General features: G+C 47.2%; 93 protein-coding genes, 1 tRNA gene and 1 pseudogene (1 of these 95 running past the window's edge). 80 read left to right on the top strand and 15 right to left on the bottom strand.

All coding sequences use genetic code 11. The annotated features are described in order from the left end of the window. The 14 genes from BN1938_RS00830 to BN1938_RS00760 form a co-directional block, all read left to right on the top strand. On the top strand, positions 1 to 161 hold the end of the coding sequence (locus tag BN1938_RS00830; protein WP_050638777.1) for an MATE family efflux transporter. 1,225 nt of this gene lie to the left of the window's left edge; only the last 161 of its 1,386 coding nucleotides appear in the window; its start codon lies beyond the left edge, outside the window; its stop codon occupies positions 159 to 161. 63 nt (positions 162 to 224) lie between these two features. Beyond that, the gene (locus BN1938_RS00825; protein WP_369794737.1) at positions 225 to 1,427 is read left to right on the top strand and encodes an MFS transporter; all 1,203 of its coding nucleotides are present in this window, start codon (positions 225 to 227) and stop codon (positions 1,425 to 1,427) included. Between the two features lie 359 nt (positions 1,428 to 1,786). Further along, positions 1,787 to 2,242 carry a MarR family winged helix-turn-helix transcriptional regulator gene (locus BN1938_RS00820; protein WP_050638776.1) on the top strand — a complete coding sequence of 152 codons (456 nt, stop codon included), beginning with the start codon at positions 1,787 to 1,789 and terminating at the stop codon, positions 2,240 to 2,242. 34 nt (positions 2,243 to 2,276) lie between these two features. Further along, positions 2,277 to 4,697 (top strand): ABC transporter ATP-binding protein, encoded by a 2,421-nt coding sequence (locus tag BN1938_RS00815; RefSeq protein WP_050638775.1) that lies wholly within the window; start codon positions 2,277 to 2,279, stop codon positions 4,695 to 4,697. Beyond that, positions 4,690 to 6,534, top strand: coding sequence for an ABC transporter ATP-binding protein (locus tag BN1938_RS00810; RefSeq protein ID WP_050638774.1), 1,845 nt, complete (start codon positions 4,690 to 4,692; stop codon positions 6,532 to 6,534). Before BN1938_RS00815 ends, BN1938_RS00810 begins: the two co-directional genes overlap by 8 nt. Positions 6,535 to 7,460: 926 nt before the next feature. Continuing rightward, positions 7,461 to 8,015, top strand: a complete 555-nt coding sequence (locus BN1938_RS00800; RefSeq protein ID WP_050638772.1) for a sigma-70 family RNA polymerase sigma factor — start codon at positions 7,461 to 7,463, stop codon at positions 8,013 to 8,015. Positions 8,016 to 8,017: 2 nt separating this feature from the next. Continuing rightward, the gene (locus tag BN1938_RS00795) at positions 8,018 to 9,031 is read left to right on the top strand and encodes a DUF5643 domain-containing protein (RefSeq protein ID WP_050638771.1); all 1,014 of its coding nucleotides are present in this window, start codon (positions 8,018 to 8,020) and stop codon (positions 9,029 to 9,031) included. Positions 9,032 to 9,578: 547 nt separating this feature from the next. Further along, positions 9,579 to 9,998, top strand: a complete 420-nt coding sequence (locus tag BN1938_RS00790) for a pyridoxamine 5'-phosphate oxidase family protein (RefSeq protein ID WP_050638770.1) — start codon at positions 9,579 to 9,581, stop codon at positions 9,996 to 9,998. A gap of 12 nt (positions 9,999 to 10,010) precedes the next feature. Next, positions 10,011 to 10,685 (top strand): CatA-like O-acetyltransferase, encoded by a 675-nt coding sequence (locus tag BN1938_RS00785; RefSeq protein ID WP_330581523.1) that lies wholly within the window; start codon positions 10,011 to 10,013, stop codon positions 10,683 to 10,685. 46 nt (positions 10,686 to 10,731) lie between these two features. Continuing rightward, positions 10,732 to 11,223, top strand: coding sequence for a GNAT family N-acetyltransferase (locus BN1938_RS00780; RefSeq protein WP_050638768.1), 492 nt, complete (start codon positions 10,732 to 10,734; stop codon positions 11,221 to 11,223). Positions 11,224 to 11,247: 24 nt separating this feature from the next. Further along, on the top strand, positions 11,248 to 11,928 hold the full coding sequence (locus BN1938_RS00775; protein WP_050638767.1) for a response regulator transcription factor: 681 nt from the start codon (positions 11,248 to 11,250) through the stop codon (positions 11,926 to 11,928). A gap of 162 nt (positions 11,929 to 12,090) precedes the next feature. Continuing rightward, positions 12,091 to 13,464 (top strand): sensor histidine kinase, encoded by a 1,374-nt coding sequence (locus BN1938_RS00770; protein WP_050638766.1) that lies wholly within the window; start codon positions 12,091 to 12,093, stop codon positions 13,462 to 13,464. Between the two features lie 89 nt (positions 13,465 to 13,553). Beyond that, positions 13,554 to 14,291 (top strand): PepSY domain-containing protein, encoded by a 738-nt coding sequence (locus BN1938_RS00765; RefSeq protein WP_167702489.1) that lies wholly within the window; start codon positions 13,554 to 13,556, stop codon positions 14,289 to 14,291. 75 nt (positions 14,292 to 14,366) lie between these two features. Then, complete coding sequence (locus tag BN1938_RS00760; RefSeq protein ID WP_050638764.1) at positions 14,367 to 15,716, top strand: alanine/glycine:cation symporter family protein; 1,350 nt, start codon at positions 14,367 to 14,369, stop codon at positions 15,714 to 15,716. 339 nt (positions 15,717 to 16,055) lie between these two features. On the opposite strand, the gene BN1938_RS00755 is transcribed toward BN1938_RS00760, so the two are convergent. Beyond that, complete coding sequence (locus BN1938_RS00755) at positions 16,056 to 16,367, bottom strand: hypothetical protein (RefSeq protein WP_050638763.1); 312 nt, start codon at positions 16,365 to 16,367, stop codon at positions 16,056 to 16,058. A 190-nt stretch (positions 16,368 to 16,557) separates the two neighbouring features. Here BN1938_RS00755 and BN1938_RS00750 point away from each other — a divergent pair, with 190 nt between their 5' ends. The 9 genes from BN1938_RS00750 to thiI all read left to right on the top strand — a co-directional run bounded on the left by BN1938_RS00750 (position 16,558) and on the right by thiI (position 25,374). Then, positions 16,558 to 17,082 (top strand): MogA/MoaB family molybdenum cofactor biosynthesis protein, encoded by a 525-nt coding sequence (locus tag BN1938_RS00750; RefSeq protein WP_050638762.1) that lies wholly within the window; start codon positions 16,558 to 16,560, stop codon positions 17,080 to 17,082. Then, positions 17,079 to 18,080: a GTP 3',8-cyclase MoaA gene (moaA, locus tag BN1938_RS00745; RefSeq protein WP_050638761.1), complete on the top strand. Its 1,002-nt coding sequence runs from the start codon at positions 17,079 to 17,081 to the stop codon at positions 18,078 to 18,080. The genes BN1938_RS00750 and moaA overlap by 4 nt, the downstream gene beginning before the upstream one ends. A 2-nt stretch (positions 18,081 to 18,082) precedes the next feature. Then, positions 18,083 to 18,511: an MOSC domain-containing protein gene (locus tag BN1938_RS00740; protein ID WP_050638760.1), complete on the top strand. Its 429-nt coding sequence runs from the start codon at positions 18,083 to 18,085 to the stop codon at positions 18,509 to 18,511. Positions 18,512 to 18,568: 57 nt separating this feature from the next. Beyond that, the gene (locus BN1938_RS00735; protein ID WP_050638759.1) at positions 18,569 to 19,471 is read left to right on the top strand and encodes a DMT family transporter; all 903 of its coding nucleotides are present in this window, start codon (positions 18,569 to 18,571) and stop codon (positions 19,469 to 19,471) included. Positions 19,472 to 19,736: 265 nt separating this feature from the next. Then, positions 19,737 to 21,116: an MATE family efflux transporter gene (locus BN1938_RS00730; protein ID WP_050638758.1), complete on the top strand. Its 1,380-nt coding sequence runs from the start codon at positions 19,737 to 19,739 to the stop codon at positions 21,114 to 21,116. Next, a complete protein-coding gene (gene prmA, locus BN1938_RS00725) occupies positions 21,113 to 22,066 on the top strand; it encodes a 50S ribosomal protein L11 methyltransferase (protein ID WP_050638757.1) in 954 nt (317 codons plus the stop codon). Before BN1938_RS00730 ends, prmA begins: the two co-directional genes overlap by 4 nt. Positions 22,067 to 22,118: 52 nt before the next feature. After that, positions 22,119 to 22,862 carry a 16S rRNA (uracil(1498)-N(3))-methyltransferase gene (locus BN1938_RS00720; RefSeq protein WP_050638756.1) on the top strand — a complete coding sequence of 248 codons (744 nt, stop codon included), beginning with the start codon at positions 22,119 to 22,121 and terminating at the stop codon, positions 22,860 to 22,862. Positions 22,863 to 22,981: 119 nt separating this feature from the next. Continuing rightward, a complete protein-coding gene (locus BN1938_RS00715) occupies positions 22,982 to 24,139 on the top strand; it encodes a cysteine desulfurase family protein (protein ID WP_050638755.1) in 1,158 nt (385 codons plus the stop codon). Positions 24,140 to 24,192: 53 nt separating this feature from the next. Further along, positions 24,193 to 25,374, top strand: a complete 1,182-nt coding sequence (thiI, locus tag BN1938_RS00710; protein ID WP_050638754.1) for a tRNA uracil 4-sulfurtransferase ThiI — start codon at positions 24,193 to 24,195, stop codon at positions 25,372 to 25,374. A 209-nt stretch (positions 25,375 to 25,583) separates the two neighbouring features. Here thiI and BN1938_RS00705 read toward each other — a convergent pair whose 3' ends face one another. Beyond that, the gene (locus BN1938_RS00705; protein ID WP_050638753.1) at positions 25,584 to 25,820 is read right to left on the bottom strand and encodes an HPr family phosphocarrier protein; all 237 of its coding nucleotides are present in this window, start codon (positions 25,818 to 25,820) and stop codon (positions 25,584 to 25,586) included. Between the two features lie 277 nt (positions 25,821 to 26,097). Between BN1938_RS00705 and mtaB the strand changes: the two genes are divergently transcribed. The 8 genes from mtaB to BN1938_RS00665 all read left to right on the top strand — a co-directional run bounded on the left by mtaB (position 26,098) and on the right by BN1938_RS00665 (position 32,907). Further along, on the top strand, positions 26,098 to 27,420 hold the full coding sequence (gene mtaB, locus BN1938_RS00700) for a tRNA (N(6)-L-threonylcarbamoyladenosine(37)-C(2))-methylthiotransferase MtaB (protein WP_050638752.1): 1,323 nt from the start codon (positions 26,098 to 26,100) through the stop codon (positions 27,418 to 27,420). Positions 27,421 to 27,591: 171 nt separating this feature from the next. After that, complete coding sequence (locus tag BN1938_RS00695; RefSeq protein ID WP_009003184.1) at positions 27,592 to 27,855, top strand: IreB family regulatory phosphoprotein; 264 nt, start codon at positions 27,592 to 27,594, stop codon at positions 27,853 to 27,855. A 5-nt stretch (positions 27,856 to 27,860) separates the two neighbouring features. After that, complete coding sequence (ruvX, locus tag BN1938_RS00690) at positions 27,861 to 28,307, top strand: Holliday junction resolvase RuvX (RefSeq protein WP_050638751.1); 447 nt, start codon at positions 27,861 to 27,863, stop codon at positions 28,305 to 28,307. 51 nt (positions 28,308 to 28,358) lie between these two features. After that, positions 28,359 to 28,619: a DUF1292 domain-containing protein gene (locus BN1938_RS00685; protein ID WP_025656754.1), complete on the top strand. Its 261-nt coding sequence runs from the start codon at positions 28,359 to 28,361 to the stop codon at positions 28,617 to 28,619. A 112-nt stretch (positions 28,620 to 28,731) separates the two neighbouring features. Next, complete coding sequence (locus BN1938_RS00680) at positions 28,732 to 29,193, top strand: Fur family transcriptional regulator (protein ID WP_173005585.1); 462 nt, start codon at positions 28,732 to 28,734, stop codon at positions 29,191 to 29,193. Between the two features lie 137 nt (positions 29,194 to 29,330). Continuing rightward, the gene (locus tag BN1938_RS00675) at positions 29,331 to 31,001 is read left to right on the top strand and encodes a ribonuclease J (protein WP_050638750.1); all 1,671 of its coding nucleotides are present in this window, start codon (positions 29,331 to 29,333) and stop codon (positions 30,999 to 31,001) included. 3 nt (positions 31,002 to 31,004) lie between these two features. Then, a complete protein-coding gene (locus tag BN1938_RS00670) occupies positions 31,005 to 31,667 on the top strand; it encodes an O-methyltransferase (protein WP_050638749.1) in 663 nt (220 codons plus the stop codon). Positions 31,668 to 31,683: 16 nt separating this feature from the next. Beyond that, positions 31,684 to 32,907 (top strand): peptidase U32 family protein, encoded by a 1,224-nt coding sequence (locus BN1938_RS00665; protein WP_050638748.1) that lies wholly within the window; start codon positions 31,684 to 31,686, stop codon positions 32,905 to 32,907. Between the two features lie 754 nt (positions 32,908 to 33,661). Here BN1938_RS00665 and sigK read toward each other — a convergent pair. Next, the gene (gene sigK / locus BN1938_RS00660; protein WP_009003191.1) at positions 33,662 to 34,300 is read right to left on the bottom strand and encodes an RNA polymerase sporulation sigma factor SigK; all 639 of its coding nucleotides are present in this window, start codon (positions 34,298 to 34,300) and stop codon (positions 33,662 to 33,664) included. Between the two features lie 1,065 nt (positions 34,301 to 35,365). Between sigK and BN1938_RS00650 the strand changes: the two genes are divergently transcribed. The 16 genes from BN1938_RS00650 (at position 35,366) to BN1938_RS00570 (ending at position 51,994) form a co-directional block, all read left to right on the top strand. Next, positions 35,366 to 36,898, top strand: a complete 1,533-nt coding sequence (locus BN1938_RS00650; RefSeq protein WP_050638746.1) for a YifB family Mg chelatase-like AAA ATPase — start codon at positions 35,366 to 35,368, stop codon at positions 36,896 to 36,898. 4 nt (positions 36,899 to 36,902) lie between these two features. Next, complete coding sequence (gene dprA, locus BN1938_RS00645) at positions 36,903 to 37,985, top strand: DNA-processing protein DprA (RefSeq protein WP_050638745.1); 1,083 nt, start codon at positions 36,903 to 36,905, stop codon at positions 37,983 to 37,985. A 35-nt stretch (positions 37,986 to 38,020) separates the two neighbouring features. After that, on the top strand, positions 38,021 to 40,093 hold the full coding sequence (topA, locus tag BN1938_RS00640) for a type I DNA topoisomerase (protein WP_050638744.1): 2,073 nt from the start codon (positions 38,021 to 38,023) through the stop codon (positions 40,091 to 40,093). 96 nt (positions 40,094 to 40,189) lie between these two features. Continuing rightward, positions 40,190 to 40,969, top strand: coding sequence for a GTP-sensing pleiotropic transcriptional regulator CodY (gene codY / locus BN1938_RS00635; protein ID WP_050638743.1), 780 nt, complete (start codon positions 40,190 to 40,192; stop codon positions 40,967 to 40,969). A gap of 141 nt (positions 40,970 to 41,110) precedes the next feature. Next, positions 41,111 to 41,437, top strand: a complete 327-nt coding sequence (locus BN1938_RS00630) for a hypothetical protein (protein ID WP_050638742.1) — start codon at positions 41,111 to 41,113, stop codon at positions 41,435 to 41,437. A 240-nt stretch (positions 41,438 to 41,677) separates the two neighbouring features. After that, complete coding sequence (gene groES, locus BN1938_RS00625) at positions 41,678 to 41,962, top strand: co-chaperone GroES (RefSeq protein ID WP_025656764.1); 285 nt, start codon at positions 41,678 to 41,680, stop codon at positions 41,960 to 41,962. A gap of 108 nt (positions 41,963 to 42,070) precedes the next feature. Next, positions 42,071 to 43,696 carry a chaperonin GroEL gene (groL, locus tag BN1938_RS00620; RefSeq protein ID WP_050638741.1) on the top strand — a complete coding sequence of 542 codons (1,626 nt, stop codon included), beginning with the start codon at positions 42,071 to 42,073 and terminating at the stop codon, positions 43,694 to 43,696. An 817-nt stretch (positions 43,697 to 44,513) separates the two neighbouring features. Continuing rightward, entirely contained in the window at positions 44,514 to 45,968 is a 1,455-nt protein-coding gene (gene guaB / locus BN1938_RS00615) for an IMP dehydrogenase (protein ID WP_050638740.1), read from the top strand. Between the two features lie 278 nt (positions 45,969 to 46,246). Continuing rightward, positions 46,247 to 46,939, top strand: a complete 693-nt coding sequence (locus BN1938_RS00610) for a peptidoglycan recognition protein family protein (protein WP_050638739.1) — start codon at positions 46,247 to 46,249, stop codon at positions 46,937 to 46,939. Between the two features lie 147 nt (positions 46,940 to 47,086). Next, entirely contained in the window at positions 47,087 to 47,872 is a 786-nt protein-coding gene (locus tag BN1938_RS00605) for a shikimate kinase (protein ID WP_050638738.1), read from the top strand. Further along, a complete protein-coding gene (locus tag BN1938_RS00600) occupies positions 47,872 to 48,384 on the top strand; it encodes a YqeG family HAD IIIA-type phosphatase (protein ID WP_050638737.1) in 513 nt (170 codons plus the stop codon). The genes BN1938_RS00605 and BN1938_RS00600 overlap by 1 nt, the downstream gene beginning before the upstream one ends. A gap of 91 nt (positions 48,385 to 48,475) precedes the next feature. Continuing rightward, entirely contained in the window at positions 48,476 to 49,033 is a 558-nt protein-coding gene (efp, locus tag BN1938_RS00595) for an elongation factor P (RefSeq protein ID WP_025656772.1), read from the top strand. A 457-nt stretch (positions 49,034 to 49,490) separates the two neighbouring features. Beyond that, positions 49,491 to 50,435: a DUF5688 family protein gene (locus BN1938_RS00585; protein ID WP_050638735.1), complete on the top strand. Its 945-nt coding sequence runs from the start codon at positions 49,491 to 49,493 to the stop codon at positions 50,433 to 50,435. A 281-nt stretch (positions 50,436 to 50,716) separates the two neighbouring features. Next, positions 50,717 to 50,788 (top strand) — tRNA-Arg (locus tag BN1938_RS00580). A gap of 178 nt (positions 50,789 to 50,966) precedes the next feature. Further along, positions 50,967 to 51,671 (top strand): AzlC family ABC transporter permease, encoded by a 705-nt coding sequence (locus tag BN1938_RS00575; RefSeq protein WP_050638734.1) that lies wholly within the window; start codon positions 50,967 to 50,969, stop codon positions 51,669 to 51,671. Further along, on the top strand, positions 51,662 to 51,994 hold the full coding sequence (locus BN1938_RS00570; RefSeq protein ID WP_050638733.1) for a branched-chain amino acid transporter permease: 333 nt from the start codon (positions 51,662 to 51,664) through the stop codon (positions 51,992 to 51,994). The genes BN1938_RS00575 and BN1938_RS00570 overlap by 10 nt, the downstream gene beginning before the upstream one ends. Before the next feature lie 177 nt (positions 51,995 to 52,171). Here BN1938_RS00570 and BN1938_RS00565 read toward each other — a convergent pair whose 3' ends face one another. The 4 genes from BN1938_RS00565 to BN1938_RS00550 all read right to left on the bottom strand — a co-directional run bounded on the left by BN1938_RS00565 (position 52,172) and on the right by BN1938_RS00550 (position 55,087). Beyond that, on the bottom strand, positions 52,172 to 52,972 hold the full coding sequence (locus BN1938_RS00565) for a hypothetical protein (RefSeq protein WP_050638732.1): 801 nt from the start codon (positions 52,970 to 52,972) through the stop codon (positions 52,172 to 52,174). Further along, the gene (locus BN1938_RS00560) at positions 52,966 to 53,664 is read right to left on the bottom strand and encodes an ABC transporter ATP-binding protein (RefSeq protein WP_050638731.1); all 699 of its coding nucleotides are present in this window, start codon (positions 53,662 to 53,664) and stop codon (positions 52,966 to 52,968) included. The genes BN1938_RS00565 and BN1938_RS00560 overlap by 7 nt, the downstream gene beginning before the upstream one ends. Next, positions 53,665 to 54,033, bottom strand: a complete 369-nt coding sequence (locus tag BN1938_RS00555) for a GntR family transcriptional regulator (RefSeq protein WP_025656778.1) — start codon at positions 54,031 to 54,033, stop codon at positions 53,665 to 53,667. A gap of 139 nt (positions 54,034 to 54,172) precedes the next feature. Next, positions 54,173 to 55,087, bottom strand: coding sequence for a deoxyribonuclease IV (locus BN1938_RS00550; protein WP_050638730.1), 915 nt, complete (start codon positions 55,085 to 55,087; stop codon positions 54,173 to 54,175). Between the two features lie 164 nt (positions 55,088 to 55,251). On the opposite strand from BN1938_RS00550, the gene argS reads away from it, so the two are divergent. The 15 genes from argS (at position 55,252) to BN1938_RS00485 (ending at position 79,394) form a co-directional block, all read left to right on the top strand. After that, positions 55,252 to 57,018: an arginine--tRNA ligase gene (gene argS, locus BN1938_RS00545; RefSeq protein WP_050638960.1), complete on the top strand. Its 1,767-nt coding sequence runs from the start codon at positions 55,252 to 55,254 to the stop codon at positions 57,016 to 57,018. A 9-nt stretch (positions 57,019 to 57,027) separates the two neighbouring features. After that, positions 57,028 to 58,197 (top strand): serine-tRNA(Ala) deacylase AlaX, encoded by a 1,170-nt coding sequence (locus BN1938_RS00540; RefSeq protein ID WP_050638729.1) that lies wholly within the window; start codon positions 57,028 to 57,030, stop codon positions 58,195 to 58,197. Beyond that, positions 58,194 to 59,126 (top strand): CPBP family intramembrane glutamic endopeptidase, encoded by a 933-nt coding sequence (locus BN1938_RS00535; RefSeq protein ID WP_050638728.1) that lies wholly within the window; start codon positions 58,194 to 58,196, stop codon positions 59,124 to 59,126. The genes BN1938_RS00540 and BN1938_RS00535 overlap by 4 nt, the downstream gene beginning before the upstream one ends. 318 nt (positions 59,127 to 59,444) lie before the next feature. After that, positions 59,445 to 63,980: a glutamate synthase large subunit gene (gene gltB, locus BN1938_RS00530; RefSeq protein WP_050638727.1), complete on the top strand. Its 4,536-nt coding sequence runs from the start codon at positions 59,445 to 59,447 to the stop codon at positions 63,978 to 63,980. Positions 63,981 to 63,992: 12 nt separating this feature from the next. Next, entirely contained in the window at positions 63,993 to 65,492 is a 1,500-nt protein-coding gene (locus tag BN1938_RS00525) for a glutamate synthase subunit beta (RefSeq protein WP_050638726.1), read from the top strand. 1,323 nt (positions 65,493 to 66,815) lie between these two features. Then, positions 66,816 to 66,983: a hypothetical protein gene (locus BN1938_RS23580; protein ID WP_167702491.1), complete on the top strand. Its 168-nt coding sequence runs from the start codon at positions 66,816 to 66,818 to the stop codon at positions 66,981 to 66,983. Positions 66,984 to 67,005: 22 nt separating this feature from the next. Then, positions 67,006 to 68,079, top strand: coding sequence for an ATPase, T2SS/T4P/T4SS family (locus tag BN1938_RS00520; RefSeq protein WP_050638725.1), 1,074 nt, complete (start codon positions 67,006 to 67,008; stop codon positions 68,077 to 68,079). Continuing rightward, a complete protein-coding gene (locus BN1938_RS00515; protein ID WP_050638724.1) occupies positions 68,076 to 69,578 on the top strand; it encodes a hypothetical protein in 1,503 nt (500 codons plus the stop codon). The genes BN1938_RS00520 and BN1938_RS00515 overlap by 4 nt, the downstream gene beginning before the upstream one ends. A gap of 172 nt (positions 69,579 to 69,750) precedes the next feature. Beyond that, positions 69,751 to 69,906 (top strand): hypothetical protein, encoded by a 156-nt coding sequence (locus BN1938_RS23575; protein WP_167702492.1) that lies wholly within the window; start codon positions 69,751 to 69,753, stop codon positions 69,904 to 69,906. 25 nt (positions 69,907 to 69,931) lie between these two features. Next, a complete protein-coding gene (locus tag BN1938_RS00510) occupies positions 69,932 to 70,405 on the top strand; it encodes a hypothetical protein (RefSeq protein WP_050638723.1) in 474 nt (157 codons plus the stop codon). Positions 70,406 to 70,480: 75 nt separating this feature from the next. After that, on the top strand, positions 70,481 to 70,813 hold the full coding sequence (locus BN1938_RS00505) for a hypothetical protein (protein WP_050638722.1): 333 nt from the start codon (positions 70,481 to 70,483) through the stop codon (positions 70,811 to 70,813). An 87-nt stretch (positions 70,814 to 70,900) separates the two neighbouring features. Beyond that, positions 70,901 to 71,578: a hypothetical protein gene (locus BN1938_RS00500; RefSeq protein ID WP_070102388.1), complete on the top strand. Its 678-nt coding sequence runs from the start codon at positions 70,901 to 70,903 to the stop codon at positions 71,576 to 71,578. Further along, a complete protein-coding gene (locus BN1938_RS00495; protein ID WP_050638720.1) occupies positions 71,579 to 76,396 on the top strand; it encodes an InlB B-repeat-containing protein in 4,818 nt (1,605 codons plus the stop codon). A gap of 362 nt (positions 76,397 to 76,758) precedes the next feature. Next, positions 76,759 to 77,943: a coiled-coil domain-containing protein gene (locus BN1938_RS00490; protein WP_187376275.1), complete on the top strand. Its 1,185-nt coding sequence runs from the start codon at positions 76,759 to 76,761 to the stop codon at positions 77,941 to 77,943. 302 nt (positions 77,944 to 78,245) lie between these two features. Beyond that, entirely contained in the window at positions 78,246 to 79,394 is a 1,149-nt protein-coding gene (locus tag BN1938_RS00485) for a C40 family peptidase (protein WP_050638719.1), read from the top strand. Positions 79,395 to 79,447: 53 nt separating this feature from the next. Here BN1938_RS00485 and BN1938_RS00480 read toward each other — a convergent pair whose 3' ends face one another. Next, a complete protein-coding gene (locus BN1938_RS00480; protein ID WP_050638718.1) occupies positions 79,448 to 79,816 on the bottom strand; it encodes a VOC family protein in 369 nt (122 codons plus the stop codon). Positions 79,817 to 80,218: 402 nt separating this feature from the next. On the opposite strand from BN1938_RS00480, the gene rpsB reads away from it, so the two are divergent. From rpsB to BN1938_RS00455, 5 genes are all read left to right on the top strand, one after another. After that, positions 80,219 to 80,977, top strand: coding sequence for a 30S ribosomal protein S2 (gene rpsB, locus BN1938_RS00475; RefSeq protein WP_050638717.1), 759 nt, complete (start codon positions 80,219 to 80,221; stop codon positions 80,975 to 80,977). 85 nt (positions 80,978 to 81,062) lie between these two features. Then, complete coding sequence (gene tsf / locus BN1938_RS00470) at positions 81,063 to 81,986, top strand: translation elongation factor Ts (RefSeq protein ID WP_330377597.1); 924 nt, start codon at positions 81,063 to 81,065, stop codon at positions 81,984 to 81,986. A gap of 318 nt (positions 81,987 to 82,304) precedes the next feature. After that, the gene (locus BN1938_RS00465; RefSeq protein ID WP_050638715.1) at positions 82,305 to 83,708 is read left to right on the top strand and encodes a glutamate decarboxylase; all 1,404 of its coding nucleotides are present in this window, start codon (positions 82,305 to 82,307) and stop codon (positions 83,706 to 83,708) included. Positions 83,709 to 83,952: 244 nt separating this feature from the next. After that, positions 83,953 to 85,380, top strand: coding sequence for a type I glutamate--ammonia ligase (gene glnA, locus BN1938_RS00460; protein WP_050638714.1), 1,428 nt, complete (start codon positions 83,953 to 83,955; stop codon positions 85,378 to 85,380). 169 nt (positions 85,381 to 85,549) lie between these two features. Continuing rightward, positions 85,550 to 86,455, top strand: a complete 906-nt coding sequence (locus tag BN1938_RS00455) for a metallophosphoesterase family protein (protein ID WP_187376274.1) — start codon at positions 85,550 to 85,552, stop codon at positions 86,453 to 86,455. 88 nt (positions 86,456 to 86,543) lie between these two features. On the opposite strand, the pseudogene BN1938_RS22880 reads toward BN1938_RS00455, so the two are convergent. The 5 genes and pseudogenes from BN1938_RS22880 to BN1938_RS00430 form a co-directional block, all read right to left on the bottom strand. Continuing rightward, positions 86,544 to 86,714: pseudogene (locus BN1938_RS22880) on the bottom strand (AIM24 family protein); the annotation flags it as partial. Between the two features lie 47 nt (positions 86,715 to 86,761). After that, on the bottom strand, positions 86,762 to 87,001 hold the full coding sequence (locus tag BN1938_RS00450) for a helix-turn-helix transcriptional regulator (RefSeq protein ID WP_050638712.1): 240 nt from the start codon (positions 86,999 to 87,001) through the stop codon (positions 86,762 to 86,764). 162 nt (positions 87,002 to 87,163) lie between these two features. Beyond that, positions 87,164 to 94,078, bottom strand: coding sequence for a GEVED domain-containing protein (locus tag BN1938_RS00445; protein ID WP_187376273.1), 6,915 nt, complete (start codon positions 94,076 to 94,078; stop codon positions 87,164 to 87,166). Beyond that, complete coding sequence (locus tag BN1938_RS24130; RefSeq protein ID WP_050638710.1) at positions 93,994 to 94,890, bottom strand: SdrD B-like domain-containing protein; 897 nt, start codon at positions 94,888 to 94,890, stop codon at positions 93,994 to 93,996. Before BN1938_RS24130 ends, BN1938_RS00445 begins: the two co-directional genes overlap by 85 nt. Before the next feature lie 225 nt (positions 94,891 to 95,115). Then, a complete protein-coding gene (locus tag BN1938_RS00430) occupies positions 95,116 to 95,706 on the bottom strand; it encodes a TlpA disulfide reductase family protein (RefSeq protein WP_050638708.1) in 591 nt (196 codons plus the stop codon). 1,183 nt (positions 95,707 to 96,889) lie between these two features. On the opposite strand from BN1938_RS00430, the gene BN1938_RS00420 reads away from it, so the two are divergent. The 13 genes from BN1938_RS00420 to BN1938_RS00355 all read left to right on the top strand — a co-directional run bounded on the left by BN1938_RS00420 (position 96,890) and on the right by BN1938_RS00355 (position 110,957). After that, on the top strand, positions 96,890 to 97,804 hold the full coding sequence (locus tag BN1938_RS00420) for a ketopantoate reductase family protein (protein ID WP_050638706.1): 915 nt from the start codon (positions 96,890 to 96,892) through the stop codon (positions 97,802 to 97,804). Positions 97,805 to 97,890: 86 nt separating this feature from the next. Then, entirely contained in the window at positions 97,891 to 98,688 is a 798-nt protein-coding gene (locus BN1938_RS00415) for an ABC transporter permease family protein (protein ID WP_050638705.1), read from the top strand. A gap of 132 nt (positions 98,689 to 98,820) precedes the next feature. After that, positions 98,821 to 99,537: a FadR/GntR family transcriptional regulator gene (locus BN1938_RS00410; protein WP_050638704.1), complete on the top strand. Its 717-nt coding sequence runs from the start codon at positions 98,821 to 98,823 to the stop codon at positions 99,535 to 99,537. Between the two features lie 369 nt (positions 99,538 to 99,906). Beyond that, positions 99,907 to 100,893, top strand: a complete 987-nt coding sequence (gene ilvC, locus BN1938_RS00405; protein WP_050638703.1) for a ketol-acid reductoisomerase — start codon at positions 99,907 to 99,909, stop codon at positions 100,891 to 100,893. 343 nt (positions 100,894 to 101,236) lie between these two features. Beyond that, positions 101,237 to 102,430: a GGDEF domain-containing protein gene (locus BN1938_RS00400; RefSeq protein WP_050638702.1), complete on the top strand. Its 1,194-nt coding sequence runs from the start codon at positions 101,237 to 101,239 to the stop codon at positions 102,428 to 102,430. Positions 102,431 to 102,505: 75 nt separating this feature from the next. Continuing rightward, a complete protein-coding gene (gene udp, locus BN1938_RS00395; protein WP_050638701.1) occupies positions 102,506 to 103,303 on the top strand; it encodes a uridine phosphorylase in 798 nt (265 codons plus the stop codon). 66 nt (positions 103,304 to 103,369) lie between these two features. Beyond that, positions 103,370 to 103,801 carry a cytidine deaminase gene (locus BN1938_RS00390; protein WP_050638700.1) on the top strand — a complete coding sequence of 144 codons (432 nt, stop codon included), beginning with the start codon at positions 103,370 to 103,372 and terminating at the stop codon, positions 103,799 to 103,801. 183 nt (positions 103,802 to 103,984) lie between these two features. After that, positions 103,985 to 105,166: a phosphopentomutase gene (locus BN1938_RS00385; RefSeq protein ID WP_050638699.1), complete on the top strand. Its 1,182-nt coding sequence runs from the start codon at positions 103,985 to 103,987 to the stop codon at positions 105,164 to 105,166. 805 nt (positions 105,167 to 105,971) lie between these two features. Then, positions 105,972 to 106,409: a MarR family winged helix-turn-helix transcriptional regulator gene (locus BN1938_RS00380; protein WP_050638698.1), complete on the top strand. Its 438-nt coding sequence runs from the start codon at positions 105,972 to 105,974 to the stop codon at positions 106,407 to 106,409. After that, on the top strand, positions 106,402 to 107,760 hold the full coding sequence (locus BN1938_RS00375; protein WP_050638697.1) for an MATE family efflux transporter: 1,359 nt from the start codon (positions 106,402 to 106,404) through the stop codon (positions 107,758 to 107,760). The genes BN1938_RS00380 and BN1938_RS00375 overlap by 8 nt, the downstream gene beginning before the upstream one ends. A 388-nt stretch (positions 107,761 to 108,148) precedes the next feature. Beyond that, positions 108,149 to 109,039 carry an Rpn family recombination-promoting nuclease/putative transposase gene (locus BN1938_RS22870; protein WP_082202682.1) on the top strand — a complete coding sequence of 297 codons (891 nt, stop codon included), beginning with the start codon at positions 108,149 to 108,151 and terminating at the stop codon, positions 109,037 to 109,039. Further along, positions 109,036 to 109,701, top strand: a complete 666-nt coding sequence (locus BN1938_RS00360; protein ID WP_050638695.1) for a response regulator transcription factor — start codon at positions 109,036 to 109,038, stop codon at positions 109,699 to 109,701. Before BN1938_RS22870 ends, BN1938_RS00360 begins: the two co-directional genes overlap by 4 nt. Next, a complete protein-coding gene (locus BN1938_RS00355; RefSeq protein ID WP_050638694.1) occupies positions 109,698 to 110,957 on the top strand; it encodes a sensor histidine kinase in 1,260 nt (419 codons plus the stop codon). The genes BN1938_RS00360 and BN1938_RS00355 overlap by 4 nt, the downstream gene beginning before the upstream one ends. Here the strand turns inward: BN1938_RS00355 and BN1938_RS00350 are convergent. Both BN1938_RS00350 and BN1938_RS00345 read right to left on the bottom strand, forming a co-directional pair. Beyond that, on the bottom strand, positions 110,938 to 113,616 hold the full coding sequence (locus BN1938_RS00350) for an ABC transporter permease (protein WP_050638693.1): 2,679 nt from the start codon (positions 113,614 to 113,616) through the stop codon (positions 110,938 to 110,940). The genes BN1938_RS00355 and BN1938_RS00350 overlap by 20 nt on opposite strands. Beyond that, positions 113,616 to 114,296, bottom strand: a complete 681-nt coding sequence (locus BN1938_RS00345) for an ABC transporter ATP-binding protein (RefSeq protein WP_050638692.1) — start codon at positions 114,294 to 114,296, stop codon at positions 113,616 to 113,618. Before BN1938_RS00345 ends, BN1938_RS00350 begins: the two co-directional genes overlap by 1 nt. Between the last annotated feature and the right edge of the window lie 1,047 nt (positions 114,297 to 115,343).

The raw sequence follows: 115,343 nt of genomic DNA, 5'->3' as shown, positions 1-115,343 counted from the left end.
TGGCCTATGGTATCGCGTGGCTGACCAGATCCGATTCCATGCCTAACGGAAACAGTGCATGTATTTTTATCTCCCTGCTGATCTCATGGATACTGGGAGCGTGTATTACAGTTCTCTGCTACCGCGCCGGACGGTGGAAGAAAAAAGCAATAGCAGAATAGAAAGGAACGATAACAGGAGCCGTGCATAGTAACCTGCGCGCCCCCTGTTCTGAACATATGGAGATGATGAAAAGTTATAAAAAAACAATTTATGCCTGCTATACAGGGTACATTACCCAGGCAATCGTTAATAATCTGGGGCCGCTGCTGTTTTTGACCTTTCAAAACCAGTTCGATATATCTGTGGAAAGAATCGGTTTCCTGATTACACTGAACTTCGGCGTACAGCTTGTGGTTGACCTGCTGGCCGCAAAATATGTGGACCGTATTGGCTACAGAATCAGTATTGTGGCCGCTCACATCATGGCATCCGCAGGGCTTGTGGGAATGGGCCTGTTCCCGTTTGTGATGCCGGATCCCTATCTGGGCCTGCTGGCAGCTATTGTGCTGAACGGGATCGGCGGCGGACTGATCGAAGTCCTGATCAGTCCGATTGTGGAGGCTGCACCTTCGGGGGAGAAGGAAAAGGCGATGAGCCTACTTCATTCTTTTTACTGCTTCGGGCAGGTGGGCGTGGTGATACTGTCCACGCTGGGCTTTAAAATATTCGGGATGGAACACTGGAATTACCTGCCGGTTATCTGGGCCGTGGTTCCGTTTGTCAATATTTTTGTTTTTACAAAAGTTCCGATCCGTACCCTGGTTGAGGAAGATGAGAGGCTGCCGGTAAGAAAGCTTTTTTCCATGAAAATGTTCTGGATTTTTGTTCTGATGATGCTCTGCGCCGGTGCATCCGAGCAGGCCATGTCCCAATGGGCTTCCTACTTTGCGGAAAGCAGCCTGCAGGTATCGAAAACGATGGGAGACCTGATGGGACCCTGCGCGTTTGCGGCATTGATGGGGGCATCCCGGGTATTCTACGGAAAATGCGGGGACAAAATCCCTCTGGAGAAGTTTATACTGGGCAGCAGTATTTTGTGTATCATAAGCTACCTGTTCGCGGTCTTTATGCCGGTTCCGGTTCTGAGCCTGCTGGGCTGTGCGATGTGCGGGCTCTCAGTGGGAATTATGTGGCCGGGTACGTTTAGTATTGCGGCAAGAGAATGTACCCGGGGAGGAACGGCAATGTTTGCGTTTTTTGCACTGGCTGGAGATGCCGGATGCATGGCGGGGCCGGGACTAACGGGCGTAGTGGCGGAACAATTCCCGAGATGGGGGCTGAAGGCGGGCCTGCTTTTTGCCATTGTATTTCCTGTTGGGATGGCGGGGATACTATTGGGGAGGCGGGCCGGGAAAGTACAGAGGATGCCGGACAGAAACCTGTGACAGGAACCTGACGGGAAGCAGTCTTCCGATTTCGCGGGCTGCTGTTTTGTGAAGAAATACTTGGGCGGGGGTGAAAATTGCTTACAGCAATGAATTTTCACCCCCGCCCTTTATCTGAGCACTCTCAGAAACTCTATGTGTGAACGCAATGCATGCGAAACAGGAAGACGGTTTCTTGATAACCTGTGCCTTGTTATAATATTAATTCACATAACTAATTAATTGTGATGCATAATTGTTAAAAAACTGTGAAATATTGAACCATATATTGACATTTCTATATAATACTACTAATATAATCGTTAAACGTCTAACTAATTTTCGGATTTGGGATAGGGATTCCGGGAAAGGAGATTTATATGAATTGTGATGCCAACCATGTTCCCACAGTTGGGATTATGAGCCAGATCATGCATATGAGCATGAATCGGGCCAGGCTGTTATTTGATGAGTATGATTTAAAGATTGGGCAGGCGGGGATTCTCTTTATGCTGGAACATTTTGGAGAGATGTCCCAGCGGGAACTTGCCTCGAAGATGAATGTGACTCCGCCGTCTATTACTGCGGCAATCGGGAAGATGGAACGTCTGGGATACATCAGGCGTAAGCCGGATGATAAAGACCAGAGGATTATGCGTCTGAGTACCACTGATAAGGGGAAGGCGTGCCTGGAGCATACCAAAAAAGTGGCGAAGCAGATGGATGAACTCATGTTCAAAGGCATGAGCCAGGAGGAGAAGCTGCTGTTTAGAAGACTTCTGCTTCAGATGCAGGAGAATTTAAAAGAGGAAAAAGAACTCTCCGGTTTAAAATGACAGACATGATAGTATATGCAGAAAGGGAGATATTATGAAGAAACTATTTAAGTATATGGGGATGTACTGGAAAGCCGTTATAGCGATTCTGGCAGTCCTCATCATACAGGCGTACTGCGACCTGTCGCTGCCCGGATATACTTCGGACATTGTGAATGTCGGGATTCAGCAGGGCGGTATTGACGAATCGATACCGAGAGCAGTTACGGCGGATGATATGGAGAAGCTTCTGCTTTTTGTAAGCAGCAAAGATGCGGATACAGTGAAAGAAGCTTATCAGTTGAAGGAGAAGGACACAGGGTATGACTATGACGGTTCTGTGTATGTCCTGAAGAGTAAGGCCGCAGAGGATGAAGCGCAGGTGGAAAAACTGTCCTCAATTCTTGGCAGTCCGATGATGCTGGTGTCCGGCTTTGAATCCGGAAGCGATATGACTGACCAGATGGAAGTCTCCATGAAAGACAAAATGAAGGCTATGATTGAGGAGCAGGCGCAGAAGCAGATGGATGAGGCCGCGTCCAAGATGACGGATGAGCAGAAGGCTGCGATCGCAATGAATCCTGAACTGCAGAAGCAGCAGGAAGAGATGCAGAAGCAGGCAAAGGAACAGATTGACGCTCAGCTGAAAAAGATAGATGAAGCCGATGTATTTGAACTGTTTGGTATGATTCCTGAGGAGCAGCGTTCTGAGGTGACGAAGCAGATAGAGGACAAATTTTCCGACATGCCGTCGACTATGATAGACCAGGCTGCCAAAGTGTACATTAAGGATGCATACACACGGCTGAACGTGGACACAGATCAACTGCAGAACAGTTACCTGTTGTCTACGGGGGCGAAGATGGTAGGACTTGCATTTTTGGGGATGGCAGCCAGCATTCTGGTAGGATTTATGGCTTCCCGCGTGGGTGCAACTGCAGGACGTGATCTTCGGGGAAAGGTATTCAGAAAGGTTGTCGGATTTTCGAACAATGAATTCGACCACTTCTCAACTGCGTCTCTGATCACGCGGAGCACAAACGATATCCAGCAGATCCAGATGCTGCTGGTTATGCTGCTGCGGCTGGTATTATATGCACCGATTATGGCCGTGGGAGGCATTTACAAAGTATTCCATACCAATGTATCCATGTCATGGATCATTGCACTGGCAGTGATCCTGATCGGCCTGGTAGTTCTGGTTCTATTTACCGTGGCTATGCCGAAGTTTAAGATTCTGCAGACCCTGGTAGATAAGCTGAACCTGGTTACAAGGGAGATTCTGACAGGGTTATCTGTTATCCGTGCATTTTCGACGGAAAAGCACGAGGAAGCGCGTTTTGACAAGGCAAACAGGGATCTGACAAGAACGACCCTTTTTGTAAACCGTGCCATGACATTCATGATGCCGGTTATGATGCTGATTATGAACGGCATTTCCGTTCTGATTATCTGGAGCGGCGCCCACGGCGTTGACAGCGGACAGATGCAGGTCGGGGATATGATGGCCTTTATTCAATATACAATGCAGATCATTGCCAGCTTCCTGATGCTGTGCATGATTTCCATTATGCTGCCAAGGGCGGCCGTTTCTGCGGACCGTGTAGATGAAGTGCTTACAAGCAAAACCATAATACATGATCCGAAGGAAGCAGTAAAGCTGCCGGAAAAAATGCAGGGCGTTCTGAAGTTCGACCATGTATCGTTCCGATATCCGGGGGCAAGCGAAGACGTGCTCCACGATATTGATTTCACAGCGAAGCCGGGTGAGACAACTGCGATCATCGGAAGCACGGGAAGCGGCAAGTCCACGCTGGTGAATCTGATTCCAAGGTTTTATGATGTGACGGAAGGCAGTATTACCCTGGACGGCATAGATATCCGCGATATAACCCAGCATGACCTGCGGGATAAGCTGGGATATGTGCCGCAGAAAGGGGTACTGTTCTCCGGCGACATTGCTTCTAATATTATGTATGGGAACCCGGAGGGCAGCGATGAGGAGATGGAAGAGGCAGCAGCAGTCGCACAGGCTGCCGGATTCATTGAAGAAAAATCCCAAAAATATGAGAGCCCGATTTCCCAGGGAGGAACGAATGTATCGGGCGGACAGAAACAACGCCTCTCCATAGCCAGAGCGATCGCAAAACATCCGGATCTCTATATTTTCGACGACAGTTTTTCTGCGCTGGATTATAAGACAGATGTTACGCTTAGAAGAGCGCTGAAGGAAAATACGGCAGACAGCACGGTACTGATTGTTGCGCAGCGTATCAGTACGATCCTGCATGCGGAACAGATTATTGTTCTGGACGATGGTATGGTGGCAGGGAAGGGTACACACCGGGAGCTGCTGAAGAATTGTGAAGTATATCAGCAGATTGCGGCATCCCAGCTGTCGGAGGAAGAACTGAAGGCGGGGATGGAGACAGCAGAGTCAGACACGAAAGGAAGGGAGGAAAACAGCCATGAGTAGAGAAGGCGGCAGAAGGCCTATGGGCAGACGGGGCCCTATGAAGGGTATGGTTCCGGGTGAGAAGCCAAAGAATCTCAAAGCAACCGTAAAAAAACTGCTCAAATATATGAGCAAATATAAAATACAGCTGTTTTTCGTAATCGTATTTGCGATCGGCGGTACGATTTTTAACATCATTGGCCCGAAGGTCCTTGGTAAGGCAACTACGGAGATATTCAACGGCCTGGTCAGCAAAGTGTCCGGCGGAGACGGCATGGATTTTGGGAAAATCGGTCAGATCCTGATCTTTACGCTGAGCCTGTATCTGGTGAGCGCCTTGTGTTCGTTTGTTCAGGGCTTTCTGATGACCGGCATTTCCCAGAAAATGACATACCGTCTGAGGAGAGAGATATCAGAAAAAATCAACAGAATGCCGATGAATTATTTTGATACAAAGACATATGGTGAAGTGCTGTCCAGAGTGACCAATGATATAGATACGCTGGGACAGAGCCTGAATCAGAGTATGACCCAGATGATTACTTCAGTTACGACAATCATCGGTGTGCTGGTCATGATGCTCTCGATCAGTCCTCTGATGACAGTAGTGGCGCTTTTAATACTTCCGCTTTCCATCGGTTTCATTTCCGTGATCATGAAACGTTCCCAGAAGTACTTCCGCGGACAGCAGAAATACCTCGGTGAAGTCAACGGACAGGTGGAGGAAGTATATGGCGGCCATAACATCGTAAAGGTATTTAATAAAGAAAAAGATGTAATAGAAGAATTCGAAGAAACCAACAATAAACTATACGACTCTGCATGGAAGTCCCAGTTCATATCCGGTATGATGATGCCGATCATGCAGTTTGTCGGGAACCTGGGGTATGTGGTAGTTGTTATTCTGGGAGGTTATCTGGCGGCAAAGCGTACAATCGAGGTTGGAGATATCCAGTCCTTTACGCAGTATGTAAGAAACTTTACGCAGCCGATCCAGCAGGTAGCGCAGGTAGCCAATCTGCTGCAGTCCACAGCAGCGGCATCCGAGCGTGTGTTTGAATTCCTGGAGGAAGAGGAAGAAGACCAGACTGTGCAGAATCCGGTATCTGTGGAAGGTCTGCAGGGCAATGTCGAGTTCGACCATGTACGGTTTGGCTACAATGAGAACAAAATTATTATCAATGATTTCTCTGCCAGGGTAAAAGAAGGCCAGAAGATAGCGATCGTAGGGCCCACCGGAGCGGGTAAGACCACGATGATCAAACTATTAATGCGTTTTTATGATGTCAGCAGCGGAGCCATTTTGATTGATGGACATAACATCAAAGATTTCAACCGGAGCGAACTGCGCCAGATGTTCGGCATGGTGCTTCAGGACACGTGGCTGTTCCACGGAAGCATCCGGGATAACATCCGTTACGGAAAACTGGATGCAACAGACGAAGAAGTGATCGAAGCGGCAAAGGCAGCAAGAGTGCACCGTTTTGTCCAGACACTTCCGGGCGGTTATGATATGGAACTGAATGAGGAAGCCAGCAACGTATCCCAGGGCCAGAAACAGCTCCTAACCATCGCAAGAGCCATCCTGGCAGACCCAAAGATCCTGATCCTGGACGAAGCAACCAGCTCTGTAGACACAAGAACAGAGATCCAGATTCAGAAGGCCATGGACACCCTGATGAAGGGCAGAACCAGCTTTATCATAGCCCACAGGCTGTCAACAATCAGGGATGCCGATATCATCCTTGTTATGAAAGATGGAGACATCGTAGAACAGGGGAAACACGAAGAACTGATCCGCAAAGGCGGGTTCTATGCAGAACTCTACAATTCCCAATTCGAGAGGGCGGCGGGGTAGAGGTTTATTGCTGGGGGGGCGCCTGCCTGGACCAGGGAGATGGCTGCCTCCGCGGCAAACCGGGATGGTTTTCGGAAGCAGGCCGCTTACGGAGAAGTTCTAGCACAAAATGAGCCGTCCACGAGGGCACGTACAACATTCAGCCAGAAAGCCTGATGCTTTCTGGCCTCAGGTTGTACTGAAAAGTGATTTGGAAAATCACTTTTCATCCCTCGTGGACGGCTCATTTTGCGCAAGAACTTCTAGACCGTGCGCTCGATGCTTCCGAAAACCATCCCGGTTTGCCGCGGAGGCAGCCATCTCCCTGGCCCAGGCAGGCTGGGCGCATCCGGCAGGAAGAAAAAACTCTTTTGGGGAGCCTGGACGGGGGAGGCGGATGGGAATTGGCGGATAGGGAAGTTATAGATCCGATTGGGTTAAAAAGCAAGATTATTACAAGTGGTGAAAAACTTCAAACTATCACTTACTGGGGCATACAATGTTCCGTCAATTCAACTCAATCCGCCGCCCCCGTCGAAGTCCCGGGCATCAGAAAGGTTTTTTCCTTACGGAGGATGAACCCAGCTGTGCGGAATTGGAATATGCCTCTCCTGGATGCGTCTTTCAGGATATTAGTGCCGCTTCATCAAAATCGGAGCCGCCATGTGAACTGTTTTCAGGCCTACAAGGCCTGAAAACAAGCAGACCCGAAGTGGGAATTCATCAGAATTCCCGCAAGTGTCCGCGGTGTTCATCATGGCGGCTCCGATTTTGATTAGCGGCACTTATATCCTGATTCCGCATCCAGGAGAGGCATATTCCAATTCCGCACAGCGTCCCCCCTCCGAAAAAAATTCCAACTTTCTGATAGACTTCCCCCTTGTTTGTACGTAATAATAGGTGTAACGATATTTTGTAAGCTTACAATTTTGAGAAGGACGCAGATTATGAAAATTAATGAGGAAAATTATATCAGGGAGCTAAAGCAGCATAATGAGTCGGCTCTCGCCTATATTATTGAGCGGTATGGAGGGCTTGTGAAGTCGGTTGTGAGAAAGCATCTTTATGCTTTGCCGCAGTATCAGGAGGAATGTATGAATGATATTTTCTTCCAGGTGTGGAATAACATTCAGTATTTTGACTGTATGAAGAATTCTTTTAAGAACTGGATCGCGGGAGTTTCACGATACCGTGCCATCGACTGCCTGCGGAAGCACCGCAGGGAGCTGGAGGTGGAAAATATTGAGGATGTGGCCGCGGCAAAGGAGGAAGAGGCTTATCAGAGGCTGATTGACCAGGAGATATCAAAGGAGCTGGAACAGATGCTTTCATGCCTGAACCCACGGGATCAGGAGCTTTTTCGGAGGCTTTATATTGAAGAACAGGATATCAGCCAGGTGAGCAGGGAGATGGGCATGCAGGAGTCGGCTGTTTATAATCATGTATCCCGTGGAAAACGTAAAATCAGAAACTTGTATCCAAGAGAGCAGAAGGAGAGATGAATATGAAGAGTAATATATATATGATGTTGAATGACATAGATTCTGAGGCCGATGCGTACCAGGAGGAAGCGTGGTCGGAGGTGGAAGCAAAAAGGACGAAGAAAAAGGTTCTTGGCAGGGTTCGAAGAAAAGGCAGGAAAAAATATGTTATGGCAGGCGTATGTGCGGCAGCAGCTTTTGCCCTTTTGACAGTCATGCCTCTTCGGGGAGCCGTGGCAGATGCGGTGGAACAATTGTCCTACCGGATCGGCGCTTTTCTCGGGATTGATAAGAATCTGGCGCCGTATGAACAGATTGTCAATCAGTCTGTGACGGAAGACGGGATAACGATTACACTGAATTCTGTGGTGTTGGATGTGGATGAGCTCGTTGTTTCGACGACAGAGGTCTATGAAGATGCTATCACAGAAGGCGGGCCGGGGCTGATGGGAAATGTTTACATCAATGGCGTGCGGGCATCGGGCGCAGCAGGCGGAGGCTCTTACACTACCGATGAACATACGCGGGAAGTGGTGATGAAATATTATCTGAATCAGGTGGATTTGGCGGAATTGAGCCGGGAGGTCAACGTGGCCATACGGTTCAGCGATTATGAGGAAAACAGGGGCGGCTGGGAATTTAAATTTACTGCCAGCGGGGAACAGCTTTCTGCTGATACGCAGACCATTGACCTCACATACCGGTACCAGCTGCCGGATGGATGTAATATCACATTTACGAAGTATACGAGCAACGCCATGGGACAGAAAATATTTTATACCAATGACGGAAATAAAAATGACTATGATATGAAACTTGAGGGCACGGATAATCTGGGCAATCCGGTAAGTTTCTATGTAAGCTCATCCAATAAAGAGGGCGGAAGGTTCGTCATTGATAACTCGGCCGGGAATTTAAGCGATGAGGCGGAGACGCTGACATTGACGCCCTATGCGGTTAAGTATCCGGAAACAAGCGGGAGACTTAGTCATGATTTTGAGCAAGTTGGAGAGGCTTTCACGATTGAGGTTCGATGAAGGGGGGCGCTCCGTGAAATGCGCTGCGGTAAGCCCTTCACATACACACATGGCGGTTTGAAGGGCGGACGCTTGTTAAGCAGCAGTAGGACGGAAAAGAGCAGAATTGCATGACACCACGGACATTCAGCGTGTAAGCCGATGCTTACACGCCTCAGGTTCGCTTGAACCCTGATTCGGAATCAGGGTTCAGTCATGCAATTCTGCTCTTTTCCGTCTTACTGCTGCTAAACGCGCTGGGAGCTCTTCAAACCGCCATGTGTGTATGTGAAGGGCTTACCGCAGCGCATTTCACGTCGCTTTGGTGCATCCGGGCGGGAGGAATGAGGGGAGGCGGATAGTGGTGGATTGATTTGACAAGAACGGCCGGGAGAGATAAGGGAGAGGTTCTTTACTTGCTATTGATGGGGTTAATAATTATAATGAGTATATTGACGGGGGAACTTTTGGGGAAAAGGAGGTTTTTGGAGACTTTAAGGAGTGGCTAATTTACTATAGAGCCTGGTTCATTTATAATAGGGATTATGATAAGGAGGAGAGTAAGAAAATGAGAGATCCGGTAAAAACGATTGGGAATTTGATTGATAAGCAGGGGGTGTCTTTTATCAGTTCTGTGGATGAGGAAGGGTTTCCTAATACGAAGGCTATGCTGCCGCCTAGGAAAAGGGAGGGGATTCGGGTGTTTTATTTTACTACGAATACTTCTTCTATGAGGGTAATGCAGTATCGGAAGAATCCACAGGCCTGTATTTATTTTTGTGACAGAAGATTTTTCCGGGGCGTGATGTTGACTGGTACTATGGAGGTACTGGAAGATCGTGTTTATAAGGAGATGATCTGGCAGGATGGGGATACGATGTATTATCCGGAGGGGGTGACCGACCCGGATTATTGTGTTTTGCGTTTTACAGCAAGACAGGGGCGGTTTTATAGCAATTTTAGTTCCGAAACGTTCGATATTGAATAAACTATTATTTTTGTGATATCATTTTTTATAAATGATATCTGGAAGGGGCGTGTAATTGTATTGAATCATTATCAGGTAATTAATGAAAATAGTTGGGAGAGGGCCATGCACTGTATGGTTTTTAGGAATAGTGTTGAGCCTGCTTTTTGTGTAACCTTTGAGGCAGATGTTACGAATTTTCTGAAAAAGGTAAAACAGCAAAAATACTCTTTTACCCTTTCTATGGTGTATGCTGTGTGTAAGTGCGCGAATGAGATAGAAGCGTTCAGATACCGTTTTTTGGATGGTCAGGTTGTTTTGTTTGACAAGATTGATACCGCATTTACATATTTAAATACGGAGAGTGAATTATTCAAGGTAGTTAATGTGCCCATGCAGGAGAATATGCAGGATTATGTGGAACTCGCCGCCAAGACAGCCAGAGAGCAGAGAGAGTATTTTACCGGACCTTTGGGGAATGATGTGTTTCAATGTTCTCCAATGCCGTGGATCACATATACTCACATCTCCCATACAAATTCAGGTAGAAAAGATAACGCCACACCTTTATTCGACTGGGGCAGATATTACGAAAAGGACGAACGGATCGTTATGCCTTTATCTGTGCAGGCACATCATTCATTCGTAGACGGTATACATATTGGGAAATTTGCAGATGGGCTGCAAAAATATCTGAATGAGTTTTAGCAATAGTAAGAAGCTTAAATGAATCTTGAAATTTGGAGGACTGAAAATGGCAGAATCATTAACGTTTCGTTATGCAGAACGAGAGGATACGGAACTTATTTTAAAGTTTATCAGGGATCTTGCAAAATACGAAAAAATGGAAAATGAATTAATTGCAACGGTAGAATTGTTGGAAGAATCACTGTTTGAAAAGCAAAAGGCGGAAGTTATCTTTGCCATGGCGGATAACCGGGAAGTTGGTTTTGCCTTATTTTTTCATAACTTTTCTACTTTTCTGGGACGGGCGGGACTATATCTTGAAGATATATTTGTTCTTCCGGAATATCGGGGGCGCGGTTATGGGAAAGGCATCTTGAAAAAGCTGGCTCAGACCGCAGTCGAAAGAGGCTGCGGCAGGCTTGAGTGGTCTTGTCTTGACTGGAATAAGCCCAGTATTGACTTTTATTTATCTTTGGGAGCCGAGCCGATGGAAGAGTGGACGGTTTACCGTCTTGCAGGTAATACGTTAAAAGAGCTGGCGTGTAAAACGACAGATTAGATTAGAGTACCAGGAGGTGCGGTATTGAGGATTTTACTGGCGGAAGATGAGCCGGATCTGAACCGGCTGATTCTAGATAAGCTGCGGGGAGAGCATTACAGCGTAGATTCCTGCATGGACGGGCAGGCGGCATTGGATTACCTCGAGGCCGCGGACTATGATGCTGTGATTCTGGATATTATGATGCCGGGCGTGGATGGGCTGACTGTCTTAAAACGGCTCAGGGCACAGGGCGGGAACATACCGGTTCTGCTGCTGACGGCACGGGACAGTATCGAAGACCGGGTGGCGGGACTGGATGCCGGAGCCAATGATTATCTGGTCAAGCCTTTTGCATTTGAGGAACTGCTGGCCCGGATCAGGGTGCTGCTGAGATCCCCCCGGGACACAGGCGGGGTATGCTGCAGAATAGCTGATCTGGAAGTACATCTGGATACCCTTGAGGTTAAGCGCGGTGGAAAGCAGATTGCGCTTTCCGGGAAAGAATTTGCGCTGCTCAGGTATATGGTCCAGAATGAGGGGATCGTGCTGTCGCGGGAAAAACTGGAGCAGCATCTCTGGAATTATGATTATCCGGGCGGTTCCAATGTGATTGATGTGTATATCCGCTATTTGAGAAAGAAAATCGATGAGGAATTTGAAACAAAACTTATCCATACGGTGCGCGGAACAGGATATGTCCTGAAAGTGAAGAACTGTGGATAACCGTCTGTCTTGTAATGCAGTGCATGGCGCATGTTTAGCATGGATCGAAGCCGAGCGGAGACCTGAACGCCTGCAACCATTATGTTTTCGTACGGTCTGCGCAGTAAATGCGCAGACCTGTCTGAACTGTTACGGAAACCCTGCTTGAATCTGGAGGTAGCTATGAGAAGATTTTCCCTGAAGATGAAGCTGACGCTCTTATACTCTTCATTTCTGATCATTATAATCGGTACGGTTCTGGCGATCCTGTTCTCGCTCAGCAGCAGGGAAGTCCTCCTCTCTGCCCAGGAAACGCTGAAAAGACAGGTGCAGAAAGGGATTAGATATATCAGTTATAAGGACTGGGAGCTGGAGGTGGATGCAGATTTTTACGATCTGGAACAAAATGTCTATCTGTCACTCTATGACGGCGCGGGCGAATTTCTCTATGGCAGGATTCCTTATGAATTTGAGGAGCAGCCTGCGTTTGAGGTAGAAAGTCTTCAGACCGTGTCCCAGGGCGGACAGGCCTGGTATGTCTATGATTTGCTGCACAACGATGGAATCCACGGAAATATCTATGTGAGAGGCATTACTTCTGTGGACAGGGTGAAATACAGCTTCCGTATCACGCAGAGGTTTGCCGTTGTACTGCTGCCTCTGCTTGCTGTGGCCACAGCGGCGGCGTGTTATTACTTTACACGGCGGACGCTGCTTCCCGTGAAGCAGATGACAGACACCGTACAGCAGATCCAAAAGGACGGAGACCTGTCCAGTCGGATTGTGTTCCCTTTAGAACGCAAAGATAAAAACCGGGACGAGATCTATACACTGGCTGTTACCTTTGATCAGACACTGGAACGGCTGGAAGAATCCTTTGAGCGCGAAAAGCAGTTTACTTCCGATGTATCCCATGAACTCAGAACTCCGGTCAGCGTGATACTCGCCCAGTGTGAAGAACTACTGCAGAGCAGGGAGATGCCAAAGGAACAGCGCGCCAGGGTACGGGTCGTGCAGAAAAAGGCAGAGGAGATGGCGGGCATGATCTCAAAGCTGCTGCTTTTATCCCGCGGAGAACGGGGGATGCTGGAATTGAACCGGGAATATCTGAACCTGAGCGAGCTGACCCTGATGTGCGTGCAGGAACTGGAGAACGCTGCAAGGGAAAAGAAGATAACAATAGAGACTGAGATAGAGCCGGAGGTGTATGCCTGTGTGGATGAAACCTTATATATACATATGCTGGACAATCTGCTTTCAAATGCAGCTGCATACGGCAGACAAGGCGGCTGTATACGGGTGACCCTTTTCAAAAAGGAAGGGTGTATTATTGGCTCGGTATTGGATGACGGAATCGGTATATCACAAGCGGAACTTCCGCATATCTGGACGAGATTCTACCGTGCCGATCAGTCAAGAACCTCAGACGAACATGTGGGGCTGGGGCTTCCGATGGTGAAATGGATTCTGGAGGCACATGGAGGCGGCGTTGAGGCAGAGAGCAGAAGCGGGGAGGGCAGTACGTTTCAATTTTTCTTTCCTGACGGTATTTTTTAATCTTTCTTTAATCTAAGGCAGGTATACTGAGAATATGAAATGACAGATGCGGGGAGACTAATATGTACCTGCCGAAAGGAGGAAAGAAGATGAAGATAAAGAATGGTTTGAAGGTATATGCTGCCGTACTGTGTATGGTATCTGCGGTTTTGATGCCCGGATGCTCCAAAAAAGGGATTGGGGAAGAGAAAGCTAAGGAAATAGCCTTCGAAGATTCACAGACTGATGAGAAAGAGGCGTCCAGACTTCAGGTTTCCAGAGAAAAAGAGGACGGGAAGTCTGTCTATGATGTTTATTTTATGAATACGGAAAGCAAGATGGAATATGAGTATGAAATTCTGGCCGATGACGGAACGATATTAAAGGCAGAAAGTGAAAGCACATATGCACGCCAGCAGGACGCACAGTACAAGCTGGATATCCAGACCCAGCTCGAGGAAGCAAAGGCGTTAAAAGAAGGCCTTGAGGAGCAGAAGCAGCGGTTAGAGGATCTGCTTGCGCGGGAGGAAAAAGACTTAGACAACGAAGGCCTTCAGGATAATCTGGATGAAGTAAACGAAGAACTGCAGTCTGTTACGTATCACCTACAGGATCTGCAGACTTATATGGAGAATAATAAGGATCAGCTGATCGGTGTCAATCTGAAGGAGGCACAAGAGCTGGCCCTGGAGCGTGTGGAGGGCGCGGGTAAGGATGATATTGTGATTGCGCTGGAGTACGATGACGGCGGGTATAAGTACGAGGGCGACATTATATACGGCGGACATAAATACGATTTTGAGATCCATGCCATGACCGGCGCGTTTTTGGAATGGAGAAAAGAATAATGTAAATGAGAGAAGATGATAAAGTGGGGACTCCTGTCATATAAATAGAGTGATATCCGTTTGCGGGGTTATGACATGGAGACATTATCACAGATCATGAAATCGATCTACGGGTACTTGTGGGGAATGCCGATGCTGGTGGTTCTTCTGGGTACCCACTTGTATTTTACCGTCAGGCTTGGTTTTATCCAGCGCAAGATCCCTCTGGGAATACGGCTTAGCTTCTCCAAAAAAGAAGCCGGTGACGATGGAATCTCGCCCTTTTCTGCGCTGGCGACTGCGCTGGCGGCTACAATTGGTACAGGGAATATCGTGGGCATCTCTGCCGCGATTGCCATAGGAGGGCCTGGTGCGGTGTTTTGGTGCTGGCTGACCGGAGTGTTTGGTATAGCAACCTGCTATGCCGAGTGCTTCCTATCCGCAAAATACAAAATAAGAAGGCCGGACGGTTCATATACCGGCGGACCGATGTACGTGATGGAAAAGGTGCTGCATCAGAAAAGTGCGGCGGTTGTGTTTGCCGTCAGCACAATCCTGGCGTCTCTGGGAATGGGAAGCAGCGTCCAGTCACATTCAATCTGCGCCGCGGTGCAGGTGGAATTTCCGATTTCCCCGTCCGTAATCGGAATCATTGCGGCAGTCCTGGTGGGGGCCGTGATGCTCGGCGGTGCAAAACAGATCTCAAAAGTGTGTACATATCTGGTTCCTTTTATGAGTGTTTTTTATTTCGGCGGCTGCCTGTTCCTGATCTGGATAAACCGGGCATATCTGGGGGCGGCACTTGCTGTGATTGTGAAGTCTGCATTTACCTCCAAATCAGTATTCGGAGGGCTTGCCGGCACAGCTGTGATGGTGGGCATGCGGACGGGAATCTCAAAGGGACTGTTTACAAATGAGGCGGGTCTGGGCTCCATCCCCATGACTGCGGCTGCATCCAGAACCAGTTCCCCGGTTAAGCAGGGAATCATTTCCATGACAGGGCCATTCTGGGATACGGTCGTGATGTGTGCAATCACCGGGATCGCGATCGTGAGCAGTATGTTAAGTGAGCCGGGGATCTATATTGGGGCTGCGGATGACCAGCTGTGCTTCCTGGCATTTGAAAAACTGCCGGTAGGCGGGAGCACGATGCTGTCCGTCTCGCTGGTGCTTTTTGCCTATGCCTCTATCATTGGGTGGAGCTATTATGGCGAGTGTGCGGTGCAGTATTTGTGGGGAAATAAAAAAATCCTTCCCTTTAGAATCGCCTATATAGCGGCGGTATATCTGGGGGCAGTGATGTCCCTGGATCTTGTGTGGACGGTATCGGATCTATTTAACTCATTTATGGCGATTCCTAACATACTTTGCATCTGGATGCTCCGGAAAGTGGTGATTCGGGAGACTGGGGCGAGCTTTGGGAGTGTAAGAGGCGGAGGACGCTGAATAACCGGGAAGCCTGCCTCATGCAGGAGTGTCTATGCCATTTTAAAAAGCCCCTCCGTTTACGTAAGAGTCCCTAAAGATAAAACTAGTACACCGAAAAATAAATAGCACAATGCTTCGCCCGTCTGATTTCACGAAAGCACAGATGCAAAAGCCTCAGCGTAACCCACTATGCCTGCGTTTTTGCATCTGCACTCTCGAAAAATTATACGTAGCGAACCATCATGCTATTTACTTTGAGTTATACGAGAGAATAGCGGTCCAGCGGTATTCTCTATGTTTTTCCTTAAGGGACTCTAATATGAACGCTAAGACTTTAAAAATGGCATAGATACTCCTTTATTCTGTTTGCCTGAATCTTTCATAATACTCCTTTGCTTTGTCCTCAGTCATTGTGAACCTTTTCTGTAATTTTTTTATAATTTTATCCTTGTCAAATTCTTCCTCAATATAATCCAGTACCAATGCTTTGATTCCCTGCTCTATTCCCTCATTTCTGGCTTCTTCACGCTCATAATATCTTTCTTCCCAAGCCTGCATATATCTCACCCCTGCTTCCTCGCTCGTTTTCACCTTACGTACCCGCTGATGTATACGCTTAATCCGCTCGCTGTTTGTATTCATTGCTGTAATGGCAGCTTCTTCGTCCATAGAAAATACTTCCAATTCATTTTATTGGATTTATTAACATTACCATATATATATATATATGCGGACTGTCAATGGACAAAGCCATGGATGATTCGGGTCTTTTAAGGGACGCATGTTCATGCTATAATATAGTGAATCGTTAAAAAATTGGAAGCTATAAAAGCCGGATTATATACAAGGAGCAATAAAGATGCCGATAAAATGGAAAACAGCGATTATTACACTGAGTGACAAGGGATACGCCGGGGAGCGGGAGGATAAAAGCGGGCCGCTGATCCGGGAGATGATTGAGCGCGCCGGATATGAGGTGACGGAGATGGTTTTGCTGCCGGATGAGCAGATGATGATTGAGGAGAAGCTGACAGAACTCTGCGACGAGAGGGAGACAGACTTGATTCTTACCACCGGCGGGACGGGATTTTCACCGAGGGACTGCACGCCGGAGGCAACTCTTGCCGTGGCGGAAAGGAATGCGCCGGGAATTGCCGAGGCGATGCGGTATGCCTCGCTGCAGATTACCCCGCGTGCCATGCTGAGCAGGGGAGCCTCCGTGATGCGGGGGAAGACTCTGATTATTAACCTTCCGGGCAGCCCGAAAGCGGTGAAGGAAAATCTGGAATATATTCTGCCGTCCCTGTCCCATGGACTGGAGATCATGAAGGGAGTCACGGGGGAATGTGGAAGCGAAGCTAAAAAACCGGGGGCAAAAGCATGACGGATCAGTATGGACGGGAAATAGAATATCTGAGAGTGTCTGTAACAGACAGGTGCAATCTCCGGTGCAGCTACTGTATGCCCGAGGAGGGAGTCGAGCAGGTCGCGCACAATGAGATCCTGACTTACAGCGAGATTGCCAGGATCTGCCGGATCTGTGCGGACAAGGGGGTCTCAAAGATCAAGCTGACAGGCGGAGAGCCGCTGGTGAGAAAGGGCATCAGCGGCCTTTTGTATGAACTTAGGCAAATAGATGGAATAGAGCAGATTACTTTGACAACGAACGGAGTGCTGCTTGCAGGACAGATTGAAGAACTGGCGAAAGCGGGCCTGGATGCTGTTAATATCAGCCTCGATACGCTGGAACGGGAACAGTATGCACAGATTACCAGACGGGACGAGCTTGGGAAAGCGATGGAAGGTCTGGAGGCGGCGCTTAAGTATCCGGGCATCCGGGTGAAAGTCAACTGTGTCGCTCTGCAGGGAGTCAATGAAACCCAGTGGGTTCCCCTGGCGGAACTGGCAAAGAATGAGCCGGTGGATGTGCGGTTTATAGAGATGATGCCCATCGGGCTTGGAAAATCCTGTGCCGGCAGCAGCCAGGAGGAGGTGTGCCGGGTGCTGAAACAAGCGTATGGTGATCCGAGGTTTTTATCCGGAAGCTTTGGAAATGGTCCCGCAGTTTATGCTTCTTTTCCGGGCTTTTCCGGGAAAATAGGTTTCATCAGCGCCATTTCACACCAGTTCTGCGGAAGCTGCAACAGGGTCCGCCTGACTGCGGAAGGTCTTTTAAAGCCTTGCCTGCAGTATTCCAAAGGGGCGGATTTAAGGCGCCTGCTGAGAAGCGGGGCCGATGATGCAAAGCTGGATGAGGTCATCGGGAAGGTCATATTTGAAAAGCCCCGGTGCCATCAGTTCACGCTGAAAAGAGATGAGAGACAGGGGACAGAGAATGAGGGGCCGCTGGAAGGAAAACAAATGTCAAGAATCGGAGGATAAACATGGGAAAAGTAATTGCTGTTTGTACAAGCCCTGCAAAGGGGACACAGAAGACCAATGTTGGGGAGGCAGTATTTATAGAAGATTTTGGGATTAAGGGGGATGCCCACGCCGGGAAATGGCACAGACAGGTGAGCCTTCTTTCTTATGATAAAATAGAGGATTTCCGCAAGCGAGGTGCGGAGGTGGCCGACGGCGCTTTTGGAGAGAATCTGGTTGTTGAAGGGATCGATTTTAAGACATTCCCTGTAGGAACCCGTTTTCAGTGCAATGATGTGATCCTGGAGATGACACAGATCGGAAAGGAATGCCATCACGGCTGCGAGATCTTTCAGAAAATGGGCGACTGCATTATGCCAAGGGAAGGCGTCTTTGCAATCGTGATAAGAGGGGGGACAATCCGGACGGGGGATATCCTGGAAGTGATTTGAAATGAAAAGGAAGAATTTACGAAGCATACACCAGCTGGAATATGAGGACGGATAAGAATGGCACAGAATCGAAATGTAAAGTTAAAGGGATGTCTGTATGCCTTTATGGCAGGTATGCTGTGGGGGATTACAAGTCCCGCGGCACAATACTTATTTGAAAGAAAAAATATCGTTTCCGAATGGCTTGTACCCTTCCGCCTGGTTTTTGCCGGGCTGCTCCTGCTGATCTATGCGGGAGTAAGGCGGCAGGATATTACCAGTGTCTGGAAGGAGAAGACGGATGCGTGCAGGCTGGTTCTATTCGGGGTATTCGGCATGCTGGGCATGCAGTTTACTTTTTTCTCCGCCGTGCAGGAGATGGATGCCGGGACGGCCACAATTTTTCAGTACCTGAACCCGGCCATGCTGATCTTATTTTTCGCTGTTGTTTATAAAATTATGCCGGGGAAGAAGGAGATCGCAGCTGTTCTGGCAGCAATCTCCGGGATTGCCATCGTTGCGACGCACGGAAATCTTTCGTCACTGGCGATTTCCCCAAAAGGGTTTTTACTTGGAATGCTTTTAGCAGTGACGACCTGCTTTTACGGTGTGCTCCCGGCGCCTTTGGTTAAACGGTACAGCGCGGAAGCAGTCAGCGCCTGGGGGATGATTGTGGGAGGCCTGGTACTGATGGCTGTGACGAGGCCGTGGCGGATACCTGTTGTGATCGATGTTCAGGTTGCGGCGGCTTTTGTTACGATTATCACCGTAGGGACAATCCTGCCGTTCTGCTTTTATCTGTCCGCAGTAAAGTACACCGGTTCTGTATATGCCGGGCTTTTTTCCTGTGTGGAGCCGGTCGCGGCCTCAGTTGTAGCGGCGGTATTCCTGGGCACCAGATTTATGAAAATGGATATTCTGGGGTTTGCGCTTGTCCTGTCCACACTGTTTATACTGGCAATCCCTGAGAAATTGCGTTAAAATGTAACAGTCCAGGTCTGCCTGTAATCTTACGGTTAAATTAATAAAATGCCGCTGCCTGCGGGCCGGCCTGTAAAGAGCAGAAAAGAGGAGACTGTTCACACACAGCGGCTGCGTACAGCACGGTCTGAACAGCATCGGACCGGATGCTGATTCCTCTGGCATCTGAAAAATTTCTTGCATGTGTGTCTGAAAAGTTATATAGTGGACAATGGATTGCCGAAAAGCGGCCATAACATGAGGAAGAAATACAGAGGCTTAGAAGATGAAAAATACAATAAAAAAGAAAACATTGATGAAAGATATGACACAGGGAAGCCCGGTCAAACTGATTCTGGAATTTACCCTGCCTATGATATTTGGATTTTTATTCCAGCAGTTTTATAATATGGCGGATACCGTGATTGTCGGCCGGTTTCTGGGGGTTAAAGCGCTTGCGGCTGTGGGCGCCACGGGTTCTGTGAATTTTTGTGTCATTGGATTCTGCATGGGGATATGCAATGGATTTGCAATACCGGTTGCACAGAAGTTCGGCGCAAAAGATGAGCGGGGGCTTCGCAAATCGGCCGGAAACGGGGCAACTCTGAGCGTGATATTTGCGGCGGTGATGACAGGCATCACAGTGGTACTGTGCCGCCAGATTCTGGAACTTATGAACACCCCGTCCGATATTATCGACGGGGCCTACCAGTATATTGTTGTGATATTTGCAGGCATTCCGGCCATTTTTCTATATAATCTGCTCTCCGGCTACATCCGCTCACTTGGAGATGCGAGGACGCCGGTCCTTTTCCTTACCGTGTCCTCTCTGCTGAATATTCTGCTGGATGTGCTGTTTATTGTAGTGTTTAAGATGGGTGTGGCGGGAGCTGCCTATGCAACGGTAGCATCCCAGGCGGTTTCGGGGATACTGTGTCTTTTCTATATGATGAAGCATTTCCCGATTCTGCGGCTTCAGAAAGAGGACTGGAAACTGAACCGAAGATATGTCGGCCCGCTGTGCAGGATGGGAATTCCTATGGGGCTGCAGTATTCCATCACTGCCATCGGCAGCGTGATTCTGCAGATTGCGGTGAATTCTCTGGGGTCTATGGCGGTGGCTTCGGTGACTGCGGCTTCCAAGATCCAGATGCTTTTGTGCTGTCCCTTTGATGCGATGGGTTCTACCATGGCGACCTACGGCGGTCAGAATGTAGGGGCCAAGCGTCTGGACCGGATCAGCAAAGGTTTGAAAGGCTGTCTTATCATCGGAGCGGTTTATTCTGCAGTGGCACTGGGAATTACTGTTCTGTGGGGAAAGCAGATTGCCTGGCTGTTTATCGATAAAGGGGAAAGCCAGATTCTGGGACAGGTGTACCAGTACCTGCTGGGCTCCGCGGTCTGTTACATGCTGCTTGCCGCGGTAAATATTGTACGTTTTCTGATACAGGGTATGGGATACAGTATGTTTGCCATACTCGCAGGAGTGTGTGAAATGGCGGCGAGAGGATTTACAGGATTTATTCTGGTGCCGGCCTTCGGATATGGAGCAGTGTGCCTTGGCAACGGGCTTGCGTGGCTGGCTGCAGACTTGTTTCTGATTCCGGCATTTTTTCAGGTGATGAAGAGATTAAGAAGATTATTTCAGGAGGAAAAGATGAGATGAAATGGAATAGTTTCCGGTTAAAGACGACAACAGAGGCGGAAGATATTGTCAGCAGCATGCTGATGGACCTGGGAATCCAGGGAGTGGAGATCGTGGATAAGGTTCCGCTGACGCAGGCGGACAAAGAGCAGATGTTTGTAGATATTCTCCCCGAGGGGGAAGCAGATGACGGAGTGGCATACCTGAACTTTTATCTGGAAGTGGAAGCGGATAAAGAAAAGATTCTCGGCGATGTCAGAAGAGAACTGGAGGAGATGTCTTCCTATGTGGATGTGGGAGAATGCATCATAGAGGAGTCCCAGACAGAGGACGTCGACTGGGTGAACAACTGGAAGCAGTATTTCCATCAGTTCTATGTGGATGATATCCTGATCATTCCATCCTGGGAGGATGTTAAGCCGGAAGACAGCGACAAACTTGTGATCCACATCGATCCGGGTACTGCATTTGGCACGGGCATGCATGAGACCACGCAGCTTTGCATCCGTCAGCTGCGCAAATATGTGACTTCTGAGACACAGATTCTGGATGTGGGCTGCGGGAGCGGTATCCTGGGTATGCTGGCGCTGAAGTTCGGGGCAGCCTATTCCGTGGGTACGGATCTGGATCCCTGTGCGATAAATGCCACCAATGAGAATATGGAGGTCAATGGAATCAACCGTGATCAGTACGAAGTGATGATCGGGAATATCATTGATGATAAGGCGGTACAGGAAAAAGCAGGATACGCCCGGTACGATATTGTTGCGGCAAATATTCTGGCGGACGTGTTGGTGGAGCTGACACCGGTGATCGTGAACCACATGAAGGCAGGCGGTATTTATATTACCAGCGGTATTATCGATGATAAGGAACAGACCGTGATCCGCGCAGTGGAGGAAGCCGGACTGGAAGTGCTGGAAGTGACTTACCAGGGTGAATGGGTATCTGTAACTGCAAGAAAGAGTTAGAAAGAGACGGCGTCAGAAAGAGGCAGATTCAGAAGAAAGTGGGGGATGTGAGATGCATCGTTTTTTTACAGAACCGTCCAGGGTTCATGAAACAGTGATAGAGATTGGCGGGCCGGACGTAAACCATATAAAAAATGTGCTCCGCATGAAGCCTGGAGAAGAGGTGGAAATCAGTGACGGAGCAGGGAAAGAATATCTGTGTGAGATAGACCGGTATGAAGAGGAAGCTGTGATTCTCCGGATTTTGTCATCAGCAGGAGAGCCTGCCGAGCTGCCATCTAAGATTTACCTGTTTCAGGGGCTGCCCAAAAGTGATAAAATGGAACTGATTATCCAGAAAGCCGTGGAGCTCGGAGTCTATGAGGTGATCCCGGTGGGAACCAACCGTGCAGTGGTAAAGCTGGATGAGAAGAAGGCGGCCAAAAAAACAGAGCGCTGGAACGCGATCGCCCTGAGCGCCGCAAAGCAATGCGGCCGCAGCATCATTCCGCAGGTGACGCAGGTGAAAAGTTTTGGCGCAGCGCTGGAATATGCGGCGGGGCTGGATATTGTGCTGATCCCATATGAACTGGCAAAAGGAATGGAAGAGACAAAGCGGCTGATTTCGTCTGTTGAGCCGGGGCAGAGCATTGGAATATTTATCGGACCGGAGGGCGGATTCGAGGAAGAAGAGATAGAAAAAGCCGTGAATATGGGAGCACTTCCCATCACGCTGGGCAGAAGGATACTGCGCACGGAGACGGCCGGATTAACGATTTTGTCCATTCTGATGTACCACCTGGAGCCTTCTGTGTAATTTTTACGTTCCAGGCAGAGTATTTTCGGTGATTTCATTGCTGCGGGAAAGGATCTTTCTGAACATTAAGTGTTCGGAAAGCATAGTGTAATAATAAGAAACAGTAAAGGAAGAATATCATGGAAGTATATTTGGATAATTCAGCAACGACCAGATGCTATCCGGAAGTTGGGGATTTGGTTTATAAAGTGATGTGCCAGGATTACGGCAATCCCTCTTCTATGCACAGAAAAGGCGTGGAAGCAGAACGGTACGTGAAAGAGGCGAAAGAGAGACTGGCCAGGATTCTGAAGGTGAACACGAAGGAAATCTTTTTTACTTCAGGAGGAACCGAAAGCGATAATCTTGCGCTGATCGGCGCCGCCCGTGCAAATAAGCGGGCCGGTAACCATCTGATTACAACAGCAATTGAGCATCCTGCTATTCTGAATACAATGCGGTATCTTGAAGAAGAGGAGGGCTTCCGCATCACATACCTGCCGGTAGATGCACATGGAAGGGCAAAAATGGAAGCTTTGAAGGAAGCTCTGTGTGAAGACACGATCCTCGTATCAATGATGTATGTGAATAATGAAGTCGGTTCTGTGCAGCCCGTAGACGAGGCGGTTCAGATCGTAAAGAAATATAACCCGAACATTTTATTCCACTCAGACGCGGTACAGGGATTTGGCAAATATCACATATACCCGAAAAGGCAGGGAATCGACATGCTGACTGCCAGCGGACATAAGATTCATGGGCCGAAGGGAACCGGATTTATTTATATCAATGAAAAGGTGAAGATAAAACCGATCGTGTTCGGAGGGGAACAGCAGAAGAATATCCGTTCCGGGACGGAAAATGTTCCGGGGATTGCCGGGCTTGGTCTGGCGGCGCAGATGATCTACAGTGATTTGGATATGAAGGTGGCCTTGATGCGGGAATTGAAGGCATATTTTCTGGAAGGAATCTCCGGAATCGAGAATATCGCTGTACACGGCCTGACTGATGAGAACAGCGCGCCCCATATAATTAGTGTTGGAATTGCCGGAATCCGCAGCGAAGTGCTTCTGCATGCCCTGGAAGATAAAGGAATCTACGTTTCGTCCGGTTCGGCATGCTCCTCCAATCATCCGTCTGTCAGCGGTGTGCTCAAAGGAATCGGAGCGCCGAAAGAGTATCTGGATGCAACGCTGAGATTCAGTATGTCGGAGTTCACCACAAAAGAAGAAATTGACTATACGCTGGAGACGTTATATAATTGTGTTCCAATGCTTCGGAAATATACAAGACACTAAAATCTTGCGTTTCCTGCCAGGATGCAGGAAACGCAGCACATAAGGAGAGAGAGATGAGATTTCATTCATTCTTGATTAAATACGGAGAAATCGGTATTAAGGGTAAAAACAGATATCTGTTTGAGGACGCTCTGGTCCGCCAGATGCGCTTTGCGTTAAAAGGGGTAGACGGAGAATTCTATGTTCACAAAGCCCAAGGCAGGGTCTATGTGGAATGTGAAGGCGAGTATGACTATGAAGAGACGATAGAGAGCCTGAAGAGAGTATTCGGAATCGTGGGAATCTGCCCGGTCGTGCGTGTGGAAGACCGGGGATTCGAGCAGCTTTCCAAGGATGTTATATCCTATATGGAGGAAATGTATCCCGATGGGACCCAGACATTCAAGGTAGAGGCCCGGAGAAGCCGAAAACAGTATCCCATGACTTCGATGGAGATCAACTGCGAGCTGGGCGGGGTGATACTGGATGCATTCCCGGGAATGAAGGTAGACGTGCACAATCCGGATATCCGGCTGAATGTGGAGGTGCGGGAGGAGATCTATCTTTATTCCGAGATCATACCGGGACCCGGCGGTATGCCTGTGGGTACGAACGGCAGCGCCATGCTTCTGCTGTCCGGCGGAATCGACAGCCCAGTTGCAGGCTATATGATCTCAAAGCGGGGAGTCGGGCTGCACGCCACGTATTTCCATGCTCCGCCGTATACCAGCGAGAGGGCGAAAGAAAAGGTGGTTGATCTGGCCAGACTGGTTTCCAGGTACGCAGGGCCGGTTCAGCTGCACGTTGTTAATTTCACGGATATCCAGCTCTATATCTATGAAAAATGCCCGCATGAGGAGCTTACCATTATTATGCGCAGATATATGATGAAGATTGCGGAGCATTTTGCAAAGGAGAACGGCTGCCTGGGCCTGATCACAGGGGAAAGCATCGGACAGGTTGCGAGCCAGACCATGCAGAGCCTTGCGGCCACAAACGCAGTGTGCACGCTGCCTGTTTACCGCCCATTGATCGGATTTGATAAACGGGAAATCGTGGAAATCGCAGAGAAGATCGATACGTATGAGACTTCGATCCAGCCATTTGAAGACTGCTGCACCATCTTTGTGGCAAAACATCCGGTTACAAAACCGAATCTGGAGCGGATTGAAAAGTCGGAGCTGAATCTGACAGAGAAGATAGATGAGCTTGTGAAGACGGCAATTGATACGACAGAGATACTGACAGTGAAGTAGTGTGCCGGGGGGATGACTCTTCCGGCCGCGGCGTGTGCATCCCCCGGAGAGTTTCATATAATAGGAAAATGCCGGGCATTTTTCTATTATATAAAAAGGGCTGCCTCTTGTGAGACAGCTCATATCATGCAGATGTATGCCAATCCGGCATTCTGTATACCGTGTCCGGGGCGGACACGCTTTTTGTTTTTGTGGTGTTGAGCCACTTACTATTTAATAATGTATGGATCCAGTGCGCTGAGAATGTCGTCTGTTACATTACCCTCAGCATGTACGTTCAGTTCGATCGGTTTTGAAAGATCTAAACTGAAAATACCCATGATTGATTTGGCATCTATGACATACCTTCCGGATACTAAATCAAAGTCATTATCAAATTTTGTAATTTCATTTACAAATGATTTTACTTTGTCGATCGAGTTTAAAGAAATCTGTACTGTTTTCATCGTGAAATCCCTCCTTAATATACATTTACAGGGTTTTACCCTATGTCTATTCTACGAGAAGACAGTTTAAAAGTCAAGAAACAAAGAAGGAAAAAAGTAACAATTTATAACAGCTCAGACAGGTCTGCGCATTTACTGTACAGACCGCACGTAAACATAGTGGCTGACGGCATCCAGTTCTTCGCCGCGGGCAAATTCTAATAGGCTGGATGCGTAACAGTTCAGGTTTGCCTGAACTGTTACAACAATTTAGACAAGAAAATAGGAGAATTAATTTATGAAGAAGGTTGCACTGCACAATCTGGGGTGTAAAGTGAATGCTTACGAGACTGAGGCGATGCAGGAAATGTTGGAGAATGCAGGGTATCAAATCGTTCCGTTTAAAGAAGGCGCGGATATCTACATTATTAACACCTGCACCGTGACAAATATTGCGGACCGCAAGTCCAGGCAGATGCTCCACCGGGCCAGGAAGATGAATCCGGATGCGGTGGTGGTCGCTGCGGGATGCTATGTGCAGGCGCAGGAGGACAAGCAGGAGATAGATCCCTGTATTGATATTGTGATTGGCAATAATAAGAAACAGGATCTGCTGACTATCCTGGAAGAATATGAAAACAAGCATCATGCAAAAGAAACGGCTGGCCACAACTCCGTATTCGCCAGGGAATTGATAGATATCAATCATACGAAGGAATACGAACCCTTGCGCCTGTCAAAGACGGGGGAGCATACGAGGGCTTATATTAAGGTACAGGACGGCTGCAATCAGTTCTGTTCTTACTGTATTATTCCCTATGCCAGGGGACGTGTGAGAAGCCGGGCAAAAGAGGATGTGATGGAGGAGGTAAAACGCCTTGCAGAAAACGGGTACCAGGAAGTCGTCCTCACAGGAATCCATCTGAGTTCCTATGGGATTGACCTGGAGGAGCCGGAAAACCTGCTGTCCCTGATTCAGGCGGTGCATGAGATCGGGGGGATCAAAAGGATACGCCTGGGTTCTCTGGAGCCGCGCATCATAACGGAAGAGTTTGCGAAGAGGCTTTCGTCACTCGAAAAGCTTTGTCCGCATTTTCATCTGTCTCTGCAGAGTGGGTGCGATGCGACTCTGAAAAGAATGAACAGAAGGTACGACAGCAGGGAATACTATGAAAAATGCCGGCTGCTGAGAAAGTACTTTGATCATCCCGCGCTGACAACCGACATCATCGTCGGATTCCCCGGGGAGACAGAAGAAGAATTCGAGCAGTCCAGGGCATTTGTGGATAAGGTAGACTTTTATGAGACCCATATTTTTAAATACTCAAAAAGGCAGGGCACAAAGGCTGCGGTCATGGAAAATCAGGTGCCGGAACAGGTAAAGTCACAAAGAAGTGAGATTCTGCTTGCCCTGAATGAGAAAAAGAGACTGGCCTACGAGAAAAGTTTTATCGGAAAAGAAGTGGAAGTTCTGCTCGAGGAAGAAATAGAACAAAATGGCAGGAAAAAGCTGGCCGGCCATACAAAAGAGTATATGAAAATTGCACTAGACGCGGATAAAAATCAGCAGAATTGTATCGTAAAAGTTGAAATTGAAAATGATTTACAAATTATACATTGAATTTTAGCAGTGTTTATATTAGAATTGTAAATAGGGTACTAGGCAAGAATGCCGGATTTATGTTACTATGTGCGACCCCTGGGCCGTGAATAGTAACGGATTTATCAAAAGATTGTTGGAAAATACAGATAGCACTAAAACAACAGGGTACACAAAAATGGAGGAGAAGAAATGAGCGATTTAAGCAACACCCAATTCTTTCAGGTAGAGCCGGGTCCCCAGATTTCCGCAAGGGATATTCTGGAGATCGTATACAAAGCTCTGAAAGAGAAGGGGTATAACCCGGTGAACCAGATTGTCGGTTATATCATGTCCGGCGATCCGACTTACATCACAAGTTATAACGGCGCAAGAAGCCTGGTGATGAAAGTGGAGAGGGATGAACTGGTAGAAGAATTGTTAAAAGCGTATATTACGCACAATTCCTGGGAATAATCATTATGAGGATTATGGGACTTGATTATGGCACGAAGACAGTCGGCGTCGCGATCAGCGATGCTCTGGGACTTACTGCCCAGGGAATTGAAACAATTCAGAGAAAAGAGGAGAACAAGCTGAGGCGGACTCTGGCGCGTATCGAAGAACTGGTTTCTGAATACGAGGTGGAGAAGATCGTGCTTGGTTTTCCAAAACATATGAATAACGACATAGGAGAACGTGCGGAGAAATCTTTAGAGTTCAGGGATATGCTTGCGCGGCGCACCGGGCTGGAAGTCATCATGTGGGATGAGCGCCTGACGACCGTGGAGGCAGAGCGGACTTTGATTGAGAGCAATGTGAGACGTGAGAACCGGAAAAAGTATATTGACAAGATTGCGGCAATATTCATCCTGCAGGGATATCTGGATTCTGTATATTTGCAGAGGCAGACCGGGCAGGGCAAGTAAAGCACGGCCTGCGGGCAGATGCAGTGGCTGCGGAAATAAGGGGACATTTGTATGGAAAAGATTAAATTTACATTTGAGGATACAAGTGAAACAGTAGAATTTTTTGTTCTGGAACAGACAAAAATTAATGGTGCTGTATACATACTGGTCACAGACTCAGAAGAAGATGACGCGGAATGTCTCATATTAAAGGACATGAGTTCTGCAGAGGATGCGGACAGTGTCTATGAGGTTGTTGAAGATGATACTGAGCTTCTGGCGGTTTCCAAGGTTTTTGAGGAACTGCTGGAGGACGTAGATATTGAAATGTAAGATCTGTATCCGCCGTGCGGCATAAGTTTACGGGGCCGGGCTGCGGTAGGCCATAAAAGGCAAAAGATTTTTACAATAGATTTACTTACTGCTAATGAATCGGAGTATGGCAATGGAACAGGAAAAAGTGCAGGAACTGCTTAAAGTAAAACTGAGAGAAAAAGGCTTAAAAGTAACACAGCAGAGATTGCTGGTTTTACAAACGCTGGCTAAGAACAGCGGCAGCCATATGGCGGCTGAAGACATATACGAAGTGATAAAGGAGGGCTATCCTGAGATTGGACTTGCCACCGTTTATCGTACTTTGCAGCTGCTCCTTGAAATGCAGTTGGTGGACCGCATTAATTTAGATGACGGGTGTGTCAGATATGAGATCGGACATATTTTTGAAGGTGATACAAAGCACAGCCATCATCATCTAATATGCAGGACATGTGGAAAGGTACTTCCTTTTGAAGATGACCTCCTGGAGGAACTGGAGCGTCATATTGAGGAGGATACAGGATTCCATGTGCTGGATCACGAACTGAAATTTTACGGACTTTGTAAAGAATGCCTCAGTAAAAGCAAATAATCCGTTGTTAAATGTAACGGAGGGTTGCTGTTTTTTTCATGCGCAGAAGTAGGTGCTGTTCACACACTTCAGGTGCGCACGGCATGTTCTGGACATTAATGAAGTAAGTACATAAAACACATGGAGGTGTAAAATTATTGAAAAAAACAAACAATGGTAAATTAAGGATTATCCCTCTCGGCGGTCTTGAGCAGATAGGGATGAATATTACTGCCTTTGAATACGAGGACAGTATTATTGTAGTGGACTGCGGACTCGCATTCCCGGAAGACGATATGCTCGGTATTGATCTTGTAATACCGGATGTAACATATCTTAAGGATAATATCGACAAGGTTAAGGGATTTGTTATTACCCATGGACATGAGGACCATATCGGCGCCCTGCCCTATGTACTGAAGGAGATCAATCTCCCGATTTATACAACAAAGCTGACCATGGGTATTATTGAAAATAAATTAAAAGAACACAATCTGGTCCGCGGTACAAAGAGGAAAGTGGTACGCCACGGGCAGTCAATCAACCTTGGTAAGTTCAGAATTGAGTTTATCAAGACCAACCACAGCATTCAGGATGCATCCGCGCTGGCTATCTATTCTCCGGCGGGTATCGTAGTGCATACCGGAGACTTCAAGGTGGATTATACGCCGGTATTCGGCGATGCCATCGATCTGCAGCGCTTTGCTGAGATTGGCAAGAAGGGCGTGCTGGCGCTGATGGCGGATAGTACGAACGCAGAGAGGAAAGGGTTTACCCAGTCTGAGCGGACAGTGGGAATCACGTTTGACCATATTTTTGCGGAGCATCAGAACACAAGGATTATTATCGCGACATTTGCATCCAATGTAGACCGTGTACAGCAGGTCATCAATTCTGCATATAAGTACGGCCGCAAGGTGGTAGTGGAAGGCCGCAGTATGGTAAATATTATTTCAACAGCATCGGAATTGGGATACCTGAATATACCGGATAATACACTCATTGAGATTGACCAGATGAGACATTATCCGCCGGAGAAGATGGTGCTGATTACGACAGGAAGCCAGGGAGAATCCATGGCGGCGCTGTCCAGAATGGCTGCGGACGTACACCGTAAGGTTACTATTCAGCCGAATGATACGATTATATTCAGTTCCAACCCGATACCGGGTAACGAGAAGTCTGTATCACGTGTTATCAATGAATTATCTGCAAAGGGAGCGAACGTAATTTTCCAGGATGCTCATGTTTCCGGACATGCCTGCCAGGAAGAACTTAAGCTGATTTATTCCCTTGTAAAACCTAAGTATGCCCTCCCGGTGCACGGCGAATACCGCCACCTAAAGGCAAATGCGGCGATTGCAAGTTCTCTGGGTATACCGAATGAGAATATCTTTATTATGCAGTCCGGAGATGTCATGGAGTTGAGTGAGGATGAGGCTAAACTCGTGGATAAAGTACACACAGGCGCAATCCTGGTGGACGGGCTTGGAGTCGGAGACGTTGGAAACATCGTACTCAGAGACAGGCAGCATCTGGCGGAGGATGGTATTCTAATCGTTGTACTGACGCTGGAAAAGGGAACAAACCACCTGCTTGCAGGACCGGATATTGTATCCCGCGGTTTCGTCTATGTGCGTGAATCAGAAGGGCTGATGGAAGAAGCACGCCAGGTAGTGACAGACGGCCTGGAGCGCTGCCTTGCCAATAAGCATGCGGACTGGAATAAGATCAAACTGGCTATACGCGACACAATGAATGATTTTATCTGGAAAAAGACAAAGAGACGCCCGATGATTATACCAATTATAATGGATGTGGATGTGTAAGATATGATAGTTGATGAACGTATCGTTACATTCATCAATTCCATGGAGACAGAGAACAGTGAAATACTGGAGGCCATCGAGAAGGAAGCCCTGGATACTTGCGTTCCGATCATAAGAAAAGAAATGCAGAGCTTCCTCAAGGTGCTTATCACCATACAAAAACCTATGCGCATTCTCGAAGTCGGGACTGCCGTAGGTTTCTCTGCGTTATTGATGAGTGAATACGCCCCGGAGGGGTGTGAGATTATAACAATAGAAAAATATGAAAAAAGAATTCCCATTGCCCGTGAAAACTTCAGGAGGGCGGGGAAAGAGCAGCAGATAACCCTGCTGGAGGGGGATGCTTCTGAGGTGCTGAAAGACTTGGACCAATCCTTTGATTTTATCTTTATGGACGCTGCCAAGGGCCAGTACATCCATTTTATGCCCGAGGTCCTGCGGCTTCTGGCGGATGGCGGCACGCTCGTCTCAGACAATGTCATGCAGGACGGAGATATTATCGAGTCCCGCTTTGCAGTAGAGCGCAGGAACCGCACCATTCATGCCAGGATGCGGGAATATCTGTATGAACTGAAGCATAAAGAAGGGGTGGTAACGTCCATACTGCCACTGGGTGACGGCGTAGCAGTCAGCACAAAAAGAGGACAGCTGAAAGAGGAAATGTAATAGAAAGGAATAGGAAATGGGAAGACGTCCAGAACTTTTGATTCCGGCGAGCAGTCTGGAAGTATTAAAAACAGCAGTTATATTCGGAGCAGATGCAGTATATATTGGCGGAGAGGCTTTTGGGCTCCGTGCAAAGGCCAAGAATTTCTCTATGGATGACATGAAGGAAGGCATTGCCTTTGCCCATGAGCATTGTGTTAAAGTATACGTCACAGCCAATATACTGGCGCATAACCGAGATCTGTCCGGTGTAAGAGAGTATTTTAAAGAACTGAAGGAAATAAAACCGGACGGCCTGATCATAGCGGATCCGGGGGTATTTGAAATTGCAAAGGAAGTATGTCCTGAGATTGAACGTCATATCAGTACACAGGCCAATAACACGAACTACGGCACATATAATTTCTGGTACAAACAGGGAGCTAGCCGTGTTGTCTCGGCAAGGGAGCTTTCGCTGGATGAACTGAGAGAACTGCGTGCCAATATACCGGACGATCTTGAAATAGAGACATTTGTCCACGGGGCCATGTGTATCTCCTATTCCGGAAGATGTCTGCTGAGCAACTATTTTACGGGCAGAGACGCGAACCAGGGCTCCTGTACCCACCCCTGCCGCTGGAAGTATGCGGTTGTAGAGGAGACAAGGCCCGGCGAGTATATGCCGGTCTACGAGAACGAGAGAGGCACCTATATCTTCAATTCAAAGGACCTGTGTATGATCGGGCATATCCCCGAACTTCTGGAAGCGGGCATAGACAGTCTGAAGATCGAAGGACGCATGAAGACTGCCCTGTATGTGGCAACCGTTGCGAGGACTTACCGCAAAGCCATTGATGACTGCCAAAAAGATCCAAAGCTGTACAGAAAAAACATGCCCTGGTACCTGGAACAAATCTCTAACTGCACATACCGCCAGTTTACAACGGGGTTCTTCTTCGGAAAGCCGGATGAGACAACCCAGATCTATGACAGTAACACCTATGTCAAAGAATACACATATCTAGGAATTATCGGCCAGGAGCGGGACGGGCTGTACGAAATAGAGCAAAGAAACAAATTTTCCGTAGGTGAAACAATAGAGATCATGAAACCAAACGGAGATAATATAGAAACTACCGTGCTTCAGATCATAAACGAAGATGGAGAAGAACAGGAAAGCGCGCCGCATTCCAAACAAAAATTGCAGATCAAACTGAGCAGAAAAGCAGAAAGGTTTGATCTTCTTCGGCGGAGGGAATAGGGAGAGGACGCGAAATAAAGGGATAGCCGCAAGCCGTCCAAGTGCATACATGCCGTTTTGATGTGCGGACACGGACCTAAGAAATTCTAGGAAGCCGGCAGCTAAAAAAGTGGGGCACAGGCGACACATCACGAGAAATCCGATGATTTCTCGCGCTGGGTCGCCTAATTTTGTGATTCGGTGATCACAAAATTTCCCCACTTTTTTAGCTGCCGGCTTCCTAGAATTTCTAAGATCCGCTTTAGCACTTCAAAACGGTATGTATGCACTTGGACGGCTTGCGGCTATCCCTTCATTTCGCTGGTGCATCCGGACGGTAGGGAAGACCAGGTGGCTGGTCTTATAGACGGTGGAGGCGAATTGATACACTGCAGCCGTTTGGTGTCACTCCCAGGGGAGGGGCCTTTACTGCCGATGGATGAACCAGCTGAAAAACCGGGAAGCCTGCCCCAGGCGGGGAGCATCTATGCCATTTTAAAAGTCCTATAGTTTACGCTAGAGGCCCTTAAGGAAAAAAACAGAAAATGGTGGGCAGAATTTGCCGTCTCACGGCAAATTCTGAAGCGGCCTAAGGCCCAAAATTATCGAATTTTGGGCTGCATGCCGCTGGCCCGCCATTTTCTGTTTTTTTCCCATTAGGGCCTCTTACGTAAACGGCGCGGATTTTTAAAATGGCATAGATGCTCCCCGCCTGGGGCAGGCTTCCCGGTTTTTCAGCGTCCCTCTTCCGCAAAAAACTCCCCATTACACCCCCTTAGAAGAATTCCCGCAGCTTTTCCACCGCACTTTTTTCGATACGGGAGACGTAGGAGCGGGAGATTCCCAGCTGCCTGGCAATTTCCCGCTGTGTGTATTCTTCCCCGTTGTAGAGGCCGTACCGCATTTTCAGAACGAGCCTTTCGCGTTGGGAGAGTTCGTTTTCAACTTTGTCATAAAGCTTCTGGATATTTTCTTTGAGGTGGATTTTCTCGGGGACATCTGCTTCGTCGGTTTCGATGATGTCATAAAGCTTGATTTCGTTGCCTTCTCTGTCGGTACCGATAGGTTCATACAGCGAGATTTCCTTGCTTGTTTTCTTTTTGGCCCGCAGATACATCAGAATTTCGTTTTCAACACATTTGGAAGCATAGGCTGCAAGCCGGTTGCCCTTATCGGGATTAAATGTAACGACAGCTTTGATCAGGCCAATGGTTCCTATAGATATGAGATCCTCAGGGTCCTCGTCGAGATACTGGTATTTTTTAATGACATGTGCAACGAGCCGCAGATTTCGTTCGATTAAGACATGTTTTGCCTGAAGGTCGCCCTCTGTATATTTTTGCATGTAATATTTTTCTTCCGATGGAGTGAGGGGATTTGGAAAAGATTTCAAGAACAGCACCTCTAAGCACATTTGATATAGTCTATGTGAAAAACGTCAAAATTGTGCTTTTCCACACAAAATAAATAGGGGGACGAGGAGGGGACGCCTGTCCGGGAGGGGGCTTCTGCCGCAGTCCGGGAAACTTCCATGCCCCTTTTCGGCTGCGGCCCGTTTGCTTAGTCTCGCTAGATAAAAACCGCATCGGATGGGGAGGCGCCAGCGGCATTCACCCCGCAATTCTGAAGAATTGCGCGGCTCAGGCCGCTTTGAAATCTGCTTCGGAAGCAGATTTCAGCCTCCCCATCCGATGCGGTTTTTATCAAACGAGACTACGTGCACTCTATGCGTCCGAAAAGGGGCATGGAAGTTTCCCGGACTGCGGCAGAAGCCCCCTCCCGGACAGGCTGGTCGCATCCGGACTCTGGATATTTCTTTTGTCGGGGCGGGAATCTGCGAGGGAGGCGGATTGAATCGCATATGGGCGATTTAATGACTGGGGTATTTGTGTGATTTTTTAGTAAGCCATCTCCAGCCTTCAGATATCCGTCCCTACATCACAAATACGCCTCCTCCGCAGATCACCCTCCGTGGGAGTATTTTATCTTCCGCCTTGATGCGCCCAGCTGAGAGAGAGGGGAGACTGGTTTCCGGCGGGGCGGTGTATGCCATTTCAAAGTCCATAGAGTGCGTCTTAGAATCCGTTGGGGAAAAAACAGGGAACTTGGAGGGCGGAATTTGTTTTACAAAAACAAATTCTGTTGCCGCCGGCGGCGCGAATGCATCGGCATTCGGGCCAACTGCGGCATGTCCCTCCAAATTCCCTGTTTTTTCCCCTACGGATTCTTAACGCACGGGCAGGATCTTGAAATGGCATACACCGCCCCGCCGGAAACCAGTCTCCCCTCTCTCTCAGCGCCCCCCTCAAAGCAAAAAACTCCCCTCAAAGATCTCCTTCTTGACAGGAGTGAGACAGTAAGTTATGATGGATTCACCAGTTCCGGGGATTTCTTCCCTGGTTGTCAATTCGGGCCGTTTCGGCCATGTTTCATTTATTTACTTATTTATTTTTGATCAATGCTTGAAAGGAGTGTGTGAATGAGTTTCAGCACAGTTTTATCAGCGTCTGTTCAGGGGCTGAAGGTGGAGTTTGTACATGTGGAGGCGGATGTCAGCAATGGGCTTCCTGCTTTTCATATGGTTGGGTATCTTTCTTCGGAGGTGAAGGAGGCAGCAGAAAGAGTGCGGACGGCAATCCGCAATTCGGGCCTGGATTTTCCGGCTAAGAAGACGGTGATTAATCTGTCACCGGCAACGATGAGAAAGAGAGGGGCGGCGTTTGATCTGCCCATTGCGGTGGCAATTCTTGTATCCCTGGGGCTGATTCCTGAGGACAATGTGAAGAATGCCCTGGTTATAGGGGAACTGAGTCTGGACGGATGTTTACAGAAAGTTCCGGGAATTCTTCCTGTGATTATGGAGGCAAGGGCGGCAGGGATTCCCGTGTGTGTAGTACCGAAAGCAAATGCACCTGAGGGTGCGCTTGTAGAAGGAGTCGCGGTGCTGGGGGTCCGAAATCTTCATGAAGTTATTTCTTTTTTGTCTGGAGAAGTGCGGCTGGAGCCAGAGCCGTATCCAAAACATAAGAAAGAGGAACCCGTACAAAAGTTTCCGGATTACAGTGAGATACAGGGACAGGAAAATGTAAAGAGGGCCGCAGAAGTAGCCGTAGCGGGCGGCCATAACCTTTTGCTGGTTGGGCCGCCGGGAAGCGGAAAAACAATGGTGGCCAGACGAATTCCGGGGATTCTTCCGCCTATGACGCTGGAGGAAAGCATGGAAATTACGAAGATATACAGCATAATGGGGCTGGTAGATAAGGAAGCACCGCTGATACGGCAGAGACCATTCCGCAGTGTCCATCATACGGCTACGAAGGCGGCGCTGATTGGAGGCGGCCTGGTTCCTGCTCCCGGTGAGATCAGCCTGGCTCATGGCGGCGTACTGTTTTTAGATGAACTTCCGGAGTTCCAGAAGGCGGTGCTAGAAGTGCTGCGGCAGCCTCTGGAGGAACATCAGATACGCATAACGAGGGCCCACGGCAATTATGTGTTCCCGGCTAATTTTATTTTGATTGCGGCCATGAATCCATGCCCCTGCGGCTGCTATCCGGATTTTGAACGGTGCACCTGTACTCCCGGTCAGATCCAGCACTATTTGGGTAAGATCAGTCAGCCTTTTATTGATCGTCTCGACATTTGTGTGGAGGCTCCCAAAGTGGAGTACGAGGCACTTTTGCGAAAAAGAAAAGGAGAAAGTTCCGAGGAGATACGAAGACGCGTATGTGATGCCCGTGAAATTCAAAACCAGCGGTATGCAGGAACAGGTATTGTTTCAAATGCGATGCTTGGGGTAAAAGAGCTGGAGGTATACTGCAGGCTTGGAAAAGCGGAAAACAGGCTGATGGAGCAGGCATTTACTTCCCTCAGGCTCACGGCCAGAACCTACCATAAAATCGTGAAGGTGGCCAGAACGATTGCAGATTTGGACGGGCAGGAAAGAATTGCTGTGAAACATATAAAAGAAGCCATAGGTTACCGTACGATGGACAAAAAATACTGGGGGAGATGAGAAAATGAAATATGAATATTGGCTTGCTGCTATTACACCTTTGAGTGACCGTAAAAAATATCTGCTAAGAAAACATCTTGGTTCCGGTGAATGTATATTTTATATAGAAGAAACAAAACTAAAAGAATTAGAGTTCTTAAATGAAAGGGACATCCATACAATTAGGCAGGCGCAAAAGGAGCGAAATCCGGAGGAAACAGCAGCAAAGCTGGAGGAGAAATCCATCCGCTTTGTTCCCTGTTTTTCCCGGGAATTTCCAGGAAGGCTGCGGACAATTCCGGATCCGCCCTATGCGCTTTACGTAAAAGGCAGACTGCCGAAAGAGGAGAAAAGGGCGGTTGCAATTGTGGGCGCCAGGCGCTGTACACCCTATGGAGAAAAGTATGCCCTGGAATTCGGGGAACGGCTTGCCGCGTGCGGCGTTTCGGTTATCAGCGGGCTGGCAAGGGGCATAGACGGAACCGCCCAGCGGGGCGCTCTGATGGGAAAGGGCCACACCTATGCGGTATTAGGCTGTGGGGTGGATATCTGTTATCCACGGGAACATATCGGGCTGTATGTGGATATTTTGGAAGAGGAAGGAGGAATTCTGTCCGAATTTCCGCCTGGAACCCCTCCCGCACCCCAGAATTTTCCCCGTCGGAACCGGATTATCAGCGGTTTGTCGGATTTGGTTCTTGTGATCGAGGCACGAGAGAAGAGCGGATCATTGATTACCGCGGATATGGCCCTGGAGCAGGGAAGGGATGTGTATGCGCTGCCGGGGCCTGTTAACAGCAGCCTGAGCCAGGGATGTAATGAGCTGATCCGGCAGGGCGCAGGTATTCTGTTGTCCACAGAAATGCTTCTGGAGGAGCTGAATATGAACTGCACCGAAGAGAACAAAAAAACAGCCAAAATTGAAAAAGTGCTTGAAAGTGGGGAAAATATGGTGTATAGTCGTCTTGGTTTGTATCCCAAGAATCTCAGCCAGCTCACAGAGGAAACTAAGCTGCCGGCAAATGAGGTACTTGAGCGGCTTGTGTCGTTAGAACTGAAAGGATACATCAAAGAGATTTCAAAAAATCATTATATTAAGATAAAATGATAAATAGAGGCGTGAAAGCCTATTGGAGGAAGTTTATGGCACATTATCTGGTTATTGTGGAGTCACCTGCCAAGGTGAAAACAATCAAAAAGTTCCTGGGGAGCAACTATTCAGTTGCTGCATCGAACGGTCATGTCCGAGATCTGCCCAAGAGCCAGCTGGGCATTGACATAGAGAACGACTATGAGCCCAAATATATTACGATTAGGGGAAAGGGAGATATCCTGGCGAATCTGCGCAAGGAAGCAAAGAAAGCCGACAAAGTCTATCTTGCAACTGACCCCGACCGTGAGGGAGAGGCGATATCCTGGCATCTGGCAACGGCCCTGAAATTAGATGATAAGAAAATGCGCCGTATTACATTCAACGAGATTACTAAAAATGCCGTAAAGGCATCTTTAAAGGCCCCCAGGGATATTGATATGAGTCTGGTTGACGCCCAGCAGGCACGCCGTATCCTGGACAGAATGGTGGGCTACCGTATAAGCCCAGTGCTGTGGGCAAAAGTAAAGAGGGGACTCAGTGCGGGCCGCGTGCAGTCGGTTGCGCTTCGTCTGATTGCAGACAGGGAGGCCGAGATCGATGCGTTCATACCGGAAGAATACTGGTCTCTGGACGCTGTTTTAAAGGTAAAAGGCGAAAAGCGTCCGCTGGTGGCTAAGTTTTACGGTACAGAGAAACAGAAGATGACGATTGGTTCAGAGGAAGAACTGAATCAGATAATCAAAGCGGTAGACAACGAAGAGTTTAAAATCACTGATATTAAAAAAGGAGAACGCATCCGCAAGGCCCCGCTTCCTTTTACCACCAGTACACTGCAGCAGGAAGCCGCTAAGGTACTGAATTTTGGAACACAGAAAACGATGCGCATTGCACAGCAGCTGTACGAAGGAATTGATATCAAGGGGAACGGGACAGTCGGTGTGATTACTTATCTGCGTACGGATTCCACCAGAATCTCCGAGGAGGCGGATGAAGCGGCAAGAGAATATATTGCGTCAGCCTATGGAAAAGAGTATGTGGCAGCAGGCGCTCAGGCGAAAAAGACCGAGAAGAAGATTCAGGATGCGCATGAGGCCATCAGGCCTACCGATATTACCAGGACTCCGGCCTCTTTGAAAGATTCTCTTTCCAGGGATCAGCTGCGCCTGTACCAGCTGATCTGGAAACGGTTTGCAGCAAGCAGGATGCAGCCTGCAAAGTATGAAACGATTTCTGTAAAAATAGGAGCGGGTGATTACCGGTTTACAGTAGCAACTTCCAAAGTAGTATTCGATGGTTTCCGCAGCGTTTACACAGAGGCTGACGAAGAGAAAGAGGAGAGCAATGTTCTGGTAAACGGCCTGGGTATGGACACCCGACTGAATAAGGAGAGCTTTGATTCAAAGCAGCATTTTACGCAGCCGCCGGCGCATTATACGGAGGCGACTCTGGTTAAGATGCTGGAAGAACTGGGCATTGGCCGTCCAAGTACTTATGCTCCTACGATCTCCACGATCCTGGGACGCCGCTATGTCACAAAGGAAGCAAAGAACCTTTATATCACAGAGATCGGCGAGGTCGTGAATAATATCATGAAGCAGTCTTTCCCAAGCATTGTGGACGAGAACTTCACTGCCAATATGGAAGGCCTGCTGGATATGGTGGAAGAAGGCAAGGTGCCTTGGAAAGAGGTCATCCGTAACTTCTATCCGGATCTGGAAGAAGCAGTGCAGATCGCCGAGAAAGAGCTGGAAAGCGTTAAGATCGAAGACGAAGTGACAGACGTGATCTGTGAAGAGTGCGGCCGCAACATGGTGGTAAAATATGGTCCTCACGGAAAGTTCCTGGCTTGTCCGGGATTCCCGGACTGCAAGAATACAAAACCATATCTGGAGAAGATTGGCGTTCCATGCCCGGTCTGCGGTAAAGAAGTAGTAATCCGCAAGACAAAGAAGGGCAGAAAGTATTATGGCTGTGAAAATAATCCGGAATGCGAGTTTATGTCCTGGCAGAAGCCATCCAAGGAAAAGTGCCCTGAATGCGGCAATTATATGGTAGAAAAAGGCAGTAAACTCGTATGTGCAGATGAAAAATGTGGATATGTCCGAAATCTGAAAAAAAATTAGATAAATGACGTTGATATTTCGTGAGTTGTATGATAACATAACTATATCGAACGAATTGGAACGAGTTGTATACACAATTAAATCTGGAGGAAATCAATGAGCGTACAGTTATTGGATAAGACAAGAAAAATTAATAAGCTGCTTCATAACAACAATTCCAGCAAGGTGGTTTTTAACGATATTTGTGCCGTCCTTACGGAGATTCTGGATTCCAATGTCCTTGTTGTCAGCAAAAAGGGCAAGATATTGGGAGTGAGCAAATGTGGACAGGTGGAAGGCATTAGGGAACTCGTTGGCGAGTCAGTCGGTGCGCATATCGATGAGATGCTGAACGAACGTCTGCTTAATATCTTATCTACCAAAGAGAACGTAAATCTGGAAACACTTGGTTTTTCGCCGGAAGCGGTGAGAGGGTACCAGGCTATTATTACACCGATTGACATAGCAGGAGAGCGTCTGGGAACTTTGTTTATTTACAAACAGAATTCCGTATATGAGATTGATGACATTATCTTGAGTGAGTACGGAACAGCGGTCGTAGGGCTGGAGATGCTTCGCTCCGTCAATGAAGAGAGCGCGGAGGAGACGAGAAAAGAACACATCGTTCAGTCTGCGATCAGCACCCTTTCTTTTTCAGAGCTGGAGGCAATTATTCATATTTTTGAGGAACTGGATGGTACGGAGGGCATACTTGTAGCAAGTAAGATTGCAGACCGTGTGGGCATTACCAGATCCGTAATTGTCAATGCACTTAGAAAGTTTGAAAGTGCAGGTGTGATAGAGTCCAGGTCATCCGGCATGAAAGGGACATATATTAAGGTTCTGAATGATTATGTGTTTACGGAACTGGAAAAAATAAAAAAAGAGCGTCTGTAGATATTCAGACGTATTTATCTATTATTGAGCATAGTAAATTGGAGAGGGTATCAGGCAGCTGATACCCTCTCTTATGATAACAATCAATCATGATCCGGAAGTTAAGGGCAGAAAGTCAGATCGTTTAGGAGGCGGAGAAATATGTATGAAGGTAACCCGGTAGACTTACAGATGGAAAAAGTAATTTCGGCAGATGTAATTTTTGACGATGCGACGCATCATTGCAAGGTTTTTAAGTATGATTTGGAGGAAGATTACATATACTTGCAATTAAAAGAAGATGATTTGACGGCAATTTCCCTGGATGCCAAATATCAGTGCTATATTTCCACTAAGAAAGAACTGCTTTACTGTACTGGAGCAGTGAAAGAACGCTTTCAGTGTGAGAATGGCAATATGCTTGTCTTTAAGATAGAGAATGGATTCTATATTGTGGATAGCGTAAAACGGCCGATTAAACGAAAGTAAGCAAAAGATTTAACAGAAGTCAGTTTTATAAACTAAGAATCCCGCAGGGCATACCGTAACACATGCCGTTACTGTGCACGCCCGTAGGGGGTGAACAGTAACGCAAGCTGCAAAATAATGTATAAATTTTAGAAACTCTGTTGACAAATTGGAAACAGAGTGCTATTTTATATTCATGAGGTTAGCACTCAAAAGAAATGAGTGCTAATAACTAGCAAAATCAATTAAGGAGGAATTACTATGAAATTAGTACCATTAGGTGACAAGATTGTATTAAAACAATTTGAAGCGGAAGAAACAACAAAGTCAGGTATCGTCCTGCCGGGTCAGGCAAAAGAAAAGCCGCAGGAGGCATTGGTAATTGCAGTTGGACCTGGTGGAAATATAGACGGTAAAGAAGTGACAATGCAGGTAAAAGTCGGCGATAAAGTTATCTACTCCAAATATGCAGGAACGGAAGTAGAGTTAGAAAAAGAAGAGTATATCATTGTAAAACAGAGCGACATTTTGGCAATTGTTGAGTAGGGGGTCCGTTAAAATTAATTTAATTGCTTGACTAATTTCTATAAAATAATATGTTTTAACAGATGAACTTGAAGAAAGAATTTAATTAGAATAAGAGGAGTGACAGACATGGCAAAGGAAATCAAATACGGAACAGAAGCCAGAGCAGCGCTGGAAAAGGGTGTTAACAAGCTGGCCGACACAGTAAGGGTAACATTGGGACCAAAAGGAAGAAACGTTGTACTTGACAAATCATTCGGAGCACCGCTTATTACAAACGATGGTGTAACGATTGCAAAAGAAATCGAACTGGAAGACGGATTTGAAAACATGGGAGCACAGCTGATAAAAGAAGTGGCGTCCAAGACAAACGATGTAGCCGGAGATGGTACAACAACAGCTACAGTACTTGCACAGTCCATGGTACACGAAGGAATGAAGAACCTGGAAGCAGGTGCGAATCCGATCATTCTTCGTAAAGGAATGAAGAAAGCTACAGACGTAGCAGTAGATGCCATTGCAAAAATGAGCAGCAAAGTGAAAGATAAAGAGCAGATTGCCAGGGTTGCAGCCGTATCATCAGGGGATGATGCAGTTGGACAGATGGTAGCAGACGCTATGGATAAGGTTTCCAATGACGGAGTTATCACGATCGAGGAGTCCAAGACAATGCTTACCGAACTGGATTTAGTAGAAGGTATGCAGTTTGACCGTGGATACATTTCCGCATATATGGCAACAGATATGGAAAAAATGGAAGCAAATCTGGAAGATCCGTACATCCTGATCACAGACAGGAAGATCTCCAGCATTCAGGATCTTCTTCCGCTCTTAGAGCAGGTTGTACAGTCAGGCGCAAGACTTCTGATTATTGCGGAAGATATTGAGGGAGAGGCTCTTACAACATTGATTGTCAATAAACTGCGCGGAACATTTAACGTAGTAGCAGTAAAAGCACCGGGCTATGGTGACAGAAGAAAAGAAATGCTGCAGGATATTGCGATTCTGACAGGCGGACAAGTGATTTCAGAAGAACTGGGAATGGATCTGAAGGAAGCTTCCCTGGATCAGCTGGGACGTGCAAAATCCGTTAAAGTTCAGAAAGAGAACACTGTTATTGTTGATGGTTGCGGAGACAAGAAGGCAATCGAAGACAGAATTGCCCAGATCAAGAAGGGAATCGAAGAGACTACATCTGATTTTGACAAAGAAAAATTACAGGAAAGACTCGCAAAACTGGCTGGCGGCGTAGCAGTTATCCGCGTAGGCGCTGCAACAGAGACTGAGATGAAGGAAGCAAAACTCCGTATGGAAGATGCTCTGAACGCAACAAGAGCTGCAGTAGAAGAAGGAATCATCGCAGGCGGCGGTTCTGCATACATTCACGCAGCGAAAGAAGTTGAAAAACTTGCCGAGGAACTGGAAGGCGACGAGAAAACAGGCGCTAAAGTAGTTCTGAAGGCTCTGGAGTCACCACTGTACCACATTGCATCAAATGCTGGTCTTGAAGGAGCAGTTATCATTAATAAAGTAAGAGAGTCCGAACCAGGAGTTGGATTTGACGCATACAAAGAAGAGTATGTAGACATGGTAAAAGAAGGAATCCTGGATCCTGCAAAAGTTACCAGAAGCGCATTACAGAATGCAACAAGCGTAGCATCCACACTGCTGACAACAGAATCAGTAGTGGCTGCAATCAAAGAAGATACACCAGCAATGCCGGCAGGAGCAGGCGGCGGAATGGGTATGATGTAATTGGGTGAAAGGGGATCTTTGGTGAAGTAGGGTCCGCCTGCCGAGAGCGGTCAGTGGAATGGACGGAGGCGTACATCTGTTGGGGCTATGCGGCAACCCGTTTACGGGGAAACACTAACGTAAAAAGAACGGCCCACTGAGGGCACGTACAACATGCAACGGGAAAGCTTGATGCTTTCCCGTTTAAGTTGTACTGGGAATTGATTTGGTAAATCAATTCCCATCCCTCAGTGGGCCGCTCTTTTTACGTAAGTGTTTCCAGCCGTGCTCTCTAAGCCGCATAGCCCCAACAGATGTACGCCTCCGTCCATTCCACTGACCGCTCTCGGCAGGCTGCGCGCATCAAGACGGAAGATGCCCATTTTACCGGGAGGATTACGCAGGGCGGCGGATTGAGCTGATTGAGGGGAGCGTAGCTTGTACAAGGTCGCAATTCTCAAATCCTCCTGATCAACCTCCTTATCTAGATTAAAGCGCCCCACATCGTATCAATCCGCAGCACCCGCCGGAAAAAATCATCAGATTTTTTCTGAGTGTCTGCGGAGTCTGCCATTTTATCTGAAATTTATTTAGCCGCTTACCCGCCCTCCGCCTGCATCGCCCGCTTTCCCTGTCCGCCTCCTCCCCTGCGGCCCCTTCAGCCAAAACATCCTCCCAAATATTCCAACTTATAAGTGGTGGTTTTTAATGGGGGTTAGTATTTATTATGTGTTTTTCCGGCGGAAACCTGGGAATCCCTTGACAAGTTTGTTTAATTTTTGTACTATATCAGTTAAAACATCAGCTTACATATTAGAGAAAGAGAGGAAATAAAATCATGGGTAAAATTATTGGAGAAGGTATTACATTTGATGATGTGCTCTTAGTTCCGGCATTTTCCGAAGTAATTCCGAACCAGGTTGATTTATCAACGAACTTGACGAAGAAGATTCGACTGAATATTCCGATGATGAGCGCAGGAATGGATACGGTTACTGAACACCGTATGGCTATTGCGATGGCTCGTCAGGGCGGAATTGGTATTATTCATAAAAACATGTCTATTGAACAGCAGGCGGATGAGGTTGATAAGGTTAAGAGGTCTGAGAATGGGGTAATTACGGATCCTTTTTATTTATCACCTGAACATACACTGGAAGATGCCAATAATCTGATGGCAAAGTACCGCATCTCAGGAGTTCCTATTACGGAAGGAAAAAAACTCGTCGGAATTATTACAAACCGTGATTTAAAATTTGAAGAAGATTTCTCTAAGAAGATTAAGGAGTCCATGACTTCCGAAGGGCTGATTACAGCAAAGGAAGGTATCACATTGGACGAAGCGAAGAAGATTCTTGCGAAGGCAAGGAAGGAAAAGCTGCCGATCGTAGATGATGAAGGAAACCTGAAAGGTTTGATTACAATTAAGGATATTGAAAAACAGATTAAGTATCCTTTGTCTGCAAAGGACGGTCAGGGACGGCTGCTCTGTGGTGCGGCGATCGGTATTACAGCAAACTTTCTGGAGCGTGTGGATGCACTGGTGAAGTCTAAAGTAGATGTGGTGGTTATGGACTCTGCACACGGTCATTCTGCGAATGTTCTGCGCACGGTACGCATGGTAAAAGAAAAGTATCCGGAACTTCAGATTATTGCAGGGAATGTTGCAACAGGGGATGCAACAAGGGCTCTGATTGAGGCAGGAGTCGATGCCGTCAAAGTTGGAATCGGACCTGGTTCTATCTGTACAACGCGTGTCGTTGCAGGAATCGGTGTTCCGCAGATTACTGCAGTTATGGATTGTTATGCAGTGGCAAAAGAATATGATATACCGATTATTGCGGATGGCGGTATTAAGTATTCCGGAGATATGACTAAGGCAATCGCTGCCGGTGCAAATGTTTGTATGATGGGCAGCATATTTGCCGGATGTGATGAAAGCCCGGGAACATTCGAGTTATTCCAGGGAAGAAAATATAAGGTATACCGCGGTATGGGCTCGATTGCCGCTATGGAGAACGGAAGCAAGGACAGATACTTCCAGGCGGATGCTAAGAAACTTGTTCCGGAAGGCGTTGAAGGACGGGTTGCATACAAGGGAACCGTGGAAGACACCGTATTCCAGCTGATGGGCGGTCTGCGCTCCGGTATGGGTTATTGCGGAACTCCTACAATTGATGAGTTGAAGCAGAACGGGCAATTTGTGAAAATTTCCGCGGCATCTCTGAAAGAGAGTCATCCGCACGATATTCATATTACAAAAGAGGCGCCGAACTACAGCGTGGACGAATAAAATACAGTTATACAGGAGCAGCCGAAGGACGGTTGCCCCTTGAATCATATAGAACCGGACAATTCCGGAGATACCCGAAATATTCAGCAATGAAGCAGGGATCCCGGAGCTGTCCGGTTTTTTATTTACTATAGCCGGTTCATGGGGTAAAAGCTCACTACGCCTGCAGGAGCTCTCTGTTACAGGGTACTCTTGCTAAGACAATTTTAATAAAATATTCATTTTTGTTTCGACAAAATATGATAAGATATAAACAGTTTTTGGATTGGGGAACAGGGATGAAAAGACGAAGATATACAAAAAGAAAAATAAACCTGAAGAATATAAGAATCGACAAGAAGTCTCTCTATATATATGGAGGAATCGTGTTTCTGGTAATCCTGACAATTGTCCTGGGAATCTATTCCTGCGTTGCTGATGGGAGAAGGAATCGTGCTAATACGGGCCTGTCTGTGGATGCCTCAGAGCCGAAGATTGATGTACAGCTGCTGGATGTGAATGAGTATTCGAGGCCGGGGACTGAATCTGATCCGATTACCGGCATCGTCATTCATTATACGGCGAATCCGGGCAGCACAGCACAAAACAACAGGGACTATTTTCAAGGGTTGAAGGACAGCCATGAGACGTCGGTGAGCAGCCATTTTGTGGTCGGCCTGGACGGAGAAATTATCCAGTGCGTGCCGACATGGGAGATTGCTTACGCTTCTAACAGTAGAAATCATGATACGGTTTCAATCGAATGCTGCCACCCGGATGAGTCGGGAGAGTTTAATGACGCGACTTATAAGTCTGTGGTTCAGCTGACAGCATGGCTGTGTAAAAAGTTCGGCCTGACGGAGCAGAATGTGATCCGCCACTATGACGTTACGGGTAAAATCTGTCCCAAATATTTTGTGGATCATGAAGATGCATGGGAACTGTTTAAAGGCGATGTGAAAGCCGCTCTGGAGAAATCCGTTAAGGAATAGGAGTAAAACTTCATATTCATGAAAAAAGGACCGGAAAAGCAGAAAATACGAACACAGGCGGTTAGTTTCTGCTTGCTATCATCTGGGAAAGTTGCTATAATATGGTGTATTGTTTTGGAATAAGAGATTAAAGGTGGACGTTGGAAGATGAATGATTTAGAGATGTACCGCGAACAGCTTGCTTTGTGTGATGATAAGATTATAGATGCGCTGGTTGAGCGCAATGCAATTGTAGAAAAGATCATGGCATATAAAGAGGAATACGGCATGCCGATTTTGCAGCCGGCACAGGAAGCCAAGCAGGAACGGAGACTGAAGGATAAGCTGGAAGGCTGTAAGTATCAGGACGAGATTTACGATGTGTTCAGGAGAATTGTACGTAACAGCAAGAGGATACAGGCAAGGAAGCTGTTTTCTTACAATATAGTACTGATCGGATTTATGGGCGCAGGCAAGTCTACGGTGTCTGATTATCTCAGCACAATGTTTGCGATGCGTATTGTGGAGATGGATCAGGTAATTGCGGAACGTGAAGAAATGAGTATTCCGGATATTTTTGCCACATATGGTGAAGAATATTTTAGGGAGCAGGAAACAAAACTGCTGATCGAACTGCAGGATAAAAAGAATACTATTATATCCTGCGGAGGCGGAGCAGCCCTCCGGGCGGAGAATGTAACCGAGATGAAGAAAAACGGCCGTGTAGTTCTTTTGACTGCGAGTCCGGAGACCGTTTATGAACGGGTGAAAGACAGTGATGACAGACCGGTGCTCAAAGAGAATAATAATGTAGAGTTTATTGCAGATCTGATGGAAAACCGCCGTGAGAAGTACGAGGCGGCTGCCGATATCGTGATACAGACTGATAACAAGACGGTGCTGCAGGTTTGTGAGGAACTGATTACAAAGTTAATGGAGATGGATGCGGAATAATGTTTGACAGATTTTTTCCGGATGACTATAAGATGTCTACATATGTCATCCCATTTGAAAAATTATATGAAGAAGGATTCAGAGGCGTTATATTTGACATAGATAATACACTTGTACCTCATGGCGCCCCTGCGGATGACCGCGCTAAAAAACTGTTTGCCAGGCTGAAGAAAATCGGTTTTTCTTCATGCCTGATTTCAAACAATCAGGAAGCGCGGGTCAAGATGTTCAATGAAGAGATTCAGACGAACTATATTTATAATGCCCATAAGCCATCCACAAAGAATTATAAAAAAGCGATGGAGATTATGGGGACGGACGATTCCAATACTCTTTTTGTAGGAGACCAGTTGTTTACTGATGTGTGGGGGGCTAAGAGAAGCGGCATCCGCAATATACTGGTTAAGCCGATTCATCCGAAGGAGGAGATTCAGATCGTATTGAAACGGTACCTGGAGAAGATTGTACTGCATTTCTATAAAAAGAAGCAAAAGAAGCGGATCTCCGGGTAAAAAAAGGTTGAAAAATGAATGAAACTATTATAAAATTATAAACAGTGTAAAAAGGTAGGCGCATTGGCAGCGCAATTGAAGGAGGATTACAATGATATCAGCAGGAGATTTTAAGAATGGATTAACCGTTGAGATTGAGGGGAACATCTATCAGATTTTGGAATTCCAACATGTAAAACCAGGTAAAGGTGCAGCGTTTGTAAGAACAAAGTTAAAAAATATAATTAACGGCGGTGCTGTTGAAAAGACTTTCAGACCCAATGAAAAGTTTGAACAGGCCCGTATTGACCGTAAGGACATGCAGTATCTGTATCAGGACGGAGATTTATTCAACTTTATGGATGTTGAGACATATGACCAGATCGCACTGAATGCTGAAGTGGTGGGTGACGCTTTGAAATTTGTAAAAGAAAATGAAGTCGTAAAAATCTGTTCTCATAATGGAAATGTATTCTCTGTTGAGCCGCCATTGTTTGTAGAGCTTGCAATCACAGAGACAGAGCCGGGATTTAAGGGTGATACTGCACAGGGAGCAACAAAGCCTGCGACCGTAGAGACCGGGGCAGTTGTAATGGTACCTCTGTTTGTAGAGCAGGGAGATGTCTTAAAGATTGATACACGTACAGGGGAATATTTGTCACGTGTTTAATTTGGAAAGAAACAGAGCAGGGGATGCTTTATGACAGGGCTGCCAGGAAGGGCATGGGCCTGTATTTGGCGCCTGTGCCGCTAGCTGTATCTGAGAAAAACCGATGCCGGATATGAGGGCTATGGGAACTCCGTGTGGGAATCTGAGGATTTCCTGAACCGGGTTTCCAGAAAATTTGATTTTAGAATCAAGTTTTCCCCGCATATCCGGCATCCTTTTTTAGATGCAGTAAGCACACAACGGTGTTTTACAACGTTATATACCAGTATAGCACTGGGAATGCATCGGTTAGATGAAGGGCAACAATATTTTGCCTCATTTGGGATTGTGTTTTTGATGAAAATCATATATAATTTACTCACCTAATATGTTTCAAATCATTATTTTATCATGGACACAGGTCGTGTCACTTTTCCTATTTTGTTTTGATGAGCACAGAAAATTTGAAAGGAGAATTATGAATTATCAGGAATTTTTGTGTGCTGTTGAACAGGAATTAAATAAAAAATTAAAGGAGGGGATTCAGGCGAGCGTCTATACTGCCCGAAAGAATAATGGCAGTGAGAAGCAGGGAATTATGATTAAGGCAGATGGTGTGAATGCGGCGCCGGCTATTTATCTGGAAGAACTATTTGAACGGGTTCTGAAGGGAGAACGGATGGACAGGGTTGTCCAGGAGATTCTGGACTTTTATGAAGAGGTGGACTGCAGTAAAGTGTGGGACTGCAGCCAGTTTCAAAAGTATGAAAATATCAGGGATCGTGTGGTATTCCGTCTGATCCATACGGAAAAAAACAAAAAGCTTTTGGAGTGTATTCCATTTATGGAAGTACTGGATTTATCGATTGTGTTCTATGTACTTTTAGAACAGGACAGGAATGGGACGGCCAGTATTCAGATCAATCATGAACATCTGAGGATGTGGGGCGTACAGAAAGAAGAGTTGTACCGGGCTGCGGTCAGAAATGTAACAAACCTTCTGCCGGCAGAGTTTTATACTATGCGCCATGCCATAGAGGAGATGTTGGAGGTGGACTCGGATGAGGAGGAGAATCTGCTGGAAATTCAGAACGATGAAAAGAAAGATGTTATGTACGTTTTGACGAATTCACTCCGCAATTATGGAGCTGCATGCCTGCTTTACCCTCATGTACTGGAGATGGTGGGGGAGATGTTAAAAGAAGACTATTATATTCTGCCCAGCAGCATACACGAACTGATTATTGTTCCGGAATCCAAGGCGCTCGACGCGGATGAAATGAGCGAGATGGTTGTTGAAATTAATGAAACCCAGGTAGAACCGGAGGAAGTACTGAGCGATCATGCCTATTTTTACCAAAGAGAGGAGAAGAAGTTAATGTCCAGGAAAAAGGGGGATGCGTGGTGCAAAGAGAGGGGATAGATCGTACACGGGACACCCTGGAAACGAGTCATTCCCTGTCTGTCGGGTGCGCCAGCTCCATATAGGGGGAGACGAAAGCCCCCGGAGGAACCTGTCTGTCGGACAGGTTCCTCCGGGAGGATTTGGGCTGCTCCTCCATGGAACGTTTCCCGATCCGCACCGGGGTGAAAGCTCTTCACGAAATCTTGTTTTCCTCTTTACATTTCATAAATTTTGTGCTAGGATAATAAAGCATTCTGTTAAGGGTTCATTCCATTACAGCAGAATTGCACAGTAATTATGCGTCTGTAGCTCAGTGGATAGAGCAATGCCCTCCGGAGGCATGTGCGGCGGTTCGACTCCGCCCAGACGTGTATTTTTTATGCCCTGGAAAAAGTTTCGTATTAAAATAAGTGTTTTAGTACCGGGCTTTATCAGAAGGCTGGTAATACATTTCCAGGCATTTTATTTTATATAGATAAGACGTAGCGTACTCAGTGAAATTACTGAGCGTGGATTAAACAAAAGAGAATCAGAGGAGAGGGTTAGATCATGTCAGGGTATAAGACGGCGTTTAGGAGGGCTTTTCCTTATACGATCCCGGTACTGACGGGATATCTGTTCATAGGGATTGCTTTTGGTGTTATGTATGCGGAAAAAGGATATTCTGCCTGGTGGGCGGTTTTAATGAGCTTGCTTGTTTATGCGGGGTCGGGGCAGTATCTGGCTGTGAATTTTTTTGTGCCGGGTATTTCTTTTCTGCAGGTCATATTTATGACTTTGATGGTGAACATCCGACATGTATTCTATGGCCTGTCCCTGTTGGATAAGTTTAACAAAATGGGCGGCAAGCGCTGGTATATGATCTTTGGACTGACGGATGAGACGTACTCTCTTTTGTGTACAACCAAAATTCCGGAAGATGTTGAGGAAGATAAGTTTCTGTTTGCTATTGCGCTTCTGGATCAGAGCTACTGGGTCATCGGCTCAGCCATCGGAGGAATTTTAAAGAGCGTACTGCCCATCAACGCCGAGGGAATAGAATTTGCCATGACCGCCCTGTTTGTTGTGATATTTGTGGAGCAATGGATGGAAGCAAAAAATAGGATACCTGCAATGATCGGTGTTGTTTCAGCCGTTTTATGCCTTCAGATTTTCGGAAGCGGAAGCTTTGTGTTCCCGACAATGATTCTGAGTATTTTGATCCTCTTTGCTGCAAGAAAACGCCTGGAAGGGGAGGTGGAGACATGCCCGTAAATGTAGGAACTTCATTATGCATTATTTTGGCCGTGGCTGTCACTACATTTGCCACAAGAGCAGTGCCATTTTTAATATTTCCCAAGGGGAAGACGATCCCCAAGACAATTGAGTATCTTGGGAAAGTCCTGACTCCGGCTGTTATCGGGATGCTGGTCGTATACTGTTTGAAGGACACCCCCATAACGACGGCCCCCCATGGTCTTCCGGAAGCATTAGCCGTGCTGGCCGTGATCGTGCTGCATGTCTGGAAGCGCAACAACCTTTTGAGTATTGGAGCAGGTACTGTATTCTATATGTTTCTGGTACAAGCCGTATTTTAAGCGGCCGGCAAATTGGGCCCGCTGAATAATAGAGAAGCAAAAAAGCGTTCCGGTCATCGGACTTTCTGCAAATGCCTATCAGAGGAATATAGATAAAGCAACGCAGAGCGGGAGGAATAGATATTTCCCAAAGCCGGTTGATTCGGAACGCTTTTTTCATACGCTGGGTGAATTTCTTTAGATGAGATTCACCTTTTTGTTCATAATATAATGTGTTGCGGCGTATTCCAATACTGTTGTAACAAATATCAGGATTCCGCTTAATCGAAACAATTTAAATAAGTAATGCCCTACATTGCCTGCACCAGGCGGGTAGTTGCTGCCGTTTGGAAATATGCCAAGGGCAGCAAGGATTATAAAGGTAAATATTTGAATGATTGTAGATATTATTATGTAGGCAATAACGGAGCACAGCACTCTGTGGCCCGGAAACAACTGCCCAATTGCCACACAGGAATAGATCATGATGACGCTCCCTATACTGCTGGCCAGTATAAATAACAGCATGTACAGACTGTAACGGCCGAGCGGCATCCCAAGTGACTCTGTTACCTCGGAGGCGATTCCTGCGTAGGCTGTTGTAACATTTTTACCGCTGACCAAAATGTAAAGACTCAAGCTGTAGAGCAAAATATCAATGACATACCAGATTGTACCGGATATAATCTTGGCCCAGAGCTGCTGTGCAGGGGTTGCAGGCAGGGTCCATGTCAGATATCCTTCATCTGTAAACAGATTTTTATAAAAACGGATACCAAGCAACAACATCACTCCAAAGGATACTGCCGTAAACAGAAGCAGAAAAATGGATATAAATAAGCCAAGAGAGGTGATCAGGACATTCGCTTCTGCGCTGAAGTCGAGTTTCTCAAGAAAGAAAAACCGTCCGAGTATACTGGCCAACAGCAGCAGTGCGTGGAGTATGATAAATAACTTGGCTCCATATTTTAAGTCGTATTTAATGAGTCTGCCTAACATTTGAATACCTCCCTGAATAAAGCATCTACGGATTTCCCTTCCTTTGTGCGGATCTCGTCTACAGAAGCATTCAGGGAAAGCTGTCCGTTCTGGATAAAAAGTACTCTGTCGAGTACATTCTCAATATCGGTGATGAGGTGTGTGGACAGAAGAATGGTCGCATTCTCGTTATAATTGGTCAGAATCGTGTGCAGGATATAGTCCCTCGCAGCAGGATCCACACCGCCGATCGGCTCGTCCAGGATATAAAGTTCGGCATCCCGGCTCATGACCAGCACAAGCTGGACTTTTTCCTTCGTGCCTTTAGAGAGGGTACGCAGCCGTGAGTGCGTATCGATCTCCAGATCGTGCAGCATTTTCCTGGCGCGGTCCAGATCAAAATTATCATAAAAATCTAAAAAGTAGGATAATATATCGTCCACCCGCATGTGGTCATTCAGATAGCTTCTTTCCGGCAGATAGGAGACCAGCTTTTTTGTCTCTGCTCCGGGAGCCAGGCTGTTGATCATGACTCGTCCGTCAGTAGGGGTTAGAAGACCGTTAATCAGCTTGATCAAAGTCGTCTTTCCGCTGCCGTTGGGGCCAAGAAGCCCTACAATCTGCCCTCTGTCCAGAGTCAGGTTCAGGTTGGAGAGCGCATAGAAGTTGTTATATTTCTTAGTCAGTCCCTGACATTCCAGAATTGGTTTCATTTACTTTTCCTCCTTGATTGTCTCCTGGATTAATTCCAGAATCTCTTCATCCCCAAAACCGAGCAGCTTCATCTTTTCAAAAAATTGATGAATATGTTCGGATGCTAAATCTTTTTTCATCTTTTTCAGCATTGCATCATCCTCCGTGATAAATCTGCCGCTGGTTCTCTGCGAATATACCAGGCCGCTTCTTTCGAGTTCGGAGAGCGCTTTCTGCATGGTATTGGGGTTCACGGAAGCATCGAGAGCCAGGTCACGTACGGATGGGAGCTTATCTCCGGGATTATATATGCCGGCAATGATGTCCTGCTGGATGCGCTCCATGAGCTGCAGATAGATAGGGCGGTCATTATCTAAATCCCATGGCATCTAAGTCACCTCTTTTTCTGTATGATAAAGTTTTTGGAATACTGTATTATCTGTATAGTACAATCATACAATGAGGCGCCTTAGATGTCAAGTACTAGTACATCGAATAACAATTAACTTGCTGTTATGCTGAGATGTACTAGTCCCCGGTCTTTTCATTCTCCCTGATAATTCTATCCATGAGAGCAGGGTCAAATTTCCCGTTCCTGAGCATTTCGATTTCATATTTATATGGTGCATAGGATTTTTTCTCGTATGTTGGGGAGGGGACATAAGGTGTCTCCAGAATTTTCGGTACATTTTCAAAATCCTTGTGGTGGACAATATAGTTCAGAGCATCAAAGCCGATCTCTCCGAAACCGATATTTGCGTGCCTGTCCTTGGCAGCTCCGGGTATGTTTTTGCTGTCATTAACGTGGAATACTGCAATCTGGTCTTTTCCAAGGATTTGATCAAACTTATCGATCACGTCATCAAAATGGCCGATTATATCATATCCGCTGTCGCTGGTATGACAGGTGTCAAAGCATACCCGCAATTTATCGTTATACTTAACGCCGTCGTATATACGGGCCAGTTCCTCAAAAGTCCGGCCAATTTCTGAGCCTTTTCCAGCCATTGTTTCCAGTGCGATGCAGCAGTCCGTATCCTTTGTCAGAACCTCGTTCAGTCCATGGATAATCTGCTGGGTACCGGTCTCGACGCCGGCGCCGACATGTGCGCCCGGATGGAGAATCAGCAGATGGCTTCTGCAGGCAATCGTACGCTGCAGTTCTTTATCCAGAAATTCCACTGCCAGCTCAAAAGTTTCCGGCTTTACTGCATTCCCCAGGTTGATGATGTAAGGGGCGTGTACAATAATCTCGTCGATTCCGTGTTCCTTCATATATTCCCATGCGGGTTCGATATTCAGCTCGCTGATATCTTTGCGGCGTGTGTTCTGCGGAGCCCCGGTGTAAAACATAAACGTGTCTGCTCCGTATGAAACAGCTTCCCTGGCGGAGCCAAGAAGCATTTCCTTTCCGCTCATTCCTACGTGTGATCCTATAATCATACTTTATTCCTGCCTTTCAAAACAGTATTTCGGGTTCGGGGTATGGGAAACATACTTAAATGCCCCAAAATACGGGGAGAGTTCCCTCATAACACTTGCCCTCCCTGATTATACGTGATAAAATAGCAAAATGGAAGAAAATTAGAACGGAGTGTGGAATAAAATTGAAGACATTATTGGAACTGATTACCATAGAGATGCAGAAAGCCTTTCGGGAAGCGGGATACGATGAGGCTTTTGCGAAAGTGACTTTGTCCAACAGGCCGGATTTATGCGAATACCAGTGCAACGGTGCGATGGCGGCTGCAAAGACCTATAAAAAGGCGCCATTTGTCATTGCGGAGGATGTTCTGGGGAAGCTCGGAGAGTGTTCCTGCTTTGAGACCGCAGAAGCGGTCAGGCCAGGGTTTATTAATCTGAAGATGAGTCCTGCGTACGTGGCAGCCTATCTGAATAAGATGGCGGCTGCGGAGGGCCTTGGCGTGGAGAAAGCCGCACAGCCGAAGATGATTATGGTAGATTACGGCGGCCCCAATGTGGCAAAGCCGCTTCATGTAGGCCACCTCAGATCTGCGATTATCGGCGAGAGTGTTAAGCGTACTGCGAGGTTTAAAGGACACAAGGTAATCGGAGATATTCATCTGGGAGACTGGGGATATCAGATGGGGCTGATTATTACAGAGCTGGAGAAGAGAAAGCCTGATCTGGCATATTTTGACGAAGCGTATGAGGGAGAATTTCCAAAAGAAGCTCCTTTTACGATCAGCGAGCTGGAGGAGATTTATCCAACTGCCAGCGCATATGCCAAAGAACATGAGGAATACCGTGACAAGGCGCTGCAGGCCACATTTCTTCTGCAGAATGGGCACCGTGGCTATCGGGCCATCTGGAACCATATCATGAATGTATCCGTGGCGGATCTTAAGAAGAATTATGAGAGTCTGAATGTGGAGTTCGACCTTTGGAAGGGCGAGGCGGATGCGCAGAAGTATATTCCCGACATGGTGCAGCGGCTGAAAGACGAAGGTTATGCCCATTACGACCAGGGCGCGCTTGTAGTCGATGTGCAGGAGGAAGCGGATAAAAAAGAAGTGCCTCCGTGTATGATCCTGAAGTCAGACGGCGCGGCCTTATATGATACGACAGACCTGGCAACGCTGGTGGAACGGGAAGCACTTTACCAGCCGGACAAATTAATTTATGTGGTGGACAAGCGTCAGGAACTGCATTTTGTACAGGTATTCCGCTGTGCAAAGAAAACGGGAATTGTGCGCCCGGAAGTGGAAATGAAATTCCTGGGATTTGGTACGATGAATGGGAAGGACGGCAAGCCGTTTAAGACAAGAGAAGGCGGAGTCATGCGCCTGGAGAATCTGATCCGTGAGATCAATGAAACGATGTATGGCAAAATTATGGACAATCGTACCGTGAGTGAGGAGGAAGCGCAGAATACAGCGAAGATTGTGGGACTTGCGGCAATCAAGTACGGTGATCTGTCCAATCAGGCATCCAAGGATTATGTTTTTGATGTAGACAGATTTACCTCCTTTGAAGGGAATACGGGGCCTTATATCCTGTACACGATTGTACGGATTAAGTCCATTTTGAATAAGTATCAGGAAGGAAAGGGAGCCCGGGAGGGCCTGGCGGTAAGGGACGCACAGAGCGAGTTTGAGAAGGCGCTGATGCTGGAGGCGGTCAAGTTCAATGACGTGATTGACGCGGCCTTCGAGGAGAGTGCACCGCACAAGATCTGTGCATACATTTACGACCTGGCCAACGCATTTAATAAATTCTACCATGAGACGAAGATTCTCACAGAAGAGGATGAGGAACGCAAAGCAGGATATATTGCTCTTCTAAAGCTGGTGAAAGAGATTTTGGAGACTTGTATTGATTTGCTCGGCTTTGAAGCGCCGGAAAGGATGTAAATACAGAATATGACAGAAAAGTTATTTTATGAAGACAGTCATAAAAAGGTGTTTACCGCAAATGTAGAAATGTGCCGGCCAAAAGGGGAATATTACGAGGTGGTCCTTGACAGGACTGCCTTTTTTCCAGAGGGCGGCGGACAGTATGCGGATACGGGCTGGCTTGAAGATATCAGGGTGACGGATGTACGGGAAAGAGACGGCATTATCTACCATGTCATGGAGGCGCCTTTAGAGGAAGGTCTCAAGGTGACGGGGAAAATAGACTGGGATATGCGCTTTTTGAAGATGCAGCAGCATACCGGAGAGCATATTGTATCGGGACTTGTGCATGCCGGATTCGGATACAATAATGTGGGATTCCACCTGGGCAGTGAAGACTGCACCATGGATTTTGACGGGGAGATCACAAAAGAGCAGCTGCGGGAGATTGAGTGGCAGGCCAATGAAGCAGCCGTGAAAAACCTGGAGGTGCAGGTGTCCTGGCCATCCAAGGAGGAACTGGCTTCGTTGGAGTACCGAAGTAAGATCGAGATAGAGGGGGCGGTCAGGATTGTGACGATCCCTGGTTATGATGTCTGTGCCTGCTGTGCTCCGCATGTAAAAAGAACAGGCGAGATCGGCCTGATTAAGCTGACAAATGTCCAGCGGTATAAAGGCGGCGTGCGGGTCACGATGCTGTGCGGGTTCCGTGCCCTGGCTGACTATGACGCTAAGGAACAGCACGTGAAGAATATTTCTGCTCTCTTGTCTGCAAAAGAGGATAAAATCAGCCAGGCGGCGGAGCATCTGAAGGAAGAGTGCGGCCGTCTGAAGGCAAGGCTTTTGGAAGAACAGAAAAAGCTGCTGGAGTACAGGGCCGGCGGGATATCCGGGGAGGAAGCCTTCGTATGCCTGTTTGAAGAAGGGCTGGAAGGGGACGGCCCCAGAATCCTGATGAATCTGGTTCTGGCGCGCGGAGCAGAGTGCTGCGCAGTATTTCTGAAGACGGAAGACGGGGCATACCGCTATGTGATCGGCAGTACAAATACGGATATCCGTCCCCTTGCAAAAGGGCTGAACGAAGCGTTCGGCGGACGCGGAGGCGGTAAGCCGGAGATGGTACAGGGATCTCTAAAAGGGAAAGAAGAAGAAGTGAGGGTGTGGATAGAGGAGAAAGCGAGGATAACAAAAGAATGAATAAGAATCCGGAATCAAAGCAGTTCTGGCGGCTGTTTGGTCCACTTCTTTTGTATTGGGTCATCCAGTTCGTTGCAAGATTTATAGTGGAAATGTTCGCAATCATTCCACATCTCGGAGAAATTATAGATTACAGTGCATTTTCCGATAATATGACGCAGGATGAGATTATGAATCTGGCGTGGCAGAATGCAGGCAAGGTCATGGAGATCGTGCAGAAGTATCAGGTTGAGATCCTTGGGTTCGCGGCCCTTTTTACGATTCCGCTGACACTGTCGCTGTTTTTAATGGACAGAAAAAGGGAGAAGCTGCTGAATATTCCGCAGAATAAGAAGGCAAATATCTGGAAATACGGCGAAATCATCGGGCTTGGCGTGGCAGTATGTATCGGGGCGAACTGTCTGACAATCATGAGCAGCCTGGCAATGACAAGCCAACAGTATCAGGAGACTTCGGAAGTGTTCTATTCGGCCAGCGTGCCGGTTCAGATCTTCTGCCTCGGGCTCGTAATACCACTGACCGAGGAACTCATGTTTCGGGGAGTTCTGTTTAAAAGATACAGGGAGCGCGGCAGCTTTATGAAGGCCGCGGTTTGTTCCTCTCTTTTATTCGGGCTGATCCATGGGAATATAGTGCAGTTTTTGTACAGCTTTATTTTGGGACTGCTGCTTTCTTACGTTTATGAGAAATACGGTTCTTTCAAGGCTCCTGCTGTGCTGCATGTGGTGGCTAATATTACCTCATTGATTGTCACCGAGATCGGGGGATTCGACTGGCTTGCCGCAAAAGTTTCCAGAATGGGAATCGCGGCAGTAGTCTGCGCTTTTGCAGGTTCCATTATGTTCGTACTTATTCAGAAAATCGATGAAAAACCGGATGTGACTCCGCCTCCTGCGGAAAATAAGATTACACCGGATATGTTTCGGTAAATAGAACAAATTGAGTTACTATTCACGGGGCCGTGAATAGTAACCAATTTGAACATAAGCCGGTTACAGGACACTGAAGAGGTGTATGTACCCGGCTTTTCAATTGGCATAGAGGAGGAAAATGCCTTAAAATTGTGAGAAGTTGAGGTATAAATATGAAAATAGGAAGAAATATCTGGAAAAACAGGTAGAATAATTTATATTGACAAATTAATAGACAATTCAAAATAAAGTTTTTATTTACAAATAAAAAAAACTGTAGTATAGTAGGAAAAAATAAAAAGTCAACATTACTATTATGGAGAAAGGAAAGGGATTATGGGTGAACTAAATACGGGCCGGCAGACCGGACTGTACCGATTCGGTTTTGAACATGACAACTGCGGGATCGGGGCGGTTGTGAATATTAAGGGCATAAAAAGCCATGAGACAGTGGTGAATGCCTTGAAAATTGTAGAAAATCTTGAACATAGAGCAGGCAAGGACGCCGAGGGTCAAACAGGAGATGGTGTAGGAATCTTACTTCAGATTTCACACAGATTTTTCTCTAAGGTTTGTAAACCCCTCGGTTTTTCTTTGCCCCAAAATAGGGATTATGGGGTGGGGATGTTCTTTCTTCCCCAGGACGAACTCAAAAGAAATCAGGCGAAGAAGATATTTGAGGTAATCACTGCGAAGGAGGGACTGCAGTTTCTGGGGTGGAGAGAAGTGCCTGTAAAACCTGACATTCTGGGTAAAAAGGCGGTCGACTGTATGCCGTGTATTATGCAGGCATTTATCGGCAGGCCGAAGAAAATAGAACAGGGACTTCCCTTTGACAGACGGCTCTATGTGGTGCGCCGGATCTTTGAACAGAGCAGCGACGATACATATGTGGCTTCACTTTCCAGCAGAACAATTGTCTACAAAGGGATGTTTCTGGTCGGGCAGCTCAGGATGTTTTTTGAAGATCTGCAGGATGAGGATTATGAATCCGCAATCGCGATGGTGCATTCCCGATTCAGCACGAATACGAATCCGAGCTGGGAGCGGGCGCATCCGAACCGCTTTATGGTGCACAACGGCGAAATTAACACAATACGCGGCAACGCGGATAAAATGGGGGCCAGAGAGGAGACAATGGAATCCGGTTATCTGAAAGGTGAACTGCACAAGGTACTGCCTGCAATCAATACTTCCGGTTCCGATTCCGCGATGCTGGACAACGCGCTGGAGTTTATGGTGATGAGCGGCATGGAGCTTCCGCTGGCAGTTATGATTGCCATACCGGAGCCATGGGCAAATAACCGCAGCATGTCCCAGAATAAAAAGGATTTTTACCAGTACTATTCAACCATGATGGAGCCCTGGGACGGGCCGGCCTCCATTCTGTTCTCGGACGGAGACTGTATGGGAGCGGTTCTGGACCGCAATGGCCTGCGCCCTTCCAGATACTATATCACAGAGGATGATAACCTGATTCTTTCTTCCGAAGTGGGAGTATTGGAGATTGATCCTGCGAAGATTATCTTAAAGGAGCGCCTGCATCCGGGGAAAATGCTGCTTGTTGACACCATAAAGGGAGAAGTGATTGACGATGAGGCCCTGAAGGAAAAATATGCAAATGAGTACCCATATGGAGAATGGCTGGACAGCAATCTGATTCAGCTGAAAGATCTGAAGATTCCGAATCAGGATGTGCCAAAGTATACAAGGGAAGAATGTACAAAGCTGCAGAAAGCATTCGGCTATGCCTACGAAGATGTAAAAACGTCTATATTGAATATGGCCCGGACAGGAGCCGAAGGGATTGCGGCAATGGGGATTGATACTCCGCTGTCTGTCCTGTCCCATAAAAACCAGCCATTGTTCGGTTACTTTAAACAACTGTTTGCCCAGGTAACCAATCCTCCAATCGATGCGATCCGGGAGGAGGTAGTTACTTCTACGACCATATACATCGGGAAAGACGGGAATCTTCTGGAGAAGCGGGAGGAAAACTGCAAAATGCTCCAGGTAAATAATCCGATCCTGACAAACACGGATATCCTGAAAATCAAAAATATGAAGGTGGATGGCTTCTGTGTGGCTGAAATACCCATTATATATTATAAGAATACAAGCCTGGAAAAAGCCATGGATTATCTTTTTATTGAAGTTGACCGGGCAATCAGGGAGGGGGCAAACATCCTGATCCTGTCGGACCGGGGCGTGGATGAATACCATGTGGCCATCCCGTCGCTTTTGGCCGTATCGGGCCTGCAGCAGCATCTGGTGCGCACAAAGAAGAGGACATCTGTGGCAATGATACTGGAATCCGGGGAGCCGAGGGAGGTACATCATTTTGCAACACTGCTGGGTTACGGCGCCTGTGCGATCAATCCATATCTGGCTCACGAGTCCATTCGCCAGCTGATTGATACGAACATGCTTCACAAGGATTACTATGCCGCTGTGGATGATTATAACGATGCGGTGATTCATGGCATAATCAAGATCGCTTCCAAGATGGGGATATCTACGATCCAATCTTATCAGGGGGCAAAAATATTTGAGGCGTTAGGTCTGAAGGAAACGTTTATCAGCCGGTATTTTACAGATACGGTCAGCCGGATCGGCGGGATCGGTATCGAAGAGATAGCAGGGGATTATACGGCATTTCATTCTGAGGCATTTGATCCGCTCGGACTGGATGTAGATATGACGCTGAACAGTATTGGAAAACATAAATCCAAAAGCGGGGGAGAAGAGCATCTCTATAATCCGCGGACCATCCATATGCTGCAGCAGTCATCGAGGCGCGGTGATTACGGTTTGTTTAAGCAGTACACGAAGATGGTGGACGAGGAAGGAGAAAAGATCAATCTGAGAGGACAGCTTGATTTCAACTATCCTGCTAAGGGCATTCCCCTGGATCAGGTGGAAAGCGTAGAGTCTATTGTGACGAGGTTCAAGACTGGCGCCATGTCCTACGGATCCATTTCCAAAGAGGCGCACGAGACCCTTGCCGCAGCCATGAATCAGCTGCACGGCAAGTCAAACAGCGGGGAAGGCGGCGAAGATATTGAACGTCTGGACACGGACCGCTGTTCTGCTATCAAACAGGTGGCTTCCGGAAGATTCGGCGTGACATCGCGTTACCTGGTCAGCGCCCGGGAGATCCAGATCAAGATGGCGCAGGGCGCCAAGCCAGGGGAAGGAGGGCATCTTCCCGGAGAAAAGGTATATCCCTGGATTGCAAAGACGCGTCATTCCACACCAGGAGTCAGCCTGATCTCACCGCCTCCGCACCATGATATTTATTCCATTGAGGATCTGGCGCAGCTGATCTACGACTGTAAAAATGCAAACAAAGAAGCACGGATATCCGTCAAGCTGGTGTCTGAGGCAGGGGTTGGAACCGTAGCCGCAGGCGTTGCAAAAGCAGGAGCGGAAGTGATCCTGATCTCCAGTTATGACGGCGGTACGGGAGCTGCCCCCAGAAGTTCTATTCAGAACGCAGGCCTGCCCTGGGAACTGGGCCTGGCGGAGACACACCAGACACTGATCCAAAACGGGCTGCGGGACCGGGTGCGGATTGAGACCGACGGGAAACTGATGAGCGGCAGGGATGTGGCAATTGCGGCGCTTCTGGGTGCGGAAGAGTACGGATTTGCAACCGCGCCTCTGGTGACCATGGGATGTGTCATGATGCGGGTGTGCAATCTGGATACCTGTCCGGTGGGGGTGGCAACGCAGAATCCGGAGCTCAGAAAACGGTTTTTGGGTAAACCGGAATATGTGGTGAATTTTATGAGATATATCGCAGAAGAACTGCGGGAATATATGGCGAAGCTGGGAGTACGCACTGTCGATGATCTTGTGGGCCGGACGGATCTCTTGAAGAGGAAGGAAATTCCGGCGTCAGAACGGGCATCCGTTCTGAACCTGGACAGCATACTTTACAATCCCTATTCAGGAGAGCGGAAGGGGAGAATTTTCAATCCAAAGAAAGTATATGATTTTGGGCTGAAAAAAACGCTGGATGAGAAAATTCTTTTGAAACAACTGCTTCCGGCTCTGGAAAAAGGGCAGAAGAGAAGCATAGAGGTAGCTGTCTCTAACACGGACCGTACATTTGGCACCATGTTTGGTTCTGAGATTACAAAGCGTTACCCCGAAGGCCTGCCAGAGGACAGTTTTGTCGTAAAATGCAAAGGCGCCGGCGGGCAGAGTTTCGGTGCGTTTATTCCAAAGGGACTGACTCTGGAACTGACAGGGGACAGCAACGACTATTTTGGAAAAGGGCTGTCGGGAGGAAAGCTGGTTGTGTGCCCGCCTAAAGGAACCAGGTTCAAAGCCAGTGAGAATATTATTATCGGCAATGTAGCACTTTATGGAGCAACGAGCGGAAACGCTTATATTAACGGCGTGGCGGGTGAAAGATTCTGCGTGCGCAATTCTGGAGTACGCGCGGTAGTTGAAGGGGTAGGAGATCACGGATGCGAGTATATGACCGGTGGCCGTGTTGTGATTCTGGGACAGACAGGGAAAAATTTCGCAGCCGGAATGAGCGGTGGTATAGCCTATGTACTGGATATGAAAAACGATCTATACCGTAAAGTAAATAAAGATATGGTAAATATTGAGAGGCTGACGGATAAGTACGATGTCCAGGAACTGAAAAATATGATTCAGGAGCACGTTGCATACACAAACTCCGTGATCGGTAAAGAGATACTGGATCATTTTAAAGAATATCTGCCCAAATTCAAAAAGATCATACCGGAAGATTATGAGCGCATGATGTCGGCAATTCTGCAGATGGAAGAAAAGGGCTTAAGCAGTGAACAGGCAAAGATGGAAGCATTTAACAAAATCAAAAAGGGAAGATAGGAGGCGTTAACAGTGGGGAAACCAACAGGATTTATGGATTATGAAAGACAGGACAAGACGGCAGAGACGCCGAAGGAAAGAATCAGGCATTTCCGTGAGTTCCATGCGCCTCTATCTAAAGAAGAACAGGAGCTGCAGGGGGCCAGGTGTATGGCCTGCGGGGTGCCCTTCTGCCAGTCGGGGCAAATGTTGAACGGGATGGCGAGCGGGTGTCCTCTGCATAATCTGGTGCCGGAGTGGAATGACTTGATTTATAACGGAAATTGGGAGGAGGCCTACGCGCGTCTTATTAAAACAAATAATTTTCCGGAATTTACAGCTCGTGTCTGCCCGGCACTGTGTGAGGAAGCCTGCACATGCGGGCTCCATGAAAAGCCTGTTGCAACGAAAGCAAATGAATACAGTATCATTGAAAATGCTTATGAACAGGGATATGCCCGTGCCTGCCCCCCTAAGGTAAGAACGGGAAAGAAGGTAGCAGTCATTGGTTCAGGGCCCGCGGGCCTGGCTGCTGCCGACCAGCTGAACCGACGTGGGCATTTGGTGACCGTATTTGAGCGGGAGGACCGGATCGGAGGCCTGCTTCGTTATGGAATTCCCAATATGAAGCTGGAAAAGCAGATTATTGACCGGAAGCTTGCAATCATGGAAGAAGAGGGCATTCAGTTTAAAACAGGCTGCAATGTGGGAAAAACAGTGAAAGCAGCAGACATTTTAAAAGAGTACGATAGAGTGATCCTGGCCTGCGGGGCTTCGGAACCGAGGAATATCAAGGTGCCGGGGCGTGATGCGGAGGGAATATACTTTGCGGTAGACTTTTTGAAATCTACAACAAAGGCCCTCTGGGCAAATCAGATGACACTGAAGGATGGCGCGTATATCTCGGCAAAAGGGAAAAAGGTTCTGGTAATCGGAGGCGGAGATACAGGAAATGACTGTGTTGGAACTGCTGTCAGGCACGGGGCAACGTCCGTACTTCAGCTGGAAATGATGCCAAAGGCGCCGGATCAAAGAGCGGATAACAACCCATGGCCGGAATGGCCGAAAGTCTGCAAGACGGATTATGGCCAGGAGGAAGCCGCCGCCGTGTTCGGAGCAGATCCCAGGGTGTATACAACTACGGTGAAAGAGTTCATTAAGGATAAAAAGGGGGCGGTGTGCAAGGCTTCGCTTGTGAAGCTGCAGGCCAAGATGGATGAAAAAACCGGCAGAATGATGATGGCGGAAATACCCGGGAGCGAATACAGCGTTGATGTGGATCTGGTGCTGATCGCGGCGGGATTTATCGGAAGTGAAAGCTATGTGACAAAAGCTTTTGGCGTTGAAGTGGATGAAAGGCACAATGTGAAAACAGCTCCAGACGGGTATGAGACGGCGGCAAAAAATGTATTTGCAACGGGAGATATGCACAGAGGGCAGTCGCTGGTTGTATGGGCTATCCGTGAGGGCCGCGAAGTGGCACGGGAGGTGGATTTGAGTTTGATGGGGTATACGAATTTGTCGGTGCAGTAGGAGGGGCGCGAAGTCCGAGGGGAAGCTTGCTTCAGCCGAGGCTGTGCATACTGGTTCTCTATCCTGTCCGTTCGCGAAGAAGCTGTAGACGAAAAAACAGGGAAAATGGAGGGTGCTTGCCGCAGTTGGCGGGAATGCTGATGCATTCCCGCCGCCGGCGGCAACAGAATTTGCTTCGGAAGCAAATTCTGCCCTCCATTTTCCCTGTTTTTTCGTTGACAGCTTCTAATGCTTACTCTATGGATAGAGAACCAGTATGCACAGCCTCGGCTGAAGCAAGCTTCCCCTCGGACTTCGCTAAGCGCTTCCGGGCGGGAATGAGGGGGACATCCCCTGCGGGGATTCATATTGGCGGCAGCGGATGGGATGTCGTATTGAGGGAAGGGGTGAGTTGTGTGGAGATTATGTTGCATCTTTTTCTTTTTGTTTAGCTTTTAGACTTTTAGATTTTGATTCTGAGGGGATTTGGTCTTGACATTTGTGGGGGAGGAGAGTAATCTAAATGTAGATCATATCTTGGTAGGTATCTGGAGTTTTTCTTTTTGGTCAGGGAATCTGAGAATCTTTTGTTTTTCCTTTTTTTGAATTTAGGGTTTGGGGCTGTACAATGGGTCTGATATTTTTTAGCGAGATTAAATAGTATGCTATGTATTATTCGCATGTTTATCTTTATTTAACGGGGAGATTTGGGCGCTTGAGAGACGGATCATTTTAGTATATTATTTTTTAATTTTACTGGATTTAGTATTGACATAATATATGGAATATGATATTATACATCATATAATTTAGTTCTATAAATTATTGATTTAATCGGTTATTTTCTTTTCGGTGTGTTGGGCACTGATTCGGATAAGTTCTTTTTCGTGATTTTATCCCAGGGTGTAGTTGAATTTTGTTTGTTATGTTTATTCTTTCAGGGCATTTTTTGTTCTGTCGCAGTATTTTTTTCGGGAATTCCCCGACTTTATTCCTTTTTAGGCTGATAGTGGCTTTGGGCCGTCAGGGACGGTTTTGAGCATAGTACTGTGGTTTTTGTGTGGATTTTAGTGCAGAGACTGCGGAATTTAAATGAAAGTGTGGTGATGTTTATTGATTGTCTGAATTTGCATGAATAGTCTGCAGTAACATGTTTAACTAAATGAGTGAGAAGTCTCCCGCCTTGGAAGGTGGAGAGAGGAATCACTTAAAACAAGATGAGCGGCAGTGGCGGGCGGTGAGAAATCGGTATCCCCACTGACATGAGGTCAATCTGCGCATCAATCTAAGATGTAGTCGTACTCTGTATAATTACCTTGCGCGGATAGAAATGGAGGATTTTGAATGAAAACATTTATGGAAGAATATGGTGTGATTGTCGTGGCGGCAATTGTGATTATGATTATTGTTGTGGCTGCGACGCCCCTTGGCAACAGTATTAAGCTGGGAATTACCGCTGCAGTGGAAAAGCTGACGACTGCACTTGGCACTACGGCATCTGTCGTAGGGTGATTGAGGGAAAGGAGAGCTGCCTGTGAAGGTTTCCAGGGAGGCTTGGAATTTAAAAGCAGAAAGTTTTGGGCCGCTGCTTCCCTATGTAATAGATCCGGATATCACGGACATTAATTTTAATGGGACGGATGTGTGGGTGGAGCATTTAAAGCGGGGGATTTATAAAGTTCCGGTACAGCTGCCGGCGGAATTTGTGAGCCAGTTCAGCATCAGAGTGTCTAATGTGGTTAGCAGCCAGATTAATAAGTATAATAATGTTCTTGAAGCGGAGACAGATATCCTTCGCATTTCGATTATTCACTCCAGTGCTACGAACACAGGCTATGCAATATCTATCAGAAAGACGCCTGCGGTGATGCGGATGTCTGTCGAGAAAATGCTAAAGGAGCAGTACTGTTCGGGAGAGCTTTTAATCTTTCTTATTAACTGCATCCGGGCCCGCATGAACATGGTATTCTGCGGACGTCCGGGGGCAGGTAAAACGGAGCTTTTAAAGTTTCTGACGCAATATATTCCAAAAGAAGAAAAGGTGATGACCATAGAGGACAACCTGGAGATACATTACAAGGAGATTAATCCGGGTTCTAATTGCGTGGAACTAAAGGTGGATGAGGAATTTTTCCCGTACACGAAAGCAATCAAGACTGCCCTGAGGCAGAATCCCCAGTGGGTTCTGCTTTCAGAGGCACGTTCGGTGGAGGTGAAATATCTGCTGGAGTGTTTTTCTACAGGACTTCATGGACTGACGACTCTGCATACGGACGACACGAGAAAGATCCCGGACAGAATCCAGAATATGATGCAGGATGCCTATGCTGCAACAAGGTTGGAGAACGACATCTACAGTTTTCTGAATGTAGGTGTGCTTCTTAGAAAAAAAGTGACAGAAAGACAGAAAGTTGTCAGGTTTATCGACCAGATATGTCTTTTTGACCGTATAGGCGAGCAGAATGTAAAATGCCTGATTGCGGAGGACGGGAAGTTTATATCCAGAGAAATACCGGAAAACGTAATGAAAAAGTTTAAGCTGGAAGATATTACGGCTCCATTTTCTGATATGGGAAGTATGCCGGTTAATATGCGGAGGAGAGGATGAAGAAGAAAGAGAGAGGAGAGGGAATCTGTTACCTGAATCCCGGGTATTTAAAGAGAACGGTGCGCAGATTCGGGTATCAGTTTTCGGCCCGCAGATATGTGGGGTACTTTTTGGGGCTGTATGGATGTGTGGCGGTATTAGCGTTTGCTTACAGGCTGAAACTGCCCAGTTTTATAATCATTGCCGCGGCATCTGCCTGTTTTGTGCCGGGGATATTTGCCATGACATACCGCAACTTATATGAAGCCCGGCTTTTTGAGGATGTTACCTCCTATATTGAACAGATGCTGTATTCTTTTAAAAGAAGGTCCAAGATACTGACGGCGCTTGAGGATACACTCGTTTTGTTTGAGGAGGGGGAGAGCCGTATGTATGATGCAGTACATAGCGCTATACGCTATATACAAAATGAAAGCGCGGGAGAAAATCTTTACCGGGAAGCATTTGCAATGATTGAAAAAGAATACGGATGCAGAAGGTTGTATAAAGTTCATGATTTTCTGATTGAGGCGGAGGCTGTGGGCGGGGATTTTACTGCCGCTGCAGATATCCTGCTGAATGACAGGAAACTCTGGATGGACAGAGTGTATGAACTGCAGAGAGAAAAGAAAAATGTGAAGGTTAAAATTACGATTGGCATCGGACTCTCCTTTCTGATCTGCGGCATGACCGTACTGATGCTTCCCAAAGAGTTTGGTATTACAGAAAATGTCGTCTCCCAGACCGTGACAACGGTAACGGTGCTGCTGAATATGCTGATCTGGTATATTGCGCAGAGGAAGCTGTCAAAAAGCCTGATCCGTGGAGAAGAGGGCCAGGGGGAGGAGACGGTAAAACGGCAATATGAATATGTTATGCACAGCAACAGAAAAAAGGCAAAGCGTAAGGCGTGGTGCATTGCCATCCTGCTGATTCCGGTGAGTGTTCTTATGGCTTTGTACGTTGGCCTGCCGGCGGCGGTGCTGTCTGTGATTATGGCAGCGCTTATGGCGGGTCAGCCTGACCGCAGATACAGAATTTCATTGAAACATGTGGCAAGAGAGGTGGAAAAGTCATTTCCAGAATGGCTGATGAGTATGTCACTCCATCTGCAGACCGATAATGTACATGTTTCCTTATCAAAATCGATTCCTCATGCCCCGGCAATACTAAGAGAAGAACTGAATATTCTTCTCGCGGGGATTGAAGAAAAGCCGGATTCAGTACGCCCCTATCTTTCGTTTATGAAGCAGGTGCCGCTTCCCGATGTGACTTCAGCAATGAAGGTTTTGTATTCAATGGCAGAATTCGGCGCCTCGGATATCGGCGGTCAGATAGGCCCTCTGGCTGAAAGAGGAGCTGTAATGACAGATAAAGCGGAGCGGCTCAGGACAGAGGATTATATTGCAGGAATCAGTTTTCTGATCCTGCTGCCAATGATAACAGGTGTATTAAAAATGCTGGCCGATCTTGCGCTGGTTGTAGTTTACATTTTATCAGCGGTGAATCATGCCGGCTGAGAGGAGGGGATTGAGTTATGAAAGAATTTCTGGAAGAGTATGGAGGCATCATTGCAATCTCAGTTATGGGTTACGCAGTGATGTCCGGATTGTGGGATATTTTGAGAATGATCTGTGAGACTGGGGGATAGAAGCCATGCGGTATTCCTTATGGATATGGGAGTGATGAAATATGAAAGAATTTCTGGAAGAGTATGGAGGTATTATTACCGCTTGTATTTTGAGCCTGATACTACTGGGAACAATGGCAGATCTGCTCGGAGCGGATGGACAGATTTCATATCTGTTTGCCGGATTTCTGGAAGGACTTGGGCCGATGCGGGGGTAAGAGTATTTGAAGGAGGTGTCTGCGGGTGAAAGCTGTGATCGGAGAATATGGAAAAGTGATTATTCTGGCGGTTGTTTTGGGAATGCTGGTTCTGTTCCTGTTCGGAAGGGGGAATCATGGCTTTCTTGGAATGATTTCTAAGGCAAGGCCGGAGGCAGCTGTGGGAAACGAGGACTCATTTGCCATGGCACAGACTGTATTTTCGCGCAAAGCCCCGGAGCTCTCTGTCTCGGTAAGAAAGCTGCAAAAAGGCAGGGAATATAATCTGCTGGACAGCGGCCTGTTTGAGATCAGGGCGGTTAATCCGGAAGGGGAGGAGGTGCCTGTTACGATTGTCAAATTGACAGCTCCCGGGCAGCAGGATATTACAGGGGAGACAGATCCCCGCAGGTTTGTCCCTTCTATAAGCGGGGAATATCAGATCACATATCGTGCAGAAGAATCCTTTCAGGGAAGTATCAGGGCAAAAGAAAAGAAATATTCTGTCCTGGTTGACTAAAGAGATCTTGTGTAAGGTATATGGACAGAAATAAAAGGGACGGAAAAGAAGTCCCAAAAGAAAAGAGGACAGAGGATGAAAGGTGCGGTGGAGACAATGATGGGGATGATTATGATCGCATTCATGGCCGTGCTTAGCGCAGCCTATATCATGGCATCCCTGAACACCCAGAGTGCGCAGAATTACCATTCTGCGGTAGTGGCAGAGGTCGAAGCAGGGGACTTTACAGACCCTGTAATACGGAGCTGCAGGCAAAAAGCACTGGAAAACGGATATACGGATTTATTAGTCGAACCGATGACAAGCGTAGACAGCGGGAAATTTGCAAAAGTGACGCTGACTTATGACTATACTCTTCCTGTGCTGAACTTGTTTTTAGAGCATCAAATAGTAGGATATGCAAGATGAAAGAGGGGAAAAGCCAGCGGATGCTTTGTGAAAAAGCACCCCGTAATGTCTGCCGGCTGGGGGTTAATAAAAAAGAAAGGGGAAGGTATGAAGAATGCCGTAATAGGCTTTTTTATGATTGTAATACTGGTAATTTCTTTAGCAGCCATTCAGACTGCAGAGAACAGAACTACCAGAAAAAATGAACTGGACAGCAGTCTTAGCGAAGCCATGGAACAATCAATGAAGATACTGACAGTAAATCCTGTATATCATATTGAGAAGGAGTCCGGTTCGGACGAATTTACTGCAGATTTTATTCAGGGTTTTCTTATGAAAACAACGAGTAATTCTGAGTTTACGGTAGAGATATTAAATGTGGATGTCGAAAAAGGCCTGCTGGATGTCAGAGCCAAGGCCAGATTCAGGCAGATAATCGGATATGGTGAGGTATCCTGCCGCAAGACAGTGATATTGGAAGAGCTCGAAGAAGAGAAAGAAACACCCTGTTATATTTCATTCTTCGCAGAGAAGCCTGCCAAGGAGAAGGATACGGAAAGCAGCTATGTTTTGAAGAAGATCAGCGTACACTTTGGTGACAGGCTTAGTGCGGCAATGCTGCCGGAAAGCGGATTGGAGAAGAAAGGATATATTTTCCGCGGATGGAAAATGACAAAACCGGTAAACGGGATCGGGATCCTGTACGGCAATGAGAATATAAACACATTATGTGTAGGAGATGATATGGAATTTCAGGCTGTTTATGAGCAGGAGGAAGTTTTGTAGATGAAAAAGAAGAGACGCATAACAATACTGGTTACTGCGGCAGTAATTTTGTCTCTCTGTGCCCCCATATCCCTGCGTGCACAGGAAGAGCCGGTAAGAATGGGCACAGAGGAGACGGAAATACCAGATAAAATCGTGGGGGCCGGCGAAGAAAGTCAAACTGTACCGGAAGAATCTGATGAATCAAATGAACAGCAGCCGCTGCAGGATATTGCTTCATGGTTTGAGGAAACATTACAAGGGCTGCTCCTTATGGAAGAACCTTTAAAAGTACTGGAAAAAGCAGACGAAAAGGAGCGGGAATTATTTTTAAACAGAATAACTGTCAGGGAGCATTTAGAATTCACTATCGTATATAAATATCTGCTGCTCACGGCCGTTGCGGAGGATACATCTTTTTCCGAGAGTATGCAGTCATCGGATGAAATGACGGAAGCAGCATCCGGGAAGACAGGGCATATTCACTTTCTGCGGGAGCTGTTGATGAAAAATAAAGATACAGATCCGGGACAGGAGGATATAGAGGATATTCAGTGGAGGGAGGAGATAAAACAAGAGGCTTTCCGTATATTTCGTGAAGGCATGGAAGAAAAGGCTGCTGCCAACGGGGAAGAATCTGCAGAATATCATGATTTTCAAGAATATACAGAGTATCTCCAGACACAGACTTATGCAGATATCATTGGACTTGCTGATGTCTTGGAAAAGATGCAGTCTGAAAATGAGCCGGAAGCAACGGAAGCATATGAGGCCGCACTTAACCGGCTGGATGAGATTTACAGTACGAAGCCGGAAATAGCTCCAAAGGTACAGATAATCTGCGGTATCCAGGATTATGATGTAAAGAAAAAGGAGCCGTATCTGACCGTTACGATATCGGATCAGGAGCGTGCTGATGTCATAAAATTGCTGCCCCCAAATTTGGAAGTTTTGCTGGAAGAGGATTCGGACATAAATGAGAAAGAAACTGACAAGAAAGAAACTGATCAGGAAGATACTGATAAGAAAGATTCTGATAAGATAGAAAAGGACAAGAAAGATACTGGTCAGGAAGAGATTCTTAAGGATGCCGCGTCCGAGGATAAAGATCCGAAGGAAACAGAGCCGTCGGAAAAGACAGTCAATGTTACATGGGAATGCGCAGAAGATATTGAACATACGGAATATGAACAGTATACATATACGGCGGTTCCCCAGGAAGGGTATGAATGGAGTGAAGAACTGCTTAAGGGGGAGGAAGACGGGCTCCAGGCCCTGCCCTATGCCAGGGTCATTATAAAGCCAAAAGAGACTGCAAATGTCATGGCAGCCCGTGCCGCAGCGAGCGTCAGTTATAGGGCGTACTGCCAGAACGATGGATGGAAAAGCTGGAGTGCAGGCGGCGCCACTGCAGGCACGATCGGAGAAAATAAGCGGTTGGAGGCTTTGCAGATAAAAATGTCCGGTGACACGAATCTTGGTGTCAAATATCAGGTTCATGTACAAAACAACGGATGGATGAGCTGGGTAAACGGCAGCGGTACAGCAGGCACTACAGGACAGTCGCTGAGAGTGGAAGCAGTCAGGGTTTTGCTGACCGGGGCCAGCGCAGGCTCCTATGATATTTATTACCGTACATACTGCGAATCATATGGATGGCTGGACTGGGCAAAGAATGGGCAGGCAGCCGGTACAGTGAATCTTGGAAAACGCATGGAAGCCTTTCAGGTGAGAATTACAGCAAAAGGCGGGGCCGCACCCGGAACAACTGCTACTCCATTGAAGACAGATGCTGCTGCAAGGGTCGGCAGCAATTACTACAAAACATTTAATGAGGCATTTGATGCCATGCCGGACGGAGGATCTATGTACGTAATAAAAAACTGTTCGGCAACACATATAACGACCAGAAAATCCTTTTCGATATTCCCGGAGGAAAGAAACGTTAAAGTAACGTTCAACGAAAGTACGCTGATACCTGCCGGCATAATCTCTACAGAAGAGGGCTGGAGGGGAAGTCCTACCTGGAATTTCAGCGGCAATGGCGGGTATACAATAACATTTGATGCGAATGGAAAAGGCTCATCGGGTGTAATAGCAGCATACGGTGCAACGATCAACCTGAAGAACGGCTCCAGATTTACGAACTCTGCAGGCAATGGTGTATGGAACGACATGGGAATTACAAACGTTTATGACGGAGTTTACATTTATAATAATAAAGCGCATGGAATTGCAACCTGCAACACGGTCAATCTATATGGCGGCAGCATTTACGGCAATTCTTATGATGGTATCCGTTCACAGAAGGTGATCAATATGTCCGGCGGTAATCTGTACAATAATGGTGAGTGCGGCGTGCATGTGGGAGACGGCGCGTGTATCTTTACGTTGACCGGAGGAACGATCCATGACAATGTAGATGGCGTGGGTAATATAGACGGCAATGGAACTATTAATATCAAGGGAGGCAGCATCTACAGTAATACCCGCCATGGGATTTCTGCCAAAGGAAAATCATTGAGTATATCAGGCGCAGCCGTTATCCGAAACAATAAAGGCATCGGGGTGGCAGTCCATGGAGGGGAAGCAGCGGTTCAAAATGGAAAAATATATGAAAACCAAAACGCGGGAATTGCAAATAAGGGCAGCATGAAGTTAAGCGGAGGTGAAATCTTTTCAAATTCGAATGCAGGCAGTGGAGGCGGAATAGCCAACAGCGGAACCTTAAGCATCAGCGGGGGGAATGTTCACGATAACTCGGCCGTAAACGGGGGCGGAATAGCAAACAGCGGTACGCTGGCATTGACAGGAGGCAGCATCACGGGCAATTCGGTTTCCGGAAGTGGAGGCGGGATTTGTCTGTCTGGGGGGACGCTCAGGCTGACCGGGGGTACCATTGCAAAGAACAAGGCGAAAAACGGAAATGGTATATACCATAACGGCGCTGTCTTCCAAATGGGCGGAAACGGTGCAGTAGATGCGGGGAATGATGTATATCTACAGACAAATAAGTATATTACAGTAACATCAGCCCTAAAATCTTCGCCTGCTGCGGTTCTGACACCGTCAGGCTATAGCAATGGCAGAAAGGCGGCGGAAGTTGCATATGGCACTAAAAAGGGCAGTTTGCAGTATGCCAGGTACTCATTAACCCCAAAAGGCGGATACTGTCTTCGTCCGGGAGACATGCAGGCATCCGGTGCAAACACGGAGGCGGCAGATATTGTGCTGAGCACGAAGTATACGATTCAATATCATAAAAATTATGATGGAGAGGTGGCGAATGTCCCGAAAAGCACTCCGAAATACTGGTATGAAAATGCAGGAATAGCAGGAGAGGTTCCATCTGAAGGGAGAATAAAATTTCTGGGCTGGTCCGAGAATGCTGCAGCGGAAAAACCTGCCTATAAGCCAGGAGATGTCTTAAGCGCATCTATTAATCGAAATATCACACTGTATGCTGTCTGGGGAACCAAAATCCAGGTGAGCTATGATGGAAACGGAAGCGATGTCCAAAAGGAAAAGTCAGAAGAAATAACCCTGCAGGAGTGCATGAAGAATGGCGGCTACCTTATACATAAAAATAAAGGATATACGGATTATATCAGAAAGGGATACAAATTTGCAGGCTGGGATGTTTCTGCGGGGGCTCCCGTTCAGGCAGTAAAATATCCTGACCAAAAAGAGAACAGGGTAAAATTTGAAGAACTGATGGATATTGCTGAGGCGCAGGCGAAGACTCCTTTGTCAGGAGAAAAGACTGTTCAGCAGGTGCGCTTATATGCACTCTGGGATAAGTTTCCCGAAATCACTGCAGAAGGAATACAGGAATTCTTCGAAGGCACCGAGGTTACCAGGGACATGCTCCTGGCAAACATAAAGGCACAGGATCAAGAGGATGGAGACATAACAAAAGACATCCGCATACTCGGAATCAAATATCAAAAAGGAAGGCTTCGGGATGGACAGAAACAGGAGGCGTATGAAGTACGGTGGAAGGACGGCATGCCAGAGGATAAAAAGTTGGATACTTGGTTTTTAGAGCTGGATGACAAAGATTCACCTGTGGAACACCAGATTATTTACAGTGTGAAAGACAGTGCTGGCAATGAGACAGTACGAGAATGGCCGGTTAAGGTAAAGTATAATGAATTTCCTGTGATAGAGGCCGAGGATAGGTATTTTACACTGGAAGAGGCAAAGGAAGGCAGAATAACCGAAGAAGTGTTGCTGAGAGGCGCTATAGAATCTGGGGCCCTTACGGTGAAGGATAAGGAAGAGGATGAGCGATATCCCGGCAGAATGGAACAGGCAGTAAAACTCGAAGATTTTCATCCGGAAGAATTTACAAGATTTGAAGATTCGGGTTATATCGTAATTACTTTTTCGGCCAAAGACAGTATGGGACCGGGCGGGGAAGGCAAAGAGACTTTCAGGCAATGTACGGTACATATTGTAAAAGACGGGGAAATAACGTCGCCGGAGCCTTTAAAATACGTGCGGTTTATCAACAGAGAATATTACGAAAAGAATCTGAATGCACAGAATGAAAATACAGGAAAAGAAACCGGGAAACCGGAGTCAGAAACCGCTTCAGGAGAACTGCAAAACGGCGGCCTTTACTCAAATTCCAAGTGGTATAGGATTCCGGAATTCAGAGCATTGCTGTCTGGTGCATGGGATGAAGAAAAACCAGCAAGAGAGGTATGGACTTTTAAAAATACAGATGTAAAAAATATAAAGAGTTATGTGGAAGAGCATGGGATAGGAAACAGCCAGGAGCGGACATCGCTTCTGAGGTTCCATGAAGAATTCAGCCATTTGAGAGTCTTGTAAGCGCTTCTTTACTGGCTGCAGACCAGATGGTAACGGCGAATTGTTACTTCCCACACCCCAAGGGCGCGAACAATAATGACGAATTTCTAAAATATTACAAATATGTTAAAATTATATTGCATTTTATTCAGTTATCCTTTATAATTTAGTCTATGTAAGCATAAGACGAATTTTGACGAGTCCTCTGCATATAATATAGTTTCTGTGTTCTGATGAAAAGGGCCGGGGACTGCATATCAATAGGGATTTCTGCAACATACAGGCTGCGGGCGATTTGGCAGCAGCCGGCGGAAATGATACTGCAGTACATATTTGCGGGGACATGATAGATCATAAATAAAATAAGGATGGGTGAATTGATTGTGAATTTTAAAAGAGTACGCAACGTGTTTGCAGCAACCGCTTTGACATGTTCTATGATAACTGTGCCTGTATTAGCGGCACCGAATACATCAAGCCTTCAGGATCAGAAAAATGCAGCGCAGAACGAAGTTAGTTCCCTGCAGTCCCAATTAAATTCATTAATGTCAACGATGAATGAACTGGAAGGGCAGTTAGTAGCAAAAGGCCAGGAGATTTCGAAGGCCGAAGAAGATCTTAAAGCGGCGCAGGAAAAGGAAACGCAGCAGTACGAAGATATGAAACTTCGTATTAAGTATATGTATGAAGAGGGCGACGGTTCAGCGCTTGAGAGAATATTGAGTTCAGGAAGTATCGCCGATCTTCTCAGTGAAGCAGAGTACATAGAAAAGGTTCATACTTATGACCGCAATATGCTGCAGGAATACGCGGATACAGTAGAAGAGATCAAGACTCTGGAGACAACGCTTGAAAACGACATGACAAACCTTCAGGATCTGGAAAAACAATATAAATCACAATCAACCGAACTGTCAACCATGCTCAACAGTAAGCAGGCAGAGGTTAGTAATCTGGATTCCATGATTCAGGAAGCAGCAAGAGCTGCATTGGAAGAACAGAAGAAACAGCAGGAGGCAGCTGCGAAAGAGAAAGAAACTGCTGATAAGAAGAATGAAAATACTGCACAGCCAGGTACAAACGGAGGCCAAAGCAATGATCCTGGTACAGGCGGAACTACAGATCCTGGTACAGGCGGAGAAAATAATAACGAGCAGCCGCCGCAGAATGTACCGGAGCAGAATGTACCAGAAGAGAATAATACACCGGATAACGGGACACCGGAGCCAAATTACAATCCTTCTACAGGAAATGCAATTGTGGATCGGGCATATAGTTGGGTTAACAATGCGGAATATCATTGGGGCGCGTGTGCACCAGGGTCTTTTGACTGCTCAGGATTTGTAAGCCATTGCCTTACTGGCGGTTATGTCCGACTGGGGAATACTTTTGACTTCCTAGCATGGCCACAGGTCAGCGATCCGCAGCCAGGAGATGTATGTGTGAATGCCAATCATTGTGGTATTTACATAGGCGGCGGTCAAATGATTCATGCGGCTGATGAGGGGATCGGCGTTATAATTGGACCAGTTCAGGGTGGTATGATTTATGTGCGTTATGGGTTATGATTAGAAAGATACCGGATAAGCTTTATGTAAAAAGGATCCCCAGTGAAAAGGCACTGGGGATCTTTTTTAGATGGCCTGCTTACCCTTTGATTTAACATCTTACGTGCAATCTCCTATAGTAAGATTATTTGAAATAGGTATATATGAGACATTAAAACTAGAATCAGAGCTTAGATTACAATTATTTACCAGTTATTTTTTGTGATTTTTCAGGATATCCTGTTGAAAAATGCTGATGAATATTGTATAGTAAAAAATATATGTGGGGACATAGATAAAAAAATAAGGATAGGTGTTATTTTATGAAAATGAAAAGAGTACGCAATATGTTTGTTGCAACGGCACTGACATGTTCTATGATTGCCGTACCTGTGTTTGCAGCGCCAAACACATCAGGTCTGGAAGAACAGAAAAAAGCTGCGGAGAATGAGGTGAACAGTCTTCAGTCACAGTTATCAACATTGATGTCTAAGATGACAGATCTTCAGAATCAGTTGATTACGAAAGGTGAGGAGATCACAAAAGCAGAGAAGCAGCTGGAAGAAGCACAAGCAAAGGAAAAGCAGCAGTACGAGGATATGAAGCTTCGTATTAAGTATATGTATGAAGAAGGCGATGGCTCGGCAGTGGAACGGATCTTAAGTTCCGGAAGCATTGCAGAGATGTTAAGCCAGGCAGAATATGTTCAGAAGATACATACCTATGACCGTAACATGCTGGATGAGTATGTGGAAACGGTGAATGAAGTAGAAGAACTGAAAACTACGCTGGAAGAAGATATGAATAAGCTGGAAGATATGCAGACAGAGTATGAGGCGCAGCAGACTGAGCTGAGCAATACGATTGAAAGCAAGAGTGCCGAAGTGGAAAATCTTGACGCACAGATCCAGGAAGCAGCGAGAAGAGCCGCTGAAGAAGAACGCGAGAGACAGCGTTTGGCAGAGGAAGCGGCAAGGAATGAGAGTGCAAATAATGGCGGCGGAACAAACAATGGTGGCGGAACTACACCAAACGTTCCGGAAACGCCTGGTACACCAGAGACTCCTGGCACACCAGATACCCCGAGTACACCACAGACGCCATCTGATCCGGGCAATAACGGAGGCGGCGGTTCTGGAAACACTTCCGCGGCACAGGCAATTGTAAATGCTGCATGGACTCAGATTGGTGTTCCGTATGTATGGGGCGGTACAACACCATATGTAGGCCTGGACTGTTCAGGACTCACACAGTGGTGCCACGCACAGGCAGGTATTTCAATCGGCCGTGTGGATACAGACCAGCTCTACGGCGGTCAAAGAGTCAGCGATCCGCAGCCAGGGGACATCGCATGGACTCCCGGACATGTGGCAATATACATAGGTAACGGTCAGATGATCGAAGCACAGCAGCCAGGTACAACGATATGTGTAAGCCCGGTTCGTGTTTCCGTATACGTAAGATATTGGTAATTCAGAATATAAAAAAAGGAGTCCGGATAACGGATTCCTTTTTTCATGTTCTTCTATTTCGAGGGTACAATTTCCAGCCAGTATCCATCCGGATCCTCTATAAAGTATATCCCCAGTTCCGAATTTTCGTGGCATACACAGCCCATCTTTTTATGTTTTGCGAAGGCTGCGTCAAAATCATCTACTCTAAACGCAAGGTGGATTTCATTGTCGCCCAGTTCATAGGGCCTGTTCATGTCGCGCAGCCAGGTAAGTTCTAAAAGATGCGGAGTGGTGGCATCGCCCAGGTATACCAGTGTAAAACTTCCGTCTTTGGCATCTTTTGTGCTGACAGGTTTGAGTCCAAGCGCCTCCTCATAAAAAGCAAGTGATCTCTGTAAATCATAAACATTTAAATTGTTATGTGCAAATGTAAACTTCATAGCTTTTTCCTCCCTATATATGTAAGTTTTACAAAAATGTGCTATAATATACCGTTCCTAAAACAGAAGATATGAACAGTACACCTTATTTAGCATAACACAGAGATGGTACAGAGACAAGTTATAAGAAGTGAGTACAGAAAAATCAAATAAGGCAAATAAGATGAATAAAGCAGAATACACCACACAATATAACAAGATAGTTTGAGAATAAAGACAGACAAGACAGACAAGATACCACAGAAAAGCCTTGCATTCCAGTATTTTCTATGTTATACTACAACCGTTGCAAAAAAACACGCATGCGGATATCTTTGACGGTGCCTAAGCCTGCACAGTGCAGACCGGTCTCAAAGGAGAGCAAAAACATGCGGAAGTTAAAAACCAAATGGAGGAAGAAACATGAGCGTTATTTCAATGAAACAACTTTTAGAAGCAGGTGTTCACTTTGGACATCAGACAAGAAGATGGAACCCTAAGATGGCTCCTTATATCTACACAGAGAGAAATGGTATCTATATTATCGACTTACAGAAATCTGTAGGCATGGTTGATGATGCATACCAGGCTGTTGCTGATATTGCAGCTGAGGGTGGTACAATTCTGTTTGTAGGAACAAAGAAACAGGCACAGGATGCCATTAAGACAGAAGCAGAGCGCTGCGGAATGTTCTATGTTAATGAAAGATGGCTCGGCGGTATGCTGACAAACTTCAAGACAATCCAGAGCAGAGTTCAGCGTTTAAAAGATATTGAGAGAATGTCCGAAGACGGAACATTCGATGTACTTCCAAAGAAGGAAGTAATTGAACTGAAAAAAGAATGGGCTAAGTTAGAGAAGAACCTGGGCGGTATCAAAGAAATGAAGAGAATCCCTGATGCAATCTTCATCGTAGACCCGAAAAAAGAAAGAATCTGTGTTCAGGAAGCGCATACACTGGGAATTCCGTTGATCGGTATCTGTGATACAAACTGCGATCCAGAAGAACTTGATTTCGTAATTCCGGGTAATGATGATGCGATCAGAGCTGTTAAATTAATTGTTTCCAAGATGGCCGATGCAGTAATTGAGGCTAATCAGGGCGCAACAGGTGCTGAAGAAGAATATTATGAAGAAGCTGCAGAAGAAGCAGTAGCTGAAGAGACTGTAGAAGCAGAGTAATTATAGACTTGGGATGCTTCAGCCTGTGGATACAGGTTGAAGCATTTTTAAAATATGCAATCAAGAATGAATAATGGAGGAATGAATCATGGCAGTTACAGCAGGAATGGTAAAAGAATTAAGAGAAATGACGGGCGCAGGCATGATGGACTGCAAGAAGGCTCTGAGTGAGACAAATGGAGATATGGACGCAGCAGTTGAATACCTGAGAAAGAACGGACAGGCTAAGGCAGAGAAAAAAGCCGGAAGAATTGCAGCAGAAGGTATCGTAAAAACCGTTGTTAAAGATGATAAAGTTGCAGCAATTGTAGAAGTAAATTCTGAGACAGACTTCGTTGCAAAGAATGCAGATTTCCAGGCATTCGTAGAGGCAGTTGTTAATCAGGCAGCAGATACAGATGCAGCAGATATGGATGCATTCATGGCTGAGGCATGGGCTGAAGACACAACAAAGACTGTGAAAGACGCGCTTGTAGAGAAAGTTGCAGTAATCGGTGAGAATCTGAATATCAGAAGATTTGAAAAAATAGTGACAGACGGATGTGTTGTATCCTATATCCATGGCGGCGGCCGTATCGGTGTTCTTGTAGAGGCTGAGGCAGATGTAGTAAATGACGAAATCAGAACATGTCTGAAGAATGTGGCAATGCAGATAGCGGCTATGTATCCGAAGTATGTATCCCGCGCAGAAGTTTCCCAGGAATACATGGATCATGAGAAAGAGATCCTGTTAGCACAGGCTAAGAAGGAAAATCCAGAAAAGCCGGACAATATCATTGAGAAAATGATCATTGGTCGTCTGAACAAAGAATTAAAAGAAGTATGTCTGTTAGACCAGGCGTATGTACAGGACAGTGATCTGACAGTTGCTAAATATGTAGAAAAAGTAGCAAAAGAGAACAATGCGAATGTATCAGTTAAGAGATTTGTACGTTTTGAGACTGGTGAAGGCCTGGAAAAGAAAAATGAAGACTTTGCAGCGGAAGTAGCTGCTCAGATGGGACAGTAATATTAGGTTTGCGTTAATATTTTAGAAACAAGCCCTTATAAATAGCGGTTTTACGCTGTTTGTAAGGGCTTATTTTGTAATAAGTTTCGATGGATAAAGCCAGAAAAACGTAATACAAATCTATAAATCAAAAGGTGCTGATTTTATGATGTTTAGTGTAGATAAATAATGGGATTATGCTCTAGGGAATTGAAATCAATAGAAGAAGTTGCTCATATATTTTCCTTTATTACGCCTTTTGTGATAAAGTAGTATTAGCATCAAAGAATACGGATACTGCGTCAGTCTATATCAAATGAAGATCAGGAGGAAATGATTATGCTGTGTGATAAGGAAAAACGAAAACTAAAGGATTCTTATGATACGCCTTTATTCGGGACGTTAGCGGCGGACTCCCCGATTCCGAAAAACAAGATAGGGGAACAGCCCTTAGAACCAGCCCTTGCATACCGGCTCATAATGGATGAACTGATGAACGAGGGGAATGCAAGGTTAAATCTGGCTACTTTCTGTCAGACCTACATGGAGGATGAGGCGATCAGGCTGATGTCAGAGACACTTGAAAAAAATGCCATTGACAAGACGGAATACCCGCAGACAGCCGAGATAGAACAGCGCTGCATACGGATTATATCGGATTTATGGAATGCCGCGGAAACAGACGCTGCAATCGGCACATCCACAGTAGGTTCCTCGGAAGCGTGCATGCTGGCAGGGATGGCAATGAAATTCCGGTGGCGTAAGCGGGCCTCTGTTTTAGGGCTTGATGTAAACAAAAAGCCAAATCTGGTCATTTCATCAGGTTATCAGGTCTGCTGGGAGAAATTCTGTGTTTACTGGGATGTAGAACTTCGTCAGGTGCCGATGGATACAGAATGTATGAGTATGCGTCCAGATGCAGTATTAAACTATGTAGATGAGTATACGATTGGTGTAGTCGGTATCCTCGGCATTACATATACAGGGAAATTTGATGATTTGAAGGCGATTGACCAGATACTTGAAGAATACAATGCTTCAACAGAGCACAAAGTTTATATCCATGTTGACGCCGCTTCCGGAGGTTTGTTCGTTCCATTTGTCAATCCGGAGCTTTGCTGGGATTTCCGTTTAAAAAATGTAGTGTCAATCAACTGTTCCGGTCATAAATATGGTCTTGTCTATCCGGGTATTGGATGGATTTTGTGGAAAGACAAAGAATATCTTCCAGAGGAACTAATATTTGAGGTAGATTATCTCGGAGGTAAGATGCCGACAATTGCAATCAATTTTTCCAGATCGGCCAGCCAGATTATCGGCCAGTATTACAATTTCATCCGGCTTGGCAGGGAGGGATACCGCCGCATTCAGCAAAAAACACAGGACGTGGCTCACTATCTGGCAAAGGAAATTGAGAAAACAGGAAGATTTTTCATATACCATGACGGAAGCGACTTGCCGGTTGTATGCTATACAATAAAAGAAAAAACGGGGCAGGAGTGGACTCTTTATGATCTCTCTGACCGCCTGCTTATGAGGGGATGGCAGATTCCTACTTATCCGCTGCCTGTGAATCTGGAAGATACTGTTATTCAGAGAATCGTCTGCCGTGCCGACTTGAATTATGATATGGCAGAACTGCTCATGCGTGACATAGAAGAGGGAATCCGTGAATTAGACGAAGCGGTCATACTCCCCCATGCGAAAGATAAAAAAACAAAGGTATACGGGTTTACACATTAAGATGCTCAAGCTTCAGAAACCAAAGGTCACAGGTTGCTGTGCCTATGTCCGGATAACGTTATTGTGTGCACCCTCAGAGTGTTACCAACAGCATCCTTTTTTATAATTAAATGATGAACTTAACATTCCCTTTTGCTGCCAGGATATGCTAAAATAGTAATAATATCATGAGACAAGACATGTGGCCTGAACAAATACTGGGACAAGGTTCAGGAAAAACAAATTTACTAATTGGAGGTATATCATGTTAAACAGCACTGATATCAGGAAGGTATGCAATGAGAAGGGAATCAGAATGATTGATTTCAAGATGACGGACCTGGACGGAAGGTGGCGTCATATCACAATCCCTGTAGAAAGGTTCGACGACGACATTTTCGTCTATGGCATTGGGTTTGACGGTTCCAACTACGGATATGCACCGGTGGAGAAGAGCGATATGGTATTCATCCCCGATCCGGCAACCGCGGTTGTCGACCCATTTACGGAGATTCCTACCATGACCATGTGCGGGAATGTATGTGTGATTGGGAAGGAGAATACCCCTTTCGATCAATACCCAAGGAACGTCAGCCTGCGTGCAATGGAATATATGAAGTCAGAGGGAATTGCAGACGAGATGCTGATCGGGCCGGAATTTGAATTTCATTTATTTGACAATGTAAGCTATATGGCAGAGCCCTATAAGACCTCTTTTACGGTAGACACCAGGCAGGCATCCTGGAACAGCGGAAAAGAAGGGCCTGACAATGCAGGATACCAGGTGCCCAAAGGCGGCGGATATCATATTGCAGCGCCGCATGACATCGCTTACAGCTTAAGAAGCAAGATGTGTATGTATATGGAAGACTGGGGAATCGACGTGAAATACCACCACCATGAGGTAGGCGGCTCAGGACAGATGGAGATTGAAGTAGAACTGGGTGATATGGTGGACATGGCGGATAAGACAATGATTATCAAGTATATCATTAAAAATGCTGCCGTACAGGAAGGCAAGACCGCTACATTTATGCCCAAACCAATCCATAAAGAAGCCGGAAACGGAATGCATGTGCATATGCTCCTTATGAAAGACGGAGAGCCGATATTCTATGATGAGAAAGGCTATTCCGGTTTAAGCAAAACTGCGCATTACTTTATCGGCGGGCTTTTGAAGCACATTGGTTCTCTCTGCGCATTTACCAATCCCTCTACAAACTCTTTCAAACGGCTTGTTCCGGGATATGAGGCGCCTGTTACGATTGGGTACGCAACCTCTAACCGCAGTGCTGTGATCCGTATCCCGGCCTATGCGAAGTCACCGAAGGCAAAGCGTTTTGAGCTGAGGAATCCGGATGCTACTGCCAATCCATATTATGCTTACGCAGCGATTTTGATGGCCGGACTGGACGGTATCAAGAACCAGATTGATCCTACTGAACATGGCTGGGGTCCCTATGACTGCAATCTTTACGATCTGCCGGAGGAGGAAAAGGCAAAGATCCAGTCACTTCCAAAGACGCTGGATGAAGCACTGGATGCACTGGAATGCGACCATGAATATCTGACGGCGGGAGGGGTGTTTCCGGAGAGGCTGATTGAGATCTGGCTGAAACGCAGACGGAAAGAAAGCCTGGAGATATCACAGATACCGCACCCCGCGGAATTTGAAAAATATTATGATTTGTAATCAGCTTTTACACTTATAAAAAGGAAGGCGCTCAAACTTGAGCCGCCTTCCTTTTTATTTTGTAATGATAAGGGACAACTCTATAAGAATATGCTAAAATGATGTCATGAATACTGGGGTGCCAGTTTTAAGCTCTGGAGGTAAAATGGATACTATAAGGTGGGTGCATTTGTCAGATATACATTTTTCTGCTGATGAGAACAATGAAATGAAACGAATGAGGGACAGTCTTTTAGAAAAATTATGGGAGATGTCCCAAGAACATGAATTTGATGCAGTATTTATCACCGGTGATTTGACTTACCAGGGAGGATATTATGATTATAATCTGAAGAAATTTATTGAAGCATTAATTTATCTCTTAAAACTCACTCCGGATGAGTTATTTATCATACCGGGGAATCATGACCTGGCCAGGTCTCACTCCAGGGATCTTGCGGTGGCGGAAACAAGAAAAAGAGGATTTGAGTTTGGAAAGGACAATATTAGGCAATTACAGAAGGATTTCAGCAAATATAATATATTTTATAGAAAAATAAAAAATGAGGAGGCTCAATATATATATAAAACAATTACAAAAGATAAGTTTAATGTATTTTTAATAAATACGGCCTTTACGTCCGGAACTGATGAGGACGAAGGTAAGCTTATCCTTGAAAAAGGATCTTTTTATCAGGAAATCAGAAAGTTAAAAGATCAGGAAAAGTGTATTAATATTGCTGCAGGCCATCACCCGGTCAATTGGTTTACAGAGAATGACCAGCAGTTTATTTGGAAGAATTTTAACGACTATAATATTGATTTTTATTTATGCGGGCACATGCACAAGGGGGCCTATAATTTTAATTCAAGCGGGGGAAGGGGAATCCCGTCTTTTCAGTGTGGAAGCGGAAAGGCAGAACGGGATACTGCGGTGACATTTTCGACAGGAGAGGTTGATATATCGGCAAAGAAAGGCCGGCTGACATCGTATAAATGGCTGGTAAAGGAAGCACGCTGGGCAAGCGGCGGCCTGGAAGGGAGAAGGGCCGCCTCAGGTGTACTGGATCTTATTTTGGAGAGGTTTTGCTCATGATGCAGCCGCTTTTCTGAATTTTAGCAGATAGAATAGAAAGCACACCATTTCTGATGTGCTTTCTGTGATGGCTGTGCAATTCTTTTGTTTAGACGACCGGCCTGTTTACAGGGGCAAGCAGTACTTTTCCTGTTCCCTTATACACATTTACCAGTCCCTCCCCGGAAGCAGCAGAACCAAGCAGTGTTTTACCGGAACGTTCTACGGTAAAGTCAAGGCTTCCGCTCCAGGCAATTGCCATATTGCCGTCAAACTTTAGGATATTTTGATCAGTCATTTATGGTATAAATAAAACAAAGACTACGATTATAAACCGCAGTCCTTGTTTTTGTAATTATTTGGATTCCTTCCGACCATTTCGTCTAAAGAGACATGAAATAAATCTGCAATTCGTATCAATTCATAAATATCAGGAATCCGTTTTCCTAGTTCGTAGTTGGAGAGCGTTTGGCGTGTCATATTCAGCGTTTCTGCCAATTGCTCCTGGGTTAGGTAATTCTTTTTCCTCAGCGCCCTGATGTTACTGCCTATTTTATTGGTCATCATCTCTTATTCCTCATCTTTTGTAATCTTAAAGTAGGACAATAATAACATTTTGCATTGAAATGTAAAATAAAAAGTGCCTTATTGTTACATAATGGTAACAAATCATTTATTTTGCGTAAGTTTTTAATAAATAAATTGTTACGAAACTGTGAACTGAAATGTTTAATTACTACATACGGTTACAGCAGCGTCTGCTCTGTTGTTTTCCGGATTTGGATCCTGTACGGAGCCGGATACGGTAACGGTATTTGTGATAGTACCGTGGGCGCAGCAATCTATCTTGCCGGTTAGAAATAGTGTTACGGTGTCTTTGTCAGCCAGGCTTCCTATCATAAGCTGCCCTGTCCAGGGCTGCCAGGTATGGCCGTTATTCAAAGAATAGCGCGGTTCAAAAATGGCGGTCGGAAGCAGATCGGTAATAATAACATCTTTTGCCATATCCGGGCCCAGATTGGTTACGGTGATACAGTATTCTATAAATCTTCCGGGGCACACGGTCCGGCAGTGCGCCTTTTTGGTAACTGCCAGGTCAGCGGACGGTACATTGCCTACATCGATACTGGAATAGCCGCTGTTGTTGCTGTGGTCCGGATCGGGAGTATCACTGGTTACATAAGCCATATTTACAATGCTTCCGGTTGCTGCCGTCACGGTCCCCTTCAGTAGAATCATCCGTGATTCATGATTTGGTATGGTTCCGATGGCGTAAGGACTGCTCCAGCGGTTCCAGGTATCTCCATTGTCGGTGGAATACTCCAGGTTCTCCAGTCCTTCCGGAGGATCATCCCGGAGCATTACATTTTCTGCATCTATATTCCCCAGGTTTGAGACATGGATCTGATAAGTGACCGTGTCGCCCAAAACTGCGTAAGTGATATCCGAGGTTTTCTTCAGTTTCAGATCGGCTGTTTCCGCGATGGGTGTGTCTACGGTAACCGTATTGTTATCGGGCTCGGGGTCTGGTGTGGATGATGTCACACCGGCAGTGTTGCTGAGTACACCGGTGTTATCCGCATCAGGAAGCGTGCGCAGCAAAAGCCTGATTACGGTGCCTGTATAAACGGTTCCCAGGGTGTACGAACCGGTCCAGGGCAGCCAGTGTATGCCGGAATCAAGGGAATATTCAGCGTTTACTGCGGGATCAGTTAATAATACATTCAGCGCATCTGCAGGACCGGCGTTTGAAACAAGGATGGAATACGTCAGGTATTGGCCGGGAACGGCAGGATTGGGATGGGCCAGTTTGGTGATTGACAGATCCGCCGTGTCCTCAACGGATGTCTTCTCAGTTGCAGTGTTGTTTGTTGGATCAGGGTCAGGTGTAGATGAGGTGACTGCCGCCGTATTTATGATGGCGCCGGATACAGTTTTATTTAGTGTTCCCCGAATGAGGACCACAATACTGTCTCCGGCTGCGAGGTTCTCAGCCTGGTAAGGTGATTGCCAGGTCTGCCAGGTCTGCCCCTGGTTGACCGAGAACACAGCATTCATAAGCTGTGCAGGAACGGGATCAATCAGTGTGATATTCCGGGCGTTCCCGGGTCCGTGGTTTTCCAGCGTTATGGTATAAGTCAGTGTTTCCCCGGGAATGGCAGGTGACGGTGCGGCTTCTTTAGTGATTGAAAGGTCCGCCGATGGAATCACAGGTATTGTGATAGAAACCGTATTATTGCCTGAATCCGGATCTGAAGTCGTGCTGCTGACCGCTGCGGTGTTCAGGACAGCCGTTCTTCCTTCGGGGACGGCGCCTCTTATCTGCAGGGCGGAAAAATCACTCCCTGGCTGCAGAGTACCGACGGAGAAAGAACCGCTCCATTTGCTCCAAGTTAGTCCGCCATCCGTGGAATACAGAGGATTCTCCAGTTCATTTAATATGGCAGCATCTGTGATAAGCACGTTCTCGGCCGCATCCGGGCCCAGGTTGTTAACAGAGATATCATAAGTGAGGGGTTCCCCCGGCGATACAGGAGAAGGTGAAGCTGTTTTACGAATCGCAAGGTCAGCCGTTGCTCTGACAGGTGTTATGATGATAACGGAGTTATTATCTGGATCAGGGTCTGGGGTATCGCTGTCTATGAAAACTGTATTTAAGAGTTCCCGTACACCCGGATTCTGGATTGTGAGCAGGCCACGAAGGAGCAGCGTGTAGGTCATTCCGACGCTTAGCTGATCGAGCGTAAAGGAGCCGTTCCATTCATTCCAGGTACGGCCATTGTCGGCAGAGTATTCCTGGCCGGTCAGCTGCGCAGAAAGTGTATCCTTCAGAGTAACGTTTGCGGCATCGGAAGGTCCGGCGTTGGATGCGGTCAGTGTGTAGACTACCAGGCCGCCGGGCACTGCCGGCACAGGGCTGGCGGATTTTGTGACGGAAAGATCAGCAGACGGTGTGATCTGCAGTTCCTCCGTATCCCGGTTATCTGACGGGTCGGGGTCTGAGGTGGAGGAGGTAACGACAGCGGTGTTTGTAAGCACTCCTGTGGCGGATGCACTTAATGTGCCGCGGATCGTCAGTACGGCAGAACTGCCCGGCTCCAGGGAAGAGAGCTGCCAGGTTCCGGTCCACGGTTCCCAGCCGGAGGCATCATCTGTGCGGTATTCTGCCTGCCCCAGAAGACTGGAAACCGCATCAATCACAATGATGCCGCTGGCCTGGGAGGGACCTGCATTGCGTATGGCCAGCGTGTAGGTTACAGGTTCTCCTGGAACGGCCGGATTGGGACTTCCGCTTTTAGTGACGGATAGATTCGCTGAAGGAGCAAGCGGCGTCTCCAGCTCAGCCGTGTTATTATCCGGAACAGGATCCGGCGTATCGGAGGACACAGAAGCTTTGTTATATATCGGTGTGACAGCATCAACAGCAATTGTTCCCCGAATCGTAACGAGGGCGCTTTGGGCAGCTTCCAGGCTGCCGATATTCAGCGAACCGTCCCATGTGGAGTAGGAGTCTCCGTTTAGAGAGGCCTCCGGATTTTGAATCTCTGCAGACAGAAGGTCCGTCAGGACAATCTGATCGGCGGCATCCGGTCCTGCGTTGGCAACCTGTATGGAGTAGGTAATCAGCGAGCCCGGGACTGCAGGAACCGGTGATGCAGCTTTCGTGACTGAGATATCAGCCGAAGCCCCGACCGGTGTCAGAAGACTGTACGTATTATTATCCGGGTCAGGATCCGGAGTGGAAGAGGAAACAAATGCCTCGTTTGTTAGAAGTTTGGCAGTGGATGCGCCCAGTATGCCGCGCAGCAGAATGACAGCATCGGCATTGCTGTCCAATGTCCCTATGATATATGGGCTGGACCATGGATTCCAGGCAGTGCCTCCGTCTGTTGAAAATAACGGCTGAGACAGCTCTGCCGGCAGTGTGTCAAACAACGAGACATCCCGTGCCGTCTCCGGCCCGGCATTGCGGACGGTAACCGTGTAGGTCAGGTACTGTCCCGGTACTGCAGGAATCGGATCTGCAGATTTTACAACAGATAGATCGGCAGAACTCTGTATCGGCGTAAATAGGGTGGAAGAGTTATTATCCGGATCGGGATCCGGAGTTGTAGAACTGATGATGGCTATATTTTCTATGGTGCCCGTTGCTGCGCTGCTCAGATTCCCTCGTATTAATATGATAGCGCCGGTTCCGGCTTCGAGTGTTCCCAGATTGAACGTTCCCTGCCATGGGGCCCAGTTTTCCCCGTTGTCAACCGAGTATTCAACGGAAGATAACAGCGAAGATATGGGATCTATCAACTGTACATTCCGGGCATCGGAGGGACCGGCATTAGAGACAGACACGGTATAGGAAAGAAGGCTGCCCGGTACTGCGGTACTCGGGGCTGCAGTCTTTACAATGGAAAGATCTGCGGAGGTCTCGACAGGTGTTGTAGCGGCAGACGTATTGTTATCCGGATCCGGATCCGGCGTCTGGGATGATATGGACACGGTATTGGTAACCAGCCCTGAGGCGGATGCAGCTACTGTTCCCCGGATATAAATAATGACTGGCACTCCGGGATCAATTGTACCGATTGTAAGGGAAGAGACCCAGGGCCTCCAGTTCTGTTCATCTGTGGAGTATTCCAGCCCGGAGAGTCCGGAAGGAATCGTATCTTCCAAGACCACGCTCTCAGCGGCAGATGGGCCTGCATTGCTCGCCACAATGGTATAAATCAGGTATTCTCCGGCTATGGCCGGGGAAGGAGAGGCCGCTTTTATAACCGAAATATCTGCGAAGGCTGTGATCGCTGCCGTCGTTTCAGAGGTGTTATTTGTGAGATCCGGATCCGGTGTGGAGGCAGATACGGAGGCACCATTTACCAGAGTTCCTGATGCAAAAGGGCTAAGTGTTCCTGTGATAACCAACTCCGCTGATTCAGACGGATCCAGGGATGCCAGGAAATAACTGCCATTCCATACGCCTGTATAGATACCATTTAAGGTGAAATCCGGATCCATGACTGCTGCCGGAAGGAGATCTGTTATATTAATATTCACTGCTCTGCTGGGGCCATTGTTTGTAATGGTGAGTGTATATATGACAGCCTCACCGGCAGCCGCTGAGTCAGGACCTGTTTTTACAATCTGCAGGTCTGCGAAGGCGTCAGCAGGCGTTATGATAGTATCTGTGTTATTATCCGTATTCGGGTCAAAGGTATCGCTGAAGGCTGAGGCCATGTTGAACAGGTCTTCTGTCTGGGAAAGGGAAACATCCGCGAGGATCGTCAGGGTAATAGTGCCGTCAGCGGACAGAGATATCTGATTGTACTGTCCGTTCCAAGGCAGAAAATTGATTCCGTCTACGGAGTACTGCGCATTTTCCAGGCCAGGAGGGAGCATATCTGATATTACGATATTGACTGCATCCGAGGGACCTTTATTCGTAACAAGAATGGTATAGGTCAGTTTTTCACCTGATATTGCGGTATCAGGGTACGCTGTTTTCGTAACGCTGAGATCTGCAGTGCCTTCCAGCGTTATTACTTCCGTATATTCGTTATTGCCCGGATCCGGGTCCGGCGTCTGCGAGGCGACATTCACAGTATTGGAAAGCGTTCCCGGCACTGCATCAGGACTGACGGATGCACGCAGATACAGCGTATAAACGGCACCTGCTTCCAGAATTCCCACCATATGGCCTCCGTTCCACGCAAGCCAGCTGATCTGATCCGTAGAATATTCCGCATTCAATAGATCGGCAGAAAGCGCATCGGTTATCTCAACATCCTGTGCCGGGGAAGGGCCGCTGTTGGTTACAGTTATAATATAGGTTAATGTCTGCCCCGCAGCCACTGGGTTTGGTACACCGGTTTTCACCACGGACAGGTCCGCGGACGAAGACTTGGGGACGATAATGGTAACGGTATTGTCATCCGGATCCGGGTCATCGGTATCGCTGGTGACAGAGGCCGTGTTAGTGAGTGCATCAGAGATTCCGGAAAGAACGGTTCCTCGAAGCAGAAATGTGTAAACAAATCCGGCATCCAGTGTTCCTGCGAAAAGCTGGCCATGCCATGGATACCAGGTGGCGCCGTTGTCCAGGGAATACTCAGGACTTTCAAAATCTGTTTCAACAATGTCATACATGATGACATTTTCGGCGGCATCGGGGCCATTGTTAGTTACTGAGATGTTAAATGTGAGGCTTTCTCCTATCACAGCAGGATCTTTGTCAGGCGTTTTTTCAATGACAAGGCTGGCGGCCCGGTTGACTGGAGTAATCACAGTATCCGAGTTGTTGACCGGATCAGAGTCTTCGGAATGAGAGGTGACGGATGCCGTGTTTACGACCGGTCCCATTGTGGAGCCATCGAAGACACCCTGGATCACAACTGTGATGACCTGGCCGGGCGGCATATCGCCGAGCGCAAGGGTTCCCGGCCAGTAATCCAGTGGACCCTGATCCAGACTGTACATGGGATTGGTGATCTCCGGCGGAATCAAATCTTCCAGTATGACATCCAGTGCCGTTTCCGGGCCGTGATTTGTGATGGTGATTGTGTAATGAATGAGATCTCCTGTAACCAGTACGTCTCTGTCGGCAGTTTTTGTGAGCGCCACATCCGTAGTGGTGCCGATTTTGAGAATATAATCCTCTACTTCGCCGTCAGCGGCAGGGCCTACGCTTCGGGTATCCTGCGTTTCCAGCCCCGTATCTGTCAGAAGCTCTGTGGTAAGACGCAGTCTGACAAAGGTATGGTCGGGCCTTATAACAGTACCGGCGGGAATTGCAAAATCTAGGGTATACTGGCCGGTTCCTGAATAGGCCGGAACAATAAGCACGGGCGCCGCCTCGGAGGCTTCAAACAACCCGTTTTTGTTAAAATCAATCCATCCATACAGATAAGCCGTTTCGCTAGTATAATTTGTAGCAGTGACAGATAGAGAGTAATTCAGGGCCGCCACTGCCAGCATGGGCAGAGGGATAGACAGGCCGTCATCCTGAATCCCATGATACAGATCATCGCCGGTAGCGGTGGCATTCTGATAAGCGTCTTCTTCGGATGTCACCTGTGTTCCTAAATACAGGGGGCTTCCGGTGCCGTGGCGCGGGCCGTTGCTTGTAAGCAGGGTATTATAGCTTCCTGTTCCTCCTCCGCCTGCGTCCGGTGCGTCACCATAATCCAGCTCAATGACTGCATAGGGACAGAGGGCGCCGTCATTGAATGCATCCACCGGTGTCATTGAAAAACGTGCGCCCGCTGCGGTATCTCCGCTGATCCGGTAACGGTAAATGGTGCCGTCCCCATTGCTGACCGCATAGAGGTTCCCGCTGCCGTCTATTACTACAGAGCCAAAGGTATCACCGGGATTAGGGCCGGTTGTTTCCAGAGGCGTTACGGTTCCGGTGTACTCATCAATCCGGTATACGGCGCCGTCTCTCTCCACACCATACAACCGCTGGTCTGCAGGGCTGAATGCCCAGTCACCGATGGTAAGAGGGGCGGATAAGGGTGTGCCGTAATTGGAGGTCTGTTCCGTAAAGCCGTTAGCTGGATCTACAAGCTTTAAGAATGTAAGAGAATCTGTGCGCAGGTCGACAGTATAGAAACGGCTGGTTCCAGGAACGTAGAGATAATAGAAACCCGCCATATCCATTGTGCCGGCGGAATAAGGGGCAGCAGGCATGCCGGCGGGGCGGGGGTTGAGCAGAAACACTTCGCCATTATTATCCCCCCGGGCAATGGGGTTGTTTGACTGGGCCTATCCGTAGACATGATAATCGTCCAAGGAAAGAAGAAAAAAAAAAACCCCGCCATATCCATTGTGCCGGCGGAATAAGGGGCAGCAGGCATGCCGGCGGGGCGGGGATTGAGCAGAACCACTTCGCCATTATTATCCACCCGGACAATGGTGTTGTTTGACTGGTCATATCCGTAGACATGATAATCAATTGTGCTGAAACCTATCGCATTGACGGACCCATTATTAGACAGAGGGCCTTGCAGGAGGGATGCACCGGTGATCAGATCGACGGTGTGACGCATGGTGGGCCTGCCCTCAAAAAGGATCATTTCTCTGCCGCAGGGATAAGGAGCACTCTGCGAGTCATGGCTGAAGTTCAAATTGTCAATATTTTCGTGATTGTTAATCTGACCGGCACTGACCATGACGGTCTGCTTTCTGGGGGTGTTGGAAAATGTGTAACCGGCGGGCTGTCCTGCGTTAGAGGGCGGGCAGTTTCCGGACTGTACTCCAGTTTCATAGACAGTATAAGTTCCCGGGTCTGTGACTGTAAAAGAGTATCGGCCGTCTGAATCTGTGACTGTTGATGCACAGAAGGGGCCAGAGGCAGAATCTGAAAAAAGTACGAGGACCACCTGGGAGATACCTGGTGAGCCGGGGACGTACTGACCTTCATGATTCAGGTCGCGAAATACGGTTCCATTAAGGGTAGCGGGCATGATCTATTCCTCCTTGATCAGTTAAGATTCTGGTTGATTACATAGTTTGTGTACCGGCGCAGTTTGCCTGGTTTTATTGTATTCACAGTAGAAAAATAAGGTGCATGCCGTTTGGGTGGGGAAATAAGGCTGAATGCAGTATAAAAAACCTCCGGACAAAAGCCGGTGAAGCCGGCAGTGGTCCGGAGGTTTGTGGAAAGCAGCAGCCTGCTGCTACCAGGGCGTTCACCCGACAGCACAATCTGCAGGATGATCATTTTCACAGACTTTGCTGTGATATTTTTCGATTTCCTTTCCCCAGTAATCTTCATCCCGGGCACCTGCATATACAGTCCCCAGCTGCTCTTTGTCCCTGCTGTAAAGAACGGTTGACGGAGTCTCTTCATAAAGGCCGGGCATCATTTTTTCAAGTTCTTCGGAATCCAGCAGCTGGATATAATGTGCACCGGTCTCGGAAATGACCGCAAGAGCCTCTTCATCCCTTTTTTGGGTAACCCCCTTTATGATCCCTATGATCTGGACACCCCTGCCGGAATATTGATCTCCAAGCGCTGCGAGAGCCTCCATTTCGCTTTGACAGGAGCCGCAGGAGGGTTCCCAGATATTAAAGACTGTAAGCTCTGCGTTGCTAAGGATACTGTTCATATCTGTTTCTGTTCCGTCCAGTTTCCGGACTTTCATATTCTCAAAGCCGGAAGTATCTGAGTTGGTATTTGCCGCGGGGTTTTCGGCAGCCGGTTCTGTGATATTCTGGCACGCTGTCAGCAGAAAGGATGCGCTTAACAGAACGGCTAAGACCGTGTTTCTTTTTTTCATGGCTATTTCACCTCCTTCTGTAATGAAAAGAAATACAGTTTATACTGTAATCATAACAGTTACAGTATAAACTGTCAAGCTTTTGAGTTACTGTTCAGATCTTACTTTTCACGTTCCAGCCAACATCTAAATCGGGATTTAGTCGGCAAGCTTTAGACTTGTCGACGGACGGGGACGCTTCATGACAGGGAGGCCGGGGAGGTGCCGGGGCTGTATATGCCGTTGCGATATGCACCCGTGCTGCTAAGTGTTTCTAGAACAGCCGCTGCCGGATAGGCGGGTACGCTGAACACATCACGGGAAATCTGATGATTTCCCGCGCTGGGTTCAGCAACAACTTGATTTGGAGATCAAGTTGTTCCCCGCCTATCCGGCAGCGGCTGTTCAAGAATCACTAAGCGCACTCCAGCATTTCGCAACGGCATATACAGCCCCAGCGCCTCCCCGGCCTCCCTGTCATAAAGCTGGCTCATCCAATCGGCAGGAAAGCTCGCCAACCGGGTGGGATCCTCGGCCAGGGCAACGGATGTGGATTGGCTATGCGTATCTTTTCATCTTCAAGGTGTATATTAACTGTAAGCCGTATCCCCTTGCTTATGTACACCTACTGGGGACAAAAAAGTCCCGCCAATTCTATATCCATACGCTGCCCTCGTTTGAGGCCCCACCTTAGGAACGTGTCCTTTTCCTGCCGGCCGGATGAACCAGCTCCATGAAGGGATCGCCGAAAACCTCCCGGAGAACATCCATGTCCTTTCAAAAACGCTCAAAGCGGACCTTAGAAATTCTTGGTGGGAAACAGCCCTGAAAATGGAGAGATTTTTGGATTCCGAATCCAAAAATCAGCTGACCCAGCGCGAGAAATCATCGGATTTCTCGTGATGTGTCAGTGGTGCTCCATTTTCAGGGCTGTTTCCCGCCTAGAATTTCTTAGGTCCGCGGCCGCGTTTTTGAAAGGACATGGATGTTCTCCGGGAGGTTTTCGGCTATCCCTTTATGGAGCGTCCCCATCCGTACCGCGACTAAAGCGCGTCACTAACTCCCGATTTAGATGTTGGCTGGGGCATGAACAGTAACGCTTTTGGCACTAATATAGAACATAGGTCTGCAAATGCTTGATTTTCGTGAAAACCGCATATATAGTATTAAGGAAGGTAATTGCAAGAAAAAGGAGGCATTTTAGATGCAAATAAAGAATGTGGCACTGATCGGACTTGGAGCCATGGGGGTGTTTTTTGCGCCAAGACTTGAGGAGCATCTGGGAAAAGACAACTTTTGCGTAATCGCACAGGGGAAGCGGAAAGAGCGTCTCGAAAATCGGGGTGTCACGGTGAATGGTGTGAATTATCATTTCCCAATCTGCACTCCGGAAGAAGGCCGTGAGACGGATTTGATTATCATGGCAGTGAAGGATATGGGGCTGCAGCAGGCCATAGAGGATATCAGAAATTTTGTGGGTGACAGGACGCAGATACTCTGTGTTATGAATGGTGTGGAGAGCGAAGAAAAGGTGGCAGCCGTCTATGGATGGAATCATGTACTCTATTCATATATGAGAATGTCCATTGTCATGAAGAATGGCAGGGCTGACTTTGACCCTTATTGGGGCAAGGTGTATTTCGGCGAATCAGAAAATACTGTCCAGACAGAACGGGTAAAGGCGGTCAGTGAGTTGATGGAACACTGTGATATCCCATATAAGGTAGAAAAAGATATGATGTGGGGGCTTTGGTTTAAATATATGTGCAATGTCGGGGAGAACCTGACCTGTGCACTGCTGGGGATTCCCTTCGGGGCATTCCGTAGCAGCGAACCGGCCAATGAAATCCGCTGGGCGGCAATGAAGGAAGTTCAGGCAGTTGCGGCAGCAAAAGGAATCGTTATAACGGAAGAGCAGATGAGAAAGCAGTACGATACGGTCTGCAGAATTCCATATGATAATAAGCCTTCTACGCTTCAGGATCTGGAGGCAGGACACAAGACGGAGATCGATATGTTTGCAGGAGGTATGGTACGGATGGGAAAAGAACTGGGAATTGAGACCCCGATCTGCTGGATGTTACTGCAGGGAATCAAAGCGCTGGAGGAGAAGAACTGATTTGAGGAAGGGGGGAAGGTATACTTTATAGGTGGAGAGGGGCGCTTACCTGGGGGAGAGTATGGAGCGGGGCGACTATTACAATTATGGGGATCAGGGAGATCCGGGATAACCAGAATGTAAAAGCGGTGATGCCTGCGCTGAGCGCCGAGATTATGGTTCCCTGGGAACCGGATTTTGCAGATGTCTGGATGCAGGAATTTTACGATATGTGGATGACAATTCCTTATGAGAATGACATTGAGGAGTACAAAAACCATCCGGAGAATTTTGGCTCCTTCCTGATTGGAATTAACGAGAAAGAATTTGACTATCTTAACCGTACGCTGGAATTTCCGATCGATAAAGCAAAATTTTTAGGCGGCAGAACCTGTATTTTATATAGGGACGGACTGGATTTCCAGACAATTGACCTGCAGGGGAAAACAGTGACCTGCGCGGAGTATGCCGATGTACAGAATTCCCGGACATTTGAGATTGCCGGCTTGACAGATCAAACGTATTATGCGGGCGCGCTGATTGGCTATCCTCCGACTATCATTATCAGCGATGAAGCGGCAAAGGAGTTTATCCCAGATGCATTTGTATATAAAGCGGCTGTCCGTTACCAAGAAGAATATAGTAAGGCTGCAGAGGAGGAAATACTCGGCCTTCTGCAGGCGGATCCCCATGCAAAGAGTTTTTCCTGGGAATCCAAGATAGAGGAGATGGAGTCGGTAGAAAAAGCCCAGGGAAATATGATGGAGGTGGGAATCGGAATTGTCGTGATCCTTGCATTCATCGGACTTTTGAATTACCTTAACACGGTAACCGGCAACATACAGAGCAGGCATGTTCTGGCGAAAAGGGGAAGTGTCGTAGAGCGGACCAGGGGCTTTGAATAATGAAATAAGATTTGACAGCGGGGGCAGGAAAAGGGTAAACTAAAACCATATTTTACGATGTACCGGTGCACTGTCTCTCATTGCGGCGGTACACTAGAGCAAAGCTGATATTGCCGGAGGAGGAAACATAGGATGGAACAGAAAAAATCAGACTGGCTGACCCCGGTTCCCAAGCAGTCTTTATCAAAAATGGTGGTGGAAAAGATCAAGGAAGGCCTGATCAGCGGGGAATTAAAGCCCGGCGATTTCCTGCCTTCAGAAGCAGAATTATCTGAACGTTTTGGTGTCGGCAAATCCAGCATTCGTGAGGCTGTTAAGATGCTGGAGGCCCTGGGGGTTGTGGAGATCTGTAAGGGGAACGGAAGCCGCATATGCAGCAGCGTGGATGCTTCTGTTATGAATCCGCTTATTTTTCAGATGATCCTGATGAGTAAAGCGGAGAGTAAGGATGCACTGGTGGAATTCCGCAAGATGATCGAAACATCTGCCAGTCTCCTGGCCATTGATAATGCGGATGAGGAAGATATTGAGCGTTTAAAAGATATTCACATGAAAACAAAAAGTGATTTCAACAAGGGATGGGCGACAGTGGAAAACGATATGGTATTCCACGCGGAGATCTACAAGAGCACGCACAATCCTTTTGTAGCCAGCATCGGAAACAGTATTATGGAAATGTTCCAACCGTCGCTTATGATCTCCAACCGGGATTATTCAAAGATCGTTACAGAAAATCATGATAAGATTCTGGAAGCGCTGATGCACAGGGACAAAAAGGCCATGACGCAGGCGGTTGCGGATTCGCTGGACAAATGGAAAGAACTTTCACTGGACGAAAGTCCGGATTAACAGGAAGCAGGTATCAGAAATGGTGCCTGTTTTTAATTTATTAAAAATTAAAGGAAGACTTTTGTGTGTCAGAAAAAAGGGTTGTGCAGATTATATAAAATTGTATAGTAAACATTGTTGAAATATACAGAAAATACAAAATGATGTTGACGAAAAGAGATTCTGATGTTACCCTAGCATTAGAGAACAGACATCTGATGACTGATGTCTAAAACATGTACCTAACGGGCACGCTTAATTCATACCCAGCAGATGGATTCGCTGTAAACTGCAGAATAAAGCATACCCAAGGGTACCCTGTAACTCATGCCCTGCGGGCAGATCTGCAGCATAGCGGCAGAATAATGTATACATAAAGGAGAGAGAATTATGGCAAATATTTATTATGACAAAGATGCAGATCTGGGGCTTGTGATCGACAAGACCATTGCAATCATCGGTTATGGAAACCAGGGACGGAGCCAGGCGCTCAACATGCGAGACTCCGGTATAAAGAATGTGATCGTTGGCAGCCGTCATGACGAGTCCTATGATCAGGCAAATGAGGATGGATTTATGGTATATCCGATTGATGAGGCAGCGAAGCGGGCGGACATTATCTTCTTGCTGCTTCCGGATGAGGTGGCTCCGGAGATTTACGAAGAACAGATTGCTCCGAATCTGGAAGCCGGTAATATTGTGAACTTTGCTTCCGCATACAATATTACATTCCACAGGATTAAACCGGCGGCGGATCTGGATGTTGTCATGGCAGCTCCGAGAATGATTGGAAAAGGCGTGCGCGAACTGTATGAGCAGGGGGAAGGAGCTCCGGCATTTGTAGGCGTCCATCAGGACGCGTCAGGAATGGCCCTGGAATATGGAAAAGCGCTGTGTAAAGCAATCGGAGCCACAAGAAAGGGCGCTATCGAGGTAACGTTCGACGACGAGACCTGTCTCGATCTCATGGCAGAGCAGGGAACCTGGCCGATCATTTACAACGTATTTATGGAGGCATTCAAACTTCAGGTAGAAATGGGGCATCCGGAGGAAGCTGTATTGATGGAAATGTATCTCTCCAAAGAACCGGCGGTTATGATGGAAAAGGCAGCCGAAGTAGGATTTTTCCGTCAGCTCCCCTATCACTCTCACACCAGTCAGTATGGACAGCTGACCGGATTTCAAAAAGTGGACACGACCGAGATACGGAATTTTCTGAAGAAACAGTACGAAGGAATCAAGGGCGGCGCATTTGCAGAAGAGTGGGATAAAGAACAGCATGAGAACAACTTAAGTACACTGGAAAAACTGGAAGAAGAAGCATTCAACTGTGAATTTACAAAGGCTGAGGACAGACTGAAAGAGCGCTTAAAATAAATCGGAGATTAGTTAAAAAGTTTAGTTTTGGCGGCGGACAGGGACGCGAAATAAAGGGATAGCTTATGGCTATCCCTTTATTTCGCTGGTTTTATCCGATCGGCAGAAAAATTGTCAGCCAGACTTCCTGACTGGGGGATGAAAAGCGGCGGCTGTTTCGTTACTGTGCATACCCTTCGGATGTGCACAGTAACGCTGTGTCTGTCCAGAAATGTAAATCCTGTAATTATGGTAGAGAAAAACCGTATTTCGTGTTAAAATATCACTATATCCTTCATAGCAGCGAGGGTGGGAAATGCCATTGGGTATGTAAAAAGTATTATGGCATGTGGAGGCATACTGAATGAAGGCTGGCATATTTTTCAAAAAGCCGGGTCCCATACTGACACCGGATCAGAAACTGGGTTTCCGTGAATATTTTCCTCAAAAGGTGTATAAAACGGAACGGAACATTGCCGTGATTGTAGCAGGCACTCAGCTCTGCATGCTGTTGGTTTCAGCATGCAAAGCAGGAGGGCCTTTTGCTGATTCAGAATCAGCCCGGTATTTTTTTATGTATGTGATGCTTTTTCTTTCAACAGTCAGTATCCTACCTGTTCATGCCTCTCTTGTGAAGAAAAAGAAGTATCGGGAATACCTGTGGATCAGAAGGCTCTACGTAGTGATTTTATATGCCTGGGTTATCGGTATAACCCTTCTCGATAAGAGAAATGGAATGGGAATTGTTATCTATTGCTATCTGGTTCCGACTCTGGCGGCAGTGATGCTTCAGCCGCCGCTGGAAAGCATTCTGATCTTCGGGGGTTCATGGAGCGTGTTGACGGGAATGCTCGCATTTACCGCATCACCCCACTTTACTGCAGATCTGATTAACAGTTCATTTACGACGGTTCTGGCATTGTTTATCTCGATCCGGAGTTACCAGAGCATGGCGGTAACATACCGCGACAGGGAGACAATTGCAAAGCAGTACAGGGAAATAGAAAAGGCTAATGTGATGCTGAACAGGATGGCCTGCACGGATCAGCTGACAGGGCTGTATAACCGCAGGTATCTGATCGAAAATGTGCGCGGGCTTTTTGAATCCTATCAAAAGAGCCGGATGCATGCAGTGTTATTAATGCTGGATATCGATTATTTTAAGCAGTATAATGATACTTACGGCCATTTAAATGGAGATGAATGCCTGAAACAGATGGGGGCTGTGATCAGAACCTATTCCCAGGAAAACGGGATGATAGCGGTTCGGTATGGAGGAGAAGAATTTCTTGCTATTAAGTTCTGTGAAGCCCAGGAGGCCGGAGATTTTGCCGGAGAACTGCAGAAAAGGATCGCAAAAGCCGGCCTGCCCAGAGCGGATGCCAAAAACGGCAGGGTGACTGTCAGCATTGGCGTATGGAGGGGCAGTCTTGAGGAACTGGACAGTTTTGAGGTGGCGCTGAAATATGCGGATCAGGCATTGTATGATGCCAAAAAAGCAGGAAGGGACTGTATCTGTTATTATAATAATAGATGCAGTGTGCAGGAGAATTCATAAAATAGTAAAACGGGAGTAACAGTTAAGACTTGTCTGAACTATGACAAACGGAAAGGATAGGAAAGGGCTGAAATTATGATCAATTATTCTGAAAATGAAGAAAAATTATATCACCTTCAGATTGGCAGAGGAGATGTGGGAAGGTATGTGATTATGCCGGGTGACCCGAAACGCTGTGCCTCCATTGCAGGATACCTGGATAATCCTGTACTGATTGCTGATAATAGAGAATACATCACCTACACAGGTTCACTGGCCGGCGTAAAGGTCAGTGTGACGTCTACCGGGATCGGAGGACCGTCTGCTGCGATTGCCATAGAAGAATTGGTAATGGCCGGTGCAGATACATTTATCAGGATCGGAACCAGCGGGGGAATGGATATTGATGTAAAAAGCGGAGACCTTGTCATTGCAAACGGGGCAATCCGCATGGAAGGAACAAGTAAAGAATATGCACCCATAGAATTTCCGGCAGTGCCGGACTTTGGGGTGACGAATGCTCTCGTGAGAGCAGCGCAAAGACTGGAAAAGACTTACCACGTAGGTGTGGTACAGTGCAAAGACTCATTTTACGGCCAGCACTCACCTGAGACAAAGCCTGTGGGCTATGAACTTACAGCCAAATGGGATGCATGGGTGAAATTGGGCTGCAAGGCTTCGGAGATGGAGTCTGCGGCATTGTTTATAGCAGCCTCTTATCTGGGGGTGAGGGCAGGGTCGGTATTCCTTGTAATGGCAAACCAGGAGAGGGCAAAGCAGGGACTGGATAATCCGGTTGTCCATGACACGGACGCGGCAATCCGCGTTGCAGTAGAGGCTGTGAAAGAATTGATAAAAGAGGACCAGAGCGTGTACAATGCATCTAAATCATAGATGTTAAGTAGTGAGGAACACAGATTAAAAAGGTTTACGTATAGACCATAAGGAGTGTGAAATGGGATGGTGCCGGTGAAGAGATTGATTGAACAGGCGATGGAAGCAATGGGGAATGCGTATGCCCCCTATTCCGGCTTCAGAGTAGGAGCGGCCCTTCTGACGGAAGACGGCCGTATCTACCAGGGCTGTAATGTTGAAAATGCAGCGTATTCCCCCAGCTGCTGTGCGGAGCGGACGGCATTTTTTAAGGCTGTAAGTGAGGGGATAAGAAAGTTTGAGGCAATCTGTATTGTGGGAGGAATGAATGGAATCGTAACGGATTTGACCGCTCCCTGCGGTGTATGCCGGCAGGTAATGATGGAATTCTGCCAGCCGGACCAGTTTCAGATTATTCTGGCTCTGGATACGGAACATTATGAAATCCATTCCTTGGAAGAATTGCTGCCTGTGGGATTCGGTCCGGCTAATCTAGTACATCGTAAAACAAGTAACTGACTCATAAGCTGAGATAAATTTTCGAGAGTGCTGCTCCACAAACGCAAGCGTAGTGGGCTACGCTGAGGCTTGCGGAGCAGTACTATCGGAAATTCAGGTCGGCTTATGTGGCAGTTAATTATTTTACGATGTACTAGTATAGTATTAGGAAAGAAGACATTTGATACAGAAAAGGAGGTTACGATGAGCAAATATCAGAGAATTTTTGTAATTGTTGTGGATTCATTGGGAGTGGGGGCGGCCGATGATGCGGCAGAGTATCAGGATGCGGGCGCTGACACGCTTGGACATATTTCCCGGAGTGTGAAGCAGTTTCATATTCCGAATCTTGGAAAGCTGGGGATCGGGAATCTGCATCCTCTTGCACAGGTTCCTCCTGTACAGCATCCGCTGGCATATTATACAAAGCTGAATGAATGCAGCAGGGGTAAAGACACCATGACCGGCCACTGGGAAATCATGGGACTCAGGACAGAAAAACCGTTTATTACATTCACAGAAACCGGCTTTCCAAAAGAGCTGATTGAAGAACTTGAGAAACGTACCGGTCACAAGGTCATCGGAAACCGGAGTGAGAGCGGCACGGTGATTCTGGACGAACTTGGAGAAGAAGAGATTGCGACCGGCCATATGATCGTCTACACATCCGCAGACTCTGTGCTTCAGATCTGCGGCAATGAAGAAACCTTTGACCTGCAGGAGCTGTACCGCTGCTGTGAGATAGCCAGGGAGCTGACCATGAGGGACGAGTGGAAAGTCGGGCGCGTCATAGCAAGACCTTATGTGGGGAAAAAGAAGGGAGAATTCAAAAGAACAAGCAACCGTCATGACTATGCAGTAAAGCCATTCGGGAAGACTGCGCTGGATGCGCTGAAAGAAAATGGCCTGGATGTCATATCAATCGGTAAAATCAACGACATTTTTGCGGGCCAGGGTATTACAAAGGCACTGAAATCCAAAAGCTCCATACACGGAATGGAGCAGACCATCGAAGTGGCGGAGCACGAAGACTTCAAAGGTTTATGTTTCGTTAATCTGGTTGACTTTGACGCCTTATGGGGCCACCGGAGAGATCCCCAGGGTTATGCCCGGGAACTGGAACGGTTCGATGAAAAACTGGGAATCCTGCTGGATAGACTGAGAGAAGACGATCTACTGATCATAACAGCCGACCACGGAAACGATCCCACTTATACAGGGACAGACCACACAAGAGAAAAAGTACCGTTTCTGGCCTATTCCAAATCCATGGAAAGCGGGGGAGAACTGCCCGAGGCAGATACCTTTGCGGTAATTGGGGCGACAATCACAAAAAATTTCAACATACAAATGCCTTCAGGTACCATAGGGGAGGCTTTGTTGTAAGCGGGAGTGGTGGCTGGTATGGGGACGCCTGTCTGGAATGGGGAGATGGCGGCCTGCGGGACAAATGGGGAGGGGTTCCGGGCGTACCCGTTTACGGAGAAGTACTGCACAAAATGAGCTGTCCATGAGGGCACGTACTACATGCAGCGAGAAAGCTTTATGCTTTCTCGCATTAGGTAGTCCTGAAAAGTAATTTTGGAAAATTACTTTTCATCCCTCATGGACAGCTCATTTTGCACTAGTACTTCTATACCGTGCACTCTTAACGCCCGGAACCCCTCCCCATTTGTCCCGCAGGCCGCCATCTCCCCATTCCAGACAGGCTGGGCATATCAAGGCGGTGCTTTTCGCTTACATGGGGAGGCGCCGACGGTGGGGGCGGATGCACCTAGCTAAGTGTGAGGGAAGGATGGAGGCCGCAGGGGAGGGGGAGGCGATTCTGAGAGAGCGGTAGAACCCGTTGGAGAAAAAACAGGAAATAGGGAGGGCAGAATTTGTTTTACCAAAACAAATTCTGTTGCCGTTGGCGGCGCGAATGCATCGGCATTCGGGCCAACTGCGGCAAGTACCCTCCCTATTTCCTGTTTTTTCTCTTATGGGTTCTCCGCAAACGGACAGGATCCAGAATCGCCTGCCCCTCCCCTGCGGCCTCCATCCTTCCCTCACACTTAGCGGCCTCGCATCTGCCGCACAAGTTCACAATCTCCTTGACTTTTGGTGGGAGTGAGGGTATAATTGTTGTGTTGTACAACAGTTGTATTAGACAACAGTTGTACGGGAAACAAAGGCGATTTTGGGAGGAAGCATGAAGAATTATTACGTCAGTATTATCAGGCGGTGTGAGTTGGCATATATTCGAAGTGAATTGGAGGAGTTTGGACTTAGCCCGCTGGAGGGGCGCCTGATACGGCTTTTGAAGGATAAGTTTTGCAGCCAGGAAGAATTGGCTGAGGATCTTGACATTGATAAAAGCAGGATTGCCCGCACGATGTTTCTCTTGGAAGAAAAAGGGCTGGTACATCGGGTGATTAATGAAAAGAACAGACGTCAGAAGATTGTTTCGCTGACTGAAAATGGGCTGAAGGTTTATGAGACCATCTGTGATATTTATGAGGCCTGGGATGATATCTGTTACAGAGGGTTTACGAACGAAGAGCGGAAGATGAATCAGGAATTTATTAAACGTATCTCCCAAAATGTAGTGGGGTACAAAAAGGAGAATGGGGGGAAGAATAATGGTTAAGAATCTTACAAACGGCAGGCCGCTGAAGCTGCTGTTTTTCTTTGCGCTGCCGATGGTGCTGGGGAATCTGTTCCAGCAGCTATATAATATGGTAGACTCTATGGTGGTGGGAAAGTTCGTTGGCGAGGATGCGCTGGCAGCGGTCGGGTCGTCCTTTCCCGTCGTATTTCTTTCTATTGCAGTTGCGGCGGGGCTTTCTATGGGGTGCACGGTTGTCATCTCGCAGTTATTCGGAGCCGGGCAGATTAAAGAGATGAAGACAACGATCTATACGGCTTTGATTACGCTGGGTGTGGTTGGGCTGTTTATCATGGCGCTGGGAGAAATCTTTTCTTCTCCTCTGCTAGGGCTTTTGGGTACGAACAAGGATATTTTTGCAGATTCACTTACATACCTGCGGATTTATTTTGGGGGCGCTATTTTCCTGTTTTTGTATAATTCTCTGAATGGTATTTATAACGCACTGGGGGACAGCCAGACTCCCCTTAAGTTTTTGATTGTTTCAGCGCTGACCAATATCGTATTGGATCTGCTTTTTGTTATCCGTTTTCATATGGGTGTGGCGGGAGTGGCGTGGGCCACACTGATTGCCCAGGGGATGTGCGCGGTGTTTTCCTTTTTCGTTTTGATGCGCAGGATGAGGAAGATGGAAAATGAACCCGAATTCATTGGGGAGAAGCCGGGGCTGTTTGAGATGTCTGCGGTGAAAAGGATCGCAAAAGTAGGGGTGCCTTCTATGATTCAGCAGTCCATTGTATCCGTTAGCATGATGTTTATGCAGGGGCTTGTAAACTCTTACGGCAAGGTATTTGTTGCAGGATATACAGCGGCTACTAAGATCGATACTCTGGCCATGATGCCCAATATGAACTTTTCCAATGCAATGTCGAGCTATACGGCGCAGAATATTGGGGCAGGCAAGGAAAAACGGGTAACACAGGGGTATAAGGCGTGTCTGCTGATGGTACTGATTTTCTCTATCATAATCACCAGCGTGATCTTTTTGTTTGGACCGCATCTCCTGGGGCTCTTTTTGAATGCCGGCTCTGCAGGTACTGCTATGGGATACGGGCTGAAATATATGAAGACAGTTTCTGTATTTTATGTGCTGATGGGCTTTATGTTTGTAGGAAATGGTCTGCTCCGTGGGGCTGGGGATATGGGGGCATTTATGCTGAGTTCCATATCAAATCTGGTTTCAAGAGTCGTGATTGCTTACCTGCTGGCTTATTTTATCGGGTCAAGCGCCATCTGGTGGTCAATACCTATCGGGTGGGGAATCGGATCGATCTTTTCATTCCTGCGGATTAGAAGTGGGAAATGGAAGGCAAGGAAACTCTTAGAGAATTAATTCGTGGGGGACGCTACGAAATCAAGGAAAGGCAGAGGCAGCAGAAAGCGGGCACAGTTGTGTCTGGTTCCTGCTGCCTCTGTCTTTTCCTGCCCTAGTATAAGACAATCTAAATACCTTACTGTTTTGCAGGCCAGATTTTGTCTATTTATTGTCGGATTTATAAAAAATTCATTTGCTATCTGAAATAAGACATGGTATATTTTGCTCATAGATATCATAGAAGTGGTCACTTCTTTTTTTCTATCCGGCGATCCGCCGGAACATTCAGCACAATGTCAGAGAACAGAACAAAGAGGGGGATGGTGCCTATTGGGCGTATAATATCAGTTTGCTTATGATTGCAAAGAAACATGAAAAATACTATAATTAAGGAGAACTAAGATACATGCAGGAAAAGAAAAAACTGAATAAGCAGATACAGAAAAACAGCTCGATTTTGGCGCCGCTGCAGAGATTGAATCTTATGGACGATTTTTTGTTTGATATCGCCACGCTGGATCTGGAATTGTGCAAGATTATACTGGAATTGTCTTTGGGATTCCGTATCCGGAGTATACGCTGGAAAGAAGGGCAGAAGGTCGTACATAATCTGCCGGGAAAGCGGGGGATTAGGATGGATTTCTATGTTGAGGACGAAGAAGGCAGGATTTTTGATGTTGAGATGCAGAAGCGCAATGAGGGTAATATTCCAAAACGCACCAGGTTCTATCAGGCGCTGCTGGATGCGCCCCTCTTGGAGAGTGGCGAAAAAGGATTCGATAGTTTGAACCCGACGTATATTATCGTGATTTGTGGATTTGATCTCTATGGGCTTGGCAGATACAGATATACCTTCGAAAACCGATGCTGTGAAGTGGAGGGACTCGTCTTGGGAGATGAATGTAAAAAAGTGATTCTCAATACAAAAGGAACAAATAACGATGAGGTGGAACAGACACTCATTGATTTTCTGCGATACGTAGAACACAGTACGGAGGAAAGGGTTCCTGATGGGTGCGATGAGCGGTTAAAGTATCTGCATGAGAAGATTAAAGGAATCAAATCAAATGAGCAGATGGGAGTGACCTATATGAAGATGGAAGAAAGGGACAGGTTGATTAAGGAGGAAGGAATAGAACAGGGGATAGAACAGGGCATTAAGGCCATGATATTGGATAATCTGGAGGAGAACAAGACTGCGGAACAAATCATAGAAAAACTGATCAGACGTTTTTCCCTGAGCCCTGAAGCGGCGCGTGAATATTATTGCCAATTTGACCGGATGGAGGATATATGACAAAGATACTGCTGGTGGAAGATGACGAGACAATTGCATTTGGGATCGAGTCGGCATTAAAGAGAAAAGGGTATATGTGTACAAGCTGTGCTTCTGTAGGGCAGGCGAAGGATCTGTTTTCGGAGGGACTCCAGCTGATTCTCCTGGATTTGAATCTGCCGGACGGCAGTGGCTATGATTTCTGCAAATGGGTGAAGGAACGGGCGGATACCCCGGTTATCTTCCTGACGGTTTGTGACGATGTGAAGGACATTACCAGGGGGCTGGATATGGGGGCAGACGATTATGTGACCAAGCCATTTCATATAGCGGTACTGGAGTCCAGAATTGCGGCGGTACTCCGCCGTACGTCTGACGATGGAGGGAATGTTCTCTCCTGCGGAAATATACAGCTTGACAGGGAGAAAATGCAGGTGGTGCTGGATGGGCAGTCTGTGGATGCAACGGCACTGGAATACCGCCTGCTTGAGGTTCTCATGGAGAATAAAGGGAGGACTCTGCCCCGGAACCTGATTCTGGATAAGCTCTGGGACGCAGAGGGGAATTTTGTCAATGATAATACATTGACAGTGACTGTAAAGCGTCTGCGGAAAAAACTGATGGATACGGAGTATATCGTGACGATCCGTGGGATTGGCTATCGGATGGAGGAAAAGATATGAAAGGGCGTGGAGTGAAGGCATTTCTTTTATCCTGCGTATTCTGGCTGATTCCCGGGATACTGGCTGGCGTAGTGACTGCTGTCTGTTTTAGCTTCCGTGAGTACGATTATACGGTTCGGCTGACCGAAGCCGCGCTTGAAGGCAGATCTATTCCCGCGGGTTTGAAATTTGCTGCAGAAAGAGGAAACAGTCCGGATCAGGGAAGCAGCCGGGGGGAGAGCGCCATGCCGGAATCTGGCGGCGGGGCGGAAAAACCGGATCAGGATGCAGCAGATGCGGAGGCCTATCTGCGCAAATATGGGCATGGAAGGCTGACTCGTTTCCCGGATCATTTGCCATATGCTCTGGCAGCAGGAATTATCCTGTTTGAAATAGCCGGTGGAATCATGTTCTTTTTTACAAAGAGAAAGGAAATGCGCTTCAGGAGCAGGATTGAAGATCTGACAGAATATCTGAAGGCGGCGGGGAGGGGCGAGGCAGCTGCACTTAACCGGCGGGAAGATATGTTTTCCTATCTGGAGGATGAGATTTACAAGACCGTTGCCAAGCTTGCCTGTACCAGAGAAGAGGCGATCAGGGACCACGAGATCTTGGCAGAGAGAACAGCCGATATCGCGCATCAACTGAAGACGCCATTGACTTCCATGTCGCTGATGACAGAGCTTTTAAGCCCTTCCCTGGAGGCAGAAGACCAAGAGTATCTGTACCGTCTGGAGGGCCAGGTAGAGCGTCTGAAGGGCCTGGTTGACGGGCTTTTGACCCTGACAAAGCTGGATTCGCATACGCTTGAATTTCACAGGCAGGATGTAGAAGCAAAGGAACTGATGGAACTTGCAGCAGAACCACTCAGAGCAATGCTGGGGCAGAAGCATGTCGAACTGGAAATTGTAACAAAAGGGCAGGGGGAATCGGAAGTCTGGCTCTCTGCGGACATGCAGTGGACAGCGGAGGCTCTGTTGAATATTTTGAAGAATTGTCTGGAACATACGCCCGAAAACAGTAAGATTCGTGTAATCTGTGAAGAAAATCCGCTTTATACGGAAATGCTGATTGAGGACGGTGGAAAAGGCTTTTCTAAAAAGGATCTTCCGCATCTGTTCGAACGGTTTTACAGAGGGGAGGATGCGGCTAAAGACAGCGCCGGAATCGGGCTGGCGCTTGCAAAAGGCATTATAGAAAAGCAGAACGGACAGGTCCGGGCAGAGAATTCTGCACAGGGACATGCCCGTTTCTGTATCAGATGGTATCATCCTTAATTGCGGATATGATGTTCTGGCGTACAATTCTGCGTCCGCCCATATAGTAAGCTCCGATAATGGAAGCGAGAACAAGTATGGTGTAGCCAAGGACAGCTGCATATGGAGCAAAAGGCAGATATTCGATCAAGGTTACCTCATTGAGGTACAGGAAGCACGCAAGTACCGCGGCCTGGAACGGCAGGCTGTAAAGCAGCGGTTTCAGCCCCAGATCCAATCCCTCCAGGAACAGCATGCGCCAGAGCTGTGCGGGGGAGAGGCCGACCGACTTAAGCATGGCGAATTCCCGGCTTCTCTGTCGCAGGTTGCCGGAAATACTTGCCCATACATTGGAGATACCGATCAGTGCCAGCAGCCCGGTTAAGAACGCCACAATGATACTCATAACGCCGGTGGATTGTCTTTGGCTCTCTTCTTTTTCTGCCAGGTCAGATACCATGTAGTCACCGCTGCCGTAATATTTACCAAGGATCGTAGAGATCTGGCCGGAAACTTTTTGAATCAGCGGATAAGAGATGCCGCCGTCGTCGTCTGTCAGAAGGATTCCGTTGACGGAGGATGCAGTATACCGCCGTTTCTCACTGCAGGATGCAGCGATTTCAAGCACATGTTCCATCGGCATGATTGAGACTACGCTAAAGTATGGCAGGCCAATGCCATCGGCGGGAAGTGCCTGCACCAGATCCCCTATGGTCAGCCTAAATTCAAAGTCGCCCGTGTCCTCATCGTAAGCCTTTTCCGTAAAAGAGAGGTCCTGCCCTTTTTGAAGCTTTAGGATATCTCTGTAGACCTTCTGTTTCTTAGTACTGACATTGGGGTCTTCGGTCCGGTTATAGATCAGTGCCTTTGCAGGATCTTTATAGTAGGAATCAGGATCTGCCCCCATCTCTTTGCAGTATTCTCTGAAACTGTCCTCCTCCAGGCCAATAAGTACAGAATAAATCCTGTATTTTCCATCCCTTTCAATAGGCGAGTACTTTTTCTCGGATACTATCTCATCGAATCCACCCAGATTTGTCTCGATATCATCTGAAGTCTGATCTTCTGTAATCCAGGTGGCACAGGGCATTTTATTCATGATTACTCCCCTGGAGACGCCGGGCACTTTTAAAACCTCATCTAACGCCTTCTGCTCGGGCCGGCGGCCATCGCTGATGCTGAAAAAGACATGGCCCTGGGATTCATTTTGCGCCCTGTAAACCTCTTTCGATGCATTTTGAGCAGTAATAATATATAAAAATCCTGTGAGCAGAAGGAAAGATAGACAAAGGGAAATTGTCGCGGCCCGGTAGGATTTCTTACGGGCGGTGAGGGCGTTGGAAGCCAGTTCACCGCTGATTCCAAAATGGCTGGATATGCGTCCCTGCCGGATCTTTCTCCCTTTCAGCACCTCCACCTGCCTCAGGGCCTCTACAGGCATCAGTTTTGCAACTCTGCGGGCCGGTATTCTCGCCGAGAGCCAGGCTGTGGCAGCGGACAGGAGAATTGCAGGCAGTATGGCAGGAATTCCGAATGTAAGTACAATATCCGGCGCGGTCCTGCCGATATTATTTGCAGCATTAATCAGACGGAACAACTCTGTATCCAACAGCCAGCCGCATAATATTCCGACAGGAAGAGGCACAATCAGCAGGATCATTGCCTCGGATGTCACCGCCGCCTTGATCTGCTTCGGGGATGCGCCGATGCCGGCCAGGGTTCCGAGCTGCACCAGCTTTTCGCTGGCAGACAAGGCAAAGGCATTGTGGATGACCAGTACAAATACGGCGATCATCAGAAGCGCAATGACCAGAAACATGGCAGGTACGGCAAGAACAGTGAGGCTGCTGATGCTTCCGATCTGATCCGGCGGGAGTATCCCGTATTTGGAGAGGAGGCCTGCATTATATCTGAGCGTATAGTATCCGTATTCATCGGCCTGATAGCCTAAGGAGCGTGCCAGTTCCGGGAGCTCCTTATAAGTACTCCTCATGGGGTCAAAACGAAGATAGACCGTTAGCTCATCGTCCGGGTTCACAGTCTTTGTATCCAGATAACTCATTCCGGTATAGGCCGGTACGGAGGAGGACGTGGTGACATCCAGAATTCCTACAATTTTGTATGTCTTTGTGCCTGTTTGACGGAAGGTTTCTTCCTCGTGGAACCCGTCTGTTTCCTTACATACCTTCCCCTGATACATGCGCTGCCCGATCGGAAGCGTGAGGGTATCGCCCACTTTTGCACCGGGGTGGTCATCAAAATACTGTTTTGAAAGTACCAGCTCATTGTTGGCTTGCGGGAGCCTACCTTCGGTCAGGGTATCCTTTTCCGGCATAGAATCCCAGTATTCCTGGTTGGCGCCGCGGGTAATGAGGTATGTCCTGCGTCCCTCATCTTCCAGCTTTGCGGCTTCCCACGGGCCTTTGACCAGAACGGCAGAGACAGAGGCGTAGTTCTCAATGTGTTCCAGATCCTTTCCGTACGTTGTATCGAACAATTCTCCGTGCCAGTCGCCGTCCTCAAGTTTTGTGAGAACAATGGCATCCGTCCACATTGTGTAAACAAAACCGCAGAAACAGGACATCATCGTGGTCATAAGAAATAAAGCGGTCATGATGGCAATGCTGGTTCGTTTATTTCTTCGTATCGTGTCCCAAACATATTCCCTTAAAATTTTCATCAGGACACCACCTCGTCATGCAGAATTTTCCCGTCTTCCAGGGTAATCACGCGGTCTGCCTTCAGAGCGGTCTTTTCATCGTGTGTAATCAGGAGGACAGACTGTCCGTACTGCCGGTTGGAGAGCTTCAGAAGTTCGATGGTCTCTTCTGAATTTTTACGGTCCAGGTTGCCCGTTGGTTCATCGGCAAGAAGGATCGCCGGTTGGTAGATGAGGCTTCTTGCGATAGCGGTGCGCTGCTGCTGGCCTCCTGATAATTCACTGGGAAGGTGTGTGAGACGGTCTGTAAGCCCCAGAGTGGATACCAGATGGCGAAACCGCTCCTCATCCGGTTTCTGATTATCCAAAAGAACAGGCAGGAGAATGTTTTTCCTTACGTTCAATGTTGGGATCAGATTATAAAACTGATAGACCAGACCTACCTTTCTGCGCCGGAATACCGCAAGCTGCTCCATGCTGAGTGTTGAAATGTCTGTGTCCTCGATAAAAATGCTGCCGCTGGTAGGTCGGTCTACGCCTCCCAGCATATGCAGCAGAGTGGACTTACCGGAACCGGATGCACCGACAATAGCCGTAAAGCTGCCCCGTTCAAGAGATAGCGAGACATCGTCCAGTGCTGTTACCGTATTGGAACCACTGCCATATGTTTTTGTAAGATGGCTGCAGCGTAAAATTTCCATAAGTTAATAACCCCTTTCATGTTTGATGATACCATATTAAAAAAGAAAAGTGACAAGAAAGTGACAAAGGTATGAATCGGCGCATTCACAGATGTAACTGTCGTAAGATGGAATTCATTTTGATTTATGAATACTGTTCATACCACAGCCAACATCTAATTCGGGATTTAGTCGGCAAGCTTTAGACTTGTCGACGGACGGGGACGCTTCATGACAGGGAGGCCGGGGAAGTGCTGGGGCTGTATATGCCGTTGCGATATGCACCCGTGCTGCTAAGTGTTTCTAGAACAGCCGCTGCCGGATAGGCGGGTACGCTGAACACATCACGGGAAATCTGATGATTTCCCGCGCTGGGTTCAGCAACAACTTGATTTGGAGATCAAGTTGTTCCCCGCCTATCCGGCAGCGGCTGTTCAAGAATCACTAAGCGCACTCCAGCATTTCGCAACGGCATATACAGCCCCAGCGCCTCCCCGGCCTCCCTGTCATAAAGCTGGCTCATCCAATCGGCAGGAAAACTCGCCAACCGGGTGGGATCCCTGACCAGGGCGGCATATGTGGATTGGCTATGCGTATCTTTTCATCTTCAAGATGTGTATTGAATTATTTTGATACCGGAACCGTATCCCATTGCTTTTTACACCTACTGGGGACATAAAAGTGCCACCAATTCTATATCCATACGCTGCCCCCGCTTGAGGCCCCTCCTTAGAAACGAGCTTTTTCCTGCCGGTTGGATGCGCCAGCTCCATGAAGGGATAGCCGAAAGCCTTCCGGAGAACATCCATGTCCTTTCAAAAACGCTCTAAGCGGGCCTTAGAAATTCTTGGTGGGAAACAGCCCTGAAAATGGAGAGATTTTTGGATTCCGAATCCAAAAATCAGCTGACCCAGCGCGAGAAATCATCGGATTTCTCGTGATGTGTCAGTGGTGCTCCATTTTCAGGGCTGTTTCCCGCCTAGAATTTCTTAGGTCCGCGGCCGCGTTTTTGAAAGGACATGGATGTTCTCCGGGAGGTTTTCGGCTATCCCTTTATGGAGCGTCCCC

This window comes from Eubacterium sp. SB2, assembly GCF_001244405.1.
In the GTDB taxonomy this organism is placed as follows: Bacteria; Bacillota; Clostridia; order Lachnospirales; family Lachnospiraceae; genus Faecalicatena; species Faecalicatena contortus_B.
This window is presented reverse-complemented; position numbering and strand designations above follow the sequence as displayed.

Excerpts from the sequence above, each read along its gene's own strand:
- dprA (WP_050638745.1), top strand. The coding sequence starts at position 36,903 with ATGAAATATGAATATTGGCTTGCTGCTATTACACCTTTGAGTGACCGT.
- BN1938_RS00715 (WP_050638755.1), top strand. The coding sequence starts at position 22,982 with ATGGAAGTATATTTGGATAATTCAGCAACGACCAGATGCTATCCGGAA.
- guaB (WP_050638740.1), top strand. The coding sequence starts at position 44,514 with ATGGGTAAAATTATTGGAGAAGGTATTACATTTGATGATGTGCTCTTA.
- udp (WP_050638701.1), top strand. The coding sequence starts at position 102,506 with ATGATCAATTATTCTGAAAATGAAGAAAAATTATATCACCTTCAGATT.
- BN1938_RS00390 (WP_050638700.1), top strand. The coding sequence starts at position 103,370 with ATGGTGCCGGTGAAGAGATTGATTGAACAGGCGATGGAAGCAATGGGG.
- BN1938_RS00400 (WP_050638702.1), top strand. The coding sequence starts at position 101,237 with ATGAAGGCTGGCATATTTTTCAAAAAGCCGGGTCCCATACTGACACCG.
- BN1938_RS00610 (WP_050638739.1), top strand. The coding sequence starts at position 46,247 with ATGAAAAGACGAAGATATACAAAAAGAAAAATAAACCTGAAGAATATA.
- rpsB (WP_050638717.1), top strand. The coding sequence starts at position 80,219 with ATGAGCGTTATTTCAATGAAACAACTTTTAGAAGCAGGTGTTCACTTT.
- BN1938_RS00410 (WP_050638704.1), top strand. The coding sequence starts at position 98,821 with ATGGAACAGAAAAAATCAGACTGGCTGACCCCGGTTCCCAAGCAGTCT.
- BN1938_RS00575 (WP_050638734.1), top strand. The coding sequence starts at position 50,967 with ATGTCAGGGTATAAGACGGCGTTTAGGAGGGCTTTTCCTTATACGATC.
- BN1938_RS00420 (WP_050638706.1), top strand. The coding sequence starts at position 96,890 with ATGCAAATAAAGAATGTGGCACTGATCGGACTTGGAGCCATGGGGGTG.
- BN1938_RS00800 (WP_050638772.1), top strand. The coding sequence starts at position 7,461 with ATGAAAATTAATGAGGAAAATTATATCAGGGAGCTAAAGCAGCATAAT.
- BN1938_RS00515 (WP_050638724.1), top strand. The coding sequence starts at position 68,076 with ATGAAGAAGAAAGAGAGAGGAGAGGGAATCTGTTACCTGAATCCCGGG.
- BN1938_RS00695 (WP_009003184.1), top strand. The coding sequence starts at position 27,592 with ATGAGCGATTTAAGCAACACCCAATTCTTTCAGGTAGAGCCGGGTCCC.
- BN1938_RS00680 (WP_173005585.1), top strand. The coding sequence starts at position 28,732 with ATGGAACAGGAAAAAGTGCAGGAACTGCTTAAAGTAAAACTGAGAGAA.
- BN1938_RS00750 (WP_050638762.1), top strand. The coding sequence starts at position 16,558 with ATGCCGATAAAATGGAAAACAGCGATTATTACACTGAGTGACAAGGGA.
- codY (WP_050638743.1), top strand. The coding sequence starts at position 40,190 with ATGAGCGTACAGTTATTGGATAAGACAAGAAAAATTAATAAGCTGCTT.
- BN1938_RS00535 (WP_050638728.1), top strand. The coding sequence starts at position 58,194 with ATGAATAAGAATCCGGAATCAAAGCAGTTCTGGCGGCTGTTTGGTCCA.
- BN1938_RS00760 (WP_050638764.1), top strand. The coding sequence starts at position 14,367 with ATGGAGACATTATCACAGATCATGAAATCGATCTACGGGTACTTGTGG.
- BN1938_RS00465 (WP_050638715.1), top strand. The coding sequence starts at position 82,305 with ATGCTGTGTGATAAGGAAAAACGAAAACTAAAGGATTCTTATGATACG.
- BN1938_RS00445 (WP_187376273.1), bottom strand. The coding sequence starts at position 94,078 with ATGGCGGGTTTCTATTATCTCTACGTTCCTGGAACCAGCCGTTTCTAT.
- BN1938_RS00650 (WP_050638746.1), top strand. The coding sequence starts at position 35,366 with ATGAGTTTCAGCACAGTTTTATCAGCGTCTGTTCAGGGGCTGAAGGTG.
- BN1938_RS00600 (WP_050638737.1), top strand. The coding sequence starts at position 47,872 with ATGTTTGACAGATTTTTTCCGGATGACTATAAGATGTCTACATATGTC.
- BN1938_RS00790 (WP_050638770.1), top strand. The coding sequence starts at position 9,579 with ATGAGAGATCCGGTAAAAACGATTGGGAATTTGATTGATAAGCAGGGG.
- BN1938_RS00630 (WP_050638742.1), top strand. The coding sequence starts at position 41,111 with ATGTATGAAGGTAACCCGGTAGACTTACAGATGGAAAAAGTAATTTCG.
- BN1938_RS00345 (WP_050638692.1), bottom strand. The coding sequence starts at position 114,296 with ATGGAAATTTTACGCTGCAGCCATCTTACAAAAACATATGGCAGTGGT.
- BN1938_RS00485 (WP_050638719.1), top strand. The coding sequence starts at position 78,246 with ATGAAAATGAAAAGAGTACGCAATATGTTTGTTGCAACGGCACTGACA.
- BN1938_RS23575 (WP_167702492.1), top strand. The coding sequence starts at position 69,751 with ATGAAAGAATTTCTGGAAGAGTATGGAGGTATTATTACCGCTTGTATT.
- BN1938_RS00825 (WP_369794737.1), top strand. The coding sequence starts at position 225 with ATGATGAAAAGTTATAAAAAAACAATTTATGCCTGCTATACAGGGTAC.
- BN1938_RS00795 (WP_050638771.1), top strand. The coding sequence starts at position 8,018 with ATGAAGAGTAATATATATATGATGTTGAATGACATAGATTCTGAGGCC.
- BN1938_RS00450 (WP_050638712.1), bottom strand. The coding sequence starts at position 87,001 with ATGATGACCAATAAAATAGGCAGTAACATCAGGGCGCTGAGGAAAAAG.
- BN1938_RS00780 (WP_050638768.1), top strand. The coding sequence starts at position 10,732 with ATGGCAGAATCATTAACGTTTCGTTATGCAGAACGAGAGGATACGGAA.
- BN1938_RS00765 (WP_167702489.1), top strand. The coding sequence starts at position 13,554 with ATGAAGATAAAGAATGGTTTGAAGGTATATGCTGCCGTACTGTGTATG.
- BN1938_RS00730 (WP_050638758.1), top strand. The coding sequence starts at position 19,737 with ATGAAAAATACAATAAAAAAGAAAACATTGATGAAAGATATGACACAG.
- ilvC (WP_050638703.1), top strand. The coding sequence starts at position 99,907 with ATGGCAAATATTTATTATGACAAAGATGCAGATCTGGGGCTTGTGATC.
- gltB (WP_050638727.1), top strand. The coding sequence starts at position 59,445 with ATGGGTGAACTAAATACGGGCCGGCAGACCGGACTGTACCGATTCGGT.
- glnA (WP_050638714.1), top strand. The coding sequence starts at position 83,953 with ATGTTAAACAGCACTGATATCAGGAAGGTATGCAATGAGAAGGGAATC.
- sigK (WP_009003191.1), bottom strand. The coding sequence starts at position 34,300 with ATGTGCTTAGAGGTGCTGTTCTTGAAATCTTTTCCAAATCCCCTCACT.
- BN1938_RS00385 (WP_050638699.1), top strand. The coding sequence starts at position 103,985 with ATGAGCAAATATCAGAGAATTTTTGTAATTGTTGTGGATTCATTGGGA.
- BN1938_RS00815 (WP_050638775.1), top strand. The coding sequence starts at position 2,277 with ATGAAGAAACTATTTAAGTATATGGGGATGTACTGGAAAGCCGTTATA.
- BN1938_RS00355 (WP_050638694.1), top strand. The coding sequence starts at position 109,698 with ATGAAAGGGCGTGGAGTGAAGGCATTTCTTTTATCCTGCGTATTCTGG.
- BN1938_RS00430 (WP_050638708.1), bottom strand. The coding sequence starts at position 95,706 with ATGAAAAAAAGAAACACGGTCTTAGCCGTTCTGTTAAGCGCATCCTTT.
- BN1938_RS00540 (WP_050638729.1), top strand. The coding sequence starts at position 57,028 with ATGACAGAAAAGTTATTTTATGAAGACAGTCATAAAAAGGTGTTTACC.
- BN1938_RS00375 (WP_050638697.1), top strand. The coding sequence starts at position 106,402 with ATGGTTAAGAATCTTACAAACGGCAGGCCGCTGAAGCTGCTGTTTTTC.
- groL (WP_050638741.1), top strand. The coding sequence starts at position 42,071 with ATGGCAAAGGAAATCAAATACGGAACAGAAGCCAGAGCAGCGCTGGAA.
- BN1938_RS00570 (WP_050638733.1), top strand. The coding sequence starts at position 51,662 with ATGCCCGTAAATGTAGGAACTTCATTATGCATTATTTTGGCCGTGGCT.
- BN1938_RS00670 (WP_050638749.1), top strand. The coding sequence starts at position 31,005 with ATGATAGTTGATGAACGTATCGTTACATTCATCAATTCCATGGAGACA.
- mtaB (WP_050638752.1), top strand. The coding sequence starts at position 26,098 with ATGAAGAAGGTTGCACTGCACAATCTGGGGTGTAAAGTGAATGCTTAC.
- BN1938_RS00550 (WP_050638730.1), bottom strand. The coding sequence starts at position 55,087 with ATGATTATAGGATCACACGTAGGAATGAGCGGAAAGGAAATGCTTCTT.
- BN1938_RS00505 (WP_050638722.1), top strand. The coding sequence starts at position 70,481 with ATGAAAGGTGCGGTGGAGACAATGATGGGGATGATTATGATCGCATTC.
- BN1938_RS00755 (WP_050638763.1), bottom strand. The coding sequence starts at position 16,367 with ATGGACGAAGAAGCTGCCATTACAGCAATGAATACAAACAGCGAGCGG.
- BN1938_RS00770 (WP_050638766.1), top strand. The coding sequence starts at position 12,091 with ATGAGAAGATTTTCCCTGAAGATGAAGCTGACGCTCTTATACTCTTCA.
- BN1938_RS00820 (WP_050638776.1), top strand. The coding sequence starts at position 1,787 with ATGAATTGTGATGCCAACCATGTTCCCACAGTTGGGATTATGAGCCAG.
- BN1938_RS00380 (WP_050638698.1), top strand. The coding sequence starts at position 105,972 with ATGAAGAATTATTACGTCAGTATTATCAGGCGGTGTGAGTTGGCATAT.
- BN1938_RS00500 (WP_070102388.1), top strand. The coding sequence starts at position 70,901 with ATGAAGAATGCCGTAATAGGCTTTTTTATGATTGTAATACTGGTAATT.
- BN1938_RS24130 (WP_050638710.1), bottom strand. The coding sequence starts at position 94,890 with ATGCCCGCTACCCTTAATGGAACCGTATTTCGCGACCTGAATCATGAA.
- BN1938_RS22870 (WP_082202682.1), top strand. The coding sequence starts at position 108,149 with ATGCAGGAAAAGAAAAAACTGAATAAGCAGATACAGAAAAACAGCTCG.
- moaA (WP_050638761.1), top strand. The coding sequence starts at position 17,079 with ATGACGGATCAGTATGGACGGGAAATAGAATATCTGAGAGTGTCTGTA.
- BN1938_RS00350 (WP_050638693.1), bottom strand. The coding sequence starts at position 113,616 with ATGAAAATTTTAAGGGAATATGTTTGGGACACGATACGAAGAAATAAA.
- BN1938_RS00495 (WP_050638720.1), top strand. The coding sequence starts at position 71,579 with ATGAAAAAGAAGAGACGCATAACAATACTGGTTACTGCGGCAGTAATT.
- prmA (WP_050638757.1), top strand. The coding sequence starts at position 21,113 with ATGAAATGGAATAGTTTCCGGTTAAAGACGACAACAGAGGCGGAAGAT.
- BN1938_RS00735 (WP_050638759.1), top strand. The coding sequence starts at position 18,569 with ATGGCACAGAATCGAAATGTAAAGTTAAAGGGATGTCTGTATGCCTTT.
- BN1938_RS00605 (WP_050638738.1), top strand. The coding sequence starts at position 47,087 with ATGAATGATTTAGAGATGTACCGCGAACAGCTTGCTTTGTGTGATGAT.
- groES (WP_025656764.1), top strand. The coding sequence starts at position 41,678 with ATGAAATTAGTACCATTAGGTGACAAGATTGTATTAAAACAATTTGAA.
- BN1938_RS00665 (WP_050638748.1), top strand. The coding sequence starts at position 31,684 with ATGGGAAGACGTCCAGAACTTTTGATTCCGGCGAGCAGTCTGGAAGTA.
- thiI (WP_050638754.1), top strand. The coding sequence starts at position 24,193 with ATGAGATTTCATTCATTCTTGATTAAATACGGAGAAATCGGTATTAAG.
- BN1938_RS00560 (WP_050638731.1), bottom strand. The coding sequence starts at position 53,664 with ATGAAACCAATTCTGGAATGTCAGGGACTGACTAAGAAATATAACAAC.
- BN1938_RS00720 (WP_050638756.1), top strand. The coding sequence starts at position 22,119 with ATGCATCGTTTTTTTACAGAACCGTCCAGGGTTCATGAAACAGTGATA.
- BN1938_RS00705 (WP_050638753.1), bottom strand. The coding sequence starts at position 25,820 with ATGAAAACAGTACAGATTTCTTTAAACTCGATCGACAAAGTAAAATCA.
- BN1938_RS00685 (WP_025656754.1), top strand. The coding sequence starts at position 28,359 with ATGGAAAAGATTAAATTTACATTTGAGGATACAAGTGAAACAGTAGAA.
- BN1938_RS00480 (WP_050638718.1), bottom strand. The coding sequence starts at position 79,816 with ATGAAGTTTACATTTGCACATAACAATTTAAATGTTTATGATTTACAG.
- BN1938_RS00360 (WP_050638695.1), top strand. The coding sequence starts at position 109,036 with ATGACAAAGATACTGCTGGTGGAAGATGACGAGACAATTGCATTTGGG.
- BN1938_RS23580 (WP_167702491.1), top strand. The coding sequence starts at position 66,816 with ATGAAAACATTTATGGAAGAATATGGTGTGATTGTCGTGGCGGCAATT.
- BN1938_RS00740 (WP_050638760.1), top strand. The coding sequence starts at position 18,083 with ATGGGAAAAGTAATTGCTGTTTGTACAAGCCCTGCAAAGGGGACACAG.
- BN1938_RS00555 (WP_025656778.1), bottom strand. The coding sequence starts at position 54,033 with ATGCCATGGGATTTAGATAATGACCGCCCTATCTATCTGCAGCTCATG.
- BN1938_RS00565 (WP_050638732.1), bottom strand. The coding sequence starts at position 52,972 with ATGTTAGGCAGACTCATTAAATACGACTTAAAATATGGAGCCAAGTTA.
- BN1938_RS00810 (WP_050638774.1), top strand. The coding sequence starts at position 4,690 with ATGAGTAGAGAAGGCGGCAGAAGGCCTATGGGCAGACGGGGCCCTATG.
- topA (WP_050638744.1), top strand. The coding sequence starts at position 38,021 with ATGGCACATTATCTGGTTATTGTGGAGTCACCTGCCAAGGTGAAAACA.
- ruvX (WP_050638751.1), top strand. The coding sequence starts at position 27,861 with ATGAGGATTATGGGACTTGATTATGGCACGAAGACAGTCGGCGTCGCG.
- efp (WP_025656772.1), top strand. The coding sequence starts at position 48,476 with ATGATATCAGCAGGAGATTTTAAGAATGGATTAACCGTTGAGATTGAG.
- BN1938_RS00585 (WP_050638735.1), top strand. The coding sequence starts at position 49,491 with ATGAATTATCAGGAATTTTTGTGTGCTGTTGAACAGGAATTAAATAAA.
- BN1938_RS00415 (WP_050638705.1), top strand. The coding sequence starts at position 97,891 with ATGGGGATCAGGGAGATCCGGGATAACCAGAATGTAAAAGCGGTGATG.